The sequence below is a fragment of the Flavobacterium frigidimaris genome, assembly GCF_002217275.1.
GTDB lineage: Bacteria > Bacteroidota > Bacteroidia > Flavobacteriales > Flavobacteriaceae > Flavobacterium > Flavobacterium aquidurense.
On sequence record NZ_MUGV01000025.1, the window covers coordinates 1 to 115,343 of the forward strand.

Consider the following 115,343-nt stretch of genomic DNA (forward strand, 5'->3'; position numbering starts at 1 on the left):
CTTCGGATTTGCAAAATCATCCCAAATACAAATCCAACTTCCCGTTAAGCCAATTGCCCAAATCCGTTGTAGTAGCTGTTAGGTAGCGTAACTTTATGCGTAATGTTTTTAGATTTTAACTTTTCAGTTATACGTTTTTAGCTTAATAATCATAGTTTTTTATTGCGTTACTTAATTTTAAAATAGTAGTCAATAAAATATTTTGCTTGTCGCGAATTATCACTATATCATCAAAATATTCAACTTCAAACCTAATATCAGTTTTAAATTTTACGTGTTTTAGATAATGATTGTAATTCTTTTCAGATTGTAATTCTTTTAAGTCCTGTTTTAATTGCTCCTTAAAATTAGCGACTTCAATTAATTCTCCAATTTTGGGCATAATGTCTGTCCTTGTAGTTCGGATTATTAATTTTTCAACAAAATCATAAGTAGTAAAGATTGGCAATTCAACAACTTTGGTTTGATCATCTACATTATATTTTACCTGAATTTCCTTTTCGTTTATTATTTTTATAATAATTCGATTTACAGCACTGTATAATTCTGCTGTAATGTTGGTTGTTCTCGAACACGAGTGTTCATGTAGTTTTCCAAGTAGAATAATATTATCTAAAATTTCATTGATCATATTTGTTTTTCTGATTTTCGAGGTTATGCTACCTAACGCTCTGTCGCTACACGAGGTTTGGGATTAAAGATGCGAGGTTTTTCCGTTGAACACAAATTTTCCAAGTACAAAACCATCTTTAAATTCAGCCTAATGCCCAAATCTCGTGTAACGGCTGTTATAAGCCGTTTATTTATATTCGTAAATGTTTATTCGACCATCTTTCCTATCTTGCTTTACAAAAATAAGTTTCTCTTTCGGATAAACTTTTTCAATTTCAAGTGTATCGCCACAATCAATTATTTTCTCCCGAGAGTTAGACAATTTTAGAGAAAACCTTTGTCCAAGAGTTTCTCTATCTTTTATTGGATCTTTTTTTATTCCATAATCAGCATAATCAAACGAATAATAATTATGCTCGTTTACAACTTTTAAAAAACCTTCAGAATCTAATCTGTACTCTCTTTCAAATTTATAATATTTGCCATCCAATTTAAATGGTGGTTTATCACCTTCGTCCTTATTGTCAAACTCTTTCACGTTTTTTAAGTCTTCGATAAGTTTTGAACTAATACTATCTTCAAACACAATATATTTCGCAACCATTTTTGATTTAATTGGAATTTCTACTTTCTTTTCACAACTTGTCAAAATAGAAAGAAGTAGAATTGTAAATCTAAATGTCTTTTTCATAGTAGGTTTGTAAATGGCTTATAACGTTCTGGCACTACAAGCAGTTTGGGATTAAATCAGCGTTATCTTTCGGATTTGCCAAATCTTCCAAATACAAACCAATTTTTCCATTAAACCAAATCCCCAAATTGCTTGTAGCGTGTGTTATGGGCTGGTTATTAGCTTAGTTTCCGTAACTTTTTGTTTCTGAAAATTCAAAGCCTTTATTTTTGTCACTATAATTAAATATCACACTTAATCCACCACCGTTAGCCAAATTGATGTTTTTTCCTTTTGCTGTGGCTAAAAATGGAATAACGTTTACAAAAAAACTTTTCTTTTTGTATTGTAAAGGAACAATTTTAACCAATACGATTGAGCCTTTATGTGCTTTGATTTCTTTTATAATTTCAGGCGCTCCGTCTAGATAATTAATTTTTTTGTTATTTATTATTTTTGGCCAATCATACCACATAACAGTTGAATCAAATTGAACATAAATATTTTCGGCCGTTATTTCGGGAAAATTGCAATATTCCTTCAGCGCATATAAATAAATATTTTCATCTGTTCTTACGTCAGTTGTTAACTCCTGTGATTGGACTTTGATTGAAAAAAGTAGTATTGTCAAAAAAAATGTTCTCATTTGTATAGTGTTGATGTGAACTAGCCCATAACGTTCTGGTACTACAGCGGGTTTGGGGTTAAATTAAGCCTTGTCTTCGGATTTGTCAAATCATCACAAATACAAAACCATTTTCTCATTAAGCCTATTGCCCAAATCCGTTGTAGTAGCTGTTGTGCGATCGTTATTTTATTCATTTGTCTCTTCTTCTGTTATTTGAATAAAATCGGTTATTAATTTTACTACTTTTCCGTTTTTGTCAAATCCTACATATTTTGGATATAATCCGTCTCCGTAACCTGAACTAAACATTATAATATTTGCATTTGATTTAGTTGGTTTGTAATTAATCCAATCTTCACCGCGAGAACTTTTCGGATTATTTGAGTTTTCTTTAAAGTGCGGTTCTAAAATATCTAAATAATAATTACCTTTTTTGTTTAAGTTTAGATAATCATTAAATTCTTGGTTGTATATTTTATACGTTTCAAAATCTGCAAAACAGCCAAGTCCATTTTCGACTGGATACATTCCATTCATTTTTTTCTCAAATTCATCTAAAAAACTTTCATCTATTAATGATAATTCCCAATATGCTGGAATTTCATTCTTAAAATTAATTTCTGCATATGCAATTCTTCCTAGATAGTCTTCTTCAAGTCCTATATACAAATTGACTGGGTATTCTCCGGGTGCAACTTCCCAATTTTGTGGAAATCCAACTTCTCTATATATTGGGTCAGTACAAACTATTTTACCGCTTGTTATTTTCAAATTTCCTGCGAAAAATAATTCGTAATACTTATTGCCTTTTAAATTCTCGAAATCAGAATAATTAAATTCGGTCTCCTCATTAAAAATGTTTTGTTTTACTTTTTTATTTGCATAATCCTGAACAGAATTCATTTTGCTTTTTAATTTCAAATCTGTTTCGTTCTTCTTGTTGAAACAAGAAAAAAAACTTAAAAATGTTGTCATAAGTATTATTTTCACTACGTTTCTCATATAATGTCGCACAACGTTCTGGTACTACAGCGGGTTTGGGATTAAATTAAGACCTATTTTCGGATTTGCCAAATCATCCCAAATACAAAACCAGCTTTCCATTAATCCAATTGCCCAAATCCGTTGTAGTGGCTGTTATATGCCGTTTCTTTTTTGATTTTTAAATAACCTCATCTTACTTTTTTCAAGTAAAACCTTTTATTCTTGGTTGTTCCATTTTTCTCAATGTACATTTTACTTCCAATAATTTTCAAATTCATAGTATCGGCAGGAAACCCTGTTTCTGTTGGATGAAAGTAGCAAATTATCTTTCTGCCTTCTTGTTTCCACGTTCCTTTAGAGTCAATTCTGATTGTATGAATTTCATTTTTCTCAACAGTATAATTTGAATCTATTCTGATTTGAAGTAATGCGCTTTTGTCTGTCAAATATTCACTATTATATATTCCATAAATATTTCTATTACATGAAACAAATATGAGTAATAAAAAAACAATAATTGGAAGTTTTAGTTTCATTTTCTATGAAATATGTATGTTCGGAAATGGCATATAACGTCCCGGCGCTTGGCGAGGTTGTGGATTAAAGAAGCCTTAACTTTCGGTTAATCACTATATTTTCAAGTACAAAACCAACTCTAAATTAAGCCCAAAACCACAATCTTGCCAAACGCCTGTTGGCGGCTGGCATTATCGTTTGTTGGGTTCTAAATCCTTGTTTTTGCTTTTCAAAACTTCAAACTCAATTAAATTAACGGGCTTTAGTAGAGGTTCTTTTTTGGATGGATATTTCATTAGCAATTCTTTTGGTCGAATTGGTCTTTTCTCAAATCCACCTCCGCAATTCGGACAAACATTTTCTAAGAGATTGTCTACGCAATCCTTACAATAAGTACATTCAAAAGTACAAATCATTGCTTCTTCACTTTCGTTTGGTAAAGATTTTGCGCAATGTTCACAAATAGGTCTAATTTCTAACATTCTTTTTTTATTTGTTATTCCACGAATAATAATTATGATCTAAGTCCATTGAAAATCCAGCTTTTGGATATAGTTTGTTTCCAACATCGTTTGATTTTGCAGTTTCTAAAACTATTCCACAAGAATTGGTTTCTATGCAAAGTTCTTTTGCTTTATTGATTAACAAAACCGAAATGCCAAGTCCTCTGTGATTTTCAACAATAAATAAATCATTCAAAAGCCAAAGTCTTTTCATCCTCGTCGATGAGAAAATTGGATACATTTGAACAAAACCAATTAAGTTGTTTTCTGGATTCTCAGCTACAAAAATCTCTGACTCCTTGTTTTTAATTCTTTCAAGCAGGAATTTCTCTGATCCTTCCAAGTCAGATTCCATTTCATAGAAAATTCGGTAGTCATTAAAAAGCTCGGATAAATTCTTAATGTCATTTAGTTCTATTTTTCGTGTTTTCATATGTTTCTTATAGGTACGGATGTTTGTTTCTGCTTGCCGCCAACTTGTATATATGTCTGACAAAATCCGACTTATCTACCCAAAACTGGGTCGCTATGTCTGACAAATGACATTGTTTATTTATTTTCAAATATATTCTTTTTCTTTTCTCAAATTACAAACTAACATCGATTAACAACAACAATTCAAAAAAATCCTATTCCTTTCCGCTCCAGAACACTCATTCCCGTAAGAACCTATAACTTCCCATAAAACGAGTCAATCTAGTCTTTCCTCTTTTTTCTTTATTCTATAGTCTTACCTCTTTATTCTTCATTCTTCATTCTTCATTCTTCATTCTTCATTCTTCATTCTTTATTCTTTCCTCTTTATTCTTTCCTCTTTATTCTTTCCTCTTTATTCTTTATTCTCTATTCTCTATTCTCTATTCTCTATTCTTCCCGAGACAAAAAAACCTCTCAGAATTTTACTTCTGAGAGGCCTCTACTAATAACTAATTAAAATGGGTATTCTACTTCCAACCTCCGCCTAAGTCTCTGTAAACATGAACCGCAGCGTTAAGTTGTTCTTTTTTAGTATCGATCAGTTCTAATTTCGATTCTAATGCATCACGTTGTGTCATTAAAACTTCAAAGTAATCTACTCTTGCTGATTTAAATAAATCATTAGAGACATCAATCGAAGTGTTTAACGCATCAACTTGTTGTGATTTTAGATCATAACTCTTTTGAAGGTTATCGATTTTAGAAAGCTGATTAGATACTTCTAAATAAGCGTTTAAAATAGTTTTATCATAATTGTATAAAGCCTGAAGCTGTCTCGCATTGGCACTTGAGAATTCTGCTTTAATTGCATTTCTATTGATTAATGGCGCAGCCAAATCGCCTGCCAAAGAATACAAAATAGATTCAGGAAAGGTGAACAAATAAGAAGGTTTGAAAGCCTGAACCCCAAACGCTGCAGAAATATCAAGTGACGGATAAAACTCCGCACGCGCTACTTTTACATCTAATTTGGCAGCAACCAATTCTAATTCGGCCTGTTTTACGTCAGGACGGTTCATCAACAATTGTGATGGCATACCGGCGCTAACTGAAGCTGGCAATAGCGTTAAGAAGTTGGTATTTGTTCTTTTAATTTCCTGCGGATAACGCCCTAACAAGAAATTAATTTTATTCTCATTTTCTTTGATTTGTTGTAGAATATCAAATTCCAGACTTCTTGAGGTTAATACCTCAGCCTCAAATTTCTTAACACCCAATTCTGTTGCTCTCGCCGCCTGCTTTTGAATTTTTACAATTTCCAAAGCATTTGACTGCAAAGTGATTGTTTGTTTTACGATATCCAATTGCGTATCTAAAGCCAATAATTCGTAGTAAGAATCAGCAATTTCAGCAATAAGATTTGTAACCACAAAATTCTTTCCTTCAACAGTAGCCAAATATCTGTTTACAGCTGCTTTCTTAGAATTACGTAATTTTTTCCAGATATCGACTTCCCAGTTAGCATAAGCTGCAATCGTAAAATCTCCAAGCGGATCAGGTGTTTCTATACCTGGTTTTATTTCTGTAGTGGCATCACCAGCCCCTTGGCTGGTGTACCTTCCTACTTTTTCTACTCCAGCTCCGGCGCGTACTCCGACAGTTGGTAACAAAAGACCTTTGCGAACCCTAACATCATTTTTTGCTATTTCGATTTCTTGCAGCGTCATGTTTAACTCCTGATTGTTTTTCAGGGCTACATCAATCAAATCAACAAGGTTCTGATCCTTAAAGAACGTATTCCATTTTACAGTAGACGTATTAGTTGTATCCTGAGCTTTTGCACTACCAAATGCTTCAGGAACTGGTGCGCTGGCAGTTGCCGTCTCAGCTGCGGGAGCTTTACAACCCGCAACAGCAAGACATAAGCCTACCGCAACACTATATTGATATAATTTGAATTTAGACATGATTGTTATCAATTTCTTCAGTTAATGGATTCTCTTCTTCATTTTTAACCAGTTTGTGTTTCTCTGCAATTCTTCCGAAAATGTAGTACAATCCAGGAATTACAAATACCCCACAAATAGTTCCGATAAGCATACCTCCGGCAGCAGCAGTACCAATGGTTCTGTTACCAATTTTACCAGGACCAGTTGCAAATGCAAGTGGTAATAATCCCGCAATAAATGCAAATGAAGTCATCAAAATAGGACGGAACCTCGCTTTCGCTCCCTCCATTGCGGCTTCAAGAACTGTTTTTCCTGCGGCATGTCGCTGTATCGCAAACTCTACGATCAGTACGGCATTTTTACCCAATAAACCAATAAGCATTACCATTGCCACCTGAGCGTAGATATTATTTTCTAATCCCGTTATTTTTAATAAAAGGAAAGCTCCAAAAATACCCGCCGGTAAAGAAAGAATTACGGATAATGGCAGAATAAAACTTTCGTATTGAGCAGCTAAAACCAGGTAAACGAATCCTAAACAAATAAGGAATACCCAAATTGCCTGATTTCCTTGCGCTACCTCATCGGCAGAAATACCTGCCCAGTCAATATCAAATCCTCTTGGTAATTTTTTAGCAGCCACTTCCTGAATAACTTTAATCGCTGTTCCGGAACTATATCCCGGAGCCGGACCACCACTAATCTCAGTTGAGGTATACATATTATGTCTCGTAATTTCTGACAGACCGTATACTTTTTCCAATTTCATGAAAGCTGAATAAGGAACCATTTCATCACGATCATTTTTTACATACAGTTTCAAAATGTCATCTGGTTGTGCACGATATTCTGGTGCAGCCTGAACGATTACTTTATAGTTAATTCCGTATTTAATAAAACTGATTTCGTAGTTACTACCCACAAGCGTAGACAAACTGTTCATCGCATTTTCGATAGAAACGCCTTTTTGTTGTGCCAAATCATTGTCGACTTTCATCATGTACTGAGGGAAACTCGCACTAAAGAAACTAAACACGTTTGATAACTCCGGACGTTTGTTCAATTCTTCAACAAACTCTTTATTTACCTCTTCTACTTTTTTGAAATCTCCAGCTCCTGTTTTATCTAATAAACGAAGCTCAAATCCTCCCGCTGCTCCATATCCTGGTACCGCTGGCGGTTGGAAAAATTCAATATTAGCACCCGGAATGTCTTTTGATTTTTCTTCCAGTTCGGTCATAATTTCCTGTACCGATTGTTTACGATCGTTCCAGTCTTTTAAGTTGATCAAACACGTTCCTGCATTCGATCCTGTACCTTCCGTCAAAATTTCATAACCTGCCAATGAAGAAACAGATTTTACTCCATCAACTGTCTCGGCTATTTTTTGCAATTTCTCTGCAATATTATTTGTTCTTTCTAATGATGAACCCGGAGGTGTTTGAATAATTGCATAAAACATACCCTGATCCTCATTCGGAATAAATCCGGAAGGAACTGTACTACTAATCAACCATGTTCCGGCACAAAATCCAAGAAGTGCAATAATGGTAACAGCTCTTCTGTTTACAATTTTAGCTAATACATTTTGGTATTTACCCTGAGCAAGATTAAACTTATTATTAAAACCATCTATAAATCTGTTTACAGGAGTTTTCTTTTTAGGTGTACCGTGATTGTTTTTTAACATCATCGCACAAAGTGCCGGTGTCAGAGTCAAAGCCACAATACCTGAAAGGATAATCGCCGTTGCCATCGTGATCGAGAACTGTCGGTAAAATACTCCCACAGGACCAGACATAAACGCTACCGGAATAAATACCGCAGCCATTAAGAAGGTAATCGCCACAATAGCTCCCGCAATCTCATGCATCGCTTTTTTAGTTGCTTTCAATGGCGAAAGATGTTCTTCCTCCATCTTGGCGTGAACGGCTTCAATAACCACAATCGCATCATCGACGACGACCCCAATTGCCAATACTAAAGCAAACAACGTAATTAAGTTCAATGAAATATCAAAGAAGGTCATGAATACAAATGTTCCAACCAACGAAACAGGTACCGCAATTGCCGGAATAACCGTAGAACGCCAATCTCCTAAGAAAAGGAATACTACCAAACCAACCAGAATGAACGCTTCAATCAAAGTGTGAATTACTTTCTCAATAGAAGCATCAAGGAATTTAGAAACGTCATACGAGATTTCGTAATCCATTCCTTTTGGGAATTTTTGTTTGATTTTCTCCAGTTTCGCTTTTACATCTTCAATAACCTGATTTGCATTACTACCAAAAGATTGTTTCAATACAATAGCCGCAGATGGTCTTCCATTCAAATTAGAATAGATATCATACATCGAGCTGCCAAATTCAATTTTAGCAATATCTTTCAAACGTAAAAGTTCTCCGTTGCTATTTGATTTTACTACGATGTTCTCATATTGCTCTTTGGTTGTAAAACGTCCTGAATATTTTAATACGTATTCAAATGCCTGTGAACGTTTACCAGAACTTTCACCTGTTTTACCAGGAGAAGCCTCCAAACTCTGACTTGATAATGCTTCCATTACCTCATCAGCAGATACTTTGTAAGCCAACATACGATCGGGTTTTAACCAGATACGCATCGCATATTCACGTGTTCCTAAGATATCTCCGGATCCGACTCCGTTTACCCTTTTTAATTCTGAAAGTACGTTGATATCGGCATAGTTGTAAAGAAACTTCATGTCGGTATTTTTATCCGTACTATAAAGATTCACATACATCAACATACTCGGAACCTCACGCGTGATTTTCACACCTTCTCTAACTACCAATGGTGGTAGTTTATTTGTAACCGAAGCTACACGGTTTTGCACGTTAATGGCAGCCTGATTTGGATCTGTACCTAAGTTAAAAACTACCTGGATACTGGCCTCACCATCATTTCCGGCATCAGAAGTCATGTATTTCATTCCGGGAACTCCATTCAAAGCTCTTTCTAATGGAATAACAACCGATTTGATCATCAATTCACCATTCGATCCAGGATAATCTGCGGTAACGTTTACCATCGGAGGTGAGATGGAAGGAAACTGGGTGATAGGTAAATTCATCACCGACAATATTCCTAAAAAGACAATAACCAGCGATATTACTATCGACAGAACGGGTCTTTGTATAAATTTATTAAACATTTTTATATTTTTTAATGATTAAACCATGTAAAAAGTTTTCTTAGTTTCAAGTTTCAGGTTTCAGGTTTCGCACTGAACCTGAAACTTGAAACCAGAAACCTGAAACAAAACTTCTATTCCGCTTTTACTCGTAAATGATTAATTACCGTTTGCGGAGCCTGGAATTCATATTTAATTTTGTCGTTCTCTTTTACTTTCTGAACTCCTTCAAGTAAAATTTTATCATTTTCAGTAAGTCCGGTTTTTACCACATATAAATCAGGTACTTCACCTGTAATTGTGATTTCTCTTGAACTTACTTTATCGTTTTTATCAACAACAAAAACATATTTTTTATCCTGAATTTCGTAAGTCGCTTTTTGCGGAATTACAATAGCATTTTTAAGAGGAACAAGCATCTGAACTTTTCCTGTTTCACCGTTTCTAAGTAATTTATCTGAATTTGAGAATCTTGCTCTAAAAGCAATATTTCCAGTTTCATTATTAAATTCACTTTCGATAACTTCTACATTTCCTTTGTATTTAAAAGATTCTCCATTAGCTAAAAGCAAATTCACTTTGTTTTCTGCACGATCTTTTACATCTGTTTGGTATTGAAGATATTCTGGCTCAGATACGTTGAAGTAAGCAAACATTTGACTGTTGTCTGAAAGGCTGGTCAACAATTCACCTTCGTCAATAAGACTTCCTAATTTTAATGGAATACGGTCAATTGTTCCGTCAAACGGAGCTCTGATTTCGGTAAACGATAAATGAAGTTTTGCCAGGGCAACTTCAGCTTTTGCTGATTGTAGTTTTGCCTGAGCTACACTTAATTCGTTTCTGGAAACGATGTTTTTATCTGCCAGTAATTTTGAATTCTGTAGTTCTATTTCCACTGATTTTTGTTCAGCTTGTGCTTTAAGCAATTCTGCCTGATACATGTTAGGCATAATCTTAAACAATAATTGGCCTTTTTTTACAAACTGGCCTTCATCAACATAAATGTTTTGTAAAAACCCTTTTTCCTGGGCGCGGAGTTCGATATTTCGAACAGATTTAATCTGCGAAACATACTCTTTGGTAAATGAAGTATCAATTTTTACAGGGCTTGTCACTGTAAATTTTTCAACTTCTTCTTTTTCTTCTTTTTTTGATGTACAACTGGTTAGGCACAACAAGGCAAGCATGCCCGTTAACACAATAATTCTTTTCATGATTTTAATGGAAATTTAAGCGATTGAATGCTTGGAATGCGATGATTCCTTGAGATGAAAAAATGCATCAGCAACCAAAAAGTCAGATCTTAAATCTCATATAAGAAGAAGTAGAAAAAATATACATCAAAAGATATGCACGATCACAACCAAGGTGACTGATGTATATTGAAAATCAAATTCTTAATACTCGTTGAGTAATATAAATAGGATTTGATTGGCCACAAGATGAGCCGAAAATTTCAAAACGATTAACAGAATTCACAACGATCTGACGAGAGATTGTCAAATACCAGCTATCTAAGATGCTGTAAGTTGTTGCAAAAAATTTATTACTTAAACCATCCTTTAGATTATCATTCCCAAGAAATTCCTCATCAAGATCTACATCGGCATCCTCAATAATAGAGCTGCCCTGATCCTGACTTGTGAATTTTACGCGGTGTCTTTTCTCCAGATAGTGATGAGAACTTTGATGTGTCTCAGCATTAAGATATTGCCCTCCGCCCAGCAGAAGGAAATTCATAAACACTAAAAATACTATTAACTTTCTCATTTGGCTGCGAAAGTAAGCAAAGTATTTATACAAAAAAAGAAAATTTCATAAGCTTTAACATTAAAAAAACACGAAAACGTTTTCAGTGTTTTTTTACTCAGAAATTATAATAAAACCTTAATAATTTCTTGTAAAATCTCATAAAAAAAGTAATTTGTAATTTTAATCCTACTAACTAAAATCGATTTGGTACCAAATAAAATTAATATCGTAATTATTTAACACCGAATACTTTATTCGGTAAAAACGGCTTTACTAAAAATATAAAAATTCCATTATTGAAAATTTCTGACCTGACTTAACAAAAGTTTCTCCGGTTTCGATCATCCCAAATCTTTCATAAAATGATTTTTTATTGCTTCTTGCGTTACACCATATTTTTCTCAAACCCTTATTTTTTGCCAGCTTCAGGATATGCTTTAATAAAAGTGAGGCAATCCCTTTTTCCTGATAATCGGCCAGTGTTGCTAATTTTCGAAACTGCATTTCGTCACCCACAATAAAACAAGAGACAATTGAAACTAATTTTTGCTCATCGAATACTCCAAAATGTAGTCCTGAATTATCTTCTTCTAATTGCACAAATTCAAATGGCTGTTCCGGCCACATTACTTTGTGTCGAATTTCCCAGGTTTCTGATGCTTTGATTGCTTCAATTTTCATTTGGTTATAGCTATTCATCGTTACAAACAAAATTAAGAAATTTCAATAGCATTTTATTTCAGGAAAGAAAATCATCACAGCTTACTCATATTCAAATAAATACAAAAAAATAAATCCGGAATTATGATACTATTCTGATTAATAATAATTATTTTTATGCTATGTAAAACAAATACCTCCGATTATGAAAAAATTCATTTTAGCAGCATTATTATGTATTAGTGTGAACGGCTTTGCGCAATTAATACAAATTGGGCCTCAGGTTTCTTATAATATTACTTCTCCAAATACAGATGATTTCAGCTCAAAAAGTGCTGGAAACGGAATGGGCGTTGGAGGATTTGTCAGATTGAATTTGTTGCTCTTTTATGCACAAGGCGAATTAGGATATTCAGAATCGAAGTTTAATGTTTCTCAAACCGGAATTGGCGAAACCGAATATAAATTATCTGGAACTGATGCGGCCTTAATTGCGGGATTCAAAATTGTTCCTTTAGGAAAGCTAGGAAATGTTCGTCTTTTTGTGGGATACGACTGGAAAAACTATTCAGACATAAGTGCTAATAATAGCCTGAATTACATTGCTGTTGAAAAAAACAACAGCAGTTTTCTTGGCGGAGTCGGCGTAGATTTATGGAAATTTACAATTGATTATCGATATCTTGCTGGTGTAACTGACTTGGATCCTTCAGGAAGAAGTTTAAAAACAAACGTTTCTAATTTCTCTGTCGGATTTAAATTCTTGTAAAAACTTCATTATAAAACATAAAAAAGGGAATCAAAATGATTCCCTTTTTTAATTAATTTACTTTGCTGTAAAATCGTTCCAAATTATCAGCTTTTATTTTTTCAACGCCGTTTTCAGTTTGTCTGGCAATATTGATTACATGCAATATATCTGAATCTTCATTTAAGGAGCAATTCCAAATAGTTCCGTCAGATAAAATAATAGCCGAAAATAAAGCATCTGATTCCTCTTTGTTATAATACTTTATATCTTCAGTCTTGATCAGTTTTTTTGCTTTCGTTTTAGTATCTACTTCATAAAACAAAATCTGCTTCTGGTTGATTTCAACTAGTTCGTCTATCCCATCGGTGTCATTAGTATTTGTCGCATTTACAGACCAAAGCGGTTGATTGCCATTCATTTTCCAGCTTCCGATTACTTTATCCATAATGCTTTTTCTCAGCATTGTTTTTAAAGTATCTACTTTTTTAATTGATTCTTTTCCTAATTCATTTTCAGGTTTAATTTTAGAAGCAATAGAGAATAAATCTAGTGCTTTTACAAAATCAGCTTTCTTATAGCAGGAAACTGCCAATTCATATCTTGTTTTTTGAAAAGCAACCTTTGGATCGCTCTGCGCAATAACTGTACATGAGAATAGTAAGACAAGAAAAATTAAGGACTTTTTCATTTGTAGGTATTGTTTTGTTTTTTGCAAAAATACATGGTTCGCACTTAACTACATTACGTCTTTCGTATTTATATTACGAATACCGGATTTTTAACATATTAAAAAAACAAATATAACTTAAATACATTTATTAAAATGAATTATTCGCAATAAACCTTAAAAACCTACATAATTCTTCGGTACTAATTAATCGAGTTGGAAAATTTCTTAAAGACTAAATTTAAAATTAAAATGCCTTTAAAATTTGCATTGCTTTTTCTGTATCATTTTTACCAACAAAAATATGATCGTGATAAAATGCCGCTACGACATTACAGCTAATTCCTTTGTCTGAAAGTGCTTTTGAAAACGCTGAGGTTAATCCAACAGCTTCCAAAGAAGAATGTACAGAAAGCGTTATCCAGGACATGATCACCGAATATTCTAAATTCAGTTTATCCGCCATTTCTTTTTTAAGAATTAAGGTTATTGCTTCTTTTTCTTTAAAGAACATTTCAATTTCATCCAAATTAAGATTTCCTAATTCTCCGACTTTACAAAAAACATAATCTCCCAAATTGTGTTCAGGCTTCATACTTTTAAGCAATATTTGCAAATCTTTTTCTCCAGACATTTTTTGAGTTTTAGTAAGTTGACTATTTTAGTTTTTCTAATTTTCCTTTTGTTTCAGGAAAATTTTTATCCAGAACTAATACCTTTTCATAACTTATAATTGCATTTTTCTTATCTCCAGTGGCTTCATAAAAATCGCCAAGCGAGTCATACACATTTGGACTGTTAGGGTAATTGGTTACATTCAATTTAAATAAATAACCTGCTAAATCCATATCTTTTTTACTAAGCGATTGATAGGCATAAGCATTCACTGTATTTTCCGGAACACTCACTTTATATCCTAAATGTTTTGAAACCTCTTCGAAATGTTTTTCAATTTTAATAAAAACTGCTTTATTGAAATTAATCTGTTCCGGAATAGACAATTTTAATTGATTGAATTCAAATATAAAACGAAGTCCGTCATAAGTCGCAATCAAAGGAACTGATCCGTGATTATCATCGTTATAATATTTATATTGGTAATTAAGATTGCTTTTCTTGTTCTGCTTCAGGAAATCGTTCAAATCTAAAATTGATCGAATGTGTCTGGTAAAAACGGTTGTATCTTTTCGAACTTTTACAACATCCATCGCAGCATCCATTGTGTTGGCGGCAGCCAAAAACAAAGAAACATTAGCTAAGTTTTTACTGGCTAGCTTTTTTTGAGTTTCTGCCAAAAACTTCTGATGATCCCACCACATACTTGGATCTATCGCTATATAGGAATTGAATAAATTACTGTGATTCGTTAAAATATTTATGGCTGTCAATCCTCCAAAAGAATGACCTATTAAGGTTTTGTAAGGCGCCGTTGGATATTTACTATCTATATACGGAATCAATTCTTTCTCCAGAAATTCAACAAATTTTTCACCTCCACCAGATTGCTCACTTAGATTTTTAGGAACAAACGGAAGATCAACATCCGAATGTGTAGGCGTCAAATCCCGATTTCGGTTTGTGTTGGTAATCCCTACCACAATCATTTCCGGACAAAGTGTGTTTCCATTTACTTCGCTTAGTTCTTCAATCATTCCGACAACAGAACTAAAATGTCCATCGCCATCGAGCAAATAAACTACAGGATATTTCTGTTTTCCAAAACCAGTATTCTGGGCACTTTTCGGAAGATGAATCCATACTTTTCTATTTTCATTTAAAACTTTAGAAAAAATGCTATCGACAGTTCCTATTTGAATGGTATTTTTATTTTGTGCAAACCCAAAAGTAGTCAGAATCAAAAAAATGAACAGGAAAATAGTTTTTCTTGAAGATACAGGATGAACGAGCTTATTTATCATAATGCAGTTGGTTAGTTAAATATTCAGATAGTAAGTATATGTAATACGTTTTTAATCAATTAAAAAATCGCCCTTTTCAGGTTGAAAAAGACGATTTTTAAATATTTCTTGTTTTGCTATTTTGCAGACCAGGTATTATTTGCTGGTGTGGCATCCATAAAAATACCTCCATCCAACACAATACTTTTGATTTGCTTTTTGCTTTTTAAAGTAACAGTCGCTATTTTTTGATTGGTTTCCCAAACTGCCGGTGTTTGATGTACGGTTTCTTTTGTCTCATCTGTATAAACAATGTTGAGGTCAAACGGAATCGCAAAACCTCCGGTATTCTCTACAGAAATAGTATTCTTTGCAACACTTTTAACCGAAATATCAATATAGTTATTGGTAAAAAACCAGTTATTAAAGAACCAATTCAGATTTTTTCCTGAAGCTGTATTGATAGCGTTAAAATAATCCCACGGAATAGGATGTTTTCCATTCCAATTTTCCATGTAAGCGTGCAATGATTTCTTAAATAAATCATCACCAAGCATGTCTTTTAACGCGATATAAGAAAGAGAAGCTTTTCCGTACGAATTATTTCCGTAACCAGCTCCCGAAAGTTGAGAAGACATTGAAATAATAGGCTGATCTTCTTCTGTAGAGGCATCGTTAATATACTGCTGAACTCTAAAATTTTTGTAAAATTTATCTGCAGCTTCTTTACCGTGTTCTTCAATCCCAATTAAATATTCAAATGTAGTAGCCCAGCCTTCATCCATAAATGCGTAACGCGTTTCGTTGATTCCCATATAAAAAGGAAAATAGGTATGTGCTACTTCATGATCCTGGACCAATTGAGCAAAAACCGGATCTCCCATTTGAGAATCGTTACACATCATTGGATATTCCATGTCAGCAAATCCCTGAAATGCCGTCATTTTAGAAAATGGATAAGGAACTCCTGGCCAGTTGTTGGAGAAATAACTCAATGCATATTGATTATTTTTAACAGAAGCTACAAAATCAGTTCCTTTTACATCATAAGCCGCCTGAACACTTGCACGACGATTGGCCTTCTTGTCTACTAAAACGCTGCTGGCATCCCATAAATAATGATCACTTAATCCAAAACAAACATCTGAGATATGTTTGGCTTCAAATTTCCAAACATTCCAATCGTTTTGTTTGGTTACAACACCACTTTTCATTTCCTGTTCATTGGCAATATGCATTACTTCATCGGCAGTGTACGACTTCTTTAAACGTGCTGAAAATTCAGGTTGTAAAACCTCATCCGGATTTAATAAATCTCCGGTTGCATATACTATATAGTTTTTTGGCGCTTTTACTGAATAAGTATAATCATTAAAGTCGTTGTAAAACTCCTGACGATCTGTATGAGGTAATTTATCCCATTTGTTGTAATCATCAAAAACAGTAACACGTGGATAGCTATAAGCAACAAAAAAAGTAGTTTCGTCAATTTGTCCTTCTCTTCCACTCTCTTTAGATAATGGATAATTCCAGTCGATATTGATGGTGATTTTAGAATGTGGTAAAAGCGGTTTTTTCATTTTAACATTCCCTACGGTTCCCCAACTTCTTGCATCTTCTTTATAAACTTCACCTTCTATTTTTAAAGAAGTAATTGTAAGTCCGTTACTCAAAAAATCATCACTTACACTTCCTCCTCTTGGCGAAGATGGCTTATGAAGATTGTTTACAAAACGAATTGGTAAATTTCTTAAAGTATCATTACTGTTATTTTCATAAACAATAGATTCTGTTCCGCTAACGATTTTAGTTTTTGGATCAACCGAAATTTCCATGGTATATGTTCCGTGATTCTGCCAGTAGTTTTTCCCTGGTTTTCCGTCCATCGAACGAGTGCCTTTAGCGTAAGCTTCTTTTATATTTCGCGGCATATACAATTCCTGCCCAAAGCTGTTTTGTGCAAGAAAAACAAATGCAATTACCACTAATTGAAGTACATTTTTTCTCATAACTTGTTTTAAGATTTTTGATGATTTAATAAGGATATAATATTAGTGGATTTTTTAAACTTAATGTTACACTTTTTGGTAAAATTATGATTTTTGTTGCGTTGGGCGTAACTTAACCGCAAAGGTCGCAAAGAATTACGCAAGGGTCGCAAAGTTTATTTTCCTGGACTTTTATCAGGAGTTATTACTCACTGTTGAAAATTGCACGCAAAGTCGCAAAGCCGCAAAGTTCAACAAATTTAAAAGCTTTAAAAAAACTTGGCGACCTTGCGAGATTAAAAAGAAAAACTTAACGTCCTAGCGCCTTCGTGGCAAAAACCTCAGAACCTTAGTATCTTAGAACCTTAGCAACTTAGACAAAAAGAAAAACCGTCTTTCTCTGGCGAAAAAAGACGGTATCTACAATTAATATATAACCTTAATAACTACAAAATATAATCGGTATTAATGAAATTTGATTCCTTGCTGTTTAGCAATTCCTGTAAAATTTCATTGTTATAAGCGATATCTTTTGAAGCCACGAACGTACGGATTGAGAAAGAACGCAAAGCATCCGGAATACTTAAAGTTCCTACAGCAGAATCTTTACGTCCTGTAAACGGGAACGCGTCCGGTCCTCTTTGGCAAGAACTGTTGAGGTTTACTCTACAAACAAGATTTACTAAAGCATCGATAAGCGGTGCCAAAGTTTTAATATCTTTTCCGAACAAACTTACTTGTTGACCGTAGTTAGATTCGGCCATATCATCTAGTGGTTCCTGAATATCATTGAAAGAAATAATAGGTACTACTGGTCCAAATTGTTCTTCGTGATACACGCGCATTTCGCTGTTTACCGGATATAAAACTGCTGGGAAGATATAATTATCAGTATGTTTTCCGCCTTTTTCGTTTAGGATTTTTGCTCCTTTACTTGTTGCATCGTCAATTAATCCCTGAATGTAAGCGGGTTTGTCTGTTTCCGGAAGTGGCGTTAAAGAAGCGCCGCTTTCCCATGGATTGCCAAATTTTAAAGCATCTACTTTTTCAGAGAAACGCTTATTAAATTCATCAGCAATAGAAGCATGAACATATAATACTTTCAAAGCGGTACAACGTTGTCCGTTAAAAGATAAAGTTCCTGTAATACATTCCTGAATAGCCAAATCCAGATCGGCATCTGGTAAAATAATTGCCGGATTTTTTGCTTCTAAACCTAAAATCAAACGCAGTCTGTTTTTGTTTGGATGCTGATCCTGCAAAGCAATTGCCGATTTACTATTTCCGATTAAAGCCAAAACATCAATTTTACCCGATTTCATGATTGGAGAAGCCACTTCGCGACCTCTTCCGTAAACGATATTGATAACTCCTTTTGGAAAACTGCTTCTAAAAGCTTCCAACAAAGGCGAAATACATAAAACACCGTGTTTCGCCGGTTTAAAGATTACAGTATTCCCCATAATCAAAGCCGGAATCAACAACGAGAAAGTTTCGTTTAAAGGATAATTGTAAGGTCCAAGACACAAAACAACCCCAAGAGGTCCACGGCGAATCATCGCGTTCACACCCTGTACTTTTTCAAAGTGCGAACTACGTCCGTTTAGTTCTTTATAACTGGCAATAGTATCCTGAATATATTCAACCGTTCTGTCAAATTCTTTTTGAGAGTCGCCAAGGTTTTTTCCGATTTCCCACATCAAAAGTTTCACCACTTCTTCGCGGGTTTCCTTCATCTGTCTTACGAAATTTTCCATGCATTTAATACGGTCCACCACTTTCATTGTTGGCCATAAACCTTGTCCTTTATTATAAGCCGCATTAGCAGCTTCAACCACTTCAGCAGCTTCTTTTTCTGCCATGAACGGAATTGATCCTAATAATGTTGGTGTATATTTTTCTGTAGAAGATATAGTAGAAAACACAGGTGTGGTTTGCCCTGTCCATTTTTTCAATTCTCCATTTACAAGATACGTATCTTGATTTATCAGGTTTGTAATCTGATATTCTTCGGGTATTAAACTCATAATCTGATACTTTATAGTTTGGTTATTAATAGCATTTAAACGAAAAAAGAGGCTTTTTCTTGCCTCTTCTTCTAATTTATGGATTCACGGTATCCCCTTCCCAGTCCAGAATTCCACCAAGCAGATTATAGGCATTATTTATACCTAATTCATTCATAACCTGGCAGGCTTTTGCGCTTCTGGCTCCAGAACGGCAATACACATAATAGTTTTTGTTTTTATCTAACTCTTCGATTTCATAAATAAAACCCTGACCTTTATTAATGTCAATGTTCACGGCATTCTCGATATAACCGTCATTAAATTCGTCTTCAGTTCTTACGTCCAGTATAACTGCATTCTCGTCAGCAGCAAGCTGATTAACCCAATCTTCTTGTGATAAATTCATAATAAATGTGTTTTTGTAAAATTACGACGTTTCTATTAATTAAAAACGTGCCAAATGCGATTTCGATTATTATTCTCAGAAAACGTTTTAGAGAAAGTATTATAATCAGTGAAACACAAATTTACTCACTATTTTTAAAAATACACCCTATAAAATCGATAGAAAATAGGATTTTTTCATTTTCATAAAATGCAGCCAAATATGGTTTTCTAATAATTTATCCCATTTCAATCTGCTATCTTTGTATCAAATGAGAGGTTTTGATTTCATTTTGATAAAAAGGTTGACCACGAATTCACGAATTACTTAACCATCGGTTGTGGTAAAAAACAATAGCCACAGATTAATGGATTAAAATGAATTTTATTAAATAGGTTTAACCACAAATTTCGCAAATTTCACAAATTACCTAACATCGCTTTGCTCTTGTTAAAAAAAAATCGGCCAGAGATTAATGGATTAAAATGATTTTAATAAAAAAGTTAGTCACAAATTAATTAGTGGGAATTTGTGTAATTTGTGGTAAAAAAACAACACAATAAATGCAACACTCCTTAAAAGATATATTCCCGAATTTCTCCAGCGAGCTCCTTTCGACCATCGAAGAAAACGGAAGTGCACAGGATTTTGAAGCCGGTACCATTTTAATGCGAACCGGACAATACATCAAAAACACCGTTTTAATCACCAAAGGAAAAATCAAAATTTACCGCGAAGGCGAAGACGGCGGCGAGTTTTTAATGTATTATTTACAACCCGGGCAAGCCTGCGCCATTTCGATGATCTGCACCACCAAAAGCGAAAAAAGCCAAATCATGGCCAAAGTAGTCGAAGATGTTTCCGTTATGATGATTCCGTTGCAAATGATGGACAAATGGATGATGGAACACCGGTCCTGGTACGAATTTGTAATCGAAACCTACCGAAGCCGCTTTGAAGAAGTACTGGAAGTTGTCGACAATATTGCTTTTCGTTCGATGGATGAACGTTTGGAATTCTATCTAAAAAGACATTCGGATGCCTGTGGTTGTTCTGAAGTAAATTTATCGCATCAGGAAATTGCAACCGAATTAAACACCTCAAGAGAAGTCGTTTCCAGATTACTCAAAAAAATGGAACAAAGAGGTTTAGTCAAACTCAACCGCAACCAAATCGAGCTTTTGAGATAATTAAAAATAGCCACGAATNNAATTCGTGGCGAAAAAAAATATATAGCGCTTCTGTGATAAATGTTACTGTAGATTTCTTTTAATCAAACCACCTTTGCATAAAAACAAATGCAATGGAATATCTGGGTTATTTTGCTTCGATTATTATCGGGATTTCGCTGGGCCTAATTGGCGGAGGCGGATCGATACTGACCATTCCAATTTTAGTTTATTTGTTTAAAGTAAATCCAGAGCAGGCTACCTCTTATTCTTTGTTTATTGTGGGCTTGACTGCAATGTCTGGCAGTTACAGTCATTATAAGATTGGAAATCTTAAACTGAAATCGGCATTGTACTTTGCGATTCCGTCTGTGATTTCAATTTTAATTATTCGTGAAGTTATTTTTCCGCAGATTGCTTCGACTTTATTTTCAATTGCTTCTTATTCTGTTTCTAAAGATTTTCTGATTATGATTATCTTTTCGGTCTTGATGATTACGGCGGCGATTTCGATGATTCGAAAAAATCAACCCGAAATAAAAGGGGCCGAAACCAATTATATTCAACTTAGTTTTATAGGTTTCATTGTCGGAATCATAACCGGATTTCTCGGCGCTGGTGGTGGATTCTTAATTATTCCTGCCCTGCTCTTTTTCGCCAAATTACCCATGAAACAAGCCGTTGGAACTTCGTTATTAATTATCTCAATCAATTCCTCCATAGGTTTTGCAGGCGATTTATACATCGGAACTCCCATCAATTATCCTTTTTTATTAGGCGTATCTGCAATGGCACTTCTCGGAATGGTAGTAGGAAGCCAGCTGTCTAAAAAAATCGACGGAACTAAACTGAAACCTATTTTTGGCTGGTTTGTCCTGATAATGGGGTTTTATATAATTACAAAAGAAGTTTTGTTTTAGGAATTTTTTGGTTTCTCGCAGATTTTGCAGATTTTTTTTATTTAAGAATAGTAGATTAATAATTTGGGCGTTACCTCCGGCCGGGCTATCCGCTATATCTTTTTTGTGGCAGAAAAAGCCACAAAAAAGGATACCACTTCTATCCCTAACGCAGACTCGGGTAAACTCAGGTTTTCGGTATCTGTTTTTCTATCTGATGCTCAACCAACCAAACAGAATCGTTTGCTTTTGTGGTATAATTCCACAAAGTCTTTCTATCAATCTTACTAGATACAAGTAATTTACCTTTTTGTACTTTAAATTCTTCGTTATAAAACATTAAAACATGGATAACGTTTTTAACATGAGTCTTAGAAAGTAAATCTCGTGCATCGATAAGTTCATCTTGTTGAAAAACAATCGGAATGTATTCTACATATTTATAATTTGATATTCTTTCATTCCATGTTTCTTCTTGTCTTTCATGAATTCTATCTGAATTAAAATACCATTTTTGAAAAAGAAATTTCCCTGATATAATTAAGACAAGAGCTAAAAATATAATTACTACTTTTTTCTTCATAACGCTTTATAGAATATCTTCCCGGCTTTAGCCAAATATACCCATTTTATAATAAATTTCAGATTCTCTAAAATTTAAAAACCGTCAGTTAAAACCAACGGCTATTCCTATAATTAATTCGTGAAAATTTATGCAATTAGTGGCAAACAAAAATCAATGCTCCCCATACCCAACATCATCCATCTTCCCGCTAAAAACACGATACTGAATAATAAAATAGACAATCACCAAAAACAAAGCGATAAAAAACCAACTCAGACCGGCGTTCAAACCATACTCTCCGGCGGCAGTATTATAAATCGTTAAGGACGGATTTACATTATTAGTCGAAGGCAAAACATTCGGAAAAATTGAAACTGCTGTTGAAGCGAATCCTCCCACTAAAAATAAGGTGGAAAATATAAAGGCCTGACCGTCTTTTTTGAACGAACGAACTTTGAATAATCCCAAGATACCAACAAAAGTCATTATTGGGAAAAACCACAAAATTGGATTTTCAATAAAATTATGAAACGGCTGAGGTTCTATAAAATGCCAGATTTGTAAGGAGATGAAAACTAAAATCAGTAAAACAATATTCAGTTTAAAAACCACATTTTTAAGCTGTGCATTTAAAGACGAATTGGTTTTAAATATAATCCAATTGGCGCCGTGAATCGTTAAAGCGACAACACTCACAATTCCGAGGAAAATCGTAAACCAATCTATAATTCCCAATTCATTTGCTTTTGGGCTGAAAGTTGGATTCCATAACGGCAAAAAGAAAAAATGCGGTTCCTGCGTCGAAACGCCGTTTTGCACCATTCCGAGATTGACACCGCGCACGATATTTCCCAAAGCGATTCCGAAGAACAACGCCAAAAGCAAACTCGCGATTCCGAACGCTTTATCCCAAATGGCTTCCCACATAGGATGATGCACCTGCCCGCGCATTTCTAATCCGATGGCACGGAAAATCAACAGCCATAAAATCATAATCAAAGGCAAATAAAAGCCACTAAAAGACGATGCATATAAAGTTGGAAAAGCAAAAAACAAAACACCACCGGCAGCGATGATCCAAACTTCGTTGGCATCCCAAAACGGACCAATTGCGCTTGTAATTGCTTTTTTATCTTTTTCTGTATTGGCAAAAAACAAATGAATAATTCCTGCTCCAAAATCATAACCATCCAATACAATATAAACGGCCAGAATTCCCATTAAAACGACGTACCAAAAAAATTCCATACTTATATTTTTTCTGTTGAAAGTTCCACATGATGAGGTCCTTTATTGATAATTTTCCCAATCAAAAGCAAAAACAGCATTCCGAGTAAAAGATACAATCCTATAAAACCTAATAAAGTAAACAAGGTATTTCCGGACGAAACGGTTGGCGAAGCGCCGGCTGCGGTTCGCATTAAATTATAAACCAGCCATGGCTGTCTTCCTAGTTCTGCAGTATACCAGCCTGTTGTATTGGCGATATACGGAAAAGGCATCATAAACATGAGCGACCATAAAATCCATTTGGTTTCAAACAATTTCCCTCTGATTAACTGAAAAAGAGAAAGGACCATCAAACCAATAAATACAGTTCCGAGTCCAACCATAATATGATAGGCATAATATAAGCCTGAAATATTAGTTGGATGCAAATCTTCTTCAAATTGATCCAAACCTTTAATTTCCTGATCCCAATTTCCATAGGTAAGGAAACTCAAAATATTAGGAACTGCGATTTTATTATCCAGTTTTTTGTCTTTTACATCGGGCTGACCGATTAAAACAATTTCAGAGCCTCTTTTTTCGGTGTGAAAAATCCCTTCCATCGCGGCAAAAGTTACCGGCTGATATTTTACAACATTTTTCGCTAGTAAATCTCCCGTTGGAACTGCGACAATTATACTCGAAATCAATCCGAAAATAACGCCAGTTTTAAGAAACAATTTCCCAAAAGAAACATTCTTCTGACTCAAAATATAAAAAGCGCCAATTCCCGCCACGACAAAAGAACTCGTAACCAAAGAAGCGGCCTGATTGTGTAAATAAGAAGGCCAAAGCCACGGATTTAAAAATAAAGCTTTGAAATTCGTTAATACAAATTTTCCGTTTTCGAGAATTTCATACCCAACCGGATTCTGCATCCACGAATGTGTAGCGATAATCAAATAACCACTGGCCCAGGAACCAATCATAATTAACACTCCGGTTACAAAATGCCATTTATGTCCGAGGAGTTTTTCTCCAAATAAAAAGATTCCAAGAAAGGAAGATTCTAAAAAGAAGGAAAACATTCCTTCCATCGCCAAGGTCTGACCGATAATACCTCCGGTTAATTCAGAGAATTTAGCCCAATTGGTTCCGAATTGAAATTCCATCGGGATTCCGGTTACCACGCCCATCGCGAAATTCAGGGCAAAAATCTTCATCCAGAAATGCGTAGCGTGATTGTATTGTTCGTTTTGAGTTTTAAGATATTTCCATTTAAAATAAACAATGATCAAAGATAGACCCATTGTAAGTTGCGGAAAAAGGTAGTGAAAGGTAATTGTGAAGGCGAATTGCATTCGGTCATAAAAAAGCATTTCTTCCATTATAGTGGTATTTGGTTTTATGAAGTTCCACAAATTTACCCATTAAAACCCGAAATTCCTGCCTTTAAAAAAAGTTTATATGCTGGTATTTGTTAAACTTTTCAACAATTTTGAAAAATTTAAAAGCTAAAATATTAAACACATAGAGACATAGGATTTTGGAAACGTAAAAAGGCGTTTCACTTGCTTCAAAACACATAGCTATGTGTCTTTAAATTAGTGAAACGCCTTTTTTTAAGCTATGAAAAACTATGATTCTATGTGTTTAATATTTATTCCTTTTTCAAAATTCCTTTTTCAACACTTTCATTTATTAAACCTTCAGCGTAATTCCATAAAGTTGTGGAACCTTCTTTTATAACGCTCTTTTTTTCGTAAACCTTTTTATAGGGCACGCCAAATTCCTTCCAGGTTCCTCCATCGTTGGAGGTGTTTTGTAATAAAGGTTCTAGCCTGTCCATCGATTTTGCAAATTTGGCTTCATTGGTTTCACCCTCTTCAAATTCTTCCCAAATGGCGATCATGTCCTCTCCTTGTTTTTTCGGAAGCAAACCAAAAATACGATTGGCGGCCAAGCGTTCTTCATCGGTATTATCGTGACTTTTTTGTGTATCATAAATAAAAACATCTCCTGCGTCGATTTCTACAATATCATGAATCAAAACCATTTTCACCACTTTCAAAACATCAATCGGTTGGTCTGAATGTTCTGCCAATACAATTGCCATCAAAGCCAAATGCCAGCTGTGTTCTGCATCATTTTCGCATCGGTTGCTATTAAAGAGCTTCGTTTTTCGCTGAATGTATTTTACTTTATCAATCTCTTTTATAAAAGCAATTTGATCTAATAAGTCTGTTGTGTTCATATTTATGATTTTTGTAGAAGTGTAAAATTACGTAGATTTATTTTTTTCACCATATAAGTGATATAAGTTCATTTAATTGCAGTGCGTTATAACTCTAATTGGTTAAACTTATATGAGCTCACATAAGTTCAACGCAATTAAACTCCAACTTATAATTGCTTATATGACTTATATGGTGAAACCCACAAACATTTTTTTCCACCATATAAGTCATATAAGTTCATTTAATTACAGTGTGTTATAACTCTAAACCGATTAAACTTATATGAGCTAATATAAGTTCAACGCAATTAAACTCCAACTTATAATTGCTTATATAACTTATATGGTAAAACTATCACACGTTTTTTTGGAAAAGTCGAATTTCTGTAACATTAGTCACTTACTTTCCGAAAAAACAAAGTTACCTTTGTAGAACTTATTTTAGATTTCATATCATGAAAATTGAACAAATTTACACTGGCTGCCTTGCGCAAGGTGCATACTATATAACATCAAACGGAGAAGCGGCGATAATTGATCCGCTTAGGGAAATTCAGCCTTATTTAGATCGTTTAGAACGCGATCAGGTTAAATTAAAATACATCTTTGAAACGCATTTCCACGCCGATTTTGTTTCGGGTCATATTGATTTAAGCAAAGAGACCGGAGCGCCAATCGTTTACGGGCCTAATGCGGCTTGTGAATTCGACTGCATTTCTGCGAAAGACGGACAAGAATTTAAAATCGGGAATATTACAATAAAAGCGTTGCACACTCCGGGACACACTATGGAAAGTACGACGTATTTATTGATTGACGAAAACGGAAAAGATCATGCGATTTTTTCTGGAGATACTTTATTTATCGGAGATGTTGGTCGTCCGGATTTAGCGCAAAAAGCGGCTGGAATGACACAAGATCAATTGGCCGGCATTTTATTTCATTCGTTGAGAGATAAAGTGATGACTTTGGCGGATGACGTAATTGTTTATCCGGCGCATGGTGCGGGAAGCGCTTGCGGGAAAAACATGAGCAAAGAAACCGTTTCGACTATCGGAAACCAAAAAGCAACGAATTATGCTTTGCGTGCCGATATGACCGAAGCCGAATTTATTACTGAAGTTACCGACGGATTATTACCTCCTCCAGCTTATTTCAGCATGAACGTAGCCATGAACAAAGGTGGTTACGAAAGCTTTGAATCGGTTTTGCATAACGGAATGAAAGCGATAAAAGCAGAAGATTTTGAAGCTGTGGCCGAAGAAACCGGAGCTTTAATTTTAGATACCCGAAAAAGTGCTGATTTCTATAAAGGATTTATTCCGCAATCTATTAATATAGGTATCAACGGAGATTTTGCTCCATGGGTTGGAACTTTGATTGCCAATGTAAAACAACCTATTATATTAGTAACCGAAAATGGTCTGGAAGAAGAAACCGTAACACGTTTAAGCCGTGTAGGTTTCGATTCGATTATCGGACATTTAGAAGGTGGTTTTGAGGCCTGGCAAAAAGCAGGTTTCGAAATAGATACTGTAAATAGAATTTCGGCTGAACAATTTGCTTCTGAATTTAAAATAGAAGAAGACAAAGTCATTGATGTTCGAAAAGAAACGGAATATGAAGCAGAACATATCGAAGATGCTTACAGCAAACCTTTGGCTTATATTAATGACTGGGTAAAAGACATTAATCCAAAGGAGCATTTTTATCTACATTGCGCAGGTGGTTACAGAAGTATGATCGCAGCGTCCATTTTACAAGCACGCGGTTTCAGAAACTTTACCGAAATTGACGGCGGTTTTGGAGCAATTGCAAAAACAGCAATTCCGAAATCAGATTTCGTTTGTCAGAGTAAAGTATTAAAATAAAGGTTCTGAGTTGCTAAGATTCTAAGGTTCTAAGATTTTTTGACCTTTAAACTTAATAACTCAAACCATTAAAAAATAAACCTTAGTAACTTAGAATCTTAGTCCCTTAGAACCTTAAAAATATGCTAGAAATTATAAAAGAACCTTGGCCTTGGTACGTTGCGGGGCCGTTAATTGGATTGACTGTTCCTATTTTGTTGATTATCGGAAATAAATCTTTCGGGATTAGTTCGTCTTTACGCCATATTTGTGCAGCTTGTATTCCGGCGAATATTTCGTTTTTTAAATACGACTGGAAAAAAGAAAGCTGGAATTTATTCTTCGTTTTCGGAATTTTCCTTGGCGGAGTTATCGCTGCCTACTTTTTAGCTAATCCAAATCCGGTTGAAATTACACCACAGCTTTCGGAGCAATTGGCTTCTTACAGTATTACAGATCATTCTGGTTTATTACCAAAAGAATTATTTTCCTGGGAAAGTTTATTCACACTTCGAGGTTTTATCATGATTGTAGTTGGTGGTTTTTTAGTTGGTTTCGGAACGCGTTACGCTGGTGGATGCACGAGCGGACATGCGATTATGGGAATTTCAAATTTACAATGGCCTTCATTAGTAGCGACAATCTGTTTTATGATTGGCGGTTTCATCATGGCAAATTTGATTCTGCCTTATATTCTTGCTCTTTAGGACATTCTTTCACTTTAAAATTTCAAAAATGACTCATTTAGAAAATAAAAATACAGATACAGAAGGAATCAACGCAAGCCACATAAAAGATTCAGGATTCTCAAACTTAAAATATCTTTTGGTTGGAATCTTTTTCGGAATTGTATTCGTAAAAGCCGAAATCATCAGCTGGTTCCGTATTCAGGAAATGTTTCAATTGCAATCTTTCTTTATGTATGGCGTAATTGGAAGTGCTGTTGTAGTTGGCATAATTTCTGTTCAAATCATTAAAAGATTCAATATTAAAACCATTCACGGTGAAAAAATAGAAATTCAGCCAAAGGTTTTCAGCAAAGGTCAAATTTACGGCGGATTACTATTTGGTTTTGGATGGGCCATTACCGGAGCTTGTCCAGGACCTCTGTTCGCTCAAATTGGAACTGGTGTTACCGTGATTGTGGTCACTTTATTAAGCGCAATTGCAGGAACCTGGTTTTATGGTTTTATTAAAGACAAATTACCTCATTAACACCTTATATAGTTAGATTAAAAATGAGCTTAACAGCATTACAATTAAGAAAAGCAACTCTTGCAGAAGTACCTCAAATTTGGGAAATTATCCAAGATGCTATTGAACAAAGGCGTTTAGAAGGAAGCAAACAATGGCAAGATGGTTATCCTAACGAACTTTCGATTACAAATGATATCAATAATGGTTTTGGATATGTGCTTACCGAAAATGAAACCATTTTATGTTACGCTGCCATTATTTTCGACATAGAACCGGCTTACGAGGAAATCGAAGGCAAATGGCTGACGAATGGCGATTATGTTGTGGTACATCGTGTGGCAGTATCCAAATTGGCAAAAGGAAAAGGTATTGCTACAAAACTTTTTGAACACATTGAAGGTTTAAGCATTGAAAATAATGTTAATAGTATTAAGGTAGATACTAATTTTGATAATGTTCCGATGCTTAAAATTTTAGACCGATTAAATTATACCTATTGTGGCGAAGTTTATTTTAGAGGTGCTGCACGAAGAGCATACGAGAAAAAACTACACTAAAATTATTACCTCAAATACGAATCAAACCCGACAGATTTTTAAACCTGTCGGGTTTAGCAATTCTATAAAACAAACCAATAAATGCGCAAACTATATTCTCTTATTTTAATTTGTTTCCTATTATTAAGTTGTTCCGGTAACAAAAAAGCAAACGTTCAGGCATCAAATACTATTTACGATGTAAAATTGGATAGTCTGCAATTGTTTGACAAATCAAGAAATCGAGTAATTCCGGTTGCTCTATATTATCCAGAGATAAATAAGAAAATAAATAAACAACAAGTGATCATTTTTAGTCACGGTTATGGAGAGAATAAAGGTGGAGATAACAGAATATATTCTTATTTAACGGAGAACTTAGCTTCAAAAGGATATTTTGTTATTAGCATTCAGCACGAATTACCTACTGATGAGCTTCTTGCCATGGATGGCGATTTAAAAATTACCAGAAGACCTAATTGGGAAAGAGGCGTTGAAAACATTTTGTTTGTCATAAATGAATTTAAAAAAACGAAACCTGAATTAGATTTTAAGCATTTAACTTTAATAGGACATTCGAATGGTGGCGATATGACAGCATTGTTTGCTACTGAACACCCAAAATTAGTTTATAGAATTATAACGATGGACAATAGAAGAATGCCACTTCCGAGAGTTAGTCATCCTCAGGTATATACGTTGCGTTCCAGTAATTACCCGGCAGATGAAAATGTATTACCAACTGAGGAAGAGAAGAAAAAATATGGGATTACAGTTCAACCCACTCCTATCGAGCACAGGGATATGGATAATGACGCGACAATTGAACAGCGAAAAATAATAAACAATTATATTGAAGAGTACTTAAGTAGATAAAAATGTAACTCTGGTTAATTTAAATCCTAATCGCTCACGCTTAGCAAACCTGACAGGTTTTGAAAACTTGTCAGGTTTGCTGTATTCTATGCCCGCGTGAAGGATAGAGCTAAGCTACCGCAGTAGCAGCGAAAGCCTGACAGCATACCGATGAGAGGGCGCATAAGCGCAAAGTATGTTTGCCCGCTCATCGGGATGGTGGCACGCCCTTATTGATTTTAGATTTTAGATTTTAGATTTTAGATTTTCTAAAAGGTTTTAAAAAACCTTTCGGGTTTAAGTTCCGCTACGAAAACTTTGACAAAGTTGAACGACTAACTTTAAAATATCGTTAAACACCCTTAATACAGTATTTTAAATTAAAAATTTATAGTACTTTTACTTTAGTTATATAGGATAAGTATAGTTATAAAATAGACGTTAATTGAATTAACGAAAATTTAACATCACATTTGTATATACAACTATTAAAAGTTTTACATTTGTATATACAAATTATACACTTACGACTATGACAATTGAAGAGGTTATAAAAAGTACAGTTAAGATGGATAATGCGAAAAAAGTTATTCTGAATATCATGTACACGCAGAACGTAATTCAGGATCATTTCAGCGAGTTGATGAAACCGTATGATTTATCCGGAGAACAATATAATGTGCTACGTATATTAAGAGGACAAAAAGGAAATCCTGCTAATATGTGTGTGATACAGGAACGTATGCTGGCTAAAACCAGTAATACGACACGATTGGTTGACAAACTATTATTGAAAGATTATGTAACGAGAAATGTTTGCCCGGGCAATCGAAGAAAAATTGAAGTTTCGATAACCCAAAAAGGGCTGGATGTTTTAAAAGAATTAGATCCGAAAGTAGATGAACACGAGCGTTTATTTGCTGATAATATAAGCCCGGAAGAATTAGAATTATTAAATAAATTATTAGAAAAATACCGAACCCAACAAAATTAATATTATGAGTACACTATTAGAAAATCTAAATTGGAGATACGCAACCAAAAAATTTGATGCAACTAAAAAAATCTCTGCTTCAGATTTAAATACTTTAAAAGAAGCTGTTAGACTAAGTGCTTCTTCATACGGATTACAACCTTATAAAGTTGTTATTGTTGAAAATCCTGAAGTTAGAGAAAAATTGAAAGCAGCAGCTTACGGTCAAACTCAAATTACAGATGCTTCTCAATTGTTCATTTTTGCAAATGATTTGAATCTTGGCGCAGAATCTGTAGACAACTACATTAAAAACATTAGCGAAACAAGAGGTGTTCCTGTTGAAGCTTTAGGTGGTTTCAGCGACATGATGAAAGGTACAATCGCAAACTTAACTGATGACGCTAAGAACATTTGGTCAGCAAAACAAACTTATATTGCTTTAGGAACTTTATTAAGTGCTGCTTCTGAATTAAAAATCGATGCAACTCCAATGGAAGGTTTCAATGCAGCTCAATTTAATGAAATCTTAGGTTTTGATAAGTTAGGCTTAAACGCTTCAGTTATTGCAACTGTTGGTTACAGACATGGTGAGGACGACGCTCAACATTACAAAAAAGTTAGAAAATCTCACGAGGAATTATTTATCACTATATAATTATTATTAATCCAAAATCAATTTTAACAAAATGAAAAATTTCAAAACAATTGCAATAGCATTATTCGTAGCGGTGGCTAGTATTTCAGTAAATGCTCAAACAAAGAAAATCGACGTAAAAGCATCTACTATCAAATGGGTAGGTAAAAAAGTAACTGGAGAACACTCTGGAACTGTAAACTTCAAAGACGGAGCTGTAGTTTTCAAAGGAAAAAAATTAGTTGGTGGTAGCTTTACAGTTGACATGACTTCTTTAACTTCTACAGATTTAACTGGAGAATACCAAGGAAAATTAAACGGTCACTTGAAATCAGCTGATTTCTTTGGAACTGATAAATTCCCAACTGCAAAATTAGTTTTCAAAACTATCGGAGCTAAATCTACTGACGTTTATACTGTAACTGCTGATTTAACTATCAAAGGAATCACTGCACCAGTAACTTTTGACATCACTGTAGCTGGAAACACTGCTACATCTGCTTTCAAAGTTGACAGAACTAAATACGATATCAAATACAACTCTGGTAACTTCTTCGAAAACTTAGGAGACAAAACTATCAATGACGATTTCGAATTGACAGTAGCTTTAAAATTCTAATATTTTAAACTTCTTACTATTATAAGAAAAACCTCAATAGTTTAAGACTATTGAGGTTTTTTTATGTTTTTTTTCAAAAAGATAACATTGTTAATATTGAGATAACACTTTCATAATAACAGCTAAGACTTTGATTAACATTGGGCTTCTAATTTTGGGGAACTAAAAAAAAAGAAACTACAAAACTAAATCACAGTTATGAAAACAAAAATACAATTTGCAATTCTAACTCTGCTAAGCAGCTTTTTTATACAAGCACAACAACAGCCAAAAGGAATTATTGGTAGCACAAACTGGATGACCAACTGGACCAATTTTAATCCGGCCAAAACAGAATATAGTGAGGCAACCAATATTATTGCCGGAAATATTGATAAAGACACACGACTAACAAAACGTAATACTTACCAACTCGTAGGTGTTGTGTATGTAACCAATAATGCAACTTTAACTATTGAACCCGGAACTGTAATTCGCGGCGACGATAAAACTTGCGGAACACTTGTTATAACAAATGGTGCCAAAATCATGGCCGAAGGTTTAGAAACTGATCCTATCGTGTTTACTTCAAATAAAGAAATTTCAGAGAGAAAACCCGGAGATTGGGGCGGACTCATTATTCTTGGAAAAGCGCCAATAAATACACTAGGTGGTTTACACACGCTTCCTTTTGACCTGGAACCAATGTTAAATCATTATGGAGGTCAAAATCCGGAAGATAATTCTGGAATTTTAAAATATGTAAGAGTGGAATATGCCGGCAGAAAACTGAGTTCATTAAAAGAACTTAACGGAATTTCATTAGCAGGAGTTGGGAGAAAAACTGTTTTGAGTAATATCCAGGTTAGTTATTCTAATGATGACTCTTTTGAAAGTTATGGAGGAGATTTAGTTATGAACAACCTAATTTCATACCGAACTACAGATGATGATTTCGATTTTACCCAAGGTGTTCAATGTAATATAAGCAACAGTATTGCCATTCGTCATCCTTTTTCATCTGACATTTCGGGATCAAGATGTTTCGAAGTTGATTCTTATGATAAAATTGGAAATACGGATATGTCTAAAAAATTGACTAAGATTGACGCTACCAATATTACTTTGGTTAATATGGAAGAAAACAATCAGGGCTTAGTCAGAGAATCTGTGTATGTTAGAGAGAATACTTACTTTAACTTATCAAATAGTATCATTTCAGGCTTTACTCCTTTTGTTTTATTAGAAGGAAATATTGGAGATGGGGATGTTAATTTGTCTAAAATAACATTCAATAATCTTATAATTAACAATTGCAATGGCGGAATTATAAGTGAAGCCGGAACTGGAAATCCAACAATTCAAAAATTTTATGGTAATCCTGCATTCTTCTTAGATTATACCAAACTTAAAAACAGTGAATTGTTTACAACGCCTAATATCAAAGGGAATCCAGACTTTCGAATGAACCAAAACAATACAATTGCCAGTGGAAATTAAGCATTTAAAAGGGATCGTTTCTTTTTAAATTTAACAAATTTTCAAATTAAGAAAAGATTTTTTTAAAATTTTATATCTCCTATTCCAATTTACATTTATATCTTTGTGATATCAAAATAAGAAAATGAAAACATTAATGAACAATACTTGGTGGTGGAAGAATTTACGTCAAACGTCGTGAACAGAGCTTCCTATGGTATTGTAAAACTATAAATATAAAAGGCTTGTCATCACGACAAGCCTTTTTTTTTGGTCAAAACTAAACTGAATATTCTAAAAATTAAAAAACTATATACATTGAAACCTTTTATACTCAACACACACTACAAACAAATTCTGGCAGACACCATCACGCCGGTAAGTATTTATTTTAAAATCAGAGATAAATTTCCAAATAGTTTACTACTTGAAAGTAGTGATTATCACGGAAATGACAACAGTTTCTCCTACGTTTGCTGCAACCCGATTGCTACAATTAAAATTGAAAACGAAATCATCTCCAAAACTTTCCCTGATGGATCTACTGAGCAAATTGCAATCGATGCTTCGACTAATATTCCGGAAGTAATTCAGGAGTTTTCGAGTCAGTTTAAAGCAGAGAAAAACGATTTTAAATTCATTAACAATGGTTTATTCGGATACATTTCTTACGATGCTGTTCGTTATTTCGAGAAAGTTTCGATTGCTAAAAAAGACAGTGCCACTTTAATTCCGGATGTTTTTTATGCAGTTTATCAAAACATCATTGCGATCAATCACTTTAAAAATGAGGCGTATATTTTTTGTCATAGTTTAGATGGAAGAAACAATATTTCGGAAATTGAACAATTATTACAATCCAGAAATATTGCATCCTACAAATTCAGCAAAGAAGGAGAAGGCTATTCTAATTTAACCGATGAAGAATTCAAACATAATGTGGCTTTGGCAAAGAAGCATTGTTTTAGGGGCGATGTATTTCAACTGGTTTTATCCCGTCGTTTTACGCAAGGTTTCAAAGGCGACGAATTCAATGTTTACAGAGCTTTACGCAGCATCAATCCATCTCCTTATTTATTCTTTTTTGACTATGGAGATTTCAAAATATTTGGGTCTTCGCCCGAAGCACAAATTATCGTAAAAAACAGAAAAGCAGAAATTCATCCAATCGCAGGAACGTTCAAAAGAACCGGAAATGATGAACGCGATGCGGTTTTAGCCAAACAACTTTCTGAAGACAAAAAAGAAAACAGCGAACACGTAATGTTAGTCGACTTAGCAAGAAACGATTTAAGTAGAAACGGACATGATGTAAACGTTGAGAAATACAGAGAAGTTCAGTTTTTCTCTCACGTTATTCACCTGGTTTCAAAAGTTACGGGACATTTACATGAGAAAGCTACAACGATGCAAGTGGTTGCCGATACTTTCCCGGCAGGAACTTTAAGCGGTGCGCCAAAACACAGAGCGATGCAATTGATCGAAGATTACGAGAAAACAAACCGTAATTTCTACGGAGGCGCAATAGGTTTCATGGATTTTGAAGGAAACTTTAATCACGCCATTATGATTCGTACTTTCTTAAGCAAAAATCATCAATTACACTGCCAGGCCGGAGCCGGAATTGTTGCCAGTTCAGATGAAGAAAGCGAAATGCAGGAAGTTTATAATAAATTAAGAGCGTTGAATACGGCGCTTGAAATGGCAGAAAAAATTTAAGAATTTAAAAATTAAAAGATTGAAAGATTTTGTGGAATCTTTCAATTATTAAATCATTTAATCTTTCAATTAAACATGAAAAACCTAATTCCCTTTTTGATTGCATTTTTGCTTTTTGCCTCTTGTGAAACTAAGAAAGAAACAACAGCAATTCCGTTAATCGGAACCTGGCGTCTTATATCAGCAGAAACGACAGAAAAAGATTCAACTTTCTCAACTTTCAATCCAAAAACAAAAATGATTAAAATTATAAATGATACCCATTTTGCCTTTTTTAATCATGATCTGAATAACGGAAAAGACAGCACAGCAGCAGTATTCTTTGGCGGAGGTGGAAAATATACTTTGAAAGACAGTGTTTACACTGAAAATCTGGAATATTTCAATAACCGTCAATGGGAAAATGGAAAATTTGAGTTCGTTGTAAAAATCAAAAATGATACGCTAACTCAAAAAGGAATAGAAAAAGTAGAAAAATTAGGCATCAACCGAATTATCACAGAAAAATACGTTCGGGAAAAATAAAAAAAGTTTTCAGTCGCAGTTTTCAGTCACAGATAAAAAAACTTAGCAACTCAGAATCTTAGAAACTTAGCACCTCAAAAAAAATGAAAAAAATATTAGTTATAGACAATTACGATAGTTTCACTTATAATTTAGTGCACTATTTAGAAGATTTAAACTGCGAAGTTACCGTTTACAGAAACGATGAATTTGATATAGATGAAATCGCTTCTTTCGATAAAATATTACTTTCTCCGGGACCTGGAATTCCGGATGAAGCTGGTTTATTGAAAGCAGTTATTCGAAAATATGCTCCAACAAAAAGCATTTTAGGGGTTTGTCTGGGTCAACAAGCCATTGGAGAAGTTTTTGGAGGAACATTATCTAACCTTGATAAAGTATATCACGGAGTTGCAACGAATGTAAAAACAGTAGTTTCAGACGAACTTTTATTTGACGGATTAGGAAATGAATTCGAAGTAGGAAGATACCACTCCTGGGTTGTTGATGCCAATTTACCAGACGTTTTAGAAGCAACTTCAATAGACGAAAATGGGCAAATTATGTCACTAAGACATAAAACTTATGATGTTAGAGGCGTTCAGTTTCATCCGGAAAGTGTGTTGACACCAAAAGGAAAATTGATCTTGGAGAACTGGATTAAGAGTTAGTATTCAGTCTCAGTTTACAGTCTCAGTCAAAAAAACTCAGAACCTTAGTCTCTTAGCAACTTAGAACCTTAAAAAATGATAACACTTTCAGATACCAAAGCAATCAACATTGAAGACATATTGACTTTATACAAAGCAAATGAATGGAGTTCAGCCAACAAACCAAACGAATTATATAACGGCCTTTTAAATTCAGAGACTTTAATTACGGCTTGGGAAGGAAAAAAACTAATCGGGCTTGGGAATGCTATTTCTGATGGATTTTTGACTGTTTATTATCCGCATTTATTGGTGCTTCCGGATTATCAGGGAAAAGGAATTGGAAAAATGATTGTCGATAAAATGCAGGAGAAATACAGTCTCTTTCACATGCAAATGTTAACCGCAGACGGAAAAGCAGTTGATTTTTACAAAAAGAACGGATTCGAAAGAGCCGGAAAAACAGAACCCATGTGGATTTATCAGGGAAATGAACATTAACAATTATTAGTCTCAGTCTCAGTTTACAGTCTCAGTAGGAAAACTTAGAACCTCAGTAACTTAGAACCTTAGCAACTTAAAAGAAAAAATGAAACATATATTAAATAAATTAATCAACCACGAAGTGCTTTCTAAAGAAGAAGCCAAAGATGTACTGATTAATATTTCAAGTGGAAATTATAATCCAAGTCAGATTTCGGCATTTTTGACCGTATTCATGATGCGCAGTATTACTATTGATGAGCTTTCGGGTTTTCGTGAAGCTTTATTAGAATTGTGTATTCGTGTTGATTTATCAGCTTACAACACCATCGATTTATGCGGAACCGGTGGCGATGGAAAAGACACTTTCAACATCTCGACTTTGGCTTCGTTTATATCAGCCGGAGCTGGAATTAAAGTAGCCAAACACGGAAATTACGGCGTATCCTCTATTTCAGGATCAAGCAACGTGATGGAAAAAATGGGAATTAAATTCAGCAACGATCCTTCATTCTTAGAAAAATGTATTGACAAAGCCGGAATTTGCGTTTTACACGCTCCCCTATTTCACCCGGCTATGAAAAATGTAGGACCAATCAGAAAAGAACTGGCCGTAAAAACATTCTTTAATATGTTGGGACCAATGGTAAATCCGTCGTTTCCGCAGAATCAATTGGTAGGTGTTTTCAACCTTGAATTAGCCCGAATGTATGCTTATTTATACCAGAATACGGATATCAATTTTACGATTTTACATTCGCTTGACGGATATGATGAAATTTCCTTAACAGGTCCAACCAAAACAATAACATCACATATGGAAGGCATGTTAAACCCTTCTGATTTTGGCGTTAGACTTCTCTCTCAAACTGAAATTGAAGGCGGAAAAACAATCGAAGAATCAGCAGAAATGTTCACTAATATCATCTCAGGAAAAGGAACAGAAGCTCAAAACAATGTGGTTTTGGCAAATGCTGCAATGGCAATTGCAACCGTTACCAAATGTTCTCCATTAGAAGGATTTGAATTGGCAAAAGAAAGTCTTTTTTCTGGAAAAGGATTAAAGGCATTAAATAAATTAAAAGATTTAATGATTTAAAAATTGAAAAATTATGACTAAATCTTTTGAAGAATTTGAAGTCTATAAAAAAGGAATTCAGTTAGCTAAATTAATTTTCACATTAATGAATAGTAAACCTTTTGAAAGAGAATTTGGATTCAAAGATCAAATAAAAAGAGCTATTGTCTCCATTACAAATAATATTGCCGAAGGATCAGAATATAATAATAACAAGCAATTAATACGATATCTAAAAATTTCAAAAGGAAGTTGTGCAGAAGTCAGAAGTATGCTAATATTATCCAGAGAACTTCAATTTTGTAATCAATTAGAAATTCAAAAAAGTTATGATTTAAGCATTGAAATATCTCAAAACTTATCAAACTTTATAAAATACTTAAATACTAAAATAGATGTTTAATTTCTAGATCATATTTTTTTAATCTTTAAATTTTTCAATCTTTAAATTATAATAACAATGAATATTTTAGATAAAATAATATTTGATAAACAACGCGAAGTCGTTCTTAAAAAATCAATTATTCCGGTTTCGCAATTGGAAAGTTCGGTGTTTTTTGGAAGAGAAACGATTTCTTTAAGTCAAAAATTGAGAACAAGTACAACCGGAATTATTGCGGAACACAAACGTCGTTCACCTTCAAAATCAGTTATCAATCATAGTTTTACGGTTGAAGAAGTCGTGAAAGGATATGAAAATGCAGGCGCTTGTGGAATTTCGGTTTTAACAGATGGTAAATATTTTGGAGGTTCACTTGACGATTTACTTTTGGCAAGAGCGAGTGTGAATATTCCGCTTTTGCGAAAAGAATTTATTGTTGACGAATACCAAATTTTAGAAGCTAAAGCTTTTGGAGCCGATTTAATTTTATTGATCGCAGCTGTTTTAACCCGTGAAGAAATCAAATCACTATCTGAATTTGCTAAGAAATTAGGTCTGGAAGTTTTGCTTGAAGTTCATAATCAGGAAGAACTGGAAAAATCGATTATGCCAAGTTTAGATATGATTGGCGTAAACAACAGAAACCTAAAAACATTCGAAGTTAGTCTGGATTTCAGTAAACAGCTGGCAGCACAAATTCCGGATGATTTTGTAAAAGTTTCCGAAAGCGGCATCTCATCCATCGAAGCCATTTCAGAATTAAGACCATATGGTTACAGTGGCTTCTTAATTGGAGAAAACTTCATGAAAACAGACAACGCCGGCGAGGCCGCAACAGAATTTATTAAAAATTTGAGCGTATAAAATAGCCCCGAATTCACGAATTTATTTATTCTCATTCGTGAATTGCTTCGACTGTTCACTATCGTTCGGGTCGTGGCGAAAAAACTTTGCGAACTTTGCGTTTGTAAGCACAATCAAAAATAAAAACCTTTGCGCCCTTTGCGGTTAAAAAAACACAACGAATGAAACTGAAAATATGCGGCATGAAATATCCTGAAAACATACTCGAAGTAGGTGCACTCCTACCCGATTATATGGGTTTTATTTTCTGGGAAAAATCCGCGAGATATTTTAACGGAACGATTCCGGAATTGCTCAAAACAACAAAAAAAGCAGGTGTTTTTGTTGATCAAAGTCAGGAAGAAATATTAGATAAAGTTGCAAAATACGATTTACAGGCTGTACAATTACATGGAAATGAATCGGCAGCATTTTGTGAAGAATTAAAAATGAAGTTGGGCAAAAAAATCGAAATCATAAAAGCTTTTTCTGCAGATAACGATTTTGATTTTGAGATTTTAAAACCTTACGAAGCTGTTTGCGATTACTTCTTATTTGACACAAAAGGAAAATTGCCAGGCGGTAACGGAACCACTTTTGACTGGACGATATTAAAAAAATACAAGTCTGAAAAACCATTCTTTTTGAGCGGTGGCATCGGAATAAATGAATTAAATGCAATCGAAGAGATATCAAAAACCAATTTACCTATTTATGCTATCGATGTAAATAGTAAATTTGAAATCGAACCGGGGTTAAAAAATAAAAATCTATTAAGCAATTTCAAACGAAAATTTGATGTTGCCAACTTTTAAACTTTAAACGAAATGAACTTTAATGTTAACGAAAAAGGATATTACGGAGAATTTGGAGGAGCTTATATTCCCGAAATGTTGTATCCGAATGTAGAAGAATTACGTCAGAATTATTTAAAAATAACAAGCGAACCCGATTTTAAAGCGGAGTTTGACCAATTATTAAAGGATTACGTTGGACGCCCTAGTCCGCTTTATTTTGCAAAGCGTTTATCTGAAAAATACAATACCAAAGTTTATCTGAAAAGAGAAGACTTAAATCATACCGGAGCTCATAAGGTAAACAACACCATTGGCCAAATATTGGTAGCCAAACGTTTAGGCAAAAAAAGAATTATTGCCGAAACCGGAGCCGGTCAGCATGGAGTTGCAACCGCAACAGTTTGTGCTTTAATGGGCTTAGAATGTATCGTTTACATGGGCGAAATTGACATTGCACGTCAGGCGCCAAACGTGGCCCGTATGAAAATGTTAGGTGCAGAAGTTCGTCCTGCACTTTCGGGTTCCAGAACTTTGAAAGATGCTACAAACGAAGCGATTCGTGATTGGATCAATAATCCGGTTGACACCCATTATATTATCGGATCTGCGATAGGCCCTCATCCTTATCCGGATATGGTAACACGTTTTCAAAGTGTAATTTCTGAAGAAATAAAATGGCAGTTAAAAGAAAAAGAAGGTCGTGAAAACCCTGATTATGTTGTAGCTTGCATCGGTGGTGGAAGTAATGCCGCCGGAACCTATTACCACTTTTTGCACGAGCCAGAAGTTGGAATCATAGCAGTCGAAGCAGCCGGAAAAGGTGTCGACAGCGGACATAGTGCCGCAACAAGTAAATTAGGAAAAGTAGGTGTTATTCACGGTTGCAAAACCCTTTTAATGCAAACTCCTGACGGACAAATTACTGAACCTTATTCGATTTCTGCCGGACTTGATTATCCTGGTGTTGGACCGATGCACGCGCATTTGGCACAAACAGGACGCGGCGAGTTTTTCTCTGTTACTGATGATGATGCGATGAATGCCGGTTTGCAATTGACTAAATTAGAAGGAATTATTCCGGCCATTGAGAGTGCACATGCTTTTGCGGTTTTAGATCAAAAGAAATTTAAACCAACAGATATTGTTGTCATCAGCCTTTCGGGACGCGGTGATAAAGATTTAGACAATTATATTGAATATTTTAAGTTGTAAAATAAAACGAGAAAATGATAATTATGGAAAAGTTATTCTCTTATGGAACATTACGGTCAAAACAGATTCAAATGCAGCTTTTTAATAAAGTATTGACTGGAACTAAAGATCAGCTTTTGAATCACAAACTGAAAAGTCTGCAGATCGAAGAAGAATTTGGAATGGCCGATTATGTGGTGGCAGTACCAACAGAAGATGCTACAGACCCTATACATGGTATTGTTTATAACATCTCTCCTTCAGATTTAGCTAAAGTAGACATATTCGAATCTAATGCTTATAAAAGAGTTGAAGTCACATTGAAGTCAGGAATCATTGCCTGGATTTATATAGAAAGTTAATACCTCTATAGAATCTAATTTGCTGGAGAATTTTGAAAATTTTATACGATAAAAACAAAGAATGACTGGAATAATCAATTACGAAACTTTTATTCTAACTGGTCTGTTACTAAATATAACTCCCGGTAATGATACCATTTTTATATTAAGCAGAAGTATGGCGCAAGGAAAAAAAGCAGGAATAATGTCTGTATTAGGTATCGCAACGGGTTCCCTAATTCATACTACTTTAGCCGCTTTTGGTCTTTCCCTTATTATTGCCAAATCAATATTGGTTTTCAATATCATAAAATATGCCGGTGCGGCTTACTTGTTATATATTGGATACAAAATGTTAACAGACAGATCCCAATTAAATACAGAAACATTAGTTTCAGAAAGGTCAATTAATCTAAAGAAAATATACCGGGATGGAGTTCTTACAAATGTTTTAAATCCAAAAGTTGCCTTGTTTTTTATTTCTTTTCTGCCGCAATTTATTGATCCACACGTAACAAATACAGTTGTACCGTTCATTAAACTTGGTATAACCTTCACCATTACAGGGACAATATGGTGTTTAATTTTGGCAAACTTTGCTTCGATAATTTTTTCAAAATTAAAACACAATAAAAGACTTTCAAATTATGTCAACAAAACTTGTGGAGGCGTTTTGATCGCATTAGGAATAAAAATCGCATTGACAAGTAAAAAATAAAACTGAATAAATGATTCTAGCAGCAGCACAAACAAAACCAACGCGAGGAGATATTGAAGCTAATTTAAAAGATCATTACAATCTTATCGAATTGGCAGTGCAAAATGGAGCACAACTAATTGCATTTCCTGAAATGTCTATTACAGGTTACGAAAGAGAAAATGCTCAAAAACTGGCTTTCAAAAAAGACGATTCGCGACTGGATCATTTGAAAAAACTGGCTTCTGAAAATAATATTATTATTGTTGCCGGAGCAGCAATTCAAATTGAAGATCAAATGTTTATCGGAGAGTTTGTTATTGCTCCGGATAATTTGGTCTCCATTTATACAAAACAATTTTTGCATGAAGGCGAAGACAAATTTTTTCAATCTTCATTTAATTATAATCCCATGATTACTATTAAAGATCAAAAGATTTCATTTGCCATTTGTGCTGATATCGATAATCCGTTACATCCGGAAAATGCCTGTAAAAGAGCAACTGATATTTACATCGCCAGTATTTTCTTTACACCAAACGGGATTCCGAATGCATATCGCGATTTGCAAAGTTATGCTGAGAAACATACAATGAATATTTTGATGTCAAATTTCAGTGGAGAATCCTGGGGTTATCCTTCAGCGGGACAAAGTGCATTTTGGAATAACAAAGGAGAATTAGTTGGACAAATGAATGATTCAGATTCCGGATTATTATTGGTCGAAAATAAAAATGATAATTGGACAAGCAAAGTTGCGAAGATTTAAAAAAAATAAACCCACAGATTGCACAGATTAAAAGATTTTTTTCACGCAGATCTGGCAGATTAGAGCAGATTAAATTAAAAAGATCTGCGCAAATCAGCTTAAATCTATTTTAAATCTGCGTGAAATATATTTCCAGCAATAATCAGTGAAAATCTTTTACCCCGATAGTTATCGGGGGTGGCAAAGAAATAACTTATAAATACCCACAAGGTTTGAAAACCTTGCAGGAGAAAAACATAAAAAAAAATGAACAGAATAACTCAAAAATTACAAGAAGATAAAAAAATACTTTCTATCTATTTTTCTGCCGGATATCCTAACTTAAACGATACGGTTCAGATTATTCAGGATTTAGAAAAAAATGGCGTTGACTTAATCGAAATTGGTTTGCCTTTTAGCGATCCTTTGGCCGATGGACCAACGATTCAGGCGAGTTCAACCACGGCACTTCATAACGGAATGACGACTCAAATTCTTTTCGATCAGCTGAAGAACATCCGCGAAAGCGTAAAAATTCCGTTGATTATTATGGGATATTTCAACCCGATGTTGCAATACGGAGTTGAAGCATTCTGTAAAAAATGTGCCGAAATTGGTATCGACGGTTTAATTATTCCGGATTTACCTGTTGATGTGTATGCAGATGAATACAAAGCTATTTTCGAAAAATACGGATTAATCAATGTCTTTTTGATTACGCCTCAAACTTCAGATGAACGTATTCGTTTTATTGACAGCGTTTCAAACGGATTTATTTATATGGTAAGTTCTGCAAGTGTTACGGGTTCTCAATCTGGTTTTGCAAATGTTCAGGAAGATTATTTCGAAAGAATTGCAAACATGAATTTGAAAAATCCACAAATTATTGGTTTCGGAATTTCGAATAAAGAAACTTTTAATCAAGCTACGAAATATGCAAAAGGCGCTATTATTGGAAGTGCTTTTATTAAGCATTTAAGCGAAAGTGGTAGTGGGAAGATTTCGGAATTTGTTGGGGAGATCCGATAAATAAAAACTTTATAATTATTTCGTACATTTGAATAAACTCAATTATCATGGATTTAGAAGCTCGCAAAATATCTTTCGTTCAGGAATTTCTAAGACTTGAAAGCGAAGAAATAGTCACTCATCTTGAAACAATACTTCACAAACAAAAAGTAAAGTTATTTGACCAGGAAATGAAATCGATGAGTATTGATCAATTTAATAAGGAAATTGATCAATCACTTGATGATGCAAAAAAAGGTAGAATAATCTCTGCAAAAGACTTAAAATCTAAAATTAAAAAATGGGATTAACAGTTTATTGGACACAATTTGCCGAAGATAAACTTGATGACATTTTTGAATATTACAAATTTAAAGCAGGGATTAAAGTTGCTCAAACTTTAGTAAATGGAATAGTCGATATTTCATTTACGTTAGAATTCAATGCTTACGGCGGACAAAAAGAGGAATTATTATCAAAAAGAATTGAAGATTTTAGATACTTAGTTTATAAGAATTATAAAATTATTTACTGGATCGACGAACTTACGCAAATTGTATATGTCTCTAATATCTTTGATACTAGACAAAATCCACTAAAACTCATTCTGGAAAAATAATTTTTTCTAACTCATTTAATCAAAATATTAACATAAAACTACCACATCCTTTTATGTTAATTTTTTGTTAAAATAAAATTAAACAACTGTTTAATTTAAACGCTTGTTTAATTTTGTACCCGATTAGAAAAACGACCATGTCAAACATCGAATTAAACGATAAAAAAATTCAGATTCTGGAGGTTGCTGAAAAGCTATTTTCTGAGAAAGGATTTGAGGGTACATCGATACGGGATATCTCAAAACATGCAAAAATTAATATTGCAATGGTCTCGTATTATTTTGGTTCAAAAGAAAGACTACTGGAGGCTTTAATTCTTTACAAAACATCTGATTTAAAATTACAACTCGAAAATTTATTACAAGAAAATCTCGAACCTCTTGAAAAAGTCAATAAATTAATCGAAATTTACATTAATAGAATCAGTTGTAACAAAGGTATTTTCAGAGTTTTACATTTTGAAATCAATTCAGAAAAGAGAGAAAAAAGCATGATTGCCTTTACCGAATTGAAAAAAGGAAATCTTAAATCGGTTGAAAGTATTATAGCACAAGGTCAGGCAAAAGGCGTATTTAGAAAAGATATTATAATTCCGCTGCTTACACCGACCATAATCGGAACCTTTTTTCACTTTCATATGAATAAATCCTTTTTCGTGGAATTATTGAATTTAAACACAGAAGAAATGTATAATAATTACATTAAAACCAGTCTTACAAAGCACATTCAACAAACTATAAAAGCGCTACTTGTTTATGAAAATTAATCCATTATTGCTCTTTGGTATTTTCTTCATTGGAATCTCATCAATAGAAGCACAAGAAAAAACAAGTTTAACCTTAGACGAAGCCGTAAAACTGGCTTGGGAAAAAAGTAACGAAGTTACGCTTGCCAACACTAAGGTAAACTCAAAAAAATACGAACTACAAGAGGTTAAAAACAATCAATATCCAGATATTAAAATTTCTGGCCAATATCAAAGATTGACAAAAGCTTCAATCGACCTGCATAATAATAGCAGTGATCAGGCAAGTGCTGAGCCAATGCCATCTCCGGATCAGGCGTTATTAGGTATGGCAACGCTAAGTTTGCCAATATTTTCCGGATTTAAAATTCAGAACAGCATTAAAGCATATGATAATTTGTATGAAGCTGAAAGTGCTTATGCTGCCAAAACAAAAGAAGATGTCGCTTTGCGTGTAATCACTTATTATACTGCCTTATACAAAGCTCAAAAAACATTGGATCTTTTAAACGAAAATCAAAAACAAGCCAAACAGCGTGTTACTGATTTTACCGAATTAGAGAAAAACGGAATCATTCCAAGAAATGATTTATTGAAATCACAATTATTGGTTTCAAAAACGCAATTATCTATCGATGAAGCCAATAACAACATCAATAATATTAACTTTTACCTGACTACTTTACTTAAGTTAGATCCAAGTGTAAAATTGGTCGTTAACGAAGGCGATTTCTTTAGCTTAAAAACAAGCAATGCACCATCATCTGATGCCGTTGCGCTTGAAAACAGAAAGGATTTAGAGGCTATTCGTTTGCAACAAAAAGCGAGCGAGGCTAATATCAAAATAGCAAAAGCAGGTTATTATCCTTCACTTGCCTTATTAGGTGGTTATACAGCACTGGATCTTAAAGATTTTATTACTGTAAAATATGCAATGAATTTTGGACTTGGTTTGTCATACGATATTTCAGGACTCTATAAAAACAGTGCACATGTAAAAGTTGCCGAAAGCCAGGCTTTAGAAACAAAAAGTTCAGAAGCAATTTTGACTGATCGTATTAAAAATGAAGTTCAGAAATCTATTGAAGATTACGATTTAGCCATTAACCAAAGTGTGGTTTATGACGAAGCACTTCAACAAGCATCTGAAAACTACAGACTTGTAAAAGATAAATTTGATAATGGATTGTCTGACACCAATGACTTGGTTGAGGCTGATGTAGAGCATTTAAATGCTAAAATTAATACTGCTTTATCTAAAGCAACCATTATTCAAAAATATTACGAATTACTTTCAGTATCAGGCCAATTATCTCAATCATTCAATCTTTCTAAAATATAATCGATCGCTCTCATGGAAAAGAAAAAAACAAATACTAAATTCATCATTATACTAACCGTTTTGGTTTTATTGGGGGGAACTTACGGAATAACAAAATACTTACACGGACAGTCTCACGAAGAAACAGATGATGCTCAGATTGAGAAAAAAATGAATCCAATTATTCCGAGAGTATCTGGATACATTAGTAAAGTGTATGTAAAAGATAATGATTTTGTAAAAAAAGGAGATACTTTATTTACTATCGATAAAAGAGATTATCAATTGAAGATTGACGAAGCAAATGCTGCTTTGTTAGGTGCTGAAGGTCAATACGAAGCTGCAAAAGCAGATATTGGTAGTGCAAATGCAAGCATTTCAGTTTCAGATGCTCAAATGAGATCTGCAAGTGGTTCTATCGAAAGTGCTAAAATTAGATTGAGACAAATTACTAACGACTACAATCGTTATAATAATCTATACAAAACACATACAATCACTAAACAACAATACGAACAGGCTTTATCTGCAAAAGATGAGGCTGAAAATCAAGTTCGTGTTTTAGAGCAACAACAAAGAGCTAGTTCTTACCAAAAATCGGTAATTGAATCTAAATCTAAAGCTTCTGACAAACAAACTGAAGTTGCTGCTGCAAACATTAAAAGAGCTAAAACAATGTTGGATGTTGCTCATTTAAATCTTACATATACAGTTGTAACAGCTGCAATTGATGGTCAGGTTTCTAAAGTTGATATTCAGCCAGGACAATTGGTTCAGCCAGGACAATCTTTATTTTACATCATCAATAACAATGAGGCTTGGGTTGTAGCTAACTTCAAAGAAACACAATTAAACAAAATGATTGTGGGACAAAAAGTAACCTTAAAAGTAGATGCTTATCCTAACTATGAGTTTAAAGGAATTGTAACATCATTCTCTCCAGCTACAGGATCTCGTTTTTCATTATTACCTCCTGATAACGCAACAGGAAACTTCGTAAAAACAATTCAAAGATTACCGGTAAAAATTAGTTTAGATCCAACGAATGACCCTGAGAAAGTAAAATTATTACGCCCGGGAATGAATGTTGATGTAGACGTACATTTAAAATAAATAAATGGCAACAGCAGTACAAGCAGACGACGATTTAGTAGAATACGGTTACAGACGCGTTATTATTACCATTACAGCAGTACTTTGTGCCTTGCTGGAAATTGTAGATACAACGATTGTAAACGTAGCTCTTACAGACATGCGCGGAAGTCTTGGTGCTACCTTGACCGATGTGGCGTGGGTAATTACAGCATACGCAATTGCGAATGTTATTGTAATTCCGATGACGAGCTGGTTATCACAGCAATTTGGAAGACGTAATTATTTTGTGGCTTCCATAATAATATTTACAGTCTGCTCCTTTTTATGTGGTAACGCAACCAATATTTGGGAACTAGTAGCCTTTAGGTTTGTTCAGGGAATGGGTGGAGGCGCCTTACTTGTAACAGCCCAAACCATTATTACCGAAAGTTATCCGATTGCAAAACGTGGTATGGCGCAAGCTATTTACGGAATGGGAGTAATTGTTGGACCAACTTTAGGGCCACCTTTAGGAGGTTATTTAGTAGATAATTATTCCTGGCCTTATATCTTTTATATCAATATTCCGTTAGGAATTATCGCTACTATTTTGGCTTTGACTTTTGTTAGAAGCCCGAAATACGGAGAAAAACTAAAAGCGAATCAGGTTGACTGGTGGGGAATTATATTGCTATCGGCTTTTATCGGATCATTACAATTCGTTCTGGAACATGGTCAACAAGACGACTGGTTTAATGATTCTCTTATTGTAACATTAAGTGTAGTAACAGTTCTTGGATTGGTACTGTTTATTTGGAGAGAGCTAACCTATAAACATCCAATTGTAAATCTAAGTGTTTTAAAAGACGGAAATCTTAGAATTGGAACCGTAATGTGTTTTATTCTTGGTTTTGGATTATACGGATCAACTTTAATTATTCCGATTTACACACAGTCTATTTTAGGATGGACCGCAACGGATGCCGGATTATTATTGATTCCAGGTTCAATTACCACTGCGTTCATGATGCCTTTTGTGGGTAACATGATCCAGAAAGGAGTTCCGCAAGCTTATATGGTAGGAGTTGGATTTTTAGTTTTCTTCTTTTTTACCTTTATGATGCAAACTCGTATGACACCTGATACTGGTGTAGAACATATGTATTGGCCATTGATTTTAAGAGGAATTGGTTTAGGATTACTTTTTGTACCTATTACCACACTTTCACTTTCAACTTTAAAAGGAAAACATATTGGTGAAGGAGCCGCTTTTACCGGAATGATGCGTCAATTAGGAGGTTCATTTGGTATTGCAATTATCACCACTTTTATCACTCGTTTTAGTCAGGAACACAGAGTAAATCTAATTAACAATTTAGATCCTGCAAAGTTTGACGTTCAACAACGTATTCAAGGAATGCAAAGAGCTTTTATGTCAAAAGGATATAGCGCCGATGTTGCCCTTAAAAAAGCCTATCAGGCTATCGATTATTCAATTATGAAGCAAAGTACCGTAATGTCGTACATAGACATTTTTATGTATCTAGGTATTATGTTCTTATGTTGTATTCCAATTATCCTCTTTATCAAAAGAGGTAAAAACAAGATTAATCCTGCTGATGCAATGCATTAATAGCGTTAATATAATAATTGATTTATAATTTATAATACGAAAAAGCCGGGTAATTTATTTTACCCGGCTTTTTTATTTTAATTAGATTACAGGGATTGAAATCCCTTTCTACAATATAGATAAAGTCTCCGACTCTCAGGCAAAACCTTAGTATCTTAGAAACTTAGAACCATAGCATCTTAAAAATTATCTCGTAAAAACCAAATGATTTCCTTTAGAAAGATTCGCATCAAACTGATAACCTTCATAATTGAAACCTTTTAAGTCATCAATAGTTTCCGCATTAGTATCGATAATATAACGTACCATCATACCTCTCGCCTTTTTTGCAAAGAAACTAATCATTTTTAATTTCCCATCTTTGTAATCTTTAAAATCCGGAGTGATTACAGGAACTTTTAATGTTTTTACATCAACTGCTGAAAAATATTCGTTACTGGCTAAATTCACAAACAGCTCTCCTTTTGTCAACTCTTTATTCAACGCTTTTGTAACGGTTGGCTTCCAGAATTCATGTAAGTTTTTGTATTCACCTACTGGCATTTTTGTTCCCATTTCTAAACGGTATGCCTGCATTAAATCCAGTGGTTTTAAAACACCATAAAGTCCCGATAAAATTCTAAGTTTATCTTGTAATACTTCTAATTTTTCTAACGGAATAGTATAAGCATCCAATCCGGTATAAACATCACCATCAAAAGTATAAACAGCCGGGCGTGCATTTTCAGGAGAAAAAGGCGTTTTCCATTTTTGATTACGCTCCCAGTTTAAATCAGACAACTTTTCAGAAATAGACATTAATTCAGACAATTCTGCTGGTTTTTTAGTCTTTAAAATTTTGTGAACCTGGCGCGCTTCTTTTAAAAAAGACGGTTCAGTATATTGAGTAGTTGGTAATTCTTTTTCGAAATTCAGTGACTTCGCAGGCGATATAACAATTTTCATTTGTACGTTTTTCTATGATTCAAAAATACAAATTGAATTTTTAAAATACAGCAATACGAATTGATTTGTTTGATAGTTCTATAAGTGAATATGTACTGATCGTTTTTCCGCCACGAATTCACGAATTTCTTTTTTTTGATTTTGATTTGTGAAATTCAGCGTTAAGTTTTTTGTTTTAATAGAATTTAATCCTAAAAATATGAATTTGTTTAAAAAAGTAAAGATTTGATTGTAAAAGGCGTGTTCTATGTTGTAAATTTGCAACTATAAAATTCCAAATAACATTTCAATATATAATTGAAAGTTGTATTCTAAATAATGGCCACGAATTAACGAATTAACTTTTTAAAAATTAATTAAAAAATTCGTGAATTCGTGGCGGAAAAATTTAGGCAATGACAAAAATATTATATCAACTGGAAAGTTATCAAATAATGGGAATTTTATTTGATGTTCATAGAAATTTAGGTGGAGGTTTTTCTGAAATCGTATATAAAGATGCTTTAGAATATGAATTCAAAAAGGCAAATATTCCATTTGAAAGAGAAAAAGAATATTTGGTAAATTATAAAGACATCATATTGGATCACAAATTTTATGCTGATTTTGTTTTGTTTGATAAAATTATACTTGAAATAAAATCAAGTGATTTTCTGCATCCAAAGCACATTTCACAATGTCTAAATTATCTTAAAGTTTCGAAAACACATTTAGCAATTTTAGCAAACTTTAATTCTTCCTCACTTGAACACAAACGTATTATTTTATAAAAATTACTGAATTCGTGGCTATACAAACAAACTATAAAACAGCTTTACAACATAAAATCTTCGGAGTTATTTCGAAAGCATCTCAGGAACTCAACGTTGACAGTTACGTTATTGGAGGCTTTGTTCGTGATTTGCTTTTAAAGCGAGGTTCTAAAAAAGACATTGACGTTGTTGCCGTTGGAAGCGGAATCGAATTGGCTTTGAAAGTTTCTGAATTACTTCCGAAAAACCCAAAAGTACAGGTTTTTAAAACCTACGGAACGGCAATGCTTCGTTTTGAAGATACTGATATAGAATTTGTTGGTGCCCGAAAAGAATCGTATAATTTCGACAGCAGAAACCCGATTGTCGAAAACGGAACACTTGAAGACGATCAAAACCGTCGTGATTTTACGATCAATGCTTTGGCATTATCATTAAACGAAAAAACATTTGGAGATCTCTCTGATCCTTTTGATGGATTGGCGGATTTGGAAAACAAAACTATCAAAACGCCTTTAGATCCAAGTATTACGTATTCCGATGATCCTTTGCGAATGCTTCGTGCCATTCGTTTTGCCAATCAGTTAGGTTTTGAAATCGAAAAAAATTCCCTCGATGCCATTACGAAAAATGCGGAGAGAATTAAAATCATTTCGGGAGAAAGAATTGTAGATGAATTGAATAAAATTCTTTCGACAGATAAACCGTCAATCGGATTTTTACTTTTATACCAAACCGGACTTCTGGATATTGTTCTTCCTGAATTAACAGCTTTAAATCAGGTAGAAGAAATTGAAGGTCACACCCATAAAAACAACTTTTACCACACATTAGAAGTTGTAGATAATATTTGTCCAAATACAGATGATGTTTGGTTGCGTTGGTCTGCATTATTACACGATATTGGAAAAGCACCGACAAAACGTTTCACTAAAAAACAAGGCTGGACTTTTCACGGACATGAGTTTCTTGGTGGAAAGATGGCAAAGAAAATATTTGAACGTTTGCACATGCCATTGAATCACAAAATGAAGTTTGTGCAAAAAATGGTGATTATGAGTTCGCGCCCAATTGTCTTGGCACAAGATATTGTAACGGATAGCGCCGTTCGTCGTTTGGTTTTTGATGCCGGCGAAGATGTGGAAGATTTAATGACATTATGCGAAGCTGATATCACAACTAAAAACCCAGCAAAGTTTAAGAAGTATCATAAAAACTTTGACATTGTCCGCAAGAAAATCGTTGAAGTGGAAGAGCGTGATCATGTCCGTAATTTTCAACCGCCAATTTCTGGTGAAGAAATCATGGAAATTTTCAATTTAAAACCTTCCCGAGAAATTGGAGTTTTAAAAGAAGCTGTAAAAGAAGCCATTTTAGAAGGTGATATTCCAAACGAATATCAGGCTGCTTATGATTTTATAATCAAAAGAGCTGAAAAAATGGGTCTAAAAAAAGGTGCATAGGAACAAAGGCACAAAGCAACAAAGATTTAAAACCTTACTTTAAAATTGTAGGAAAATTTACTTAATTTTGTAAAAAAAATAAGTCATGACAACATCCGAAATAAAACTCTATTTAATAAAAAAAATAATTGAAACGACTGATATAGATTTATTGCTAAAAATAAAATCTTTATTGGAAGAAAATAATTATGTTTTATCCGACGAAAATCCAACTGAAGTAAATGAACCAGCTTTAAAGTATGAAAAAAATATACGCATTTTTTCTCCAGCAGAGCAAAGAAAAATAGATCAGGCATTACGAGAATATGAAAACGGCGAATGTATTTCTGATGAAGAAGCTCAAAAAGAAATCCAAGCATGGTTAGAAGATTAATTTGGTCTATTACTGCTCAAAATTCAAGAAAGAGTATTTTTGATTATTGGAATTATCGCAATAATCAAAAATATACAGTAATAAATTAAATCTTATTTTTAATGAAAATTTAAAAATTGTTTTAAAGCTTCCTGAATTTGGTAATTCTGTTGATAACGTAGACATAAAATTTATAATTATTAGTCATTTTGAACTAATTTATAAAATAACACCAACTGAAATTATTGTTCTTGATATTTGGGACACTAGACAACGTCCTGAAAACTTTCCATTTAAATAAATCAAAAAACTAATCCTGAAACTTCAGGTAAGTAATTTAGAATCTTAGTCACTTAAAAAAGAATGAAAAAATATTTCCCTACAATCGCAAAAACAGCATTAGTTTTAGTTTATTTAGTAATTGTCGCAGGAGCTTTGGTTCGTATGACAGGATCTGGAATGGGCTGTCCGGACTGGCCAAAATGTTTTGGATATTATATTCCGCCAACAGATTTAAAAGAATTGACCTGGGAGCCGAACCGTGCTTTCGAAAAAGGACAAGTGATTATTAAAGATGAAAGCCTTTTGGTCGCGAAAGATAATTTTACTACTGAAACTTCTTTTGATGCTTCACATTGGGAAAAATATACCAAACACGATTATGCGCTTTTTAATCCGTTACACACCTGGATTGAATATATCAACAGACTTTGTGGCGCTTTGGCAGGAATGGCCTGTTTTTTCATGGCAATTGCCTCTTTTAAATTTTGGAAACAAAACAAGAAAATCACTTTACTTTCCTGGTTGGTTGTTTTTATGATGGGCTTTCAGGCATGGTTAGGTGCAAAAGTAGTCTACTCTGTATTGAACCCAATAAAAATAACGGTTCACATGGTGATGGCTTTGGTAATTGTTGCCGTAATTTTATACATCATCCAATTGGCAAGACCAAAATTAGCAACTGTAAAATACAATTCAACTTTTAGAAACGTACTTTTATTTTCACTATTGTTGACTTTAGTTCAGGTAGCGATTGGAACACAAGTACGTCAGTTTGTAGATGAACAAGTGAAAAACGGATTAACAGCAAGTATTGTTTGGTTACAAAATCCGTCGATTACTTTTTATGTTCACCGCTCTTTTTCTATTTTGGTACTGTTGGTTAACCTGTATTTGTATGTTAGAAACACTAAATTTGGCTTAGGATTTTCAAAAATAAACTGGGTAGTTGCCATAATTGGAATTGAAATCCTTACCGGAATGGCAATGGCTTATCTTGATTTTCCAATAGGAAGTCAGGCCATACACTTGGTGTTAGCTTCTATATTATTCGGAATTCAGTTTTATATGATTCTGGAGGCTAAAAAACCTAGCCCAGCCAACTCTTAAAATCCTGTACCTTTTCGCGGCTTACAATGACCTCATCTTCTTTATACGAAGGTAAAATTACTTTTAAACGGGAATTGGTATACACCTGAATTTCTTTTATAGCCTGAAGTGGTACAATGAATTTTCTGCTTACTCGGAAGAAATCTTTCATGTCTAATTCCTGCTCCAAAATTTCTAAAGTAGAATCGATTAAATAATTTCTGTTATCGAAAGTATGGATGTAAGTTCCTTTGTTTTCACTAAAGAAACATTCAATTTCATCGGTAGTAATGACTTTTAAATGCTGTCCAATTTTTACCGTGAATCGCTTTTTGTAATTTTTCTCAAAAGGATTTGACAGCATTCGGCGTATTTGTTCAAAATCAAGTTGAAGATTTTGATTCTCTGGATTTGATTTTGGTAAACGTGCCTTAAATTTAGTTACGGCAATTTCCAGATCATCTTCGTCAATTGGTTTTAAAAGATAATCTATACTGTTGAGCTTAAAGGCTTTTAAAGCATATTCATCATAAGCTGTGGTGAAAATGATAGCACTTTTAATATCTATTTTTTCAAAAATTTCAAACGATAAACCGTCAGACAACTGAATATCCAAAAATATCAGGTCCGGATGTTCATTGTTGGTAAACCAATCTACAGATTCTTCTACAGAATGCAACATAGTTTCGACGGCAATCTCTAACTTTTCAAGTTTTCGCTGCAATAATCTTGCTGCCGGTTTTTCGTCTTCTATAATTAATGTGGTCATTTACTAAACTAAAAAATTGAAAAAAAATAGTACAAATTTACTCCCATTTATTGGTATTTGAAGCTTCTTTATCCATGTATTCCCGGATTTTCTTTTGCTCCCAATCACCGTTAAAAAAAACATCTGGTCCAAACACTGTAAAGGCATGAATCACTAAAGCAATACCCCAATAAAATGCTGTTGAATAAGTATGCCAATCTAATAAACCATCTTCCTGAAGGTTCCATCCAAAAAGATTTCCATCCAAATTTGAGATAATAATTAGAATATTAATTATAATGTAAACTTTCAAATGTGAGTAAAAACCTTTAATTCTTTTCACTTTTTGATAAGCCATTTCAAAGTGCTCGTCATTATTAAATTCTTGCCCATAATCTTCGTACATACGTCTTCTGAACCGTCCCATTTTATTTTAATTTAAAATTATTGCCATTTACTTTGGTTCTCTTTTTCTTTATCCATGATCTCCCTGATCTTTCTTTCTTCCCAGCCTTTTCCTAAAACCGGAAATACTTCAAAAACTTTCAAACCATGAAAGAGTACTCCAACTCCCCACCACATTAAGGGCCAATAAAACCACAAATGATTTGGTGTTGTATACAAATTGATAAAAATCAAAACTATATTTACACCAATATAAGATGTCAAATTACTATAAAATCCTTTTATATTCTCGACTTTCTTTTTAGCCAGGTAATATTTATCTTCTTCATTAAAATTTACTTCCATAATTACTCCCATTTTTGTGTTTTTGTTTTTTTATCTAAAAGGCTTTTCATTTTGCGTTCTTCCCATTCTTCTCCGAAGATCTTATAATACGCAAATAAGTCAATTGCGGACACTAAAAATACACTGGTCCAGATTATCATTACGATGCTATTCAAATAACGCAACGGAAAGAAATTTAGAGGAAATCCGTAAAATTCTTTTAAAATATAAAAAGTTAGTCCGATAGCATAAATAAATGCATGTATATAAAAGGATCTTAGTCTCACTATCTTTTTACTAAAGATCGCTTCAATTTTAAATTTTTCCTGATCGTAATTGCAATTTGTTTCCATGACTATTTCCAGGTTTGTTTTTTACTTTCTTTTTCCTTATCTATAAATTCTTTAATTTTTCGTTCTTCCCATTCTTTATTAAAAAATGGAGATATTCCAAAAACTTTTAATCCGTGAAAAATGACTCCTACTCCCCAACCCACTATGCACCAAATAAACCATAAATATTCTGGTGAAGTCATTAGATTTATTACAATTAGCAATATAGTTACAAGAATAAAAACTGTTAGATGCTGATAGAATCCTCTTATCTCTTTAACCTTTTTCTGAGCCTGTTGGTACCGCTTTTCTTCATTAAAATCCTGTTCCATGACTATTTCCAAAGTTGTTTATTATTATCTTTTTCCAGGATTTCTTCTATTTTTCTCTGCTCCCATTCCTTATTTAAAAAAGGAAAACAGTCAAATGCTTTTAATCCATGTAAAACAATCGCAACTCCCCATCCAAGCAAAGAGAACCAAAAATATAAATAGCCCGGAGAAGTCATTAGATTTACAGCGATTACAATTGGGTTACAAAGTAAGTATACGGTTAAGTGTGCATAAAAATCTTTAATCTCTTTTACTCTTTTCTGGGCCTGATAATAACGTTCTGCTTCTGTATAATTTGTTTCCATGATTACTTCCAGCTTTGTTTGTTATTTTCTTTTTCCAAAATCTCTCTGATTTTTCGTTCTTCCCAATCTGAGCTGTATCCGAAAACTTTAAAAGCATGCATTACAACTCCAAATCCCCAGCCTAAAGCAGAAAACCAAAACCATTGAAAGCCAGGAGAATATCTCAAATTTATAAAAATTAAAAACGGAATTACGCAGCAATACGAAATTATATTTCCGTAAAATCCTTTTAGTTCTTCTACTCTTTTTTTAGCTCTGAAATAAGCTTTATTCTCATCGCTATAGTCTGCATTTGTTTCCATAACTGTTATTTGTTTCGTTAAAACCGGAATCTTAACGGTGAATGTTTTTTCATTTTGTTCAATCAATACTTTTCTGTTGGTTACAATTCCGTAGCGATTTACGATATTTTGCAATCCAACTCCTTGTCTGTCTTGTAAAACTTCTTTTTTCTGAAAATCATTTTGAATTGCTAAATAATCCCCTTCAATAAAAATTCTAATATGCAATGGCTTTTGTTCGCTTACTACATTATGTTTTACCGTATTTTCAAGTAAAAGCTGTAATGATAAGGGAACCACTTTGGCATCAGGGTTAATTGCTGTCGTTGGCAATTCATAAAACAGACTATTTTCAAAGCGCATTTTAAGCAGATTCATATACGTTTTTGCAAACGCCAATTCATCTTCAACAGAAACCAATTCTTTGTCTTTTTGCTCTAAAACGTAACGATATATTTTAGACAAAGAAGTGGTAAATCGTTGCGCATTATCGGGATTTTCTTCAATCAAAGAACTTAAGACATTTAGGCTGTTAAAAAGAAAATGCGGATCGATCTGATTTTTTAAACTTTCGAATTTGGCATTTGCCGTTCCTGCAATAATCTTTTGTTGTGTTATTTCAAATTTTGAGGCCTGTTTCCATTTTACCATAAAACTTCTCGCTTGCATAAAAGTCGAAACTCCAAGCGATAAAATGATGTAAAAAAGATGCACCCAGATCATTCTTTCGCCAAAAAAATTACTTAAAGGCATATTTTGTATTACTACAAATACAACATAATTTACCGCTAAGACGGCTGGCACTGTATATAAAACTGTGGCTAAAATTCCGAAATAAACCCGCAGATTCGTCTGCTCCAGCCAATCCCATTTTTTATCTAAAAGAACGTTGATAAAACCATTTCCGAAACCTAAACCGAAAGAATACAGGCAGCTTAAAAAGAATGTTATTAAAACATTTTCGAAAGTAAGATCCGCACCTAAAAAAACTGAAAATATAACGGTAAAGACCATAGAAATCTTGAAACATGCGATTGTTCCACTTTTTAAATTCGCAAATGTATTTCTATTATCTTTCATTTATTTCCTGGCTTAAATTAGTTTTTATTTTTTGCAATTTTTTTGAGTTTCCAAAGCTCTTTCTAATCCCCATTTTGGAGAAAAAGGTGTTTCTGGTTTAAAAGTAGCAAAAAGTTCGATAGCTTTATCAACTTGTGCGCAAAGGGGTTTTGTATCAACACCTGACCATTTTGCACCTCCGATTTGATAATCTGCTTCTCCAAAAACAATTCTTGGATTGTTTGGATCGATTGCCTTTCCTTTTGCATAAGCTTCCATTACTTTAGCCGAATATTTCATTCCGTTTGTCATTGGATCTGCAACAACCCAGGCTGTATAAATCAAAGCCTGCATCGCATATAATTCTGCATTATTCTGATCTTTAATAAATTCAACGTCTAAGGCATCTTGTGCTTTTGTCAGTAACAAGTCGATTTTAGTTTTATCTTTTTCTGAAAAAGCCGATGTAGTGTTGATTAAAGCTACATAATAATTTGGCAAATAACTTGTTTTTTCTGCTGCTGCAATTCTTTCGAACATTGCCGAAGCTTCAGCATTTTTTCCTTCTTTCCAAAGCCCAAAAGCTTTCCCCATTCCTTGTTCAAATTGTGTTTGTGCAGATAATAAACTGCAAATAAATAGCGTGGTAATTGTAATAATTTTGGTCATGATTTTTTTTTTAAAGGTTCTAAGATTCTAAGTTACTAAGGGTCTAAGTTTTTTTTATATTGATGATTAAAACTCTATTGTTATTGTTATTGTTATTGTTATTGTTATTTCTAATTATACTTCAAAAGTAAGTTGGATTTTAATCTTTTAAAATTAAATGATACTGAGTTGTCGAATATGGTGACTGAATTGTTTTTTTTGAGGTTCTGAGATACTAAGGTTCTGAGGTTCTAAGGTTTTTCTATACTATTTCTCTCTTTGTATCTTTTATAATTTCCAGAATTCGAGTTACTAAGAAAAAACCTTAGCAACTTAGCATCTTAGACCCTTAGTCCCTTTTTTACAAGTTTTTCAACTGATTCTCATTCTTGTTTTTACTGATCGTCCAGAAGAAGCCTACGAAGAAAAATCGATCTGCGGTTGGTACAACAGCTTGTCTTTGATACACTCCGCTGGCATCTGGAAGTTTTGCGTAATCATATCCGAAAATATTTTGAGTTCCTAATACATTTGAAACAGAGAAATACAAGATTTTTTGTGTTGTCAATAAATAGGCCCAGTTAAAACTCAAGCTATTGTATGATTTCGTTTTACCATTCATAAACTGCGTTTGATTTGGATCATTGTAAGGTCTTCCTGAACTGTAACTATTTGTGAAACCTACTTGTGATTTCCAATCGGTAATGAAATATTTGGTTACAACAGACAAACTGTGATTGGCTACAAAACCAGGCGTTGCCATGGTTGGGAAATTTTTATATTGTCTTTCTGAATCGATGTAAGAATACGAAACCCAATACTCTAAGTTTTTAAGGAGATTGCTGTCTCTCCAAAATAAATCCAATCCTTTTGCATATCCGGAACCGTTATTGTTGAAAACCGAGTTATAAGCAATGTCTCTTGTATTGTACTGAACCAGGTTGCTGTAATCTTTATAATACGCTTCGGCTCTAAAAGTCTGACCTGGTTTTGTAAATTGATAATTCAAAATATAATGCCTTGCCTTTTCGCTTTCGAATTGATGGTATTTTGAAAACTTAATATAATCAACTACAGGAGTCTGACTGAAATCTCCGTATGCAAATGAAAACTGGCTACTTTTTGAAACTTTGTACGCGATAGATGCTCTTGGTGCAATATTGGTTTCGTTTAACAAACTGTTATTTGAAAGTCGGAAACCTACTTTTGCTGCTAACTTTTTCGAGAATAAAATATCTCCCTCAGTATAAAATGCTGCAATGTTTGAATCATAGCCATTTGCCACCTGAATATTTACATTATCATTAAAATTCTCATTGAATTTGGTAATAAAATAATCAGCTCCAAAAGATAATTTAAAGTAGTTAGAAATGTTTTTTCTTAACTTTAATTTCAGCTGTGCAGCATTTTCTTTGGTATCAACATCATTAATATCGTATTTAACTTTATTATTACTGTAACCATAACTAATTCCTGATGTTAGTTGCCAGCCTGTTCCAAAATCTCCTTTATATGAGGCATTCAAATAAAAGTTATTATTGTTTAAATCGGTTCTGATCGGGTTTTCGAAATTTATATTTTTCTGATTTAAATCAAATTTCTCCGAATCAAAAGCAGCGTATAATTTAAAAATTCCTCTTTCAAAATGGTAGCGATAAACAGCTTCACCTCCCAAAGATTGATAAGGACTATTCCAGTCTACATTTTGAGGAATTACAGCCTGATAAGGTGCCAGATTAATATAATTGGTATTAATACTAAAAGAGCTTTTTTTCCATTTTTGAGTATTTCCAACTCCTAAACCTACCGTCATTAAAGCGATATCTGTTTTATTCATGTCAGGTTCATCTTGTGTATTCAATAATAAAACACTTGACAGCGCTTCACCATATTCGGCTGAATATCCTCCCGTAGAAAAAGCAATTCCGCTAAACAAAAAAGGCGAAAATCGGCTCCTTGTTGGTAAATTATTAGTAGTTGCACCATAAGGTTGCGCTACACGAAGTCCGTCGACAAAGGTTTGCGTTTCACTCGCTTCTCCTCCACGTACAAACAAACGTCCGTCCTCACCTACTGTTTGTGTTCCCGGTAAAGTTTGCAAAGCGGCAATAATATTTCCAGCAGAACCTGCCGTGGTTACGATATCTAAAGGTTTTAAAACGGAGACTCTTGCTTTATCGCCAGATTCTAAAGTTCCGGCGGTGATTACAACAGCATCAAGTGCATTTACATTTTCTCTTAATTTTACCGTTTGATCTTTAAAATTGGTAACATCAATTTCTGTTTTAAATGTTTCATAAAGTAAGAAACTAACAATTATATTTTGATTTCCTGTTGCAGTTGTTTCAAAAGAAAACTCCCCTGTTTCAGAACTTGTAGCTCCATCATAAGTTCCGTCGATGTAAATATTAGCGCCCGGAACCGGTTTTCCTTTTTGGTCAACCACTTTTCCTGAAATGGTGTTTTGTGCAAAAATGAATGCTGTTAAAAATAAAAAGGTAATTGTAAAAAGTATTTTGGTTTTCATGGTATTGGTTTTTGATGAGGCAAATGTATTTTAACAATACTTGTTAAAAAATATTAAATAACCCAATTGTAGAATTTCGGGGATGAGTTGTAAAATACTTATTTGTATCTTAGCTAAGATGTTTCAAAAACTATAAATTATGTCAGAAAGTAAAAGAGTTTCAAATTTATATCAATCCATTTATAATGGAAATCCGTGGTTGGAGGTTACCTTGGCAGATACCTTAAAAGATGTTACTGCAGCTCAGGCCTATAAAAAAATAAATCCAAATTTAAACACGATTTGGGAAATTGTTAATCATCTAATACAATGGAGAAGGAATATTTTAAGACGTGTACAGGGTGAAATAATTACAACTCCCGATCATAATTATTTTGTACCTATTTTAGATTCATCTGAACCAGCCTGGGAACAATCACTGCAAAGTCTTGCAAAATCTCAGGAATTATGGAGTGCTTGTTTGAGCGATTTTAAAGATGCAGATTTCGAGAAAATAGATCAAAATAATAACCATAATTTTTATGAAGATATTCACGGAATCATTCAGCATGACGTTTATCATTTAGGACAGATTGTGATTTTGAAGAAATTACTTTAATATATTTTACATGAAAAAAACAATACTAATAATTGGATTTTTATTTGTAGGTATACTTGGATTCTCACAGGAAACGGAAACAAAATATGATGAAAATCTTGCCAAATCCCTAAATGCAGAGCCTAACGGAATGAAAAAATATGTGTTCTGTCTGTTAAAAACAGGAACGAAAACAACTGCTTCAAAAGAAGAAACTCAAAAATTATTTGAAGGTCATATGGCAAATATTAGCAAATTAGCTAAAGAAGGAAAGCTGGTTGTTGCTGGTCCTTTTATGAAAAACGATCGAAATTACAGAGGCATTTATATTTTTAATGTTGAAACTGTTGAAGAAGCACAAAAGCTTGTAGCCACAGATCCGGCAATTCAGGCTAAACTTCTTGAAGCCGAATTAACACCGTGGTATTCGAGCGCCGCATTGCAGGAAACAGTAAAAATTCATGAGAAGATTTCTAAGAAAAAAATGTAGTCCCTTATATGAAAACAGAAAAAGAAAAAATGATCTCCGGCGAATATTATAATGCTTTTGATCCTGAATTAGTAAAAGGCCGCCGAACAGCAAAAAATCTTTTGCATAGTCTGAATGTCAAAGAATATAGAGTAACCAAAAGAGCCAAAGAAATTTTAAAAGAATTAATTCCAAATACAGGATCTGGTTTTTATATTGAACCACCTTTTCATTGTGATTACGGATACAATATTAGCTGTGGAGAAAACGTTTATTTCAATGTCAATTGTGTGGTTTTAGATTGCGCTCCCGTAACTATTGGATCAAATGTATTTATTGCGCCTAATGTTCAAATCTATACAGCATCTCATCCGCTTGAAGCCGAATTGCGAAAAACATTAGAAAATGCTTTGCCGATTTCTATTGGAGATGATTGCTGGATTGGAGGAACCTCCGTAATTTGCCCGGGAGTAACTATCGGAAAAGGCTGTGTTATTGGCGCGGGATCTGTTGTTACAAAAGACATTCCGGACAACTCGTTAGCCGTTGGAAATCCGGCAAAAGTAATTAGAAAATTAAATCAGGAACCTGAATCAAAATAAATAATGCTTACCTTAAATAAAGTTCACCACATTGCCATTTTATGCTCCGATTATCAAAAATCTAAAACTTTTTATACGGAAGTTTTGGGATTGACGATTATTAGGGAAATTTACCGCGAAGAACGCCAGTCTTATAAACTCGATTTAGCCTTAAATGGCACTTATGTAGTCGAATTATTTTCATTTCCAAATCCGCCGAAACGCCCGTCAAGACCAGAAGCTGTTGGCTTAAGACATTTGGCTTTTGAAGTCATTAATTTAGAAGAAACCATTGCATTCCTGGATTCAAAAAACATAGAATCAGAACCTATAAGAATTGATGAAACAACTGAAAAACGATTTACTTTTATTGCTGATCCGGATGAATTGCCAATTGAGTTTTATGAGCGATAACTAAGTTTTTTTTTGCCACGAAGACACGAAGTCACAAAGTTATTTTTAAAATTAATGAGAGAACTTAGCGCCTTAGTGTCTTTGTGGTATTCCTTTAAGTAAAATAATTTTCCTGTTTTAGTAATTTTAACAAATTATAAAGACCGTTTATTATTAAAAAACAGATTTGATTGCCTAATTTTGTGAAATCGCAAATAAATGTCGCGATCTACAAATCCACATCTGATGAACAAAACGGCGCAAATCAAAAAAAATCATCAATTTATTAAGTTCCGAAAATTAGTTATTGTTTCTATTTTAATTGGCTTTCTTTCAGCCTTTCTCGGAATCTCACTTAAAAAGATAACCGAATATTACGAAGAAATCTTCTTTCATGAAGTTTCGGTAAATCCGATTTTTTATATCATTTTTCCTGTTTTTGGATTATCCGTAATTTATTTTCTAAGACAATATCTTTTCAAAAAGAAAGAAAACAAAGGTATCAAAGAGGTTTTCGAAAGTACCAAATCAGCTTCAAAAAACCTGCCTTCTTATAAAATTCCATCCCACTTTATAAACGGATTATTAACTGTTATTTTTGGAGGATCAACCGGAATCGAAGTTTCTACCGTGGTTGCCACTGCTACCATTGGTTCTGTAGCACAACAAAAAGAAAATGTTTTTCGTCAATACAAAACCGAATTAATATGTGCGGGTGTTGCAGCCGGAGTTACAGCGTTATTCAGTAGCCCGATTGCCGGAATTTTGTTTGCCTTAGAAGTTATTTCGCGAAAAGTTACACGCGCTTTTATCATATCCAATGTAATTGCCGTTTCTATTGCTTATGGTTTGCTTTCTATTTTAAAAGAAGAACCTTTATTTACAGTTTCAATCACAACCTGGCATCTAAAAGCGATTCCATATTTTATTCTTTTGGGAATTTTAGCCGGAATGAATTCTGTTTACCTAACAAAATGCGTTTTGTTTTTTAAATCTCAATTCGGAAAAATAGACACTCATTATTATAAAATCATTTTAGGATCAACGGTTTTAAGTATTTCACTTTTCGTTTTTCCACAATTATATGGAGAAGGATATCACGCTATAAAAGGAATTTTTGCTAATTCTTCAGAAATTCCCTTAACTGTAACATTAGCTTTTACCTTTATTGGAATCTTACTTTTAAAACCAATTGTAACTTCAATTACATTGGCTTCTGGAGGAGATGGGGGCGTCTTTGCACCTAGTCTTTTTATTGGAGCATTTTTAGGATTATTACTAGCTTCAATCTTAAATACTTTTTTCCATGTAAATGTGATTCCCGTTAACTTTATGATTATCGGAATGGCAGCGGTTTTAAGCGCCAGTATTCATGCACCTTTTACAGCAATATTTTTAGTTTGTGGCTTAACAAACGATTACACTTTGTTTTTACCCATTCTTGTTGTCTGTTTAATTTCTAAATACACCGCAAAAATGATTTATCCATATACGGTTTATTCTTATTCTCCGAGCTTAGTAAAATAAAAATACCACATGCCTGTTCAAAAAATAAAAAGAGGATATCGCAAAACACGATACATTCTTTATAAAGAAACTTTAGTTGATTATAAAGAACATTTTTGGTCATTTTTAGGATCATTCGTCGGAATTGGTATTTTGGCTTATCTGGAATCTATTCACTTTTCAGGAAGTGACATGGTTTATTTAATTGGATCATTTGGAGCATCAAGTGTATTAATTTATGGTATCATTCAAAGTCCGTTCTCGCAGCCTCGAAATTTAATTGGAGGACATTTAATCTCAGCATTTATTGGTGTTACTGTAAATAAATTAGTTCCGGATATTGTTTGGATCGCTGCTCCATTGGCAGTTTCTCTTTCAATTATAGGTATGCAAATTACCAAAACTTTACATCCTCCTGGAGGTGCAACTGCTCTTATTGCTGTTACCGCTTCAAGTCAAATAAAAGATTTGGGTTATATGTATGTTATTTCGCCCGTTTTAGTTGGAGTTTTAATTTTATTTCTCACCGCTTTAGTTTTTAATAATATGACTTCGAGCAGAACTTACCCGAGTCATAGTACGTATCATAAACATTATCATAAGATTAGAAAACGCTTATCAGGGAAATAGATTTTAGCAATTAAAATCTTTTCAACAAATCACAATTCCTAATTCGTATTTCGTTTTTTATATTTTACCTTTGACCTTTCAATAAAAACAAAGATTATGGTTTATAAATTTAGAGTAATTCTAGACGCCGAAGAAGATATTTTTAGAGACATTGCAATTCTTGAAGACGATACTCTTGAAGATTTACACAATGCGATCTTCAATGCTTTTGGTTTTGACGGAATGGAAGTAGCTTCGTTTTATACCTGCGATGAAACTTGGAATCAGGAAGATGAAATTGCACTTTTTGATACCGGTGATGTTCCTGGAGAGCAAAGAACCATGAGCGATTATAAATTATCTGATCTCCTGGACGAGCAAAACACCAAAATTATTTATGTATATGATTTCATCAACATGTGGACATTCTTAGTTGAATTGGCTGCTATTGAAGATCAAATTGCTGGAGCTCCATACCCTGAAACATTATTCTCTCACGGAGAAATGCCAGATGAAGCAGGCGAAAAAAGCTTTGAAGCCGATATGCATGACGATATCTACGGTGAATTTGAAGATGATTTAGACGAAGAAGATCTTGACATGTTTGAAGGCGATGACAGTTTTGAAGATTTTGGGTTTGAGGAGAATTGGAATTAGTTTTGAGATTCTAAGGTTCTGAGATGCTAAGGTTCTAAGGTTTTTTATTTTGAGGGTTTTTTCTTATATTTTAATTAATTTTATCAAATTAATTAAAATATATAAAAATGAGCAATTTTAGAAGCCTCCTTATCTGGCAAAAATCAATGGCCTTGACCACAAAAATTTATTTTTCAACCAATAATTTCCCAAAAGAAGAAATCTTTGGATTAACTTCACAAATTAGACGTAGCTCGATATCTATTCCCAGCAATATTGCAGAAGGATTTGGAAGAGAAAGTGATAAAGAACTTTTAGGCTTTTTAAACATTTCTGTTGGATCTTTATTCGAAATGCAAACACAATTAGAAATCGCAAAAAACATATCTTATTTAAAAGAATACGATTTTAATAACTTATACGAGGACAGTCGCGAAGTAGAAAGAATGTTAGTTTCTTTCATTAAAAAAATAAAAGATCGAAACTAAACCTCAGTACCTTAGCATCTCAGAACCTCAGTACCTAAAAAAAATATGATCAACCTTTTCAACACCCACATCGAGACGCTTGCGATACACCGCGTAGGAAACAAAAGCAGAAACGAAGCGATTTTTTTATCGGAACAGCCTTTTAATTTGAATGATGAAATTGTGCCTCTGATAAAAGAGTACTTTTTTAAACCTTTTAGAGAGAAAGAAGAAAACTATTATCAGTTTGCGCACGAAGTCGATTTGGACTACAACGACATGTTTAAGTATGCGACTGAGATTTTTACCAATCCGGCGAATTTACAAGAGATCTCAAAAAAAATTACAACACATTTATTTGAGCAGTCGAATCATCCGCATATTAAAAACGGAGAGGTTTATGTAACGTACTTAACTAATTTAAGTATTGATAACAATGTTGTTGATGCTATCGGAATTTTTAAAAGTGAGTTGCAAGCTGACTTTTTACAATTTGAAGAAAAAGACAGCAACCTGGAAATGATTTTACAGCAAGGTATCAACCTGAGTAAATTAGATAAAGGATGTTTGATTTTTAACTATAAAAAAGAAGAAGGGTATAAAATTCTAACTGTTGATAGTAACCGTTATGATGCGCGTTACTGGTTAGAGCACTTTTTATCTGTTGATGCTTTTGAAGATGAAAACTTCATCACTAAAAAATATTTAAAATTCTGCCAGAACTTCGCAAAAGACGTGGTTTTACCTGCAGAAGACAAGAAAGAGGAAGTAATGTTTATGAACCGATCTGTGAATTATTTCGCTAAAAATGATCAGTTTGAAGAACAAAATTTCCTGAATGAAGTATTAGACAATCCTGACTTAATTCCTGAATTTAAAAACTATAAGGTTGATAAAGGAGAAAAATACAGCATCGAAGATGTAACCTCATTCCCTATTGCCAACGCAGCAGTTTCTGACGCCAGAAAATCGATTAAAAACGTTATTAATCTGGATACTCATATTCAGATTAAAATGGATTTTATCAATCCTGAAAGTGCAGAAAAATTTGTTGAAAAAGGCTGGGATGAAGAAAAACAAATGTATTACTACTTAGTGTATTTCAATAAAGAAGAAAAAAGCTAAGAAGTCATTCATTTTCTATTACTTACTTACTTACTTACTTACTACAAAAGAAAACGGCAGATACAAATTGTTATCTGCCGTTTTTTTATTTAAAATGCTTTCCTGACCTTAAAATAACGTAAACATCGCTTTAAGAATATCATCGTAAACTTGTTTGTCTTTCTCTCCGGCACGAGCTAAAACACGTATACCCGAATAGGTATTAAAAATAAACCTCGCCAATAAACGTGCCTCATTTTTGGTTGAAATTTGTCCTGCTTCCTGTCCTTTTTTAACGGCGGCATAAAACACTTCTTCCATTACCTTCTGATTACTACTAACTATTTTAGCAATTTCTTCATCGTGCATGGCGAGTTCTACAGCAGAATTAACCATAAAACAACCTTTTGTAATGCGGTCTTCCAGACTTTCGACTACCGCCAGTTTAAAAATCACAGTCAGCGTTTCTTTAACGTTAGACGTTGTTTCAAGTAATTCTTTGATCTTAACGTAATTATCGCTTTGATACTTGTTTAAGGCTTTTGAAAAAAGTTTTTGCTTATCGCCAAAAGTATCATACAAACTGGAACGGCTTAAACCTAAGTGCGTTACTAAATCCTGCGCCGAAGTTCCATTATATCCTTTGTGCCAAAATATTTCAATCGCTTTGTCTAAAGCCTGATCTTCATTAAATTCTTTTGTTCTAGCCATAACTTCAAAATTAAATTACTTTACAAAGATACAAAAAATACGGAACAATCATTCCTGAATTGTTGTAAAAAAATTATAATACTGTGTTTACAGTAAGTCCGCCATCAACGACAATTTCAGCTCCTGTAATGAATGATGCATCATCTGAAGCAAGAAAACTAACTGTTTTCGCAACCTCAGAAGCTTGTCCAAAACGTTTCAATAAAATTTTTCCTCCTAAAGCAGCTCCTAAACCTTCAACTTCTTCTTTTTCTAAACCCACTTTACCATATAAAGGTGTTTCGATTGGACCAGGAGAAACCGCATTTACTCTGATTTTTCTTGGTGCTAATTCTGCAGCAAATATTCTGTTTAGTGATAAAACCGCCGCTTTACTTGCTCCATATACACTTGAACCCGGCATTCCTAATTGAGCATTTACAGAAGTATTAAAAATAATAGAACCTCCATCGTTCAATATTGGCAGTACTTTCTGAACTGTAAAATAAACGCCTTTTACATTCACGTTCATAATGCTATCATAATGATCTTCTGAAGCAGAATCCACTGGGGCAAAAGCAGCAATTCCAGCATTTAAAAACAAGATATCTACTTTCCCGAATTTTGCTTTTACTTCTTCTACTAAAGCATCAATAGATTTCAAATCAGATTGATCTGCAACAATTCCTGTTACGCCTAACTCGATTTCGGCTTTTGCCAAAGCTTCTTTGTTTCTTCCTGTTACAATTACTTTTGCACCCTTAGCAACTAATTCTGCTGCTGCTGCATATCCAATTCCGCTGTTTCCTCCAGTTACTATTGCAACTTTGTTTTCTAAATTTTTCATTTTTATTTGTTTTAAGTTATTGATTCTTCAATTATTATGGTACAAAGATACAATAACGGAACGATCGTTCCGTTATTATTGTTGTTAAAATTTAGTTAAAATAATTATATGCTTTAAAAACCCAGCAAACACAATGGTTTTATCTATGAAACAATAAATGAAAGAAATCGGAAATTGCTAAATATTCTTAATTTATGCTTAATTTTGTGCTCTAAATCAAAATCAGATGGATATTCATTTGTTCAACGAAAGTCCCTTTAAAACAATCATCTCATTTCATAAGTTAATTGAATCCTTCGAAGAAATTGCCTTATCAGATGTAGATTACCGCTCGAATTATGCCAAAGCAATTTTAAAGCAAATTGAGTCTATTCCGGAACTAAAAACAGGAATTGAGGATTATTCGATCATTAAAAATAATGAAGCTTTAATAAAAAATATACTGGCCGATTTATTTCCAACTGCTTTAACCCAAAATGAAATAAAAGCAGTTACGATTCCTTTTCAGAATATATCTTTTAATTATACAGAACGTTTCAAAAAAATCCTGCGAAATGCCGGTGATGAGTTTTATATGGAAATTCGTGATTTTGATGATCATCAATTCTATATTAATAACTGTTGCTTAATTCTAAGCAGTTATTACAAACAACACATCGACTTTAACAGGCCTTTTTTCTATGATATTCCGGATGAAGAAGGCATCGAAAAACATTATCGAATTTTGTATAACGCAGATTTTATGGAAATTACTCCAACCGAAAATGCTATACAATTAACTCAGGATGATATTGATAATTTGATCGACAACTACGATGATCTTGAACTTTGGAAATCTAAATTTCCAAAGGGAAGCTGGATATTAAAAGGTTTCGGAATTGTTTCTTTGTTTGATGCGACTACAGAAAGTTCTATTTCAAATTTAAAAAGTAATTTACTTAAGCCCGACACAAAATCAGTCACTACTACTGAAATTGTATCCAATATTTTTAAGTCAATATTTAAAATTCCGGATTTAAGAGTCGGTTTCATTATATACAATACTGATGAAGAAAAATTCATCAAACATACCAAATCAGAAAGTCAGTTACAGAGTTTCTTGCTTTCACACGATCAGGAAATAGATTGTAAAAATGCTTTTTTTGGATGTTCATTTGAAAATTTACTGAATAACAAAGAACCCTTTGTGATTTCAAATGTTAAGAAATTTATTGAAGAATCTGCAAATAAAAAACTGGGTGAACATTTGTTACGACAAAATATTCAAAGCTGTGTTTTTGCTCCGGTAATTAAAGACGACCATTTACTGGGTGTTTTAGAATTGGTTTCTTCCCATTCGAGAGCTTTAAATAGTGTAAACGCTCAAAAACTTGAATTAGTTTTACCGTATTTAACAGATACTATCGATCGTTACAATACAGATATGCAACACCAGATTGAAGCGATCATTCAACGAGAATACACCACAATACATCCGAGTGTTTATTGGAAATTCAGAAAAGAATCTCAAAATTATTTTCAAAACAATAATCCAACAAAAGATTATATTTTTAAGGAAATTGTCTTTAAAAATGTATATCCTTTATATGGTCAAATCGACATTAAAGGTTCCTCTGAGCATCGAAATGAAACTGTAAAAAGAGATTTAAAAAGTCAGCTGAATACCCTTTTAGAAATTTTTGAAAACCAGGAACCAAATACCAATCTGGTGCTGCTGGAACAAAGAAAATTTGAGTTGGAGTCACTTCGAAACGAATTGGATTTTCCGCTTAAGGCAGACACAGAACAGCACATTCAAAGATATATAGAAGACGAAATTCACCCGATTTTAAAGAATACAAAAGGTTCTGCTAAAAATGAAAAACTAGAAGAATTGTATTTTGAAAATCTCGACGAAAAAACAGGCTTGTTTTATCAGGAAAGAAAGAAATTTGATAATGCAATGTCTATCATCAACAAGAAACTAGCTGCTGTTTTAGATAGAAAACAATTGGATGCCCAGCAAATTTATCCTCATTATTACGAACGTTTTAAAACGGATGGTGTTGAGCATAATTTGTACATTGGAGCTTCTATTGCACCAACAAAACCTTTTGATATTATGTACCTGCACAATTTACGTTTGTGGCAGTTGCAGACCTTATGCGAAATGGAATTAGAACATCATCAGCTTAAGGAATCGCTTCCGTATGAATTGGATGTGACTTCTTTAATTTTGGTTTTCAGCGCACCGCTTTCTATTCGTTTTAGAATGGATGAAAAACGTTTTGATGTCGACGGAACTTACAATGCCCGATATGAAGTCGTGAAAAAACGAATTGACAAAGCAAATATCAAAGGCACAAAAGACCGAATTACAGAAAAAGAAAAAATCACAATTGTTTATTCTCAGAATAACGAAGAAACGGAATACTTGAAATACATCAAATATTTACAGCACAAAAAAATTCTGGAACCTGCTATCGAACAATTTGAAGTTGAAGATCTTCAGGGTGTTTCAGGCTTGAGAGCTATACGTGTTAAAGTAATCAACAATACTGCAAGTCCTGCAAAAAAGATTACCTATCAGGATTTATTAGATGAGCTCAATTAATTGAGCTCATCTTTTTTTTATATTAAATGGATTTAAAAGCAATCACAAACGCAATTACCGTTACGATTAGTCCAACCATGAAAATATTGTAGGCAATTCGCAATAAATTATATTTGCGTTGTAAAACTAATCCCAGATAGTACAAATCTTTGATCATGGTTGAATACAGGTAATCACGATCTTTCATCATTTCGTTCATTGCCCAATCGTATTCTTCCAATGGCATTTTGTAGAAATTCCCAAAAAACAGTAAATTAATCTTCTTTGCTTCGATGTCTTCTCGTGTAAAAACACCGGTAGTTACTTTTGGTCGCGTCGAAAGAATGGCAAAAATAATAGTCGTCACACTAGAAATCAGCATAATAAAAGTCGGAATCACCAAATGCGCATTTTTTGGACTGTCTAGTTTTGGAATAATAGACGAAAGGGCAATCGAAATAATAATAGCATTTACAGACAACAAAATATTAGCTTTACTATCCGCAATGCCACTTAATCGTGTATGATTTCCTAAAGTTACGCGAAATAAAGTATCAACACCACGGTCCGGTTTTTCGATTTTATCTTTCTTTTTATTCTCTTCTTCCATTTTATCAGCCTCTTTCTTTTCTTGTTTTTCAATTCTTTTCTGTACCAGAAGTATATTTCTTTCTTTGAGAGGCTGCCATTTTTTTAATGCAAAATCAGTATAAAAACGATGTTTGTTCATTAAAAAACTCATATTCTCTTTTGCCCATTCAGCATTTGAAAAAGAAACATTAAAGGCATTTTTTAGTTCCAGACGTAACAATTCACAGGTAATTTCGTATTCCGTACCCATAAGATGCGCATAATCGGCATCTTTTATAATTTTTTCAAGATGTGTTTTCGGAATATATTCTTTAACAGTCGCTAAAATTAGATTGGATACTTTTTCTATAAACGCATCAGATTGGTCTTTCTCTTTCAAAAAAGCAGTTGCAATTTTTACACTTTCCTTTTCATGATTTTCAAAACCAACAATATATCCAGTATCATGAAACCAAGCTGCCACAAGAAGAAGCTCTTTTTCTTCTCCCTTCACTTCTTCTTTTTTGCATAACTCTTTTACAGCACTTACAACTGTTAAAGTATGATTGAGATTATGATACGAATATAAATTAGAAAGTTTATCTTTGAGTAAATTACTGACGAAATCTTCGGATTGTTCTATAAGATTCATTGAGAATATTTTTATACCACTAAATTATGAAATTGTTTTTGTATAACCATTTTATTACGAAGATTAAAACTTTTTCTTTTGTAACAACCTTACTGCTTTTACTTAATTCCTGTGCGACACACAAAGCGCAATATGGTAAAAATGTAAGCGCGCACGAAACGGAAAACGCAACAGACACCATAAAAATTGCACATACTCTCTATTTAGTAGGAGATGCAGGAAATGCAGATGAAGAACAAGCGCAGCAAACATTAGAATTACTGCACGAAAAGCTAAAGAAAGCCAATAAGAAATCGACTTTGGTTTTCCTGGGAGATAACATTTATCCGAAGGGCTTTCCTGCTGATAAAAATGATTCCCAAAAAGCTTTAGCTGAAACCAAACTGACCAATCAATTAAAATTAACCAAGGGATTTAAAGGGAAAACGATCGTAATTCCGGGAAATCATGATTGGTATAGCGGTATAAAAGGTTTAGAAAATCAATCTGATTTTGTTACCAAATACCTTAATGATAAAAAAGCATTCCTTCCCAGAAAAAGCTGCCCTATAGAAGATGTAAAAATTGACAGTACAGCTACATTAGTTACTATTGACAGCGAATGGTTTCTGGAAGATTGGGACAACCATCCAACAATTAATGACAATTGTGATATTAAAACACGTGAAGCTTTTTTTGAAGAGCTCGAAAGTATCTTAAATAAAAACCAGGAAAAAACAGTGATTCTGTTAATCCACCATCCTTTATTAAGCAACGGATCGCACGGAGGACAATATTCGTGGGAGAAACAATTGTTTCCGTTGGAGAAAAAAATTCCCTTACCTGTAATTGGCTCCTTCATCAATTTACTCCGAAAGACCTCAGGTGTAAGTCCGCAGGACCTTCAAAACAAACAATATACGATTTATGCCAAGCGAATTAAAACACTTTTGCAAGGCCAGAAAAATGTCATTGTAGTTTCCGGACACGATCATAATTTGCAATATATAAATAACGAAAATATCACACAGATTATTAGCGGTGCAGGATCAAAATCTGAGGCAGCACGGGCAATAAATCCAAATGATTTCTCGTATGGCGGAAATGGATATGCAACGCTGACTTTGTTTAAAAGTGGTGATGCAAAAGTAAATTTCTTTGGAAATGAAAACAATCATGAAAAAATGCTTTTTGAACGTGAAATCATAAAAGCCAAGGAAATTAACTGGGCTGCAGATATTCCGAATAAATTTCCACCAACAGTTACTACTTCTATTTATTCCGCTAAGATGACGGACAAAGGCATCTTTCATAAATTCTTATTCGGGCAACATTACAGAAAATATTACAGTATGCCTATTGAAGCCAGAACCGCTACTTTAGATACTTTAATGGGTGGCTTAAAACCTATTCGCGAAGGCGGAGGGCATCAATCTGTTTCGTTAAGAATGTCTGATCCAAAAGGAAGAGAATATGTAATGCGTGCGATGAAAAAAAGCGCTACCGTATTTTTACAGTCTGTTGCTTTTAAAGATCAATATGTTGTCAATGATTTTGAACAAACCTATGCCGAAGATTTTCTTTTAGATTTTTATACTACAACACATCCTTATACCCCTTTTGCAATTGCCAGTTTATCTGATCAATTGGGACTTTTGCATACCAATCCGGTTTTATATTATATTCCAAAACAAGAAGGTCTGAAAGAATTCAATTCAAATTTTGGAGATCAATTGTACATGGTTGAAGAAAGACCTGCAGACAATCATCTTGACGGAAAGAACTTTGGAAACCCAACTGATATTATTAGTACAGACGATATGATGGCCAATCTTCATAAAGACGAGAAATATTCAGTTGACGAAAAAGAATATATAAAAGTTCGCTTATTTGATATGCTTATTGGCGATTGGGACAGACATAGTGATCAATGGCGTTGGGCAGAACACAAAATTGGCGATAAAGTAGTTTACAAGGCTATTCCGCGCGATCGTGATCAGGCTTTCCCTAAATACGACGGAACTTTACTTTCTATCTTAATGAACGTTCCAGCGATTCGTCATATGCGAACTTTTAAAAACAAAATTGATAATGTAAAATGGCTTAACAGAGAACCTTATCCATTAGATTTGGCTTTCTTAAAAACTACTGAAGAAAAAGACTGGATTGAACAGGCCAAATATATTCAGGAACATTTATCAGACAGCGATATTGACAAAGCATTTAAAAACTTACCGAAAGAAGTTCAGGACGGAACGATTGAAGACATCAAGCGAAAACTAAAAAACAGAAAAAAGGAACTTCAAAAATATGCTTCAGAATATTCAGATGTTCTTAGCAAAACGGTAATGATTGCCGGAACTGACAAAAAAGACAAATTTGTTTTAAATCATAACGCCAAAAAAAGTATTGAAATTCAGGTTTACAGAATGAAAAAAGAGGGCGATGAATTGATTTACACTAAAAAAGTAACCGACGACAAAACTAAAAATCTATGGATCTACGGACTAGACGATGCTGATGTTTTTGAGGTTACCGGAAAACAAAAATCAGACATTAAAATTCGATTGATTGGCGGTCAAAACAATGACACTTATAACATTGAAAACGGAACAAAAGTTATTGTTTACGATTTCAAATCAAAAGAAAATACGTACAATCTGGATTCTAAGACAAAAACGGAACTTACAGATGATTATGATGTAAATTTATATAATTATGAAAAACCAAAATACAATGTAATTTCAGGTCTTCCTAACATTGGCTACAATCCTGATGACGGTGTAAAAGTGGGTATTAATGTAAATTATACGGTGAATAATTTTAAACAAAATCCGTATACACAAAGACATATTTTTAATGCCTTTTACTATTTTGCTACTGGCGGTTTAGAATTTAATTATGCTGCACATTTCCCCGGTTTATTAGGTAAATGGGTTATTGATGTTGAATCCTTATATACAACACCAAACTTTGCGATGAACTATTTTGGATACGGAAATGAGACCGTAAATAATGATGATGAACTAGGCCTAGATTATAACCGTGTTCGTATCAGAAAATTTAATGTTTCAGGTGCAATCAGGCACGTTGGTCGCTATGGAAGCGAGTTTAGCGTACAACCAATTTTCCAGAGAATGACAGTTGAGGAAACCGAAAACAGATATATTAACATTCCAAACATTGTAAATCCGGCCGTTTTTGAGAGCCAGAATTATGGTGGTTTAAAAGTAAAATATCTTTTTAAAAATTCCGATTTTGTCGCAAAACCAACTCTAGGAATGGCCTTTATGTTGGCAGCTACTTGGACAACGAACTTAAACGAAACCAAACAAAATTTCCCTACACTGGAAAGTATTCTTGGATTTACCTATAAACTGGATAAAAATGGAAAGTTCGTTCTGGCAACCATTTTAAAAGGAAAAACTATTTTAAACAACAATTATGAATTTTATCAAGGTGCCGCTTTGGGTGGGGATACTGATTTACGTGGTTATAGAAACGAACGTTTTTTAGGAAATTCGTACTTCTCCCAGAGTTCTGATTTGAGATTTAGCATTGGTAAAATTCAACGAACGGTTGCACCTTTGACCTATGGTATTTTAGGTGGGTTTGACTACGGAAGAATTTGGCTTGATGGTGAAGATTCTAAGAAATGGCATCAGGATTACGGAGGCGGGCTTTGGTTAAATGCAATCAATGTGATTACCGCAAGAATTTCTTATTTTCAATCTCCTGACGAAAAAGGACGTGTTATTTTTGGAGCGGCATATAGCTTTTAAGAAAGGTGCTAAGGGACTGAGGTTCTAAGATTTTTTTTTATTAGGTTCAAAGTTACAAAGGTTTTTCAGCCACGAATTCACGAATTTTTATTACAAATAATTCGTGAATTCGTGGCTAACTTTTTTCTTAGAACCTTAGCACCTCAGCATCTTAGAACCTTAAATTATTTTAGTTTAAATTCATAAACGTTTCCTCCTACTTTATTTGTTTTTTCATCGGCTATAAGCAAGGTATTGTTGTCTTTAAAAACTATGGCTTCTTTTTGGGAGAAGTGATTTAGTTTTATTTCGGTTTGAGTGCCTTTATGAAATAAATCACCTTTAAAACCTTTAAACAAGACAATTTTGTCATGGCTTAACAAGACTACTTTTTTACCATCTGGACTTATTGTTGCACTTGTTAACACACAATGATTGTAATTATTGCAAGTTTTAAACTCACCAATTTTAATTGCTTTTTGAGTCCCAGGCTTATTTGCTATTTTATAAATAAAAGCCGTTCCATCAAAACCTTTACTTCTGTTTTTTGTGAATAAATAAAAATAGTTTTGATATTCAAAAAAACCTTCAACATCATAAAACAGCTCTTTTTTCTTTGGAGGAAATTCTGTTTGTTCAGGATATGAAAATGAAATTTTATATTCGGCGGAAGCCTGATCTTTATTCAATTCATTTTTGGCCACTTTATAAATACATAAATCTTTACGGGTATTGTCGTTGTTGCCAAAATCTCCAATATAAATATTTCCGTTTTTATCTTTGGTAATATCTTCCCAATCTATATTTTTTGCATTTGAAACTGTAATAGTTTTAGCTAATTTTCCTTCTTGATTTATAGCATAAATAGCATTTTTATTACCGCTATCTTCCAAGGTATAAATTAGTTTCGAATCAGGGAAATAGGTTATTCCGGAAACTTCTTTTAATTTCTTAGGAAGGGAATAAAGCGTTTTAAAATCACTATCTGATTGCTGTTGACAAGCTAATAAAAAAACAGAAGCTACCAATAGGAGAGACTTTTTCATAAATATTTTAGTTTAATTAAACCTTTCTAAACTTAAAGTTAAGCATTTCAAATAATAGCTTTGCGAGCTTCGACTAAATCTTAGCAAACTTTGCTGTTAATTTTACCGCAAAGCACGCAAAAGTTTTTTATTGGTATGTTTAGAATTGCTTTAATAAGTTTGCAAAGCTATGTGAATAAAACTTTGCGCACTTTGCGTAAACCCTTTGCGGCCTTTGCGGTTAATTTAAATCAGGTTTGTATTTTTAAAGTTACGCGTAATAAATTCAAATGCCGCGAACATAATATGTCCCATTGATTTGGCATTTTTAAATTTCATATCATTGGTATAACGGTACAATTCCATTTTTAGTTGATTCAAATGATCTTCTGTCGAAATGGTATCGTGGCACATAATGTTTAATAACTTTTTAATTCTATTTTCTGCAGAATGAATACGTTTTGCCAAAATAGCTCTTTCTTCATCTTTATACTGAATAATCGAACGATCTTCTAATTTATCTTTTATGAGTTTAATCATCGGATAATTTTCTTTAAAAAATTGCGGGCGATAGACTTTAAAATTCCCTTCATAACATTGTTGGTCAAAATCAATTGGGCGAATTTTATAAACTACCTGATCAAAATCATGAATTGGAACAATTACATAATTGTACGCGCGCATATCGCCTAAAAGACGAATCATACAGCGTTCATTGAATTTTACAAACTCTTTTGCGATCTGGGATTTTTCGGTTTCGGTACAACTATCCAATAAAGTATCCATGAAAACATCACCCGGAATTCCAATAATGTGCTCTTCGATTAAAGTATCTTTAAAAACTAAAAAGTTGATTTTATCAGGCGAAAGAATATCTTCTAATTCCAATCCGTAAATTCTGGAAGCATCTGCTTTTTTAATATAAAAATGAACGTAATTGTCATTGAGAATATTTCGGACTTTAATTCGGAAAGGTTTTGAGTTTCCGAAAGTACAATAATCAATAGCGTCAATATTTAAAAACTGAATAATCTCACTGTTTCCATCAGAATGCAAAAGCGAATAGATTTTTTTCAGATTTAAATCTATTTCATTTCTTTCAAACTCGCTGTAATAAACACGAATCCATAAAGTATCCGTTTCATTTTTATCATACACATTTATAGAACCTGCAAATCGCAATAAATCATCATAGAACACAGATACTTTCGAGATACGTTCGTAGCGTTCTAAATAACTTAAAAGGGATGGTGTTAAAGGATAAGACGGTTTTTTTAAAACCATTAAAGGTTCGCTCATTTTTTGAATATCTTTAGTACAAATTTACATCAATCGTATGATATAAATAAATTTAGCGTAACAATATACAAGTTGGATCGTCATACTAAAAACTAAAACCGAAATAAATTTGGAAACCATACTTACCATTGAAAATCTTAGTAAAAGATACGGGCGTATTCAGGCCTTAAAAAATGTATCTTTTGAAATACAGAAAGGCCGCGTTTATGGCATTTTGGGCCCTAACGGAAGTGGAAAATCGACTACTTTAGGAATTGTACTTAGTGTTGTAAACCGAACTTCAGGCGATTATCGTTGGTTTAATGGACAAATGCAAACCCATGAAGCTTTAAAAAAAGTAGGAGCAATTATAGAAAGACCCAACTTTTACCCTTATATGACGGCTGAAGAAAACCTAAAACTGGTTTGCAAAATAAAAAACATCAATTATGCTAAAATCAATGAAAAATTGGATTTGGTGGGTTTAACCGAAAGAAAAGGCAGCAAGTTCAGCACTTTTTCATTAGGAATGAAACAACGTTTAGCTATTGCATCTGCACTTTTAAACGATCCTGAAATTCTAATTTTAGATGAACCTACAAACGGTTTAGATCCGCAGGGAATTCATCAGATTCGTGATATTATTAAAAAAATTGCCTCACAAGGAACTACCATTTTATTGGCATCTCATTTATTGGATGAAGTAGAAAAAGTATGTTCGCACGTCATTGTTTTAAGAAAAGGCGAAATTTTATATTCCGGTTCTGTTGACGGAATGTCTGCAAATGAAGGTTTCTTTGAAGTTCAGGCCAATGATAATTTACTTTTAAAAACAGCCTTACAAGATCATCCTGCGATAGACAGAATCGCTGACGAAGACGGAAAAATTTTGGTGTATTTAAAATCCGAATTATCAGCTTCAGAACTAAATCAGTTTTTATTTTCTAGAAACATCATTTTAAACCATTTAGTAAAACGCAAAAACAGTTTAGAAGCTCAATTTTTAGAATTAACCAAAAACGCTACCATCCAAAAAAACTAAACCATGAAAAGACTTATCTCTATAGAACTTCAAAAAATCTGGAAAAATAAAGCCAGTCGTATTCTTACTTTAACCTATTTCATACTACTTTCATTTATTGCCTTACTTGCATCTATAAAGTTTGATATTGGTCCTTTTAAATTTCAGGCCGCTGAAATGGGCATTTTCAACTTTCCTTTTATCTGGCATTTCAATACTTATATGGCCGCGTGGCTTAAGCTTTTCCTTGCTATTGTTATTGTATATATGATGGCAAACGAATACAGTTATGGAACTCTAAAACAAAATTTAATCGATGGATTAAGCAAAAAAGAATTCATTTTATCAAAGTTTTTAACCGTCGTACTTTTTGCATTGTGTTCTACCGTTTTTGTTTTTGTAATGAGTTTGATTCTCGGTTTATCTTTTTCATCTTATAATGAATTTGATGTTGTTTTCCTTGACTTGAGTTACCTTTTAGCATTTTTTGTAAAACTAACGGGTTTCTTTTCCTTCTGTCTTTTCTTAGGCATTTTAGTAAAACGCTCTGCTTTTGCATTAGGTTTTTTATTGGTGTGGTTTATTGTTGAATGTTTTTTAAAATTTAGTATTTTTCCAAGACTCAATATGGACTATTTTACGCAATTACTTCCGCTGGAAGCAATGTATAATTTAATCATCGAACCTTTTACAAGATTATCTGTAATTAGAAACATCGGAAATCAAATAGGACTCGAAAATATAAAAGATTATACAGTTCATTATTCATCAATTTTGATTGTTTTAGTCTGGACATTTTTATTCATTTACTTCTCCTACAAATTATTAAAAAATAGAGATTTATAGTATATTTGTTACTATGAATTATATGAAGTTTTTTTTTGTTCCATTATTTATATGCTGCTTATCTGTGAAAGTAAATGCGCAATATATATCTATTAATGATCAAAAAACACCGAAGCAGCTCATCGAGGATATTTTAGTTAATAGCTCGTGCGCTGCTGCTTCAAATTCAACTGGTAAAGGGGATGATTTTAGACCCGGAAAACAAAGTTTTGCTTATTTTAACAGAAACGGAAGCAGTTTCCCATTTGAGGAAGGAATTGTTTTGGCAACATCAACTGGTCAAAGTGCGATTGGACCATTTGTTAGTGAGTTGATCAGTAGCGACAGTCCTAATTGGATTGGCGACAGTGACCTGGATCAAATATTAGGAATTCATTCTATAAATGCCACAGCAATTGAATTCGATTTTATTGCTTCTGCAAACTCACTCAGTTTCAATTATATTTTTGCCTCTAATGAATATCAATATGATTATCCTTGCAACTATTCAGATGGTTTTGCTTTTTTAATCAAAGAAGTTGGAACTTCCGATCCTTATAAAAACTTAGCAGTATTACCCAATACAAAAACACCTGTTTCGTCTGTAAATATTCGTCCAAAAATTGAGCCCGGAACCAGACCTGGAGGTATTTCTTATACAGGATGCGAGGCTTCAAACTTAAGTTATTTCAATGGCCTGAATAGTAGTACAAGTCCCGTAAATTATGCAGGGCAAACTGTAGTAATGACTGCTCAAAGTGATGTAACTGCAGGAAAAACATATCATGTCAAACTGGTAATTGCCGATGATCAAAACAGACATCTGGAGTCAACAATTTTCCTTGAAGCAGGAAGTTTTGCTTCAAAAATTATTCTTGGAGAAGATCGTACAACTGCCAACAACAATCCTGCTTGCTTTGGAGAAAAAATAGAACTGGATAGTAAACTAAAGGCAACAGATTATACCTTCAAATGGTATAAAAAAGATAATCCGACTGCAATTCTAGGAACAAATTCAACTTTTGAAGTCAGAGAAACCGGAAATTATAAAGTTGATGCTACAGTTATTGGCACGACATGTATATTATCCGGAGAAATTAAAATCGATTATGCTTCTGAAATTCTTTCAACAAATACTCCCCTGCTTCAATGTGACGATGATGCAGATGGAATTTCAATTTTTGATTTAAGCAAAGTAAATAATACTGTAAAAAATAATATTTCGACTATTACAAATGAAGGATATTATGAAACCTCAGTCGATGCTCAGGGTAAAACAAATAAAATTGCAACGCCAAATCAGTATCGCAACAAAGCAAACAATCAGATTGTTTATTCCCGACTTGAAAATGAATTTGGGTGCTTTAAAATTGCTGAAGTAACATTACAAATTGCAAATACAACTATAGCAAATCAAAATCCAATAGAAACATGTGACGCAGATGAAATTCAGGATGGTTTTTATCAATTTGATTTGAATACGGAAGTAACCCCTCAAATCATTTCCGGATTACCAAATGGACTAACTGTACAATACTATCTAACTGCGATTGATGCGGTGACAGAAACCGGTGCAGTTCCAAATATCTTTAAGAATACAACCGCTTTCAACCAGACCATTTATGCCAGAGTTATAAATGGCCCTGATTGTTATGATATAACCCCTGTCCCACTTGTTGTAAATATTTTTGACCCGCCAAATTTTGAAGAAGAAACGCAATATTTATGCGAAGATGGTGAAATTACTTTAACTGTGGCACCAGGTTTTAATAGTTATTTATGGAATACAGGAAGCACAGAAAACTCAATACCAGTAGATACTGCAGGTGATTACGAAGTAACTGTAACCAATAATAACGGTTGTAAAAAGACTAAGAAATACAAAATAATTCTATCAGAAAAAGCAAAGATAACCGCAGCAGTTATAAAAGATTTTTCTGCTAATGAGAATTCGGTTTTATTGGAATATGCAGGAAATGGCAGCTATGAATTTTCATTAGACGGGATTTACTTTCAGGATGAACCCCTATTTTCACCAGTAACTCCAGGGATTTACAATGCCATCGCAAGGGACAAAAATGGTTGCGGACTTTCCAATTCTTATCAGGTAATTGTTTTAGATTACCCTAGATTTTTTACGCCAAACGGAGATAGCTATAATGATTTATGGTACATTAAAAATCTGGATCAGCTTCCTGATTATACGATTTCTATTTTTGATCGCTACGGAAAATTATTAAAACAAATGAATCAAAATAGCAGTGGCTGGACAGGTTTGTTTAACGGGCAACAATTGCCTGCAGATGATTATTGGTTTAATTTACGTTTTACAGATGGTCGAATTGTTAAAGGACATTTCAGTTTAAAAAGATAAAAAGTCAGGTACTATCCAATAAAAAGCCTTCTTTATTCCCGTTACTTTTTTATCATTTTTTGGGGTCGCTCAGTCAAAAAAAATCAAAGAATCTTAATTTCAAATATTTAGGAAGAAAAAATAGTATATTTTTCAAAGAAATTAAAATAAAACTTATTTTTGATTTAGGTGAATCAATCCATGATATTGCCATTACCCGAGCCAATGAAAAAAACATTACATTTCATGTTGTTTTTGTTTTGCACTATAAATTGTTTCTCACAATTTAGTAAAACACATTACATACCACCATTAATTTCTGTTGCAGGATTTGCTGCCGATCAATACCTGTACATCTCGACTCCCAGTCTTACCAATGTGAATTTTAAAATCATAGCAAATGGAGGAAGTGTAGTTAGCGGAACCGTTAATAGTAATAACCCCTATCGATTTTATATTGGAACAGGGCTTAACACCCAACTTTTTACACCTTTAATCAATACCGGAGTGATATCCGGCCGCGGATATATTATTGAGGCTGAAGACCTGATTTATGTAAGTGCCAGAGTCAATGCAGGACTGACCATTGATGGTTCTTATAATCATGCAGGAGGACTAGTTTCCAAAGGAAACAGCGCCCTTGGTACCACTTTTAGATTAGGTGCAATGTTAAATCCGCTTTATGATGAAAGCTTATTGAACTTTGCTTCTATTATGGCTACTGAAAACGGTACCCAAATCACGATTTCAAATATTCAAGACGGAACCCAACTTTTGAATGGAACAATTATATCCGGGCCAATAACCATTACCCTAAACAAAAATGAAAGCTATGTGCTGGCCTTAAAAAACTATAATGACGGTAAGGCTATATCAAATAGTTCTAAAATAATTGGAGCATTGGTTACTTCAGATAAACCTGTGGCGGTTAATGCAGGCTCCTTTGGAGGAAGCAACAGTACATTATTAGGTACTAATCAGAATAATAGTACTGCTCCTTTGGGAAGAGATGTGGGTTTTGACCAAATTGTTTCATTAGAAAAAACAGGAAAAGAATACGTATTTATAAAAGGTCTGGGTACAGATGAATTGGAACGTGTTTTATTAGTAGCTCATTACGATAACACAGAAATATTTCTAAACGGCTCTTCTACTTATTATACGACACTTAACAGTGGTGAATACATTGCAATTGATGGAAGCCAATTTAGAAATGGAAGTTTATATGTAAAAACATCTGCTAATGTATTTGCTTATCAAAGTATTGGAGGAAAAACTAATCCTGCGAATCAGAACTTATTTTTTGTCCCTCCTATAAATTGTGCTACACCAAATACAGTAGACAACATTCCTCAAATACAATCAATTGGAAATAATGCTTTTAACGGATTTCTAAACATTGTCACCGAAACAGGTGCTACTGTTTTATTGAACAATGCTCCTATTACGGCTACACCCCTACCAATCGAAGGTACCACAGCTTTTGTACGCTTTAATGTACCGGATTTATCTGGAAATATCGCAGTCAAATCAACGAAGCAAGTATATGTTTCTTATTTTGGAACAAATGGAGCTGCAACCTATGGAGGTTATTACTCAGGTTTTGATTTAAAACCTGAAATTGTAAGTGGTAAAATCGCATTGACTAACTCTTCTTGTATTCCTAATGTATCATTAAAAATCAATTCTTTGTCCTCTTACGACACCTTTCAATGGTACAAAAACGATGTTATTATTCCGGGTGAAAATAAAAACAATTTCACCCCAACCCAACCTGGTTTTTATCAGGTAAAAGGAAGTATCTCCGGATGCGTAAGCGATATTTTCTCAGACAAAATTCCAGTAAGCGAATGTCCCATTAATCTGGACAATGACCTGGTAAACGACAATATAGACATTGATTACGACAATGACGGACTAACCAACTGTACTGAATCTTATGGAGATCTGCCTCTCAATATCTCCAACCCAAATTCAGGTTTGGTAACAACTGGAACGTATTCTAATTCATTTTTAGGTACTATTACCAATACAACACCTGCCGCCGCTGTTCCTTTTGCCGGAAATACGGATGGAAGTTTTGTGACCGAAGTCATGGGTGGAAAAGGTTTTTCCGTAAGCTATAAATTGAATTTTGCCCAACCTATAAATCTGAGTTTAGAATATATCACCAATGCAAATACATCCGATTTACTAAATTCTGATTCCGAATACATTATCAATTCAGACATTAATAAAACTGTCACCGTACTTAATCCTACGAATCAATTATTAATCGACACCAATTATGACGGCGTATATGAAAGTGGCGTTACGCAATTCTCTTCTTTCGAAATTCGCTTCCGATTAAATGGGAATATCCCTTTACAACCGGGAACAGGTACGTTCAAATTCCAGTCTTATCAAACCCAATCGTTTAAAATTACCCATAAAAATCTATTGGATGCTACCGGAAACAAATCAACTTTCAGACTAATTACCACTTGTATACCAAAAGACACTGATGGTGACGGAATTCCTGATCAGTTAGATTTGGACTCAGACAATGATGGCATACCCGATGTCGTGGAATCACAAACAAAACCAATAGCTTTATCTAAGACTGATATGAATTTAGATGGATTAGATGACATTTTCAACCCCTCCGCAACACCACTTGATACCGATAATGATGGTATTCCAAATTATCTTGATTTGGATAGTGACAATGACGGTATATATGATTTGACGGAGTCAGGAAGCAATGCTCCGGATCTTAACAAAGATGGAATTATTGACACAATAGTTTTCGGGACCAATGGATTATCAAATTCATTAGAAACAAATCCTGACAGTAATATCTTAATATATACTGTTTTAGATTCTGATGATGATGGGATAAAAAACTACACAGAGATTGATAGTGATAATGATGGCTGTAATGATGTTATAGAAGCTGGTTTTTCAGATCCAAATTCTGACGGACAATTAGGAAACATACCTACGACAGTAAACTCTGTCGGAATTGTAACCAGCAAGATCGATGGCTATACAACTCCTAATGGCAACTACCTCATAGCAACTCCAATTTTAATTACCAGACAACCCGAAAATCAAATTGTTTGTGAATTGCAAAAAGCAACTTTTAGCATCGATTCCAATGCTGATACTTTTCAATGGCAGCTTTCAACAGATAACGGAAATACGTGGAATGCCCTCACTGACAATAGTATTTATTCGGGAACCAATACGGCCACTGTAACAATCCAAAAAACAAGTCTGACAATGAATGGCTACCATTATCGTGTTTTATTAAATCGAAATAATAATGCCTGTGGATTAACTTCTGCTAATACTGTAAAACTAATTCTTTTGGCTTTGCCAATTTTAAATTCTCCCATTACTATAGTCCAATGCGATGATGATACTGATGGTATTTCCAACTTTAATATAACCGAAAAAAACAGTTTTATTTCTGTCAATTCCAGTAATGAAACGTTCTCTTATTATACTACTTTAGCGGGAGCGAGCAGTAAAGATCCTGCTGCACAAATTTCAAATTCGCTAGCGTTTTCAAGTAGCAACAAAACGATTTGGACAAGAGTTGAAAATGCAAACGGATGTTTTTCGACTGCTCAATTAAACCTGGTGGTTTCAACAACACAAATCAATTCTGATTTTAAAAGATCATTTAATGTCTGCGATGATTTTATCGATACTGCAAACAATGATAAAGATGGGATTGCAGCATTCGATTTTAGCAGTGTGACAAATGATATTCAGGCTATGCTTCCATCTTCACCTGCAAATTATTCTATAAAATATTATGCAAATGAAGCTGATGCCCTGGCAGAAATCAATACAATTACAAATCCTTCAAACTACAGAAACACAATACCAAACCACCAAGAAATTTGGGTGCGTGTTGATAGTAATCTGGACAATGCTTGTTTTGGATTAGGAGCTTACATCACACTTACTGTAAACCCAAAACCTGATATTGACACCAACAGTAATCAGGCCGGTAATAAACTAGTTTGTTCTAATTTACCCTCATTTTTTGTCAAACTCGACGCAGGAATTATAGGCAATACTGTTCCCAGTACTTACAACTACGTCTGGTCAAAAGACGGAAGTCTAATTCCTGGCGAAACCAGCGAAACTTTAGATGTAAATGAAGAAGGAAAATACACCGTCGAAGTTTTTACAAAAGGAGAAAACAGCTGTAGCAGAACCCGAATTATTACTGTAACAGCCTCTGATATTGCCTTTCTCGACTCTGTTACGATTTCAGACTTATCCGATTACAACACTGTTGAAGCAAATGTTTCCGGAACTGGAAATTATGAGTATAGTATTGATGATCACAACGGTCCTTTTCAGGAATCCAGTTTCTTTGAAAATGTTGTTCCGGGAATACATGATCTTTATATCCATGATAAGAACGGTTGTGGAACAATTTCAAAAACTATTGCAGTTCTGGGAATTCCGAAATTTTTCACTCCTAATAATGATGGTTACAATGACTACTGGAACATCAAAGGAATAAATGACACTTTTAATCCGGGGGCAAAAATTCTTATTTTCGATCGGTATGGCAAGCTAATAAAGCAAATTACCGCTTTAGGCAATGGCTGGGACGGTACCTTCACTGGCAGTCCAATGCCCGCAGATGATTATTGGTACACCATAAAACTTGAAGACGGACGCGAAGCAAAAGGTCATTTTAGTTTAAAAAGATAAAATTCTTTTGCTATTTTTATCGAATGAAAAAAACTACTTTCCTACTCTTTTTTTTGTTATCAATAACCAGTTTTGCACAAATAAGCAAAACAGATTCAACTAAAAAAATAAATAAAAATACTGCGTCAGTTTCAAACATCCAGTTAATTTTTGGAAAAGTAGACAGCTCGAAACCATCGTGCCTACCAAATACCATACTTACAGTAGCCAACCCTTCTGGTTTTGGTTCTTATCAATGGTACTATGAAAACACGGCAATTCCATTGGCAACCACAAATAGCTACTCCCCAACTCAAGCAGGATATTATCATGTTACAGCAATACATTCTTCATCAGGAACAACTGAACACTCAAATGATGTTCCGGTAAGTATTTGTCCATTAGACACTGATAATGATGGAATAAATAACAATGTTGACGTAGATTTAGATAATGATGGAATTCACAATGGCTTCGAAGCTGGCGGCCCGCTTTTAAACCAATCTAATCCTCTTAGCGATTATCAGTATACAGGTTCCGTTACCGGAACAGGAACTATAGAAGGAAAACCCTATTACGGATTTGTTTCTGAAATTGCTGCCGGAAGAGCAGAATATGTAACTTATAATCTTCAATTGACTTCGCCAACAAATGTTAAATTACAAAATTTACCTATTGAAAATCAAGGAAGTATACAAATAGCAGATCCATCAGAATACTTAAATTCTACCGGAGACTTTATTGTTAAAGTTCCTTTAAATAGAACTTTGACAATTTTAAACCCAAATAATGTATTATTAATTGATACCAATTACGATGGAATGTATGAAAGCGGGGTTACAGAATTTTCGTCATTTGAGATCAGATTTAGATTAAATGGTACTACTCCATTAAAGCCAGGAATACCATTTTCTATTTCAAGTTATCTTACTGATTTTATTTCTTATACACATCACAATCTATCTGACACAAGTGCTAACAAAGCTTCTTTTGCATTTGTTTTACCGTATTTATTTGACAGGGATTCTGATGGAATTCCTGATTTATTGGATTTAGATAGCGACAATGACGGAATACCGGACCAAATTGAAATGCGAGGGAAAGATATCAGAATATATTCTGGTATAGATACAGATAAAAACGGATTAGATGACGCCTTTATGCCAATTTTTGCAGGCATAGATTCTGACAACGACAATGGGACTATAAGCCCTATTGACAGAGTAGATTTAGACAGTGATAATGACGGAATTTATGATTTAGTTGAATCAGGAAGCAATGCAGTCGATTCTAATAATGATGGTGTAATTGATGGAAGCCCTGCCTCTTTTGGCACTAATGGTTTGCATGATAGTCTGGAAACATTTCCTGACAGTGGAATTCTTAACTACACAATTGCAGATACTGACGGCGACGGAACATCAAATTATATTGATCTTGACAGTGATGGAGACTCTTGCAATGATGTAACCGATGCCGGATTTACAGATCCTAATAACGATGGCCAACTTGGTGACGCTCCAATATCATCTAATTCTAACGGTCTTGTTACAAGCAGAATCAATGGATACACAACTCCTGACCCTGCCTATTTAAGTGCAGCTAAAATTATAATAAACACACAGCCAGCAAATCAATCTAACTGTGAATTACAAAATGTAACATTTACAATTGCAACAAACCTGGTAGATAGTTATCAATGGCAATTATCTACAAATGGCACGCTTTGGACAAATATTTTAGATAATAGCAATTATTCCGGAAGCTTAACAAACGCTTTGCTGATAAAAAATCTTGCACTAAACATGCAAAATTATCAATATCGTGTAGCATTAAGTAAAAATGGAAATCTTTGCGGAATAACCTCAAATGCAGCAACTTTATCAGTGTTACCAATTCCGACAATAACATCCCCTGTCACCTTAATACAATGTGACGATACTGCTGGCGGATTATCAACTTTTAATTTAACAGAGAAGAATAATTTCTTGTCAACCAATTATAGAGATGAGTTATTTACGTATTACACTTCTGCTGCTGCTGCAAATACAAAAGATACTGCATTCCTCATCAACAACCCTATTAGCTATTCCAGTACATCCGGTTCAGTTTGGATAAGAGTCGAAAATTCGAACGGTTGTTTTTCAGTTGCCGAATTAAGTCTGATTGTATCAGTTACAAAAATACCTAACACTTTTAATCGCACTTTCTCAGTCTGCGATGACTACTTAGATCGTACAAATGATGATAAGGACGGAATTACATCATTTGATTTTACAAGTGTTACAAATGATTTAAAATCTATTTTACCCGCTCCGTCTTCATTATATTCTATTACCTATTATAAAACAGAAAGTGACGCTTTATCAGAAATAGATGAAATTACAAACACTTCTAATTACAGAAATATTGGGTCTCCAAATCAACAAAAAATATGGGTTCGAATTGAAAATATTTTAGACAATTCATGTTACGGGCTAGGAGAACATATCACACTTCAGGTACAACCATTGCCTAATATTGAAATCACTGATCCTAATATTAAAACAATTTGTTCTAATCTTTCTTCCTATTACGTGCAATTAGATGCTGGAATTCAAGACAGTACTCCAACTACGGATTATACTTATGTTTGGAAAAAAGAAGGAGCAATTTTGACTGGTAAAACATCATCAACTTTAGACGTAAACACTGAAGGACTTTATTCAGTAGAAGTAACTTCTATTTTTGGATGTTCCAGGATACGTGAGATAAAAGTTGTTTCTTCAAATACTGCACAAATAGAAAAAATTACTTTAAAAAATGTAATTCAAGGAAACATATTAACAGTCAATGCAACTGTGGAAGCAACGGGTCCCGGCAGTTATGAGTATAGCTTAGACACTTCAAATGGTCCTTTTCAAAATTTCAATCTTTTCGAGAATATTTCATCGGGAAACCATCAATTATTTGTCAAAGATAAAAATGGATGTGGAATTACCAGTAAACAAATAACTGTTCCAATTCAAATCGCTGCAGACTTCACCCACATTTTCTATAATTGTGATGATTATTTGGATAATGTAAACAATGATACTGACGGCATTTCGAATTTTGACTTTACTAGTATTAAAGATGATTTAATAGCACGTTTACCTGCGTCACTATATTCTATAAAATATTATCAAAATAAAAATGACGCTTTATTTGAAAAAAACGAAATCACAAACATTTCTAATTATAGAAACACCGGATCTCCTACGGACCAAAAAGTATGGGTAAGAATCCAAAACACCATTGATAATTTATGTTATGGACTTGGATCATTTGTTACCTTACATGTAACAGCTGTTCCTGATATTGATGCGAATGATAATCACAACGACGATCAATTGGTCTGCTCTAATCTATCATCATTTTTTGTAAAACTTAATGCCGGAATTAAAGATAGTAGTTCACCTAACGATTATGCATATATCTGGAAAAAGGACGGTGAAATTTTGAACAATGAAAAACAAGCAACATTGGATGTAAATACTGAAGGACTATATTCTGTAGAAGTTATCTCTCTTTCAGGTTGTAGTAAAATAAGAAATATAAAAGTATCATCTTCAAACTTAGCACAAATAAATAAAATTACGGTTAAAGAAACAGATGATTCAAATGCCAATACAATTATAGTAGAAACTACCGGTCCAGGCGACTATGAATATAGTTTAGATAATCAAAACGGACCATTTCAATCGTCAAATATTTTTGAGAATATACCATTAGGAATTCATGATGTATATGTAAATGACAAAAACGGATGTGGTATAATAAGTCAATCAATTGGTATTGTGGGTGCTCCAAAATTTTTCACACCAAATGCTGATGGTCATAATGATTATTGGAATGTTCTCGGTTTAAATACAGATATGAACAAAAATTCTATTGTTAACATATATGATCGATACGGAAAACTTATAAAAGAACTTCGACCTTCAGATTTGGGCTGGGATGGAACTTTTGCAGGAAACCTACTTCCTGCAGATGACTATTGGTATACAGCTAAATTTGAGAATGGCAAAGAAACAAAAGGACATTTTAGTTTAAAAAGATAAACTAACAAATTCCAAATAAAAAATTCCAAATTCTAATAATGAACTTAAAAAAAAATCCCAAACTCCTTAATTGGAATTTGGGATTTTAAATATTGAAAATTTAAATATTAGATTTTAAATCTTTTTCTATCAGTTTCAGTCAAATAAATTTTTCTCAAACGGATTGATTTAGGAGTAACCTCTACATATTCATCTTTTTGAATATACTCTAAAGCTTCTTCAAGAGAGAAAATAATTGGTGGAATAATTCTCGCTTTTTCATCATTTCCAGAAGAACGAACGTTAGATTGTTTTTTCTCTTTAGTTACGTTTACACACATATCATCACCACGAGAGTTTTCTCCAATTACCTGTCCTTCGTAAATTTCAGCATTTGGTTCAACAAAAAACTTACCACGATCTTGTAATTTATCGATAGAATAAGGAATAGCTTTTCCTTTTTCCATAGAAATCAATGAACCTTTGTTACGTCCGGCAATTTCTCCTTTGTAAGGTTCGTATCCTATAAAACGGTGTGCCATAATAGCTTCACCAGCTGTTGCAGTAAGTAATTGATTACGCAATCCAATAATTCCACGTGATGGAATATTAAATTTTACAATCATACGCTCCCCTTTAGTTTCCATAGAAAGCATTTCACCTTTACGCAAAGTAACGAACTCAACCGCTCTACCTGAAAGATTTTCTGGTAAGTCGATTGTTAATTCCTCAATTGGCTCACATTTTTTACCATCAATTTCTTTGATGATAACTTGTGGCTGACCGATTTGTAACTCATACCCTTCTCTTCTCATTGTTTCAATAAGAACAGATAAGTGAAGTACACCACGACCAAAAACCATGAATTTATCAGCAGAATCAGTTTCACCTAACTTCATAGCTAAGTTTTTCTCTAATTCTTTTGTCAAACGCTCTCTAATATGACGAGAAGTTACAAATTTACCCTCTTTACCAAAGAAAGGAGAGTCATTAATTGTAAACAACATACTCATAGTAGGTTCGTCGATATCAATCGTTTTTAAACCTTCAGGATTTTCAGAATCAGCAATAGTATCACCAATTTCAAAACCTTCAACTCCAATGATTGCACAAATATCTCCGGCAATAACTTCTTGCACTTTTTTACGACCAAGTCCTTCGAAAGTATGAAGTTCTTTGATACGAGATTTAGATATGGTACCATCTCTTTTTACTAATGAGATTGGCATACCTTCTTTAAGAACTCCTCTTTCCAAACGACCAATAGCAATACGACCTGTAAAGGCTGAGAAATCTAAAGAAGTAATTAACATTTGTGGTGTTCCTTCAGAAACTTTAGGAGCAGGTACATTTTCAACAACCATATCCAATAATGCTTCAACATTATCAGTTACGTTTTCCCAATGATCAGACATCCAGTTGTTTTTAGCAGAACCATAAACTGTTGGAAAATCCAACTGCCATTCTTCAGCACCTAATTCAAACATTAAGTCAAAAACTTTTTCGTGAACTTCTTCAGGAGTACAGTTTTCTTTGTCAACTTTATTAATAACTACACATGGCTTAAGACCTAAGTCAATAGCTTTTTGTAATACAAAACGAGTTTGTGGCATAGGACCCTCAAAAGCATCCACTAGCAAACATACACCATCGGCCATGTTCAATACACGTTCTACTTCACCTCCAAAATCGGCGTGGCCTGGAGTGTCAATAATATTGATTTTTGTTCCTTTATATTGAACTGATACGTTTTTAGAAGTAATAGTAATACCTCTCTCACGCTCTAAATCGTTATTATCAAGAATTAAATCACCTGTGTTTTCGTTGTCACGAAATAATTGACAGTGATACATAATTTTATCAACCAAAGTGGTTTTACCGTGATCGACGTGGGCAATAATTGCAATGTTTCTAATAGATTCCATCTGTGATTTTTAATGGGTGCAAAGGTACACTTTATTTTGATATAAAAAACGTTTCTTTGATAGTTTGCGTATATCCAAGTAATTAGTTCACTGACCAATGTAAATTTAAGTGTCAAATTGACAGCTAATAATTGCTAAATTATAGTTAATTTAACTATATTTGAGTAATGAAAAGTAAAACTCTCCAAATTACTCTAATTTATATTATCATTTCGTTATTTATGGCAATAATCTGTCATAAATTACTCACTAATTACTTTTCGCCCACAGAAAACTATAATCTATTCCTTATAAAGGATATTTTTTTCATATTAGCCACGGGACTGGTTTTCAAATACATACTTTCTAAGAACGAAGTCAGAAACAGATCTGTTTTTGAAAAATTAAAACAGACAAACGAAGAAATTAAAGAATCGAACGAAAAATATGACATTGTTGCTAAAGCAACAAGCGATACCATTTGGGATTGGAAAATACAAGAAGACAGCCTGAGCTGGAACAGAGGAATCGAAGGTGTTTTTGGATATAACCAAAAAGAAGTTGGCAAAACCTCAAAATGGTGGTTTGACAAAATTCATCCGGAAGACAGTATTCGAATGTCTATTAAATTATATTCGTTTATTGAGCAAAAAACAGAAAAGTGGCAGGATCAATATCGTTTCAGATGTGCCGACGGATCTTATAAATATGTTTTAGACAGAGGCTTTTTACTTAAAGATGAAAACGGGAGAGCCATCAGAATGATTGGAGCCATTCAGGATATCACAAAGCAAAAAGAAGAAGAACAGCGATTAAAACTTTTAGAAACAGTAATTACACAATCCAAAGATTCAATTTTAATCACAGAAGCAAATTCAGTAGATCGCAAAATTCCAAAGATTGTCTACGTAAACCCCGCATTTTCACAAATGTCAGGATATCAGTCTAATGAAATAATAGGAAAATCTCCAAACATTTTCAAAGGGCCAAAATCAGACTCCGACGAGTTAAAAAAACTTTTACGTGCTATTAAAAACGAAGAAGAATGCCTGATTGAAACCATTAGCTACACAAAACAAAAAGAAGAATATTGGGTTCGATTCTCAATGATCCCCATTTTTAATAACGAAGGCGTAATTTCACACTGGATCTCCATACAAAGAGACATTACAGATGAGAAAAAACTAGAAACAGAAAAAGAACATCTTATTCGCGAACTAACACAAAACAATAAGGATTTAAAACAGTTCTCCTACATTACATCACATAATTTGAGAGCCCCATTATCAAATTTAATCGGTCTTTTAAATCTAATAGAAGATATACCTGTTAATAATACTGAGCTTGAAGAAATCATTACAGGATTTACAAAATCAACACATTTATTAAACGAAACCATTAATGACCTCGTAAAAGTCATCATTATTAAAGACAACCCTTCAATGCAAAAAGAAGAAGTCTCTTTAAAAGAAGTATTCGAAAATGTATTTAGCCAACTATCATTTCAAATAGAACTGCACAAGCCAATTATCAAACTTAAATTCGACAGAGTTCCTTTATTAAACACAAACAAAGCTTACATAGAAAGCATTTTACTAAACTTACTAACGAATTCTATTAAATACAAATCAGAAAATAGAAAGTTAAAAATATCAATAATGGCCGAACAAATTGATCACAAAGCCATATTAACCTTTAAAGATAACGGAATCGGAATTGACCTTGAGCGAAATCGCGACAAAGTTTTTGGTCTTTATCAAAGATTTCATAATTATCCTGACAGTAAAGGATTAGGACTATATCTCGTAAAATCACAGGTCGAAACCATGGGCGGCACCATAAGCATCGACAGCGAAGTCAACAAAGGCACCACGTTTACAATAACATTTAAAAATTAACATCATGCTCGAGCAAATTCTATGCATTGACGACGACCCAATCACGTTAATGTTGTGCAAAAAAGTAATTTCAAAATCGGAATTTTCGAATGAAATTATTACCGCTCAAAATGGCGAAGAAGCACTTCTTCACTTTAATACCTTAAAATACACGAATAACAAAAACAAAGTAAATAAAAAACCTGAATTAATTTTTTTAGACTTAAACATGCCGGTAATGGGCGGTTGGGAATTCCTGGATCATTTTACCTCTGGAGATTATGCTGAATTTAACACCGCAAATGTCATCGTTTTATCTTCTACAATTGATCCTGAAGATTTAGCCAAAGCAAAAAAATACCCTATAATTATCGATTTCCTTTCAAAACCAATTACCCAACCAATGTTAGAATACCTTAAAAAGAAGATAGATATTTAAATATTCCAAATAAAAAAAAGCCAAATCCCAATACTCATTACGTACTGGGATTTGGCTTTTTTTATTTGGAATTTCACCCGGTTTTGTTCTAACAAAAAAAAGTCCTCTAAAAGAGGACTTTATATTTTTAGGAAATTGCAATTAATTACAATTTAGCAACATGTTTAGTTAATTTAGACTTCAAGTTAGAAGCTTTATTATCATGAATGATGTTCTTTTTAGCCAATTTATCAATCATAGATATTACAGTTGATAATTTAGAAGCAGCATCAGATTTTTCAGTAGCTAATCTTAATGCTTTAATAGCATTACGAGTAGTTTTATGTTGGTATCTGTTAAGAACTCTTCTTTTTTCGTTACTTCTGATTCTTTTTAATGCTGACTTATGATTTGCCATTTTCTTTTAATTTTAGATGTAATAATTATTATAAATACTAGTTAAAAAAGAAAAACCTCCCACAATTGCAAAACAATCACTTTGGTTTTAACTAATAAAACAAAAATCGAGACACCAACTTTTATTTTACAAAACTTATTTACAACTAATTCAGTAGTCTGTAAGGGAATCGAACCCCTGTTACCAGGACGAAAGCCTGGAGTCCTAACCCCTAGACGAACAGACCATATCCTTCTAAGTTTTTCTATATTTAAATAGAGGTATTATTGTAGCCCGTAGCGGAATCGAACCGCTCTTACATGGATGAAAACCATGCGTCCTAACCGATAGACGAACGGGCCATTTAATTCTCAGTATTTCAAGAACATTCGCAGTAAAAGTAGTAGCCCGTAGCGGAATCGAACCGCTCTTACATGGATGAAAACCATGCGTCCTAACCGATAGACGAACGGGCCTGCTTCTCTAATGCGGATGCAAAAATACAACTATTTTTAAGATGTACAATACCTGATGCAAAAAAAAAATAAAAATTTTTAATATGCCTTCGCAAATAACACTCTTTTTGCCGACGGATTCCCAGTAAGCACACAGATTCCTGCCTCTTCTTTACTATCCAAAGGAACACAACGAATTGTCGCTTTTGTCAAGTCTTTTATTTTCTCTTCAGTAGCAGCTGTACCGTCCCAATGAGCCGATACAAACCCTGCTTTACCATCTAAAATTTCCTTAAATTCCTCAAAACTATTTACTTCCGTTATGTGTGTATTACGATAGTCCAATGCTTTATTAAATAAATCAGCCTGAATCTGTTCTAACAAGTCATTTATATAAGTAACGATTCCATCTGCCGAAACGACTTCTTTTGTCAATGTATCTCGTCTTGCAACCTCAAAAGTTCCATTTTCTAAATCTTTTGGACCAACCGCAATTCTAACAGGTACACCTTTCAATTCCCATTCAGCAAATTTGAATCCTGGTTTTTGAGTAGTTCTGTCATCATATTTAACAGAGATTTTTAACTTTCTTAGCTTCGCAGTTAAATCATTAACAGCAGTTGTAATTTCAGCTAATTGCTCATCTGTTTTATAAATAGGAACAATTACAACTTGTATAGGTGCTAAATTAGGAGGCAAGACTAACCCCTGATCATCAGAATGCGTCATAACCAAAGCCCCCATTAATCGAGTTGAAACTCCCCATGAAGTTCCCCAAACATGCTCTTGCTTTCCTTCGGCATTCGCAAACTTCACATCAAAAGCTTTTGCGAAATTTTGTCCTAAAAAGTGAGAAGTACCTGCCTGCAGTGCTTTTCCGTCCTGCATCAAAGCTTCGATACAATAAGTTTCATCTGCACCTGCAAAACGTTCTGTCTCCGTTTTTATACCTTTTACAACCGGAATTGCCATGAAGTTCTCCACAAAATCAGCATAAACATTCATCATTTTTTCAGACTCTTCTACAGCTTCCGCTTTTGTAGCGTGAGCAGTATGCCCTTCCTGCCATAAAAATTCTGCAGTTCTCAAAAACAAACGTGTACGCATTTCCCAACGCACAACATTAGCCCATTGATTAATCAACAAAGGCAAATCTCTATAAGACTGAACCCATCCTTTATAGGTAGACCAGATAATCGCCTCACTAGTTGGACGAACAATTAGTTCTTCCTCCAATTTAGCATTAGGATCAACCATTAATTTTCCGGGTTTATCCGGATCATTCTTTAATCTATAATGTGTTACGATTGCACACTCTTTTGCAAATCCTTCTGCATTTTTCTCTTCCGCTTCAAACATGCTTTTCGGCACGAACAAAGGAAAGTATGCATTTTGATGTCCTGTCTCTTTAAACATTCGATCTAACTCCGCCTGCATTTTTTCCCAAATGGCATATCCGTACGGTTTAATAACCATACATCCTCTAACTCCTGAATTTTCAGCTAAATCTGCTTTAACAACCAGTTCGTTATACCATTTCGAATAATCTTCTGATCTTGTAGTGAGGTTCTTACTCATATTGAATAGTTTGGCACAAATTTTGTTTTAATAATTTTAACTAAATAGTTTGACAAAACTAACTATTTTTGTAATGTGCAACAATAAAAAACACCACAGAAATGAAAACTTCTACTTCTCTCCGCCAAAACTCAAGTCATTTTTACTTAATTGGATTATTGAGTTTTCTACTTGCATCGTGTGGTTCTTACCAAAATTCATCTTATCAGGACAATGATGGTGTTTATGGTGGTTCGACAAGAACATACGTACAAACAACCAATTCTGCTAACAGCCAATATAAAGATTATTTCAAATCATTACAGGACACTAACGACCAGCCTACAGAAATATTTACAGATGTAGACAGTTATGGTAATTATGCAGACAGCACTCAAACTGAAGCAAAAGCTTATCCGGCATGGGGAAGCGCGACTTCAGATGTATCTGTAACCGTTTATTCTGATCCAATGTGGTCATGGGGAATCGGTTTCGGTTGGGGATATCCATATTATGGATATGGTTACGGTTACGGATGGGGTTATCCTTACTACGGATGGGGTTACCCGGGTTATTATCCAGGATGGGGCTACCCAGGTTATGGTTATGGCTATAACAACTACGCATATAGCTACGGAAGAAGAGGTTCTGCAGCTTACTACGGATCAAGAGGATATTCTACAAGAGGTTCTTATAATAGTACTGGAAGAAATTATGCTGGCAGAGGAAACTATACTACAAACAGAAGTGGTTACACTAACAGAAGCACAAATTATTCTGACTTTAGAAGAAGTTCTAACGTAAACGGAAGAAGTTATTCCAGCCCAACTTTTACAAACAGAAGAAGTACAGCAGATGGTCAAAATAACGGCTATAACTATAACAGATCTGGTTCAACACCTACAAACAGAAGCTACAACAACGCAAACAGCAATTCTTCAAGATCATACTCCCCTAGTCCATCACGTTCAATGAATAGTGGCGGCGGAAGCATGAGATCATCTGGCGGAGGATCGTATAGCGGCGGTGGTGGCGGTGGCGGAAGATCTTACGGTGGCGGAGGCGGTGGCGGAAGACGATAAATCTTCTTTCACTAATCGATAACTCACATAAAACTTAACCACATGAAAAAAATACTTTTCCTTTTTATTACAGGACTAACATTTAGCGTCTCACATTCTCAGGAAGTATCAGATGCCGTTCGCTACGCACAAGACAATTTAACCGGAACTGCCAGATTTAGAGCAATGGGCGGTGCCTTTGGAGCTGTTGGAGGAGATTTATCTGCTTTGGCTGTTAATCCTGCCGGTTCTGCAATATTCAACAACAATCAGGTTGGAATAAGTTTTAGCAATCAAAGCATTAAAAATAATTCCAACTATTTTGGAACTCAAACTAGCGAAAAAGAAAACTCTTTTATACTAAATCAGGCCGGTGCTGTTTTTGTTTTTAACAACCCAAACAACAACTGGAGAAAAATTGCTATTGGAGGAACTTATGAAAATACCAATAATTTTAATGATCAGATTTTTTCAGCAGGAACAAATCCGAGAAACTCAGTTGATCAGTACTTTTTGACTTATGCAAATGGAATTCCATTAAATGTAATTGACGGATTAGAGTACAGAGACTTATTATACAATCAACAGCAAGCACATTTAGGATACTGGGGACATGTCATTGATCCTGTTAATGAAAACGATCCAAATAACACACAATATACTTCTAATGTCCCTGCCGGTGGAAATTATTATCAGGAAAACGAAATTTATACTAGCGGATATAATAGTAAAGCAAGTTTCAATATTGCTACATCCTACAAAGACAGAATTTATTTTGGTGCAAACTTAAATGTCCACGTTACAGACTACAGAAGATCCAGCAGCTTTTACGAAGACAACAGCAATCCATTAGAACCAACAGAAACCATATCAAATTTACGTTTTAACAACAATCTTTATACGTACGGAAATGGATTTTCATTTCAATTGGGTGCGATTGGCAAAGTTACAGAGGCCTTCAGAGTTGGTATCGCTTACGAATCTAATACATGGTACGAACTTTACGACGAAACTTCCCAAAGCCTACAAACTACAAGACAAGCCAACGGAGCAGAACCTATTAACGAGAATATCAATCCAAATGTTGTAAATGTTTATGAATCTTATACTTTACAGACTCCTGCAAAATGGACTTTTAGTGGTGCTTTAGTATTTGGAAAATCGGGTTTGATCAGTGTTGATTACGCGATTAAAGATTATTCAAACACAAAATACAAACCAACAAGCGATCCAGGCTTCAGCGGATTAAATAGCGACATAAGCAATCAACTAACAACTAATGGTGAATTAAGAATTGGTGGTGAGTACAAAATAAACCGATTAAGCCTTAGAGGCGGTTACCGATTTGAAGGAAGCCCTTATAAAAACGGATCAACCATTGGGGATTTAAACAGTTATTCCGGAGGTTTAGGTTATAGCTTCGGAGCTACTAAACTAGACTTGGCTTATTCTTATTTAGAAAGAAAATCAAATCAGGGATTTTTTGCCACCGGATTTACTGATGGAGCAAATATTTCATCGAAACTTAATAATGTTTCTTTGACTTTATTATTTGAATTGTAATTAAATTAAAATAGATTAATTTGAAATTTCCGTCAGGTTCTACTTGGCGGATTTTTTTTTTCCACAATGAAGGACTTTTTTTATTCTCATTACAATTAGGAAAAGCACAGCAGATCTAAAAAATTCAGGAGATCGCCATCATAAAAATCAGCTAAAAGAAACCGAAACAAGTGGTGTTTGAATAAAAAAGTGTAATTTTGCACTCCAATTTATAAAAGTATGAGAACCAAGTCTTTAAAAAAGAACAAAATTAACGTAATCACTCTTGGGTGTTCGAAGAATGTATATGACAGTGAAGTATTGATGGGACAACTTCGTGCCAATGGCAAAGAAGTACAACATGAAGCGCCTGCAGCCGAAGAAGGAAACATCATCGTAATCAACACTTGTGGTTTTATTGATAACGCCAAAGCCGAATCAGTAAATATGATTTTGGAATATGCAGATAAAAAAGACAAAGGTTTAGTTGATAAAGTTTTTGTAACCGGATGTTTATCTGAACGTTACAGACCAGATTTAGAAAAAGAAATTCCCAACGTCGATCAATATTTTGGTACAACTGAGTTACCTCAACTATTGAAAGCTTTAGGAGCCGATTATAAACATGAATTACTAGGAGAACGTTTAACTACTACTCCTAAAAATTATGCTTATTTAAAAATTGCCGAAGGCTGCGACAGACCTTGTAGTTTTTGTGCGATTCCGTTAATGCGTGGAAAACATGTTTCGCAAACTATTGAAAAATTAGTTAAAGAAACAGAAGGTTTAGCTAAAAACGGTGTAAAAGAATTAATCTTAATTGCTCAGGACTTAACTTATTACGGTCTTGACATTTATAAAAAGAGAAATCTTGCAGAACTTTTAGAAGCATTGGTAAAAGTTGAAGGAATTGAGTGGATTCGATTGCATTATGCCTTCCCTTCCGGTTTCCCAATGGATGTTCTTGAAGTTATGAAACGCGAACCTAAGATTTGTAACTACATTGATATACCGTTGCAACATATTTCAGATTCTATTTTGAAGTCTATGCGTCGTGGTACTACACAGGCAAAAACAACGCAATTATTAAAAGATTTCCGTGCGGCAGTTCCGGGAATGGCCATCAGAACGACTTTAATCGTTGGTTATCCGGGAGAAACACAGGAAGATTTTGAAATTCTGAAAGACTTTGTTCAGGAAATGAAATTTGACAGAATGGGATGTTTTGCTTATTCTCATGAAGAAAACACACACGCTTATTTATTGGAAGACGATGTTCCGGATGATGTAAAACAAGCCAGAGCGAATGAAATCATGGAATTACAATCTCAAATTTCATGGGATTTAAATCAGGAGAAAGTTGGACAAGTTTACAAATGTATTATTGACAGAAAAGAAGGCGCACACTTTGTAGGAAGAACAGAGTTTGATAGTCCGGACGTAGACAATGAAGTTTTGATTGATGCCTCGAAGCATTATGTAAAAACAGGAGAATTTGTTAATATAAGAATAATAGAAGCAACAGAATTTGATTTATACGGAGAACCTGCTTAAATTTACGCTAAACTATTATCAATTTTAGATAAAAACATTTTTATGAAACCTACACACACACTTTTTATTTTGGTTTTCACTTTATTCTGTTTCAATTCTGTTTCTGCACAATATGGAAACGGATACAATAATGGCTATGGTGGTGGTGGCTATGGTAGTGGTGGAGGTTACGGAAGAGGGGGCGGAATGGGAATGGACAGAAGCATGATGGCAGGACCACAAGCCAACACTAGCAAACCCAAAGAAATACCTGCCGAAGAAACAGCAGCTAAAATTGTTGAGCAAATGAGACCAGAGGTAAAGCTTGATGACTTGCAAGCTATTGCAATTACAAATGTTATTGCTGACAGTATGAGAGAGCAAGGTGTTCTTTTAAAAAATGAAAACAGCAGTCAGGATCAAAAGATTGAGCAAATTACTGCGTTGAGAGAAAGCACAACTAAAAAAATTACTGCTTTTTTAAATCCTGATCAAATAGAAAAGTACACTACTTTTATGGCTAATTTCAAAGAGATCAAGAAACCATCAAAAAACAAAAAGAAAAAAGATTCTGATACAAAAGAAGTAAAAGAAGAAACTGACGCAACAAAAGTTCACGAATAATTGTTTTTAACCTAATCCTAAAATGTAACTAACCATGGCGAAAAAACATTTTTATTATTTGATTTTAGCAATTATAATAACTTCTTGCTCAACAAATCCTTATAAATCTACAGAAAAAGCCTACGACCAACAGCTTAAAACGTTAGAAAGTCAAATTACAAGCAAAGAAGCTAAACCAATTCCGGCTGTTAGTCCGGTTATTATTGATACTTCCTATGCTTCTCAATTGGGAATTGTAAAAGATACTTTATCAAAAACAGGTTCAACTGCTTTATTAAATGGAATTAATACAGAATGGATTGGAACGGTTAATTTCAACCTAAGAAAGCCAAGCTTTATTATTATTCACCATACGGCACAAGACTCTGTACAACAAACTATAAGTACTTTTACCAAAACAAAAACACAAGTAAGTGCTCACTACATAATTTCTGAAAACGGAAAAGTAGTTCAAATGCTAAACGATTATTTACGAGCCTGGCATGCAGGCGCATCTACTTGGGGTAAAAACACAGATTTAAACTCCTGCTCTATTGGTATTGAACTTGATAACAATGGTTTTAAACCTTTTACAGAAGCACAAATTAGTAGTTTAGTAGCACTTTTAACAAAACTAAAAAAGGATTATAATATTCCTACTCAAAATATTCTGGGACATTCTGATATTGCTCCAGGAAGAAAACAAGATCCTAGTGCTTTATTCCCCTGGAAAACTTTAGCAGAAAAAGGATTTGGAATCTGGCCAGATCAGGTTTTAGAAGAAGCTCCTTTTGATTTCAAAATTGAACCCGCTTTGCGTATTATTGGTTACAACACCAAGAATCTTTCAGCTGCAATTCAGGCTTTTAAATTACACTATATCCAAACAGATACCACATCTGTTTTAGATCGAAAAACAATAGATACTATTTATTCGATTTACAAAAAGCAAATTCAATAAAAAATAAAATTCTAAAATACAAAATGCGTTTCTAAATAATTAGAAACGCATTTTTTTTATAAAAGGTTGTCATGAATTTCACGAATCAGCACGAATTAAATATTGATACTTGGTCAAGAATAAAAGATTAAAAAATCCATCCCTTTATTCCACTTCAAATCATATACTTTACGAATTAAAACCGAAACATATAAATACATTAAACTAAAAAATTAGATAAAACCAGTAGAATTCCTGGTAACAAAAACAATGCAAATACTCTTTTAATTCCCGTAATGTGGGCAAATAATCAGGCAGAAACTTCCAATAAAAAAGCTGCCAAAACATTTACATGTCTTGACAGCTCCAAAAAAAAAAAAAAATATCAATCTTTATCTCTAGAAAGAGTATGTTGTTGCAATTAGTCCAAAGAAAGATCCTCCTGTTGGGTTAGCATCACTATCTAAAAAGATATCTTCTGATGCAGCATCGTATCTAAACTCAGGAATAATTGTTAATTTTCCAACTTTATAATTTAATGAAACTGTATTTGCAAATACATTAGATCCTGTCAATGTTCCTAAACTTGGAGCAGCATCTTTAGCATCAAAATATTCCATTCTGTAAGCCAATAACAATGAAGGACTGAATGAATAATTAGCATATCCTACTAATGAAAACCAATCACCATCTAAAGTACTGTCAAAATCGTTTGCCGTTTTAGCATAAGTAGCATTAAATCCAAGAGCAAAACTGTCGCTTATTGTTTTAGAAGCTACAAGGTCAAACTGTGTTTTATTCTCATCAAATGCAGGATTAGCACTTCCTGATGTAAAGTTTAAATACACACTACCTGTTTCACCAATATATCCTAATTGCCCTATGTAGGTTTTTTGAGAAGAACCAGCATCCATGGCTGATTTAAAATCAGTTGGATTTGTTATACCAAACATAGCGGTAAACTTCCCTGAAGTATATTGTGCTTTTACCCCAGTATTAAAGAATGGCCCATAAGAGAATGCGTATGACATACTGTAGTTTTTATTACCAACGGCATCAAGTACTTCATAACCAATATGAGTTCCAAAACTTCCTGCAACTAATTTAAATTTTTCTGTAAGTTGGTAGGTAAAAAATAATTGTTTAATTAAAAATTTTGCATTTATATCTTTATCTGTTGTTTCATTATATGAAAATTCCCCTGCTCTTTTTCCGAATCCTAAATCTACAAATACAGATGCTTTTCCGAAAGTATGACCTGCATTAATAGATGCCATTCCTAGTTCAAATGAATCTTGTGAGTTGGTAAAGCTCGTTAATCCATTCATTTGTTTTGAAAAATCATATTTATAATAAGCATCTGCAGATCCTCCCCAAGTGGTTGCTGGCGGAGTTGCTGCTTCAGTATCATCTTGGGCAAATGCAAAAGAACTCGTTAACATCGCGGCTAAAATGTGTAATACTTTTTTCATGTTTTAATTGGTTTTTAGTTATTAATTGATTCTGGTTAGTTAATCTTTTATATATGTATATTCTACTATAAGTCTCTTCTATAACCTCTAATCTCCCCTTAAAACCTCATCATTTTCATTAGCGAATTTATTAACTTTTGCATGAGTAGAAGAACTGAAATCTATTTTTTTGACGTTTTACAAGCAGAATTATGGATTACAAAAATTAAATTAACAATAATCGTTATTTGACATTAATACTGAATTAATTTTGAAAAATCCCTAACGTAATTTTAGTAAAAATCAGAAAATTTTTAGGGTTAACAACAAAAATACAACTACAAACAACCAAAAATAGACCACAAAACGTCATAAAAAATTAATACCCCTATTAAAAACAGGGGGTATTTAATTAATTGATGAAAAATCAAACAATAAACCGGAAATAGTAAAACGAACATCAAAAATCATCTTTAAAAATTAAAATTCCTACAAAAATATACCTTTAAAAACACGCGCACTGGCTTTAAACGCTCAATATAATTTTTAAACTAAAAACAAAAAGTTTTACAATTAAAACAAGAGAGCCTGTTCAAAAAATGAACAGGCTCTTCTTAAGCGGAACTATAACAATCTAAGCTTGTGAATTATGTTTTTTAAACTTTACGAACTTGTATTCCGGATTATTTTAAATCTTCTTCTTTCCTTTTTTCTTCATATTGAGCAGATTTTTAAGTATTCAGACAATTAACTTTTAGCCAATTTTCCGAAGCCGAATCACTGAAAGCTCTCATATTGTATTGGGATATGTAGTGACCTTTTATATAATCCATCAAAATTATCTTTGAAAAATAGAATTATCATTTTTAATATTACAGTCTTTTACTACTTTAAAAATTTAGTTGAAACAATATTAAGCTAAAGATTGAAAAAGTGCCCGTTTTATAATACATTTATCATTATTACGTTCCTTTTCCAGAACAAGTAAACGAAAAAAAGTAGTTGAATTATTGTGAAAGCATTAAATAACAAGCCTTAAATTAAAACGTATAAAAAGAACCCAATGCATGACAAAATTAGTTTAAAAGAAAAAGTAGGCTACGGTCTTGGGGATGCAGCATCATCCATGTTCTGGAAAATCTTCAGCATGTACCTTCTCTTTTTCTATACCGATGTTTTTGGATTGGCACCTGCTGTCGTAGGAACCATGTTTTTAATTACCCGAATTTGGGATTCGTGCTTTGATCCAATTGTTGGAATCATTGCCGACAGAACCAAAACTAAATGGGGAAAATTTAGACCCTATTTATTGTGGGTTGCCGTGCCCTTTGCTGTAATTGGAGTTTTAACTTTTTACACACCAAATTTTGATGCAAAAGGAAAAATAATATATGCTTACGTTACTTATTCTTTAATGATGATGATTTACTCGTTAATCAACGTGCCATATGCCTCACTTTTAGGCGTAATGTCGTCTGACAGAAAAATAAGAAATACCTTGTCCTCTTACCGAATGGTTTTTGCTTTTGGCGGAAGTTTATTAGCCCTTTGGTTAATTGAACCTCTTGTAAATTATTTCGGCGGAAGCCTAAATTCTAAATCAGGCTGGCTGGCAACAATTGCCGTTTTCGGTGTGATTACAACTGTCTTTTTTTGGGCTTGCTTTTTCTTTACTAAAGAAAGAGTGAAACCAATTTCTGATGAACAATCAAACTTAAAAGAAGATTTAAAAGACTTATTAAAAAATAAACCATGGTGGATTTTGCTTGCAGCGGGAATTGGCACTTTAGTTTTTAACTCAATTCGTGATGGTGCAGCGGTATATTACTTTAAATATTATGTTAGCAATACTATAAACTTTAATTTCAGTTTATTCGGAACTGATTTCCATATGACGCCAACTTCAATTTATTTTGTTTTGGGTCAGGCCGCCAATATCATCGGAGTAATTATTGCTACGCCGATTGCCAATAAAATCGGAAAAAAGAAAACTTTTCTTGGTGCTATGGCATTGGCGGCGGTTTTGAGTTTAATTTTCTATTTCTTCGGAAAAGAAGACATTTTCTTAATCTTAAGTTTTCAGGTTTTAATAAGTATTTGCGCGGGCTGTGTTTTTCCACTAATATGGTCCATGTACGCTGACAGCGCTGATTATTCAGAATGGAAACAAGGACGAAGAGCAACTGGATTAGTATTTTCTGCTTCCTCAATGTCACAAAAATTTGGCTGGACCATTGGAGGTGCCGGAGCAGGATGGCTTTTAGGTTATTATGGTTTTCAGGCCAATGTGGAACAAACTGCAGTTGCCCAAAACGGAATCCAATTAATGTTAAGTATCCTTCCTGCAATCGCAGCTTTTATATCTGTAGTTTTTATTTTGTTCTACCCCTTATCTGAGGAAAAATTACAAATCATAGAACAAGATTTATACGAAAAAAGAAACCATACCCATTAATTAAGAATATAGAAATAGATTCAAAAAGGCAACAATAACTACTTTTAATCTATAACTTAGACCGACGACCGTGGATCGCTACGATTATGTGCATAATAATATTGTTAGGCTAAAATTTTCTCAATCGCAGTCAATTCATCTGTTGTAAACTCCGTATTTTGCAGACAATCAATATTGTTACATAATTGTTTCACAGAACTTGCGCCAATTAAAACCGATGTAATTCGTTTGTCTTTTTGAAGCCAGGCCAAAGCCAATTGTGCCAAAGACTGATTTCTATTCTTCGCTATTTCATTCAGTTGCACTAATTTCTGAATTCTCTCTGCAGTAACTTCATTTTCTTTCAAATGTCCATTCGGATTATGCGCTCTTGAGTTTTCCGGAATTCCGTTCAGGTATTTATCGGTCAATAATCCTTGTGCTAAAGGCGAAAAGGCGATACACCCTACTCCTTTTTCTTCCAGAACATCTAATAAACCATTCTCCACCCAACGTTCCAACATTGAATATTTGGCTTGGTGAATCAAACAAGGTGTCCCCAATTGTTTTAGAACATCAACCGCGACACGAGTCTGTTCTGCTGAATAATTACTGATACCTACATATAAAGCTTTTCCGCTTCTTACTGCGTAATCTAAAGCCATCATCGTTTCTTCAATCGGAGTTTCGGGATCTGGACGGTGTGAATAGAAAACATCAACATAATCGACTTTCATTCTTTTCAAACTTTGGTCTAAACTTGAAAGCAAATATTTACGTGAACCCCAATCTCCGTATGGTCCGTCCCACATCGTGTAACCGGCTTTGGTAGAAATAATGATTTCATCACGCAAATTTCCCTGAAAATTATGCCACAGGATTTTACCAAAATTAGTTTCCGCAGAACCCGGAACCGGTCCGTAATTATTAGCCAGATCAAAATGCGTAATTCCTTTATCAAAAGCTTCTACAGCGATACTTTCGGCATTGTCAAAATTATCTACTGATCCGAAGTTATGCCATAATCCTAAAGAAATTTCAGGCAACAATAACCCGCTTTTTCCACATCTGTTATATTTCATTATTTTAGTTTAAGGTTGTAGTTTAATAGGTTTTAAAAATACAAAAAACTCTCGAAGTTTTGCAACAAAGACACTAAGACACAAAGTTTTTTTAAAAAATCTCTCGTAGAGATAAAAAAAGAAATCGCCACGAATTCACGAATTTTCAAATAATTCATTCGTGAATTCGTGGCAAAAAACCTTTTATTTCAAAAATTTTGAGCAAAAAACAAACCTGATTATTTTAAATTTCAAATAGAACTTAATTTTTGTAAATTTGTTTAAATAATAAAATTATGGAAAATAACTGGCAAAATTTAATTTCAATCAACCCTGATACGAGATTTGGAAAACCTGTTATTACAGGGACACGGATTTGTGTTTCAGATATTCTTTCGTGGCTTTCGACAGGAATGTCTTTTGAAGAAATTATCGAAGATTTTCCTGAATTAAAGAAAGAACATATTCTTGCTGCTTTAGCTTTTGCTGCAAATAGAGAAAATATTACCAAAATAATTGCAGCGTAATGAAGTTACTCCTGGATGCAAATATTTCATGGAGAATAGTAAAACTTATTGAAAATGATTTTTCAGATTGTTCTCATGCCAATGAAATCAAGGTAAATTAACCAGCAAAAGATATTGAAATTTGGGAATTTGCTAAGCAAAATAATTTTACAATTCTTACACACGACGATGATTTTGAAAAATTATTACTTTTAAAAGGAGCTCCGCCAAAAGTAATAATTTAAAAACCTTCAATAAAAACACCAAACAAATTGCTGAAATTCTGATTTCAAAAAAGGAGATCATTGAATCATTTATTTTGAATGATGACTTACTGATTTTAGAGATTTATTAATTTAAAAAAGAAATCGCCACGAATTCACGAATTTTCAAATAATTCATTCGTGAATTCGTGGCGAAAAAAAACTTTGCGCCTCTGCGCCTTTGCGAGATTAAAAACTTTTACCCTTTTATTTCAAAATCACTCTCCAAACCTTTATCAGAACTTCCTCCAACCATAATTTTAAAAGTACCCTCTTCCACTAAATAATTGCCTTCGTTATCATAAAAACCAAGTTCCTTATCCGTTAAAGTAAAAGTTACGGTTTTTGTTTCTCCTTTTTTCAGGTTTACTAATTCGAAACCTTTTAATTCCTTAATTGGACGAACGATACTGGCATATTCATCATGAATATACAATTGCACCACTTCTTTTCCATCATAATTTCCTGAGTTCGTAACCTCAACTGTTACCTCAACTTTCTCTCCTTTTGCAAAAGCAGTTTTGTTTACTTTCAAATTTTTATACTCGAATTTCGTGTAGCTCAAACCAAAACCAAACGGAAATTGAGGCGTTTTCTCCACATCCATATAATGCGACCAAAACACATTTTTATCACTATCAATTGGTCTTCCGGTACTGTATTTGTTGTAATAAATAGGAACCTGCCCTACGTTTCTGGGAAACGACATTGGCAATTTCCCACTCGGATTATAATCTCCGTATAAAACCTGTGCCACAGCATTTCCGGTTTGTGTTCCCAACTGCCAGGCTTCTACAATAGCAGGAACGTGTTCTGCAGCCCACGGAATAGAAAGCGGGCGACCATTATTTAAAACCAAGACTACATTTGGATTCACCTTATAAATTTCCTCTAACAATTCTTGCTGTAATCCCGGTAAATTAAGATCTGTTCTGCTACGTGCTTCCCCACTTTGAAAACCATATTCTCCTAAAACCAGTACCACAACATCGGCGTTTTTAGCTGCTGTTTTTGCCGCATCAAAACTGCTTTTATCCGTTGTATTGAAAACTGTTTCAGTTAAAAAAGTAGCTTTTTGAGACAACAAATCCACTCCTTTTTCAAAAGTTAATTGGTTGTCTTTATATTGCTGCATTCCTTCTAAAACGGAAACTGCAGTATTATCATTCGCCGCAATTCTCCAACTTCCTAACGGGCTGTTTTTATCATTTGCCAAAGCGCCTATCAAAGCAATTTTTTGTCCGGTTTTTTTTAACGGAAGTAAATTTTTATCATTCTTTAATAATACAATAGATTTCTTTGCCATGTCTAAAACGCCATCATTATTGGCTTTATTTCCAACAGTTGCTTTTTCGCGTTTTTCATCGCAATATCTGTAAGGATCATCAAATAATCCTAATTCAAATTTTACACGTAAAATTCTGCGAACAGCATCATCAACCAAAGCTTCTTTCACCTTTCCTTCTTTTACCAAACCAGTCAATTTTGCAACGTATAAATACGATTCCATATCCATATCAGATCCTGCATTTACTGCTTTTGCAGTTGCATCGGCTTCGTCTTTTGCATAGCCGTGCGCAATCATTTCCTTGATAGAAGCATAATCCGAAATTACGAAACCATCAAACTTCCATTTTCCTTTTAAAATATCTCTTTGCAAAAAGGCATTTCCTGTTGCCGGAACACCATTCAAAGTATTAAATGAATTCATAAACGTACGAACTCCGGCTTGTACAGTTGCTTCAAAAGGAGGCAAAACCGAATTATACAACTTTGAATTACTGATATCTACTATATTATATTCCAATCCCGCCTCAACATAACCGTACGCTGCGAAGTGCTTTGCACAGGCTGCAATTGTATTTACTTTAGCTAAATCAGCGATAGTTTCTCCCTGAAAACCTTTCACTCTCGCAGTTGCTATTTTACTCCCCAAATAAGGATCTTCTCCTGCTCCTTCCATCACACGTCCCCAGCGTGCATCATTCGCCACATCTACATTTGGTCCAAAAGTCCAGTTAATTCCAGACGCCGAAGCTTCATCAGCTGCAATTGCAGCTGACTTTTTAATCGCTTCTAAATCCCAACTTGCCGCCTCTGCCAACGGAATCGGACTTAACGTTTTATAGCCATGTATTACATCAAAACCAATAATTAATGGAATCCCCAAACGAGTTTCTTCCACCGCAATTTTCTGAACAGCGCGAACTTCTTTAACACCACGAACCGTCAACATACTTCCAACCCAGCCTTTTCGCAAATGTTCGTATTTTAATTCGGCAGTTCCGCCTTTTGGAGCCGGTCCTGTAACGTCCCAAAAACCATTGTATTGGTTCATTTGCCCTACTTTTTCTTCCAAAGTCATTAACGGCAAAAGCAAATCGATACGTTCTTCAATGGTTTTCGTTTTATCCAGATACGGCTTTTTTTGTGCATTCATATTTCCAACAGTAAACAGGGCAACAACCCCAATAATTAGTATTTTTTTATTTTTCATAGTGGCTTTTTTTAAGGTGCTAAGGTTGTAAGGGACTGAGGTTCTAAGTTTTTAAAACTTTGCGAGATTATTATAATCTTATCATTCTGAGGAATAACAAAAAATACGCAAAAAATCTAAAGCTTAAAATCTTTGCTCTTGATTCTTTACTCTATTTTCTATGCTCTATTTTCTATATTCTATATTCTATATTCTAAGATCTCACTCCGTAATAAAACAAGAAGCCGGTAAATTCGCTTTATTAAACAAATCAGGCTGTATTGTGTTTCCCCAGGCGAATCTCACTTCCGCCGGATTTGGAACTTTCTTGCTGTTTAAAATCACCTCGTTATTTTTAATTGAAGCTTCTGCAGGATAGAAATTTTCATCGGCTCCAGCCAATTCAAATTGATTGGATGTTTTGTTTTTGAAATACAATCCGTCAGCATAATCGAAAAAAACGACTACTTTGTTTTTTTCAATTTTAATGTCTTTAAAAAGCGGTCCCTTTACCAAATTAGAATTGACTTTATAAGTTTCAGCCAAAGCCAAATTGGCAAGACGAATTCCGACTGATTTTTTGTTTTTGGGATGAATATCAATTGTATCTGAAATATCGCTTGTCAGAACCATTTCGGTTCTCGGAACTTCACTCAGAACTTTTCTTTGAGAGTTTCTAACCGTAACATTCGAGAAGTTGTGGCTACCGGTTTTATAAGGCGCGATCTGAACGAAATAAAAAGGAAATTCGTCCTGCCAGGCTCTTCTCCAGGAAGAGATTAAAGCTGATAATGTTTTGTCGTAAACCAAAGAACCCACATTCGATTCGCCCTGATACCAAAGTGTTCCTGCAATTTTAAATCCAATAAAAGGATAAATCATTGCGTTGTAGGCACGTCCGGGTTGTCTTGGTCCGTATTCTTGTTCGTTTAGTTTTCTGGCGTTTTCTAATAGAAGAGAATCGTTCTGAACGACCTCTTCTGGCATCCAGATTTCCGCCGGAGTTCCTCCCCAATTGGATGAAATTAATCCGATTGGAACATTTTTTAAATCTTCGCGTAAACGTTTAGCAAAAAAGTAACCAATGGCGCTGAAGTTTTTCATGGTTTCCGGAGTCGATTCGGTCCAGTTTCCTAAAAGATTATTCTGCGGTGTCGTCGCGGTTAATTTTGGAACGGTAAAAAAACGAATGTTTGGATTTGCTGCGTTTTTCATTTCTTCTTCGCCGTTGTCGATTCCCCAGCTGGCAGACATTTCCATGTTAGATTGTCCGGCGCAAACCCAAACTTCTCCAATCAGGATATTTTTTAGAATAACTTCATTATAGCCTTTTATAGAAATGGTATAAGGTCCGCCCGCTTCAGGTGTTTTAATGTGAAGTTCCCATTGGTCCTGATTATTGGCAACGACTTTATATTCCTGATTGTTCCAGCCTGAAACCAATTTGATTTCTTCCTTTGGATTGGCCCAACCCCAAATTTTCACTTCAGAATTGCGCTGTAACACCATATTGTCACCAAAAATATTTGGAAGGGAAACGTTTGCCATCATAGTACCGGAAATCATGAGAAAGAAAACAAACTTAAATATATTATTTTTCATTTAACAGCTTTTTTAAAAACGGACCATATTCATCAGCCATTACTTTTTGATCTGCAACGTCCGGATGTCCTAAACAACCTTTTGGTGTCATCGGTTTGAATTTAAAAATCTGAATTTCTTTATGTGTTTTATCTGTTGCAAATGCTTTTTTTATTTTGTTTAGGCAATCTTCAAAAACAACTGCTTTTTCTCCTTTTACCATCGTACTATTTGTGATTACAATTTGTGCTTTTGGATTATGTTCGTAAAGCATTTTTATAAAATTGATATAATTCGAAATGTACTTTTCCTGATTAAAAGGTAAACGTTCTTTTTTGCCATCTCCAACAGAAAAATCATTCGTTCCTAAAGCAATACTGATAATATTGGGCTGAAAAGCAAAATCGTATTTGGGTTTTGAATTGTCTTTCGTCAAATACAAATTTTGATAAACATCCGGCATAATCGCTTCTTCCTTATTCTCATCATTCCAATTGCGATACATTCCGATTCCGGAAACTGAACTTGTCAGATAATCAACATCAATTGCTCTTGAAAGTACCGGTCCATAAGCATAATAACCATTGTGATGATCCATGTATTCTCCTTTATCACAATCAACCGAATCGCTTGCTGCCCCACAGGTTATAGAATCTCCTATAAATTCAATTTTCTTTTTCTTTGCAGATGAAATTGGTGTCAGTTTCGCTGTGGTTCCGGCAAATAAAATAGGACCACTTTGCGCTTCTGTATTTTTATAGACTTCCAGACGATGGACTTTTTTCTTTGAAATAATTTTTACTGGAAAAGATTTCGCTTCTCCTTTTTCAATTCTAATCTTACCAAGATATTGTCCGTCTAAAACCAAAGAAGCATAATTATGATGATCGTCAAGACTTTGAAGTTTAATTGAACATTCATTTCCAATGAAATTAAAAGAAACAGAAGACGCAGTTCCGATTAAAACAACGTTATCATTTTGAAGTTTTTCAATTCGGCCTGCATATAAAAAAGTAGTGTTTTTGTTTTGCGAAATACAAACAGTCGAAATCAACAAAAACAAAATTAAAAATGGCAATTTTCTGATAAACATAATTTATTGGTTAAATAGAAATAGTATTCACAAATATATTTCAAATGAAGTAGACAGAAAGATACTAAAACGTCAAAATGCAATAAA

Annotated in this window: 105 protein-coding genes, 3 tRNA genes and 1 pseudogene; 61 read left to right on the forward strand and 48 right to left on the reverse strand. The window is 33.9% G+C overall.

What is annotated here, in order from left to right; translation table 11 throughout:
- Nucleotides 1-142 precede the first annotated feature (142 nt).
- The 12 genes from B0A65_RS15095 to B0A65_RS15155 form a co-directional block, all read right to left on the reverse strand.
- The gene (locus B0A65_RS15095) at nt 143-631 is read right to left on the reverse strand and encodes a hypothetical protein (protein WP_074659011.1); all 489 of its coding nucleotides are present in this window, start codon (nt 629-631) and stop codon (nt 143-145) included.
- A gap of 168 nt (nt 632-799) precedes the next feature.
- On the reverse strand, nt 800-1,303 hold the full coding sequence (locus tag B0A65_RS15100; RefSeq protein WP_074659012.1) for a hypothetical protein: 504 nt from the start codon (nt 1,301-1,303) through the stop codon (nt 800-802).
- 163 nt (nt 1,304-1,466) lie between these two features.
- Nucleotides 1,467-1,928, reverse strand: a complete 462-nt coding sequence (locus tag B0A65_RS15105; RefSeq protein WP_074659013.1) for a hypothetical protein — start codon at nt 1,926-1,928, stop codon at nt 1,467-1,469.
- Between the two features lie 168 nt (nt 1,929-2,096).
- A complete protein-coding gene (locus B0A65_RS15110) occupies nt 2,097-2,885 on the reverse strand; it encodes a DUF4241 domain-containing protein (protein WP_074659014.1) in 789 nt (262 codons plus the stop codon).
- Nucleotides 2,886-3,082: 197 nt separating this feature from the next.
- Nucleotides 3,083-3,430 (reverse strand): hypothetical protein, encoded by a 348-nt coding sequence (locus B0A65_RS15115; protein ID WP_074659015.1) that lies wholly within the window; start codon nt 3,428-3,430, stop codon nt 3,083-3,085.
- Between the two features lie 171 nt (nt 3,431-3,601).
- Nucleotides 3,602-3,892, reverse strand: coding sequence for a DUF1272 domain-containing protein (locus B0A65_RS15120; protein WP_074659016.1), 291 nt, complete (start codon nt 3,890-3,892; stop codon nt 3,602-3,604).
- 7 nt (nt 3,893-3,899) lie between these two features.
- Complete coding sequence (locus tag B0A65_RS15125) at nt 3,900-4,346, reverse strand: GNAT family N-acetyltransferase (RefSeq protein WP_074659017.1); 447 nt, start codon at nt 4,344-4,346, stop codon at nt 3,900-3,902.
- Between the two features lie 511 nt (nt 4,347-4,857).
- Complete coding sequence (locus B0A65_RS15135) at nt 4,858-6,297, reverse strand: TolC family protein (RefSeq protein ID WP_074659018.1); 1,440 nt, start codon at nt 6,295-6,297, stop codon at nt 4,858-4,860.
- Nucleotides 6,290-9,457, reverse strand: coding sequence for an efflux RND transporter permease subunit (locus tag B0A65_RS15140; protein WP_074659019.1), 3,168 nt, complete (start codon nt 9,455-9,457; stop codon nt 6,290-6,292). Before B0A65_RS15140 ends, B0A65_RS15135 begins: the two co-directional genes overlap by 8 nt.
- A gap of 113 nt (nt 9,458-9,570) precedes the next feature.
- Nucleotides 9,571-10,653, reverse strand: coding sequence for an efflux RND transporter periplasmic adaptor subunit (locus B0A65_RS15145; protein ID WP_074659020.1), 1,083 nt, complete (start codon nt 10,651-10,653; stop codon nt 9,571-9,573).
- Nucleotides 10,654-10,828: 175 nt separating this feature from the next.
- Nucleotides 10,829-11,209 (reverse strand): hypothetical protein, encoded by a 381-nt coding sequence (locus B0A65_RS15150; protein ID WP_074659021.1) that lies wholly within the window; start codon nt 11,207-11,209, stop codon nt 10,829-10,831.
- A gap of 255 nt (nt 11,210-11,464) precedes the next feature.
- The gene (locus tag B0A65_RS15155) at nt 11,465-11,872 is read right to left on the reverse strand and encodes a GNAT family N-acetyltransferase (RefSeq protein WP_074659022.1); all 408 of its coding nucleotides are present in this window, start codon (nt 11,870-11,872) and stop codon (nt 11,465-11,467) included.
- A gap of 184 nt (nt 11,873-12,056) precedes the next feature.
- Between B0A65_RS15155 and B0A65_RS15160 the strand changes: the two genes are divergently transcribed.
- Nucleotides 12,057-12,620, forward strand: coding sequence for an outer membrane beta-barrel protein (locus B0A65_RS15160; RefSeq protein WP_074659023.1), 564 nt, complete (start codon nt 12,057-12,059; stop codon nt 12,618-12,620).
- A gap of 52 nt (nt 12,621-12,672) precedes the next feature.
- On the opposite strand, the gene B0A65_RS15165 is transcribed toward B0A65_RS15160, so the two are convergent.
- The 6 genes from B0A65_RS15165 to B0A65_RS15190 all read right to left on the reverse strand — a co-directional run bounded on the left by B0A65_RS15165 (nt 12,673) and on the right by B0A65_RS15190 (nt 19,570).
- Entirely contained in the window at nt 12,673-13,290 is a 618-nt protein-coding gene (locus B0A65_RS15165; protein ID WP_074659024.1) for a hypothetical protein, read from the reverse strand.
- 226 nt (nt 13,291-13,516) lie between these two features.
- Nucleotides 13,517-13,903, reverse strand: coding sequence for an ACT domain-containing protein (locus B0A65_RS15170; RefSeq protein ID WP_074659025.1), 387 nt, complete (start codon nt 13,901-13,903; stop codon nt 13,517-13,519).
- A 22-nt stretch (nt 13,904-13,925) separates the two neighbouring features.
- The gene (locus B0A65_RS15175; protein WP_083370409.1) at nt 13,926-15,188 is read right to left on the reverse strand and encodes an alpha/beta hydrolase-fold protein; all 1,263 of its coding nucleotides are present in this window, start codon (nt 15,186-15,188) and stop codon (nt 13,926-13,928) included.
- A gap of 116 nt (nt 15,189-15,304) precedes the next feature.
- Nucleotides 15,305-17,176 (reverse strand): M1 family metallopeptidase, encoded by a 1,872-nt coding sequence (locus tag B0A65_RS15180; protein ID WP_074659026.1) that lies wholly within the window; start codon nt 17,174-17,176, stop codon nt 15,305-15,307.
- 425 nt (nt 17,177-17,601) lie between these two features.
- Nucleotides 17,602-19,182: an NADP-dependent glyceraldehyde-3-phosphate dehydrogenase gene (locus B0A65_RS15185; RefSeq protein ID WP_074659027.1), complete on the reverse strand. Its 1,581-nt coding sequence runs from the start codon at nt 19,180-19,182 to the stop codon at nt 17,602-17,604.
- A gap of 76 nt (nt 19,183-19,258) precedes the next feature.
- A complete protein-coding gene (locus B0A65_RS15190) occupies nt 19,259-19,570 on the reverse strand; it encodes a rhodanese-like domain-containing protein (RefSeq protein ID WP_026984760.1) in 312 nt (103 codons plus the stop codon).
- Between the two features lie 542 nt (nt 19,571-20,112).
- Between B0A65_RS15190 and B0A65_RS15195 the strand changes: the two genes are divergently transcribed.
- The gene (locus B0A65_RS15195) at nt 20,113-20,739 is read left to right on the forward strand and encodes a Crp/Fnr family transcriptional regulator (protein ID WP_074659028.1); all 627 of its coding nucleotides are present in this window, start codon (nt 20,113-20,115) and stop codon (nt 20,737-20,739) included.
- A gap of 113 nt (nt 20,740-20,852) precedes the next feature.
- Complete coding sequence (locus tag B0A65_RS15200) at nt 20,853-21,638, forward strand: sulfite exporter TauE/SafE family protein (RefSeq protein WP_074659029.1); 786 nt, start codon at nt 20,853-20,855, stop codon at nt 21,636-21,638.
- 166 nt (nt 21,639-21,804) lie between these two features.
- On the opposite strand, the gene B0A65_RS15205 is transcribed toward B0A65_RS15200, so the two are convergent.
- The 4 genes from B0A65_RS15205 to B0A65_RS15220 form a co-directional block, all read right to left on the reverse strand.
- Nucleotides 21,805-22,200, reverse strand: coding sequence for a hypothetical protein (locus B0A65_RS15205; RefSeq protein ID WP_074659030.1), 396 nt, complete (start codon nt 22,198-22,200; stop codon nt 21,805-21,807).
- A gap of 153 nt (nt 22,201-22,353) precedes the next feature.
- A complete protein-coding gene (gene cydB / locus B0A65_RS15210) occupies nt 22,354-23,430 on the reverse strand; it encodes a cytochrome d ubiquinol oxidase subunit II (RefSeq protein WP_074659031.1) in 1,077 nt (358 codons plus the stop codon).
- Between the two features lie 2 nt (nt 23,431-23,432).
- Nucleotides 23,433-24,779, reverse strand: coding sequence for a cytochrome ubiquinol oxidase subunit I (locus B0A65_RS15215; RefSeq protein WP_074659032.1), 1,347 nt, complete (start codon nt 24,777-24,779; stop codon nt 23,433-23,435).
- Between the two features lie 272 nt (nt 24,780-25,051).
- Complete coding sequence (locus B0A65_RS15220; protein ID WP_074659033.1) at nt 25,052-25,645, reverse strand: HD domain-containing protein; 594 nt, start codon at nt 25,643-25,645, stop codon at nt 25,052-25,054.
- Between the two features lie 437 nt (nt 25,646-26,082).
- On the opposite strand from B0A65_RS15220, the gene B0A65_RS15225 reads away from it, so the two are divergent.
- The 28 genes from B0A65_RS15225 to B0A65_RS15360 all read left to right on the forward strand — a co-directional run bounded on the left by B0A65_RS15225 (nt 26,083) and on the right by B0A65_RS15360 (nt 49,586).
- The gene (locus B0A65_RS15225; protein ID WP_074659034.1) at nt 26,083-27,498 is read left to right on the forward strand and encodes an MBL fold metallo-hydrolase; all 1,416 of its coding nucleotides are present in this window, start codon (nt 26,083-26,085) and stop codon (nt 27,496-27,498) included.
- 122 nt (nt 27,499-27,620) lie between these two features.
- The gene (locus B0A65_RS15230) at nt 27,621-28,184 is read left to right on the forward strand and encodes a YeeE/YedE family protein (RefSeq protein WP_074659035.1); all 564 of its coding nucleotides are present in this window, start codon (nt 27,621-27,623) and stop codon (nt 28,182-28,184) included.
- Nucleotides 28,185-28,212: 28 nt separating this feature from the next.
- Nucleotides 28,213-28,692 carry a DUF6691 family protein gene (locus tag B0A65_RS15235; RefSeq protein ID WP_074659036.1) on the forward strand — a complete coding sequence of 160 codons (480 nt, stop codon included), beginning with the start codon at nt 28,213-28,215 and terminating at the stop codon, nt 28,690-28,692.
- Between the two features lie 23 nt (nt 28,693-28,715).
- Nucleotides 28,716-29,231 (forward strand): GNAT family N-acetyltransferase, encoded by a 516-nt coding sequence (locus tag B0A65_RS15240; RefSeq protein WP_074659037.1) that lies wholly within the window; start codon nt 28,716-28,718, stop codon nt 29,229-29,231.
- Nucleotides 29,232-29,312: 81 nt separating this feature from the next.
- A complete protein-coding gene (locus B0A65_RS15245) occupies nt 29,313-30,086 on the forward strand; it encodes an alpha/beta hydrolase family protein (protein WP_083370410.1) in 774 nt (257 codons plus the stop codon).
- 511 nt (nt 30,087-30,597) lie between these two features.
- Nucleotides 30,598-31,059, forward strand: a complete 462-nt coding sequence (locus B0A65_RS15250; RefSeq protein ID WP_074659038.1) for a MarR family winged helix-turn-helix transcriptional regulator — start codon at nt 30,598-30,600, stop codon at nt 31,057-31,059.
- Nucleotides 31,060-31,063: 4 nt separating this feature from the next.
- A complete protein-coding gene (locus B0A65_RS15255; RefSeq protein WP_074659039.1) occupies nt 31,064-31,696 on the forward strand; it encodes an NAD(P)H-dependent oxidoreductase in 633 nt (210 codons plus the stop codon).
- Nucleotides 31,697-31,727: 31 nt separating this feature from the next.
- Nucleotides 31,728-32,294: a YceI family protein gene (locus tag B0A65_RS15260; protein ID WP_074659040.1), complete on the forward strand. Its 567-nt coding sequence runs from the start codon at nt 31,728-31,730 to the stop codon at nt 32,292-32,294.
- 198 nt (nt 32,295-32,492) lie between these two features.
- Nucleotides 32,493-33,773: a hypothetical protein gene (locus B0A65_RS15265; RefSeq protein WP_074659041.1), complete on the forward strand. Its 1,281-nt coding sequence runs from the start codon at nt 32,493-32,495 to the stop codon at nt 33,771-33,773.
- Nucleotides 33,774-34,070: 297 nt separating this feature from the next.
- Nucleotides 34,071-35,471, forward strand: coding sequence for an anthranilate synthase component I family protein (locus tag B0A65_RS15270; RefSeq protein ID WP_074659238.1), 1,401 nt, complete (start codon nt 34,071-34,073; stop codon nt 35,469-35,471).
- 75 nt (nt 35,472-35,546) lie between these two features.
- Nucleotides 35,547-35,996: a hypothetical protein gene (locus B0A65_RS15275; protein WP_074659042.1), complete on the forward strand. Its 450-nt coding sequence runs from the start codon at nt 35,547-35,549 to the stop codon at nt 35,994-35,996.
- Between the two features lie 83 nt (nt 35,997-36,079).
- Nucleotides 36,080-36,646: an anthranilate synthase component II gene (locus B0A65_RS15280; protein WP_074659043.1), complete on the forward strand. Its 567-nt coding sequence runs from the start codon at nt 36,080-36,082 to the stop codon at nt 36,644-36,646.
- A 75-nt stretch (nt 36,647-36,721) separates the two neighbouring features.
- Complete coding sequence (locus tag B0A65_RS15285) at nt 36,722-37,126, forward strand: GNAT family N-acetyltransferase (RefSeq protein WP_074659044.1); 405 nt, start codon at nt 36,722-36,724, stop codon at nt 37,124-37,126.
- An 88-nt stretch (nt 37,127-37,214) separates the two neighbouring features.
- Nucleotides 37,215-38,207, forward strand: a complete 993-nt coding sequence (gene trpD, locus B0A65_RS15290) for an anthranilate phosphoribosyltransferase (RefSeq protein ID WP_074659045.1) — start codon at nt 37,215-37,217, stop codon at nt 38,205-38,207.
- A gap of 13 nt (nt 38,208-38,220) precedes the next feature.
- On the forward strand, nt 38,221-38,589 hold the full coding sequence (locus B0A65_RS15295) for a four helix bundle protein (protein WP_074659046.1): 369 nt from the start codon (nt 38,221-38,223) through the stop codon (nt 38,587-38,589).
- Nucleotides 38,590-38,646: 57 nt separating this feature from the next.
- On the forward strand, nt 38,647-39,432 hold the full coding sequence (gene trpC / locus B0A65_RS15300) for an indole-3-glycerol phosphate synthase TrpC (protein WP_074659047.1): 786 nt from the start codon (nt 38,647-38,649) through the stop codon (nt 39,430-39,432).
- A gap of 161 nt (nt 39,433-39,593) precedes the next feature.
- On the forward strand, nt 39,594-40,226 hold the full coding sequence (locus B0A65_RS15305) for a phosphoribosylanthranilate isomerase (protein ID WP_074659048.1): 633 nt from the start codon (nt 39,594-39,596) through the stop codon (nt 40,224-40,226).
- 12 nt (nt 40,227-40,238) lie between these two features.
- A complete protein-coding gene (trpB, locus tag B0A65_RS15310) occupies nt 40,239-41,420 on the forward strand; it encodes a tryptophan synthase subunit beta (protein WP_074659049.1) in 1,182 nt (393 codons plus the stop codon).
- Nucleotides 41,421-41,443: 23 nt separating this feature from the next.
- Nucleotides 41,444-41,761 (forward strand): gamma-glutamylcyclotransferase family protein, encoded by a 318-nt coding sequence (locus tag B0A65_RS15315; protein ID WP_074659050.1) that lies wholly within the window; start codon nt 41,444-41,446, stop codon nt 41,759-41,761.
- A 61-nt stretch (nt 41,762-41,822) separates the two neighbouring features.
- On the forward strand, nt 41,823-42,458 hold the full coding sequence (locus B0A65_RS15320) for a LysE family translocator (RefSeq protein ID WP_074659051.1): 636 nt from the start codon (nt 41,823-41,825) through the stop codon (nt 42,456-42,458).
- Nucleotides 42,459-42,468: 10 nt separating this feature from the next.
- Complete coding sequence (locus B0A65_RS15325) at nt 42,469-43,206, forward strand: carbon-nitrogen hydrolase family protein (protein WP_074659052.1); 738 nt, start codon at nt 42,469-42,471, stop codon at nt 43,204-43,206.
- A gap of 246 nt (nt 43,207-43,452) precedes the next feature.
- Nucleotides 43,453-44,214 (forward strand): tryptophan synthase subunit alpha, encoded by a 762-nt coding sequence (trpA, locus tag B0A65_RS15330; RefSeq protein ID WP_074659053.1) that lies wholly within the window; start codon nt 43,453-43,455, stop codon nt 44,212-44,214.
- Between the two features lie 47 nt (nt 44,215-44,261).
- Nucleotides 44,262-44,504, forward strand: a complete 243-nt coding sequence (locus B0A65_RS15335; protein WP_074659054.1) for a hypothetical protein — start codon at nt 44,262-44,264, stop codon at nt 44,502-44,504.
- Complete coding sequence (locus B0A65_RS15340; RefSeq protein WP_074659055.1) at nt 44,495-44,812, forward strand: type II toxin-antitoxin system RelE/ParE family toxin; 318 nt, start codon at nt 44,495-44,497, stop codon at nt 44,810-44,812. The genes B0A65_RS15335 and B0A65_RS15340 overlap by 10 nt, the downstream gene beginning before the upstream one ends.
- Nucleotides 44,813-44,949: 137 nt before the next feature.
- Nucleotides 44,950-45,579, forward strand: coding sequence for a TetR/AcrR family transcriptional regulator (locus tag B0A65_RS15345; RefSeq protein WP_074659056.1), 630 nt, complete (start codon nt 44,950-44,952; stop codon nt 45,577-45,579).
- Entirely contained in the window at nt 45,569-46,900 is a 1,332-nt protein-coding gene (locus B0A65_RS15350) for a TolC family protein (protein WP_074659057.1), read from the forward strand. Before B0A65_RS15345 ends, B0A65_RS15350 begins: the two co-directional genes overlap by 11 nt.
- A 12-nt stretch (nt 46,901-46,912) precedes the next feature.
- Nucleotides 46,913-47,992: an HlyD family secretion protein gene (locus tag B0A65_RS15355; protein ID WP_074659058.1), complete on the forward strand. Its 1,080-nt coding sequence runs from the start codon at nt 46,913-46,915 to the stop codon at nt 47,990-47,992.
- Nucleotides 47,993-47,996: 4 nt separating this feature from the next.
- The gene (locus tag B0A65_RS15360) at nt 47,997-49,586 is read left to right on the forward strand and encodes an MDR family MFS transporter (RefSeq protein ID WP_074659059.1); all 1,590 of its coding nucleotides are present in this window, start codon (nt 47,997-47,999) and stop codon (nt 49,584-49,586) included.
- Nucleotides 49,587-49,772: 186 nt separating this feature from the next.
- On the opposite strand, the gene yaaA is transcribed toward B0A65_RS15360, so the two are convergent.
- Nucleotides 49,773-50,531 (reverse strand): peroxide stress protein YaaA, encoded by a 759-nt coding sequence (gene yaaA / locus B0A65_RS15365; RefSeq protein WP_074659060.1) that lies wholly within the window; start codon nt 50,529-50,531, stop codon nt 49,773-49,775.
- Nucleotides 50,532-50,926: 395 nt separating this feature from the next.
- Here yaaA and B0A65_RS15375 point away from each other — a divergent pair, with 395 nt between their 5' ends.
- The 4 genes from B0A65_RS15375 to B0A65_RS15390 all read left to right on the forward strand — a co-directional run bounded on the left by B0A65_RS15375 (nt 50,927) and on the right by B0A65_RS15390 (nt 54,487).
- Nucleotides 50,927-51,301, forward strand: coding sequence for a GxxExxY protein (locus B0A65_RS15375; RefSeq protein ID WP_074659062.1), 375 nt, complete (start codon nt 50,927-50,929; stop codon nt 51,299-51,301).
- Between the two features lie 14 nt (nt 51,302-51,315).
- The gene (locus B0A65_RS15380; RefSeq protein WP_074659063.1) at nt 51,316-52,746 is read left to right on the forward strand and encodes a CCA tRNA nucleotidyltransferase; all 1,431 of its coding nucleotides are present in this window, start codon (nt 51,316-51,318) and stop codon (nt 52,744-52,746) included.
- 85 nt (nt 52,747-52,831) lie between these two features.
- Nucleotides 52,832-53,119: a hypothetical protein gene (locus B0A65_RS15385; RefSeq protein WP_074659064.1), complete on the forward strand. Its 288-nt coding sequence runs from the start codon at nt 52,832-52,834 to the stop codon at nt 53,117-53,119.
- A gap of 342 nt (nt 53,120-53,461) precedes the next feature.
- Nucleotides 53,462-54,487: a COX15/CtaA family protein gene (locus tag B0A65_RS15390; RefSeq protein ID WP_074659065.1), complete on the forward strand. Its 1,026-nt coding sequence runs from the start codon at nt 53,462-53,464 to the stop codon at nt 54,485-54,487.
- Here B0A65_RS15390 and B0A65_RS15395 read toward each other — a convergent pair.
- From B0A65_RS15395 to B0A65_RS15435, 9 genes are all read right to left on the reverse strand, one after another.
- The gene (locus B0A65_RS15395) at nt 54,468-55,235 is read right to left on the reverse strand and encodes a LytR/AlgR family response regulator transcription factor (protein ID WP_074659066.1); all 768 of its coding nucleotides are present in this window, start codon (nt 55,233-55,235) and stop codon (nt 54,468-54,470) included. The two genes, B0A65_RS15390 and B0A65_RS15395, sit on opposite strands and share 20 nt — an antisense overlap.
- A gap of 37 nt (nt 55,236-55,272) precedes the next feature.
- Entirely contained in the window at nt 55,273-55,641 is a 369-nt protein-coding gene (locus tag B0A65_RS15400) for a 2TM domain-containing protein (protein ID WP_074659067.1), read from the reverse strand.
- A 17-nt stretch (nt 55,642-55,658) separates the two neighbouring features.
- Nucleotides 55,659-55,976 carry a 2TM domain-containing protein gene (locus tag B0A65_RS15405; RefSeq protein ID WP_074659068.1) on the reverse strand — a complete coding sequence of 106 codons (318 nt, stop codon included), beginning with the start codon at nt 55,974-55,976 and terminating at the stop codon, nt 55,659-55,661.
- Nucleotides 55,967-56,296 carry a 2TM domain-containing protein gene (locus tag B0A65_RS15410; RefSeq protein WP_074659069.1) on the reverse strand — a complete coding sequence of 110 codons (330 nt, stop codon included), beginning with the start codon at nt 56,294-56,296 and terminating at the stop codon, nt 55,967-55,969. The genes B0A65_RS15405 and B0A65_RS15410 overlap by 10 nt, the downstream gene beginning before the upstream one ends.
- Nucleotides 56,297-56,298: 2 nt before the next feature.
- Nucleotides 56,299-56,607, reverse strand: a complete 309-nt coding sequence (locus B0A65_RS15415) for a 2TM domain-containing protein (RefSeq protein ID WP_074659070.1) — start codon at nt 56,605-56,607, stop codon at nt 56,299-56,301.
- Nucleotides 56,608-56,609: 2 nt separating this feature from the next.
- On the reverse strand, nt 56,610-56,912 hold the full coding sequence (locus B0A65_RS15420) for a 2TM domain-containing protein (RefSeq protein ID WP_074659071.1): 303 nt from the start codon (nt 56,910-56,912) through the stop codon (nt 56,610-56,612).
- Nucleotides 56,913-56,914: 2 nt separating this feature from the next.
- On the reverse strand, nt 56,915-58,273 hold the full coding sequence (locus B0A65_RS15425) for a 2TM domain-containing protein (protein ID WP_083370411.1): 1,359 nt from the start codon (nt 58,271-58,273) through the stop codon (nt 56,915-56,917).
- A gap of 24 nt (nt 58,274-58,297) precedes the next feature.
- The gene (locus tag B0A65_RS15430) at nt 58,298-58,921 is read right to left on the reverse strand and encodes a hypothetical protein (protein WP_074659072.1); all 624 of its coding nucleotides are present in this window, start codon (nt 58,919-58,921) and stop codon (nt 58,298-58,300) included.
- A gap of 340 nt (nt 58,922-59,261) precedes the next feature.
- Nucleotides 59,262-61,427 (reverse strand): TonB-dependent receptor, encoded by a 2,166-nt coding sequence (locus B0A65_RS15435; RefSeq protein WP_074659073.1) that lies wholly within the window; start codon nt 61,425-61,427, stop codon nt 59,262-59,264.
- A gap of 139 nt (nt 61,428-61,566) precedes the next feature.
- Between B0A65_RS15435 and B0A65_RS15440 the strand changes: the two genes are divergently transcribed.
- The 9 genes from B0A65_RS15440 to B0A65_RS15480 all read left to right on the forward strand — a co-directional run bounded on the left by B0A65_RS15440 (nt 61,567) and on the right by B0A65_RS15480 (nt 67,790).
- Nucleotides 61,567-62,025 carry a DinB family protein gene (locus tag B0A65_RS15440; protein ID WP_074659074.1) on the forward strand — a complete coding sequence of 153 codons (459 nt, stop codon included), beginning with the start codon at nt 61,567-61,569 and terminating at the stop codon, nt 62,023-62,025.
- Between the two features lie 10 nt (nt 62,026-62,035).
- A complete protein-coding gene (locus B0A65_RS15445; protein WP_074659075.1) occupies nt 62,036-62,494 on the forward strand; it encodes a YciI family protein in 459 nt (152 codons plus the stop codon).
- Nucleotides 62,495-62,502: 8 nt separating this feature from the next.
- Nucleotides 62,503-63,075, forward strand: coding sequence for a sugar O-acetyltransferase (locus B0A65_RS15450; protein WP_074659076.1), 573 nt, complete (start codon nt 62,503-62,505; stop codon nt 63,073-63,075).
- 3 nt (nt 63,076-63,078) lie between these two features.
- A complete protein-coding gene (gene gloA2, locus B0A65_RS15455) occupies nt 63,079-63,468 on the forward strand; it encodes an SMU1112c/YaeR family gloxylase I-like metalloprotein (RefSeq protein WP_074659077.1) in 390 nt (129 codons plus the stop codon).
- 198 nt (nt 63,469-63,666) lie between these two features.
- A complete protein-coding gene (locus tag B0A65_RS15460) occupies nt 63,667-64,974 on the forward strand; it encodes a chloride channel protein (RefSeq protein ID WP_242670289.1) in 1,308 nt (435 codons plus the stop codon).
- Nucleotides 64,975-64,983: 9 nt separating this feature from the next.
- Entirely contained in the window at nt 64,984-65,583 is a 600-nt protein-coding gene (locus B0A65_RS15465) for an HPP family protein (protein ID WP_074659078.1), read from the forward strand.
- 96 nt (nt 65,584-65,679) lie between these two features.
- Nucleotides 65,680-66,219, forward strand: coding sequence for an IS1096 element passenger TnpR family protein (locus tag B0A65_RS15470; protein WP_074659079.1), 540 nt, complete (start codon nt 65,680-65,682; stop codon nt 66,217-66,219).
- Between the two features lie 107 nt (nt 66,220-66,326).
- Nucleotides 66,327-66,686, forward strand: coding sequence for a four helix bundle protein (locus B0A65_RS15475; RefSeq protein ID WP_074659080.1), 360 nt, complete (start codon nt 66,327-66,329; stop codon nt 66,684-66,686).
- 45 nt (nt 66,687-66,731) lie between these two features.
- Nucleotides 66,732-67,790, forward strand: a complete 1,059-nt coding sequence (locus B0A65_RS15480) for a nucleoid-associated protein (protein WP_074659081.1) — start codon at nt 66,732-66,734, stop codon at nt 67,788-67,790.
- A 108-nt stretch (nt 67,791-67,898) separates the two neighbouring features.
- Here the strand turns inward: B0A65_RS15480 and B0A65_RS15485 are convergent, their stop codons facing one another.
- Together B0A65_RS15485 and B0A65_RS15490 are read right to left on the reverse strand one after the other, a co-directional pair.
- On the reverse strand, nt 67,899-68,480 hold the full coding sequence (locus B0A65_RS15485; RefSeq protein ID WP_074659082.1) for a TetR/AcrR family transcriptional regulator: 582 nt from the start codon (nt 68,478-68,480) through the stop codon (nt 67,899-67,901).
- Between the two features lie 73 nt (nt 68,481-68,553).
- A complete protein-coding gene (locus tag B0A65_RS15490; RefSeq protein ID WP_074659083.1) occupies nt 68,554-69,306 on the reverse strand; it encodes an SDR family oxidoreductase in 753 nt (250 codons plus the stop codon).
- A 226-nt stretch (nt 69,307-69,532) separates the two neighbouring features.
- Between B0A65_RS15490 and B0A65_RS15495 the strand changes: the two genes are divergently transcribed.
- A complete protein-coding gene (locus B0A65_RS15495; protein WP_074659084.1) occupies nt 69,533-71,899 on the forward strand; it encodes a GAF domain-containing protein in 2,367 nt (788 codons plus the stop codon).
- A gap of 22 nt (nt 71,900-71,921) precedes the next feature.
- Here B0A65_RS15495 and B0A65_RS15500 read toward each other — a convergent pair whose 3' ends face one another.
- Nucleotides 71,922-73,100 (reverse strand): Pycsar system effector family protein, encoded by a 1,179-nt coding sequence (locus B0A65_RS15500; RefSeq protein WP_074659085.1) that lies wholly within the window; start codon nt 73,098-73,100, stop codon nt 71,922-71,924.
- A gap of 26 nt (nt 73,101-73,126) precedes the next feature.
- Here B0A65_RS15500 and B0A65_RS15505 point away from each other — a divergent pair, with 26 nt between their 5' ends.
- Nucleotides 73,127-76,861 carry a metallophosphoesterase gene (locus tag B0A65_RS15505; protein WP_074659086.1) on the forward strand — a complete coding sequence of 1,245 codons (3,735 nt, stop codon included), beginning with the start codon at nt 73,127-73,129 and terminating at the stop codon, nt 76,859-76,861.
- Between the two features lie 164 nt (nt 76,862-77,025).
- Here B0A65_RS15505 and B0A65_RS15510 read toward each other — a convergent pair whose 3' ends face one another.
- Both B0A65_RS15510 and B0A65_RS15515 read right to left on the reverse strand, forming a co-directional pair.
- Nucleotides 77,026-77,886: an SdiA-regulated/phytase-like domain-containing protein gene (locus tag B0A65_RS15510; RefSeq protein WP_074659087.1), complete on the reverse strand. Its 861-nt coding sequence runs from the start codon at nt 77,884-77,886 to the stop codon at nt 77,026-77,028.
- 225 nt (nt 77,887-78,111) lie between these two features.
- On the reverse strand, nt 78,112-79,164 hold the full coding sequence (locus tag B0A65_RS15515; RefSeq protein WP_074659088.1) for a hypothetical protein: 1,053 nt from the start codon (nt 79,162-79,164) through the stop codon (nt 78,112-78,114).
- A gap of 109 nt (nt 79,165-79,273) precedes the next feature.
- Between B0A65_RS15515 and B0A65_RS15520 the strand changes: the two genes are divergently transcribed.
- The 5 genes from B0A65_RS15520 (at nt 79,274) to B0A65_RS15540 (ending at nt 92,125) form a co-directional block, all read left to right on the forward strand.
- Complete coding sequence (locus tag B0A65_RS15520) at nt 79,274-80,185, forward strand: ABC transporter ATP-binding protein (protein WP_074659089.1); 912 nt, start codon at nt 79,274-79,276, stop codon at nt 80,183-80,185.
- 3 nt (nt 80,186-80,188) lie between these two features.
- Complete coding sequence (locus B0A65_RS15525; RefSeq protein WP_074659090.1) at nt 80,189-81,010, forward strand: ABC transporter permease; 822 nt, start codon at nt 80,189-80,191, stop codon at nt 81,008-81,010.
- A gap of 22 nt (nt 81,011-81,032) precedes the next feature.
- Nucleotides 81,033-83,363 (forward strand): T9SS type B sorting domain-containing protein, encoded by a 2,331-nt coding sequence (locus B0A65_RS15530; protein ID WP_242670290.1) that lies wholly within the window; start codon nt 81,033-81,035, stop codon nt 83,361-83,363.
- Nucleotides 83,364-83,567: 204 nt separating this feature from the next.
- On the forward strand, nt 83,568-88,064 hold the full coding sequence (locus tag B0A65_RS15535) for a T9SS type B sorting domain-containing protein (RefSeq protein ID WP_074659241.1): 4,497 nt from the start codon (nt 83,568-83,570) through the stop codon (nt 88,062-88,064).
- Between the two features lie 23 nt (nt 88,065-88,087).
- On the forward strand, nt 88,088-92,125 hold the full coding sequence (locus tag B0A65_RS15540) for a T9SS type B sorting domain-containing protein (RefSeq protein ID WP_074659092.1): 4,038 nt from the start codon (nt 88,088-88,090) through the stop codon (nt 92,123-92,125).
- Nucleotides 92,126-92,232: 107 nt separating this feature from the next.
- Here B0A65_RS15540 and typA read toward each other — a convergent pair whose 3' ends face one another.
- A complete protein-coding gene (gene typA / locus B0A65_RS15545; protein ID WP_074659093.1) occupies nt 92,233-94,029 on the reverse strand; it encodes a translational GTPase TypA in 1,797 nt (598 codons plus the stop codon).
- Nucleotides 94,030-94,196: 167 nt separating this feature from the next.
- Here typA and B0A65_RS15550 point away from each other — a divergent pair, with 167 nt between their 5' ends.
- Nucleotides 94,197-95,906 carry a PAS domain-containing sensor histidine kinase gene (locus tag B0A65_RS15550; RefSeq protein ID WP_074659094.1) on the forward strand — a complete coding sequence of 570 codons (1,710 nt, stop codon included), beginning with the start codon at nt 94,197-94,199 and terminating at the stop codon, nt 95,904-95,906.
- Nucleotides 95,907-95,910: 4 nt separating this feature from the next.
- Nucleotides 95,911-96,324, forward strand: a complete 414-nt coding sequence (locus tag B0A65_RS15555) for a response regulator (RefSeq protein WP_074659095.1) — start codon at nt 95,911-95,913, stop codon at nt 96,322-96,324.
- Between the two features lie 145 nt (nt 96,325-96,469).
- On the opposite strand, the gene rpsT is transcribed toward B0A65_RS15555, so the two are convergent.
- The 5 genes from rpsT to proS form a co-directional block, all read right to left on the reverse strand.
- Nucleotides 96,470-96,721: a 30S ribosomal protein S20 gene (gene rpsT / locus B0A65_RS15560; RefSeq protein WP_007803459.1), complete on the reverse strand. Its 252-nt coding sequence runs from the start codon at nt 96,719-96,721 to the stop codon at nt 96,470-96,472.
- A gap of 154 nt (nt 96,722-96,875) precedes the next feature.
- Nucleotides 96,876-96,947: transfer RNA gene (locus B0A65_RS15565), tRNA-Glu, on the reverse strand.
- A gap of 43 nt (nt 96,948-96,990) precedes the next feature.
- Nucleotides 96,991-97,062 (reverse strand) — tRNA-Glu (locus B0A65_RS15570).
- A 42-nt stretch (nt 97,063-97,104) separates the two neighbouring features.
- A tRNA-Glu gene (locus B0A65_RS15575) sits at nt 97,105-97,176 on the reverse strand.
- 78 nt (nt 97,177-97,254) lie between these two features.
- Entirely contained in the window at nt 97,255-98,733 is a 1,479-nt protein-coding gene (gene proS, locus B0A65_RS15580; protein ID WP_074659096.1) for a proline--tRNA ligase, read from the reverse strand.
- A 101-nt stretch (nt 98,734-98,834) separates the two neighbouring features.
- On the opposite strand from proS, the gene B0A65_RS15585 reads away from it, so the two are divergent.
- The 5 genes from B0A65_RS15585 (at nt 98,835) to B0A65_RS15605 (ending at nt 104,412) form a co-directional block, all read left to right on the forward strand.
- On the forward strand, nt 98,835-99,794 hold the full coding sequence (locus B0A65_RS15585) for a hypothetical protein (protein WP_074659097.1): 960 nt from the start codon (nt 98,835-98,837) through the stop codon (nt 99,792-99,794).
- 42 nt (nt 99,795-99,836) lie between these two features.
- On the forward strand, nt 99,837-101,336 hold the full coding sequence (locus B0A65_RS15590) for an OmpP1/FadL family transporter (RefSeq protein ID WP_074659098.1): 1,500 nt from the start codon (nt 99,837-99,839) through the stop codon (nt 101,334-101,336).
- Nucleotides 101,337-101,555: 219 nt separating this feature from the next.
- Nucleotides 101,556-102,869 carry a 30S ribosomal protein S12 methylthiotransferase RimO gene (gene rimO / locus B0A65_RS15595; protein ID WP_074659099.1) on the forward strand — a complete coding sequence of 438 codons (1,314 nt, stop codon included), beginning with the start codon at nt 101,556-101,558 and terminating at the stop codon, nt 102,867-102,869.
- Nucleotides 102,870-102,911: 42 nt separating this feature from the next.
- On the forward strand, nt 102,912-103,472 hold the full coding sequence (locus B0A65_RS15600) for a hypothetical protein (RefSeq protein WP_074659100.1): 561 nt from the start codon (nt 102,912-102,914) through the stop codon (nt 103,470-103,472).
- A 34-nt stretch (nt 103,473-103,506) separates the two neighbouring features.
- Nucleotides 103,507-104,412, forward strand: coding sequence for an N-acetylmuramoyl-L-alanine amidase (locus B0A65_RS15605; protein WP_074659101.1), 906 nt, complete (start codon nt 103,507-103,509; stop codon nt 104,410-104,412).
- A 377-nt stretch (nt 104,413-104,789) separates the two neighbouring features.
- Here the strand turns inward: B0A65_RS15605 and B0A65_RS15610 are convergent, their stop codons facing one another.
- A complete protein-coding gene (locus tag B0A65_RS15610; RefSeq protein WP_074659102.1) occupies nt 104,790-105,863 on the reverse strand; it encodes an outer membrane beta-barrel protein in 1,074 nt (357 codons plus the stop codon).
- Nucleotides 105,864-106,905: 1,042 nt separating this feature from the next.
- Here B0A65_RS15610 and B0A65_RS15615 point away from each other — a divergent pair.
- Nucleotides 106,906-108,297 carry an MFS transporter gene (locus tag B0A65_RS15615; RefSeq protein ID WP_074659103.1) on the forward strand — a complete coding sequence of 464 codons (1,392 nt, stop codon included), beginning with the start codon at nt 106,906-106,908 and terminating at the stop codon, nt 108,295-108,297.
- Between the two features lie 104 nt (nt 108,298-108,401).
- Here B0A65_RS15615 and B0A65_RS15620 read toward each other — a convergent pair whose 3' ends face one another.
- Nucleotides 108,402-109,358 carry an aldo/keto reductase gene (locus tag B0A65_RS15620; RefSeq protein ID WP_074659104.1) on the reverse strand — a complete coding sequence of 319 codons (957 nt, stop codon included), beginning with the start codon at nt 109,356-109,358 and terminating at the stop codon, nt 108,402-108,404.
- A gap of 275 nt (nt 109,359-109,633) precedes the next feature.
- Between B0A65_RS15620 and B0A65_RS15625 the strand changes: the two genes are divergently transcribed.
- Nucleotides 109,634-109,864: a DUF433 domain-containing protein gene (locus B0A65_RS15625; protein ID WP_074659105.1), complete on the forward strand. Its 231-nt coding sequence runs from the start codon at nt 109,634-109,636 to the stop codon at nt 109,862-109,864.
- Nucleotides 109,864-110,088 (forward strand): annotated as a pseudogene (locus B0A65_RS23695) (DUF5615 family PIN-like protein). The gene B0A65_RS15625 and the pseudogene B0A65_RS23695 overlap by 1 nt, the downstream one beginning before the upstream one ends.
- Before the next feature lie 217 nt (nt 110,089-110,305).
- Here B0A65_RS23695 and bglX read toward each other — a convergent pair.
- The 3 genes from bglX to B0A65_RS15645 form a co-directional block, all read right to left on the reverse strand.
- Entirely contained in the window at nt 110,306-112,603 is a 2,298-nt protein-coding gene (gene bglX / locus B0A65_RS15635; protein ID WP_074659106.1) for a beta-glucosidase BglX, read from the reverse strand.
- Nucleotides 112,604-112,804: 201 nt separating this feature from the next.
- On the reverse strand, nt 112,805-114,184 hold the full coding sequence (locus tag B0A65_RS15640; protein ID WP_074659107.1) for a sialate O-acetylesterase: 1,380 nt from the start codon (nt 114,182-114,184) through the stop codon (nt 112,805-112,807).
- The gene (locus tag B0A65_RS15645) at nt 114,174-115,256 is read right to left on the reverse strand and encodes an SGNH/GDSL hydrolase family protein (protein ID WP_074659108.1); all 1,083 of its coding nucleotides are present in this window, start codon (nt 115,254-115,256) and stop codon (nt 114,174-114,176) included. Before B0A65_RS15645 ends, B0A65_RS15640 begins: the two co-directional genes overlap by 11 nt.
- Nucleotides 115,257-115,343: the final 87 nt, after the last annotated feature.

Coding starts and splice junctions, on each gene's coding strand:
- B0A65_RS15605 (WP_074659101.1), top strand. CDS start 103,507: ATGGCGAAAAAACATTTTTATTATTTGATTTTAGCAATTATAATAACT.
- B0A65_RS15295 (WP_074659046.1), top strand. CDS start 38,221: ATGACTAAATCTTTTGAAGAATTTGAAGTCTATAAAAAAGGAATTCAG.
- B0A65_RS15235 (WP_074659036.1), top strand. CDS start 28,213: ATGACTCATTTAGAAAATAAAAATACAGATACAGAAGGAATCAACGCA.
- B0A65_RS15200 (WP_074659029.1), top strand. CDS start 20,853: ATGGAATATCTGGGTTATTTTGCTTCGATTATTATCGGGATTTCGCTG.
- B0A65_RS15360 (WP_074659059.1), top strand. CDS start 47,997: ATGGCAACAGCAGTACAAGCAGACGACGATTTAGTAGAATACGGTTAC.
- B0A65_RS15585 (WP_074659097.1), top strand. CDS start 98,835: ATGAAAACTTCTACTTCTCTCCGCCAAAACTCAAGTCATTTTTACTTA.
- B0A65_RS15165 (WP_074659024.1), bottom strand. CDS start 13,290: ATGAAAAAGTCCTTAATTTTTCTTGTCTTACTATTCTCATGTACAGTT.
- B0A65_RS15225 (WP_074659034.1), top strand. CDS start 26,083: ATGAAAATTGAACAAATTTACACTGGCTGCCTTGCGCAAGGTGCATAC.
- B0A65_RS15620 (WP_074659104.1), bottom strand. CDS start 109,358: ATGAAATATAACAGATGTGGAAAAAGCGGGTTATTGTTGCCTGAAATT.
- B0A65_RS15155 (WP_074659022.1), bottom strand. CDS start 11,872: ATGAAAATTGAAGCAATCAAAGCATCAGAAACCTGGGAAATTCGACAC.
- B0A65_RS15430 (WP_074659072.1), bottom strand. CDS start 58,921: ATGACCAAAATTATTACAATTACCACGCTATTTATTTGCAGTTTATTA.
- B0A65_RS15305 (WP_074659048.1), top strand. CDS start 39,594: ATGAAACTGAAAATATGCGGCATGAAATATCCTGAAAACATACTCGAA.
- B0A65_RS15515 (WP_074659088.1), bottom strand. CDS start 79,164: ATGAGCGAACCTTTAATGGTTTTAAAAAAACCGTCTTATCCTTTAACA.
- B0A65_RS15245 (WP_083370410.1), top strand. CDS start 29,313: ATGCGCAAACTATATTCTCTTATTTTAATTTGTTTCCTATTATTAAGT.
- rpsT (WP_007803459.1), bottom strand. CDS start 96,721: ATGGCAAATCATAAGTCAGCATTAAAAAGAATCAGAAGTAACGAAAAA.
- B0A65_RS15540 (WP_074659092.1), top strand. CDS start 88,088: ATGAAAAAAACTACTTTCCTACTCTTTTTTTTGTTATCAATAACCAGT.
- B0A65_RS15170 (WP_074659025.1), bottom strand. CDS start 13,903: ATGTCTGGAGAAAAAGATTTGCAAATATTGCTTAAAAGTATGAAGCCT.
- B0A65_RS15125 (WP_074659017.1), bottom strand. CDS start 4,346: ATGAAAACACGAAAAATAGAACTAAATGACATTAAGAATTTATCCGAG.
- trpB (WP_074659049.1), top strand. CDS start 40,239: ATGAACTTTAATGTTAACGAAAAAGGATATTACGGAGAATTTGGAGGA.
- B0A65_RS15395 (WP_074659066.1), bottom strand. CDS start 55,235: ATGACCACATTAATTATAGAAGACGAAAAACCGGCAGCAAGATTATTG.
- B0A65_RS15450 (WP_074659076.1), top strand. CDS start 62,503: ATGAAAACAGAAAAAGAAAAAATGATCTCCGGCGAATATTATAATGCT.
- B0A65_RS15150 (WP_074659021.1), bottom strand. CDS start 11,209: ATGAGAAAGTTAATAGTATTTTTAGTGTTTATGAATTTCCTTCTGCTG.
- B0A65_RS15495 (WP_074659084.1), top strand. CDS start 69,533: ATGGATATTCATTTGTTCAACGAAAGTCCCTTTAAAACAATCATCTCA.
- B0A65_RS15375 (WP_074659062.1), top strand. CDS start 50,927: ATGACAAAAATATTATATCAACTGGAAAGTTATCAAATAATGGGAATT.
- B0A65_RS15485 (WP_074659082.1), bottom strand. CDS start 68,480: ATGGCTAGAACAAAAGAATTTAATGAAGATCAGGCTTTAGACAAAGCG.
- B0A65_RS15275 (WP_074659042.1), top strand. CDS start 35,547: ATGAAAAACCTAATTCCCTTTTTGATTGCATTTTTGCTTTTTGCCTCT.
- proS (WP_074659096.1), bottom strand. CDS start 98,733: ATGAGTAAGAACCTCACTACAAGATCAGAAGATTATTCGAAATGGTAT.
- B0A65_RS15240 (WP_074659037.1), top strand. CDS start 28,716: ATGAGCTTAACAGCATTACAATTAAGAAAAGCAACTCTTGCAGAAGTA.
- B0A65_RS15115 (WP_074659015.1), bottom strand. CDS start 3,430: ATGAAACTAAAACTTCCAATTATTGTTTTTTTATTACTCATATTTGTT.
- gloA2 (WP_074659077.1), top strand. CDS start 63,079: ATGCTTACCTTAAATAAAGTTCACCACATTGCCATTTTATGCTCCGAT.
- B0A65_RS15415 (WP_074659070.1), bottom strand. CDS start 56,607: ATGGAACAGGATTTTAATGAAGAAAAGCGGTACCAACAGGCTCAGAAA.
- bglX (WP_074659106.1), bottom strand. CDS start 112,603: ATGAAAAATAAAAAAATACTAATTATTGGGGTTGTTGCCCTGTTTACT.
- yaaA (WP_074659060.1), bottom strand. CDS start 50,531: ATGAAAATTGTTATATCGCCTGCGAAGTCACTGAATTTCGAAAAAGAA.
- B0A65_RS15470 (WP_074659079.1), top strand. CDS start 65,680: ATGGTTTATAAATTTAGAGTAATTCTAGACGCCGAAGAAGATATTTTT.
- B0A65_RS15340 (WP_074659055.1), top strand. CDS start 44,495: ATGGGATTAACAGTTTATTGGACACAATTTGCCGAAGATAAACTTGAT.
- B0A65_RS15110 (WP_074659014.1), bottom strand. CDS start 2,885: ATGACAACATTTTTAAGTTTTTTTTCTTGTTTCAACAAGAAGAACGAA.
- B0A65_RS15530 (WP_242670290.1), top strand. CDS start 81,033: ATGAAGTTTTTTTTTGTTCCATTATTTATATGCTGCTTATCTGTGAAA.
- B0A65_RS15390 (WP_074659065.1), top strand. CDS start 53,462: ATGAAAAAATATTTCCCTACAATCGCAAAAACAGCATTAGTTTTAGTT.
- B0A65_RS15480 (WP_074659081.1), top strand. CDS start 66,732: ATGATCAACCTTTTCAACACCCACATCGAGACGCTTGCGATACACCGC.
- B0A65_RS15525 (WP_074659090.1), top strand. CDS start 80,189: ATGAAAAGACTTATCTCTATAGAACTTCAAAAAATCTGGAAAAATAAA.
- B0A65_RS15345 (WP_074659056.1), top strand. CDS start 44,950: ATGTCAAACATCGAATTAAACGATAAAAAAATTCAGATTCTGGAGGTT.
- B0A65_RS15505 (WP_074659086.1), top strand. CDS start 73,127: ATGAAATTGTTTTTGTATAACCATTTTATTACGAAGATTAAAACTTTT.
- B0A65_RS15475 (WP_074659080.1), top strand. CDS start 66,327: ATGAGCAATTTTAGAAGCCTCCTTATCTGGCAAAAATCAATGGCCTTG.
- B0A65_RS15320 (WP_074659051.1), top strand. CDS start 41,823: ATGACTGGAATAATCAATTACGAAACTTTTATTCTAACTGGTCTGTTA.
- B0A65_RS15440 (WP_074659074.1), top strand. CDS start 61,567: ATGTCAGAAAGTAAAAGAGTTTCAAATTTATATCAATCCATTTATAAT.
- B0A65_RS15625 (WP_074659105.1), top strand. CDS start 109,634: ATGGAAAATAACTGGCAAAATTTAATTTCAATCAACCCTGATACGAGA.
- B0A65_RS15510 (WP_074659087.1), bottom strand. CDS start 77,886: ATGAAAAAGTCTCTCCTATTGGTAGCTTCTGTTTTTTTATTAGCTTGT.
- trpA (WP_074659053.1), top strand. CDS start 43,453: ATGAACAGAATAACTCAAAAATTACAAGAAGATAAAAAAATACTTTCT.
- B0A65_RS15185 (WP_074659027.1), bottom strand. CDS start 19,182: ATGAGTTTAATACCCGAAGAATATCAGATTACAAACCTGATAAATCAA.
- B0A65_RS15175 (WP_083370409.1), bottom strand. CDS start 15,188: ATGATAAATAAGCTCGTTCATCCTGTATCTTCAAGAAAAACTATTTTC.
- B0A65_RS15145 (WP_074659020.1), bottom strand. CDS start 10,653: ATGAAAAGAATTATTGTGTTAACGGGCATGCTTGCCTTGTTGTGCCTA.
- B0A65_RS15140 (WP_074659019.1), bottom strand. CDS start 9,457: ATGTTTAATAAATTTATACAAAGACCCGTTCTGTCGATAGTAATATCG.
- B0A65_RS15285 (WP_074659044.1), top strand. CDS start 36,722: ATGATAACACTTTCAGATACCAAAGCAATCAACATTGAAGACATATTG.
- B0A65_RS15260 (WP_074659040.1), top strand. CDS start 31,728: ATGAAAAATTTCAAAACAATTGCAATAGCATTATTCGTAGCGGTGGCT.
- B0A65_RS15190 (WP_026984760.1), bottom strand. CDS start 19,570: ATGAATTTATCACAAGAAGATTGGGTTAATCAGCTTGCTGCTGACGAG.
- B0A65_RS15460 (WP_242670289.1), top strand. CDS start 63,667: ATGTCGCGATCTACAAATCCACATCTGATGAACAAAACGGCGCAAATC.
- B0A65_RS15215 (WP_074659032.1), bottom strand. CDS start 24,779: ATGGAAGAAATGCTTTTTTATGACCGAATGCAATTCGCCTTCACAATT.
- B0A65_RS15160 (WP_074659023.1), top strand. CDS start 12,057: ATGAAAAAATTCATTTTAGCAGCATTATTATGTATTAGTGTGAACGGC.
- B0A65_RS15355 (WP_074659058.1), top strand. CDS start 46,913: ATGGAAAAGAAAAAAACAAATACTAAATTCATCATTATACTAACCGTT.
- B0A65_RS15410 (WP_074659069.1), bottom strand. CDS start 56,296: ATGGAAACAAATTGCAATTACGATCAGGAAAAATTTAAAATTGAAGCG.
- B0A65_RS15465 (WP_074659078.1), top strand. CDS start 64,984: ATGCCTGTTCAAAAAATAAAAAGAGGATATCGCAAAACACGATACATT.
- B0A65_RS15420 (WP_074659071.1), bottom strand. CDS start 56,912: ATGGAAACAAATTATACAGAAGCAGAACGTTATTATCAGGCCCAGAAA.
- B0A65_RS15205 (WP_074659030.1), bottom strand. CDS start 22,200: ATGAAGAAAAAAGTAGTAATTATATTTTTAGCTCTTGTCTTAATTATA.
- trpC (WP_074659047.1), top strand. CDS start 38,647: ATGAATATTTTAGATAAAATAATATTTGATAAACAACGCGAAGTCGTT.
- B0A65_RS15640 (WP_074659107.1), bottom strand. CDS start 114,184: ATGAAAAATAATATATTTAAGTTTGTTTTCTTTCTCATGATTTCCGGT.
- typA (WP_074659093.1), bottom strand. CDS start 94,029: ATGGAATCTATTAGAAACATTGCAATTATTGCCCACGTCGATCACGGT.
- B0A65_RS15195 (WP_074659028.1), top strand. CDS start 20,113: ATGCAACACTCCTTAAAAGATATATTCCCGAATTTCTCCAGCGAGCTC.
- B0A65_RS15490 (WP_074659083.1), bottom strand. CDS start 69,306: ATGAAAAATTTAGAAAACAAAGTTGCAATAGTAACTGGAGGAAACAGC.
- B0A65_RS15105 (WP_074659013.1), bottom strand. CDS start 1,928: ATGAGAACATTTTTTTTGACAATACTACTTTTTTCAATCAAAGTCCAA.
- B0A65_RS15315 (WP_074659050.1), top strand. CDS start 41,444: ATGGAAAAGTTATTCTCTTATGGAACATTACGGTCAAAACAGATTCAA.
- B0A65_RS15265 (WP_074659041.1), top strand. CDS start 32,493: ATGAAAACAAAAATACAATTTGCAATTCTAACTCTGCTAAGCAGCTTT.
- B0A65_RS15550 (WP_074659094.1), top strand. CDS start 94,197: ATGAAAAGTAAAACTCTCCAAATTACTCTAATTTATATTATCATTTCG.
- B0A65_RS15590 (WP_074659098.1), top strand. CDS start 99,837: ATGAAAAAAATACTTTTCCTTTTTATTACAGGACTAACATTTAGCGTC.
- B0A65_RS15555 (WP_074659095.1), top strand. CDS start 95,911: ATGCTCGAGCAAATTCTATGCATTGACGACGACCCAATCACGTTAATG.
- B0A65_RS15425 (WP_083370411.1), bottom strand. CDS start 58,273: ATGAAAGATAATAGAAATACATTTGCGAATTTAAAAAGTGGAACAATC.
- B0A65_RS15535 (WP_074659241.1), top strand. CDS start 83,568: ATGAAAAAAACATTACATTTCATGTTGTTTTTGTTTTGCACTATAAAT.
- B0A65_RS15500 (WP_074659085.1), bottom strand. CDS start 73,100: ATGAATCTTATAGAACAATCCGAAGATTTCGTCAGTAATTTACTCAAA.
- B0A65_RS15385 (WP_074659064.1), top strand. CDS start 52,832: ATGACAACATCCGAAATAAAACTCTATTTAATAAAAAAAATAATTGAA.
- trpD (WP_074659045.1), top strand. CDS start 37,215: ATGAAACATATATTAAATAAATTAATCAACCACGAAGTGCTTTCTAAA.
- B0A65_RS15600 (WP_074659100.1), top strand. CDS start 102,912: ATGAAACCTACACACACACTTTTTATTTTGGTTTTCACTTTATTCTGT.
- B0A65_RS15230 (WP_074659035.1), top strand. CDS start 27,621: ATGCTAGAAATTATAAAAGAACCTTGGCCTTGGTACGTTGCGGGGCCG.
- B0A65_RS15255 (WP_074659039.1), top strand. CDS start 31,064: ATGAGTACACTATTAGAAAATCTAAATTGGAGATACGCAACCAAAAAA.
- B0A65_RS15325 (WP_074659052.1), top strand. CDS start 42,469: ATGATTCTAGCAGCAGCACAAACAAAACCAACGCGAGGAGATATTGAA.
- B0A65_RS15100 (WP_074659012.1), bottom strand. CDS start 1,303: ATGAAAAAGACATTTAGATTTACAATTCTACTTCTTTCTATTTTGACA.
- B0A65_RS15610 (WP_074659102.1), bottom strand. CDS start 105,863: ATGAAAAAAGTATTACACATTTTAGCCGCGATGTTAACGAGTTCTTTT.
- B0A65_RS15645 (WP_074659108.1), bottom strand. CDS start 115,256: ATGTTTATCAGAAAATTGCCATTTTTAATTTTGTTTTTGTTGATTTCG.
- B0A65_RS15135 (WP_074659018.1), bottom strand. CDS start 6,297: ATGTCTAAATTCAAATTATATCAATATAGTGTTGCGGTAGGCTTATGT.
- B0A65_RS15445 (WP_074659075.1), top strand. CDS start 62,036: ATGAAAAAAACAATACTAATAATTGGATTTTTATTTGTAGGTATACTT.
- B0A65_RS15220 (WP_074659033.1), bottom strand. CDS start 25,645: ATGAACACAACAGACTTATTAGATCAAATTGCTTTTATAAAAGAGATT.
- rimO (WP_074659099.1), top strand. CDS start 101,556: ATGAGAACCAAGTCTTTAAAAAAGAACAAAATTAACGTAATCACTCTT.
- cydB (WP_074659031.1), bottom strand. CDS start 23,430: ATGGAATTTTTTTGGTACGTCGTTTTAATGGGAATTCTGGCCGTTTAT.
- B0A65_RS15335 (WP_074659054.1), top strand. CDS start 44,262: ATGGATTTAGAAGCTCGCAAAATATCTTTCGTTCAGGAATTTCTAAGA.
- B0A65_RS15400 (WP_074659067.1), bottom strand. CDS start 55,641: ATGGGACGGTTCAGAAGACGTATGTACGAAGATTATGGGCAAGAATTT.
- B0A65_RS15120 (WP_074659016.1), bottom strand. CDS start 3,892: ATGTTAGAAATTAGACCTATTTGTGAACATTGCGCAAAATCTTTACCA.
- B0A65_RS15250 (WP_074659038.1), top strand. CDS start 30,598: ATGACAATTGAAGAGGTTATAAAAAGTACAGTTAAGATGGATAATGCG.
- B0A65_RS15095 (WP_074659011.1), bottom strand. CDS start 631: ATGATCAATGAAATTTTAGATAATATTATTCTACTTGGAAAACTACAT.
- B0A65_RS15180 (WP_074659026.1), bottom strand. CDS start 17,176: ATGAGAAAAAATGTACTTCAATTAGTGGTAATTGCATTTGTTTTTCTT.
- B0A65_RS15280 (WP_074659043.1), top strand. CDS start 36,080: ATGAAAAAAATATTAGTTATAGACAATTACGATAGTTTCACTTATAAT.
- B0A65_RS15350 (WP_074659057.1), top strand. CDS start 45,569: ATGAAAATTAATCCATTATTGCTCTTTGGTATTTTCTTCATTGGAATC.
- B0A65_RS15405 (WP_074659068.1), bottom strand. CDS start 55,976: ATGGGAGTAATTATGGAAGTAAATTTTAATGAAGAAGATAAATATTAC.
- B0A65_RS15615 (WP_074659103.1), top strand. CDS start 106,906: ATGCATGACAAAATTAGTTTAAAAGAAAAAGTAGGCTACGGTCTTGGG.
- B0A65_RS15435 (WP_074659073.1), bottom strand. CDS start 61,427: ATGAAAACCAAAATACTTTTTACAATTACCTTTTTATTTTTAACAGCA.